The organism is Pseudomonas sp. Bc-h (assembly GCF_002080045.1).
In the GTDB taxonomy this organism is placed as follows: domain Bacteria; phylum Pseudomonadota; class Gammaproteobacteria; order Pseudomonadales; family Pseudomonadaceae; genus Aquipseudomonas.
In genome coordinates, this window is the sequence record NZ_MUIN01000004.1 from 285,915 (window position 1) to 401,257 (window position 115,343).

General features: G+C 58.7%; 94 protein-coding genes, 1 tRNA gene and 2 pseudogenes (2 of these 97 cut by a window edge). 53 read left to right on the forward strand and 44 right to left on the reverse strand.

Annotation, left to right across the window (positions count from 1 at the left end; genetic code table 11):
- Positions 1 to 203 carry the final stretch of a YkgJ family cysteine cluster protein gene (locus tag BWR59_RS08280; RefSeq protein ID WP_081565148.1) on the forward strand. 253 nt of this gene lie to the left of the window's left edge, so 203 of the gene's 456 nt are visible here — the last part of the coding sequence; the start codon falls outside the window, past its left edge; the stop codon is at positions 201 to 203.
- A gap of 145 nt (positions 204 to 348) precedes the next feature.
- On the opposite strand, the gene typA is transcribed toward BWR59_RS08280, so the two are convergent.
- On the reverse strand, positions 349 to 2,169 hold the full coding sequence (gene typA, locus BWR59_RS08285) for a translational GTPase TypA (RefSeq protein ID WP_081565149.1): 1,821 nt from the start codon (positions 2,167 to 2,169) through the stop codon (positions 349 to 351).
- 139 nt (positions 2,170 to 2,308) lie between these two features.
- A complete protein-coding gene (thiI, locus tag BWR59_RS08290) occupies positions 2,309 to 3,763 on the reverse strand; it encodes a tRNA uracil 4-sulfurtransferase ThiI (protein ID WP_081565150.1) in 1,455 nt (484 codons plus the stop codon).
- A 331-nt stretch (positions 3,764 to 4,094) separates the two neighbouring features.
- Here thiI and glnA point away from each other — a divergent pair, with 331 nt between their 5' ends.
- The 6 genes from glnA (at position 4,095) to ntrC (ending at position 10,361) form a co-directional block, all read left to right on the forward strand.
- Positions 4,095 to 5,501 carry a glutamate--ammonia ligase gene (glnA, locus tag BWR59_RS08300; protein ID WP_081565151.1) on the forward strand — a complete coding sequence of 469 codons (1,407 nt, stop codon included), beginning with the start codon at positions 4,095 to 4,097 and terminating at the stop codon, positions 5,499 to 5,501.
- A 186-nt stretch (positions 5,502 to 5,687) separates the two neighbouring features.
- The gene (locus tag BWR59_RS08305) at positions 5,688 to 6,257 is read left to right on the forward strand and encodes a chorismate mutase (protein WP_081565152.1); all 570 of its coding nucleotides are present in this window, start codon (positions 5,688 to 5,690) and stop codon (positions 6,255 to 6,257) included.
- A gap of 122 nt (positions 6,258 to 6,379) precedes the next feature.
- On the forward strand, positions 6,380 to 6,907 hold the full coding sequence (locus tag BWR59_RS08310; RefSeq protein WP_081565153.1) for a DUF4124 domain-containing protein: 528 nt from the start codon (positions 6,380 to 6,382) through the stop codon (positions 6,905 to 6,907).
- The gene (locus tag BWR59_RS08315) at positions 6,891 to 7,535 is read left to right on the forward strand and encodes a DUF4124 domain-containing protein (RefSeq protein WP_081565154.1); all 645 of its coding nucleotides are present in this window, start codon (positions 6,891 to 6,893) and stop codon (positions 7,533 to 7,535) included. Before BWR59_RS08310 ends, BWR59_RS08315 begins: the two co-directional genes overlap by 17 nt.
- Positions 7,536 to 7,842: 307 nt before the next feature.
- Positions 7,843 to 8,928, forward strand: coding sequence for a nitrogen regulation protein NR(II) (glnL, locus tag BWR59_RS08320; protein WP_081565155.1), 1,086 nt, complete (start codon positions 7,843 to 7,845; stop codon positions 8,926 to 8,928).
- Positions 8,925 to 10,361, forward strand: a complete 1,437-nt coding sequence (ntrC, locus tag BWR59_RS08325) for a nitrogen regulation protein NR(I) (RefSeq protein ID WP_081565156.1) — start codon at positions 8,925 to 8,927, stop codon at positions 10,359 to 10,361. Before glnL ends, ntrC begins: the two co-directional genes overlap by 4 nt.
- Before the next feature lie 144 nt (positions 10,362 to 10,505).
- Here the strand turns inward: ntrC and mgrA are convergent, their stop codons facing one another.
- The gene (gene mgrA, locus BWR59_RS08330) at positions 10,506 to 11,543 is read right to left on the reverse strand and encodes an L-glyceraldehyde 3-phosphate reductase (protein ID WP_081565157.1); all 1,038 of its coding nucleotides are present in this window, start codon (positions 11,541 to 11,543) and stop codon (positions 10,506 to 10,508) included.
- A 133-nt stretch (positions 11,544 to 11,676) separates the two neighbouring features.
- Here mgrA and BWR59_RS08335 point away from each other — a divergent pair, with 133 nt between their 5' ends.
- Positions 11,677 to 12,522 (forward strand): LysR family transcriptional regulator, encoded by an 846-nt coding sequence (locus tag BWR59_RS08335; RefSeq protein ID WP_081565158.1) that lies wholly within the window; start codon positions 11,677 to 11,679, stop codon positions 12,520 to 12,522.
- 78 nt (positions 12,523 to 12,600) lie between these two features.
- Here BWR59_RS08335 and betT read toward each other — a convergent pair whose 3' ends face one another.
- Positions 12,601 to 14,595 carry a choline transporter BetT gene (gene betT, locus BWR59_RS08340; protein ID WP_081565159.1) on the reverse strand — a complete coding sequence of 665 codons (1,995 nt, stop codon included), beginning with the start codon at positions 14,593 to 14,595 and terminating at the stop codon, positions 12,601 to 12,603.
- Positions 14,596 to 14,847: 252 nt separating this feature from the next.
- Positions 14,848 to 15,792 carry a serine O-acetyltransferase EpsC gene (epsC, locus tag BWR59_RS08345; RefSeq protein ID WP_143490799.1) on the reverse strand — a complete coding sequence of 315 codons (945 nt, stop codon included), beginning with the start codon at positions 15,790 to 15,792 and terminating at the stop codon, positions 14,848 to 14,850.
- A 214-nt stretch (positions 15,793 to 16,006) separates the two neighbouring features.
- Here epsC and BWR59_RS08350 point away from each other — a divergent pair, with 214 nt between their 5' ends.
- The 14 genes from BWR59_RS08350 to BWR59_RS08415 all read left to right on the forward strand — a co-directional run bounded on the left by BWR59_RS08350 (position 16,007) and on the right by BWR59_RS08415 (position 28,811).
- Positions 16,007 to 17,008 (forward strand): D-cysteine desulfhydrase, encoded by a 1,002-nt coding sequence (locus BWR59_RS08350; RefSeq protein WP_081565161.1) that lies wholly within the window; start codon positions 16,007 to 16,009, stop codon positions 17,006 to 17,008.
- 308 nt (positions 17,009 to 17,316) lie between these two features.
- Positions 17,317 to 18,114 carry a cystine ABC transporter substrate-binding protein gene (tcyJ, locus tag BWR59_RS08355; RefSeq protein WP_081565162.1) on the forward strand — a complete coding sequence of 266 codons (798 nt, stop codon included), beginning with the start codon at positions 17,317 to 17,319 and terminating at the stop codon, positions 18,112 to 18,114.
- A complete protein-coding gene (gene tcyL, locus BWR59_RS08360) occupies positions 18,111 to 18,779 on the forward strand; it encodes a cystine ABC transporter permease (RefSeq protein ID WP_081565163.1) in 669 nt (222 codons plus the stop codon). Before tcyJ ends, tcyL begins: the two co-directional genes overlap by 4 nt.
- Positions 18,780 to 18,782: 3 nt before the next feature.
- On the forward strand, positions 18,783 to 19,526 hold the full coding sequence (gene tcyN, locus BWR59_RS08365) for an L-cystine ABC transporter ATP-binding protein TcyN (RefSeq protein WP_081565164.1): 744 nt from the start codon (positions 18,783 to 18,785) through the stop codon (positions 19,524 to 19,526).
- A gap of 553 nt (positions 19,527 to 20,079) precedes the next feature.
- Complete coding sequence (locus tag BWR59_RS08370) at positions 20,080 to 20,814, forward strand: hypothetical protein (protein WP_081565165.1); 735 nt, start codon at positions 20,080 to 20,082, stop codon at positions 20,812 to 20,814.
- 72 nt (positions 20,815 to 20,886) lie between these two features.
- Positions 20,887 to 21,096, forward strand: coding sequence for a hypothetical protein (locus tag BWR59_RS08375; RefSeq protein WP_081565166.1), 210 nt, complete (start codon positions 20,887 to 20,889; stop codon positions 21,094 to 21,096).
- 194 nt (positions 21,097 to 21,290) lie between these two features.
- Positions 21,291 to 22,532, forward strand: a complete 1,242-nt coding sequence (locus BWR59_RS08380) for an SfnB family sulfur acquisition oxidoreductase (RefSeq protein ID WP_081565167.1) — start codon at positions 21,291 to 21,293, stop codon at positions 22,530 to 22,532.
- 22 nt (positions 22,533 to 22,554) lie between these two features.
- Positions 22,555 to 23,775: an SfnB family sulfur acquisition oxidoreductase gene (locus BWR59_RS08385; protein ID WP_081565168.1), complete on the forward strand. Its 1,221-nt coding sequence runs from the start codon at positions 22,555 to 22,557 to the stop codon at positions 23,773 to 23,775.
- Positions 23,775 to 25,139 carry an LLM class flavin-dependent oxidoreductase gene (locus BWR59_RS08390; RefSeq protein ID WP_081565169.1) on the forward strand — a complete coding sequence of 455 codons (1,365 nt, stop codon included), beginning with the start codon at positions 23,775 to 23,777 and terminating at the stop codon, positions 25,137 to 25,139. Before BWR59_RS08385 ends, BWR59_RS08390 begins: the two co-directional genes overlap by 1 nt.
- Before the next feature lie 76 nt (positions 25,140 to 25,215).
- Positions 25,216 to 26,010, forward strand: a complete 795-nt coding sequence (locus tag BWR59_RS08395) for a MetQ/NlpA family ABC transporter substrate-binding protein (protein ID WP_081565170.1) — start codon at positions 25,216 to 25,218, stop codon at positions 26,008 to 26,010.
- Position 26,011: 1 nt separating this feature from the next.
- Positions 26,012 to 27,139 carry an ATP-binding cassette domain-containing protein gene (locus tag BWR59_RS08400; RefSeq protein ID WP_081565171.1) on the forward strand — a complete coding sequence of 376 codons (1,128 nt, stop codon included), beginning with the start codon at positions 26,012 to 26,014 and terminating at the stop codon, positions 27,137 to 27,139.
- The gene (locus tag BWR59_RS08405) at positions 27,129 to 27,773 is read left to right on the forward strand and encodes a methionine ABC transporter permease (RefSeq protein ID WP_081565172.1); all 645 of its coding nucleotides are present in this window, start codon (positions 27,129 to 27,131) and stop codon (positions 27,771 to 27,773) included. The genes BWR59_RS08400 and BWR59_RS08405 overlap by 11 nt, the downstream gene beginning before the upstream one ends.
- A gap of 95 nt (positions 27,774 to 27,868) precedes the next feature.
- The gene (locus tag BWR59_RS08410; protein ID WP_081565173.1) at positions 27,869 to 28,123 is read left to right on the forward strand and encodes an acyl carrier protein; all 255 of its coding nucleotides are present in this window, start codon (positions 27,869 to 27,871) and stop codon (positions 28,121 to 28,123) included.
- Between the two features lie 61 nt (positions 28,124 to 28,184).
- Positions 28,185 to 28,811: a class I SAM-dependent methyltransferase gene (locus tag BWR59_RS08415; RefSeq protein WP_081565174.1), complete on the forward strand. Its 627-nt coding sequence runs from the start codon at positions 28,185 to 28,187 to the stop codon at positions 28,809 to 28,811.
- 185 nt (positions 28,812 to 28,996) lie between these two features.
- Here the strand turns inward: BWR59_RS08415 and BWR59_RS08420 are convergent, their stop codons facing one another.
- The 3 genes from BWR59_RS08420 to BWR59_RS08430 are packed head-to-tail and all read right to left on the reverse strand — an operon-like array spanning position 28,997 to position 34,316.
- Positions 28,997 to 32,125, reverse strand: a complete 3,129-nt coding sequence (locus BWR59_RS08420; protein ID WP_081565175.1) for an efflux RND transporter permease subunit — start codon at positions 32,123 to 32,125, stop codon at positions 28,997 to 28,999.
- Positions 32,122 to 33,192, reverse strand: coding sequence for an efflux RND transporter periplasmic adaptor subunit (locus BWR59_RS08425; RefSeq protein ID WP_081565176.1), 1,071 nt, complete (start codon positions 33,190 to 33,192; stop codon positions 32,122 to 32,124). The genes BWR59_RS08420 and BWR59_RS08425 overlap by 4 nt, the downstream gene beginning before the upstream one ends.
- Positions 33,189 to 34,316 (reverse strand): efflux RND transporter periplasmic adaptor subunit, encoded by a 1,128-nt coding sequence (locus BWR59_RS08430; protein WP_081565177.1) that lies wholly within the window; start codon positions 34,314 to 34,316, stop codon positions 33,189 to 33,191. The genes BWR59_RS08425 and BWR59_RS08430 overlap by 4 nt, the downstream gene beginning before the upstream one ends.
- A gap of 157 nt (positions 34,317 to 34,473) precedes the next feature.
- On the opposite strand from BWR59_RS08430, the gene BWR59_RS08435 reads away from it, so the two are divergent.
- Entirely contained in the window at positions 34,474 to 35,640 is a 1,167-nt protein-coding gene (locus BWR59_RS08435; protein WP_081565178.1) for an AAA family ATPase, read from the forward strand.
- 184 nt (positions 35,641 to 35,824) lie between these two features.
- On the opposite strand, the gene BWR59_RS08440 is transcribed toward BWR59_RS08435, so the two are convergent.
- The 4 genes from BWR59_RS08440 to BWR59_RS08455 all read right to left on the reverse strand — a co-directional run bounded on the left by BWR59_RS08440 (position 35,825) and on the right by BWR59_RS08455 (position 39,775).
- The gene (locus tag BWR59_RS08440) at positions 35,825 to 36,844 is read right to left on the reverse strand and encodes an ABC transporter substrate-binding protein (protein ID WP_081565179.1); all 1,020 of its coding nucleotides are present in this window, start codon (positions 36,842 to 36,844) and stop codon (positions 35,825 to 35,827) included.
- 134 nt (positions 36,845 to 36,978) lie between these two features.
- Positions 36,979 to 37,845, reverse strand: coding sequence for an ABC transporter permease (locus BWR59_RS08445; RefSeq protein WP_081565180.1), 867 nt, complete (start codon positions 37,843 to 37,845; stop codon positions 36,979 to 36,981).
- 105 nt (positions 37,846 to 37,950) lie between these two features.
- Positions 37,951 to 38,832 (reverse strand): ABC transporter ATP-binding protein, encoded by an 882-nt coding sequence (locus tag BWR59_RS08450; protein ID WP_081565181.1) that lies wholly within the window; start codon positions 38,830 to 38,832, stop codon positions 37,951 to 37,953.
- A 46-nt stretch (positions 38,833 to 38,878) separates the two neighbouring features.
- Positions 38,879 to 39,775 carry a TauD/TfdA family dioxygenase gene (locus tag BWR59_RS08455; protein WP_081565182.1) on the reverse strand — a complete coding sequence of 299 codons (897 nt, stop codon included), beginning with the start codon at positions 39,773 to 39,775 and terminating at the stop codon, positions 38,879 to 38,881.
- A 265-nt stretch (positions 39,776 to 40,040) separates the two neighbouring features.
- Here BWR59_RS08455 and BWR59_RS32360 point away from each other — a divergent pair, with 265 nt between their 5' ends.
- Entirely contained in the window at positions 40,041 to 40,193 is a 153-nt protein-coding gene (locus tag BWR59_RS32360) for a hypothetical protein (protein WP_168184462.1), read from the forward strand.
- A 148-nt stretch (positions 40,194 to 40,341) separates the two neighbouring features.
- Here the strand turns inward: BWR59_RS32360 and BWR59_RS08460 are convergent, their stop codons facing one another.
- From BWR59_RS08460 to BWR59_RS08475, 4 genes and pseudogenes are all read right to left on the reverse strand, one after another.
- Entirely contained in the window at positions 40,342 to 41,127 is a 786-nt protein-coding gene (locus tag BWR59_RS08460) for a MetQ/NlpA family ABC transporter substrate-binding protein (protein WP_081565183.1), read from the reverse strand.
- 318 nt (positions 41,128 to 41,445) lie between these two features.
- Positions 41,446 to 42,273 (reverse strand): annotated as a pseudogene (locus tag BWR59_RS08465) (sigma 54-interacting transcriptional regulator); the annotation flags it as partial.
- Positions 42,274 to 42,403: 130 nt separating this feature from the next.
- Positions 42,404 to 42,985 (reverse strand): alpha/beta hydrolase, encoded by a 582-nt coding sequence (locus BWR59_RS08470; protein WP_081565258.1) that lies wholly within the window; start codon positions 42,983 to 42,985, stop codon positions 42,404 to 42,406.
- Positions 42,986 to 43,316: 331 nt separating this feature from the next.
- A complete protein-coding gene (locus tag BWR59_RS08475) occupies positions 43,317 to 44,387 on the reverse strand; it encodes a fatty acid desaturase (protein WP_081565185.1) in 1,071 nt (356 codons plus the stop codon).
- A 124-nt stretch (positions 44,388 to 44,511) separates the two neighbouring features.
- Here BWR59_RS08475 and BWR59_RS08480 point away from each other — a divergent pair, with 124 nt between their 5' ends.
- Entirely contained in the window at positions 44,512 to 45,519 is a 1,008-nt protein-coding gene (locus BWR59_RS08480) for an AraC family transcriptional regulator (protein WP_081565186.1), read from the forward strand.
- A gap of 27 nt (positions 45,520 to 45,546) precedes the next feature.
- On the opposite strand, the gene BWR59_RS08485 is transcribed toward BWR59_RS08480, so the two are convergent.
- Complete coding sequence (locus BWR59_RS08485) at positions 45,547 to 46,257, reverse strand: Crp/Fnr family transcriptional regulator (protein ID WP_081565187.1); 711 nt, start codon at positions 46,255 to 46,257, stop codon at positions 45,547 to 45,549.
- Between the two features lie 108 nt (positions 46,258 to 46,365).
- Between BWR59_RS08485 and BWR59_RS08490 the strand changes: the two genes are divergently transcribed.
- Positions 46,366 to 46,902: an Mpo1-like protein gene (locus tag BWR59_RS08490; protein WP_081565188.1), complete on the forward strand. Its 537-nt coding sequence runs from the start codon at positions 46,366 to 46,368 to the stop codon at positions 46,900 to 46,902.
- Positions 46,903 to 47,015: 113 nt separating this feature from the next.
- Here the strand turns inward: BWR59_RS08490 and BWR59_RS08495 are convergent, their stop codons facing one another.
- The 6 genes from BWR59_RS08495 to dibA all read right to left on the reverse strand — a co-directional run bounded on the left by BWR59_RS08495 (position 47,016) and on the right by dibA (position 53,344).
- A complete protein-coding gene (locus BWR59_RS08495; protein ID WP_081565189.1) occupies positions 47,016 to 48,005 on the reverse strand; it encodes a sulfate ABC transporter ATP-binding protein in 990 nt (329 codons plus the stop codon).
- A gap of 3 nt (positions 48,006 to 48,008) precedes the next feature.
- Positions 48,009 to 48,881 (reverse strand): sulfate ABC transporter permease subunit CysW, encoded by an 873-nt coding sequence (cysW, locus tag BWR59_RS08500; RefSeq protein ID WP_081565190.1) that lies wholly within the window; start codon positions 48,879 to 48,881, stop codon positions 48,009 to 48,011.
- An 11-nt stretch (positions 48,882 to 48,892) separates the two neighbouring features.
- Positions 48,893 to 49,714, reverse strand: a complete 822-nt coding sequence (cysT, locus tag BWR59_RS08505) for a sulfate ABC transporter permease subunit CysT (protein ID WP_081565191.1) — start codon at positions 49,712 to 49,714, stop codon at positions 48,893 to 48,895.
- 178 nt (positions 49,715 to 49,892) lie between these two features.
- Complete coding sequence (locus tag BWR59_RS08510; protein WP_081565192.1) at positions 49,893 to 50,900, reverse strand: sulfate ABC transporter substrate-binding protein; 1,008 nt, start codon at positions 50,898 to 50,900, stop codon at positions 49,893 to 49,895.
- A gap of 87 nt (positions 50,901 to 50,987) precedes the next feature.
- Entirely contained in the window at positions 50,988 to 51,170 is a 183-nt protein-coding gene (gene oscA, locus BWR59_RS08515; protein ID WP_081565193.1) for a sulfur starvation response protein OscA, read from the reverse strand.
- Positions 51,171 to 51,421: 251 nt separating this feature from the next.
- Positions 51,422 to 53,344 (reverse strand): phosphodiesterase DibA, encoded by a 1,923-nt coding sequence (gene dibA, locus BWR59_RS08520; RefSeq protein WP_081565194.1) that lies wholly within the window; start codon positions 53,342 to 53,344, stop codon positions 51,422 to 51,424.
- A 180-nt stretch (positions 53,345 to 53,524) separates the two neighbouring features.
- Here dibA and desA point away from each other — a divergent pair, with 180 nt between their 5' ends.
- Together desA and BWR59_RS08530 are read left to right on the forward strand one after the other, a co-directional pair.
- On the forward strand, positions 53,525 to 54,709 hold the full coding sequence (gene desA / locus BWR59_RS08525; protein ID WP_081565195.1) for a delta-9 fatty acid desaturase DesA: 1,185 nt from the start codon (positions 53,525 to 53,527) through the stop codon (positions 54,707 to 54,709).
- Positions 54,710 to 54,850: 141 nt separating this feature from the next.
- Positions 54,851 to 55,828: a sensor domain-containing diguanylate cyclase gene (locus BWR59_RS08530; RefSeq protein WP_143490795.1), complete on the forward strand. Its 978-nt coding sequence runs from the start codon at positions 54,851 to 54,853 to the stop codon at positions 55,826 to 55,828.
- A 132-nt stretch (positions 55,829 to 55,960) separates the two neighbouring features.
- Here BWR59_RS08530 and BWR59_RS08535 read toward each other — a convergent pair whose 3' ends face one another.
- The 3 genes from BWR59_RS08535 to gabD all read right to left on the reverse strand — a co-directional run bounded on the left by BWR59_RS08535 (position 55,961) and on the right by gabD (position 60,237).
- Positions 55,961 to 57,184, reverse strand: coding sequence for an HDOD domain-containing protein (locus BWR59_RS08535; RefSeq protein ID WP_230981978.1), 1,224 nt, complete (start codon positions 57,182 to 57,184; stop codon positions 55,961 to 55,963).
- A 154-nt stretch (positions 57,185 to 57,338) separates the two neighbouring features.
- Positions 57,339 to 58,619: a 4-aminobutyrate--2-oxoglutarate transaminase gene (gabT, locus tag BWR59_RS08540; RefSeq protein ID WP_081565197.1), complete on the reverse strand. Its 1,281-nt coding sequence runs from the start codon at positions 58,617 to 58,619 to the stop codon at positions 57,339 to 57,341.
- 175 nt (positions 58,620 to 58,794) lie between these two features.
- Positions 58,795 to 60,237 (reverse strand): NADP-dependent succinate-semialdehyde dehydrogenase, encoded by a 1,443-nt coding sequence (gene gabD, locus BWR59_RS08545; protein WP_081565198.1) that lies wholly within the window; start codon positions 60,235 to 60,237, stop codon positions 58,795 to 58,797.
- A 341-nt stretch (positions 60,238 to 60,578) separates the two neighbouring features.
- On the opposite strand from gabD, the gene BWR59_RS08550 reads away from it, so the two are divergent.
- Positions 60,579 to 60,655: transfer RNA gene (locus BWR59_RS08550), tRNA-Arg, on the forward strand.
- A 149-nt stretch (positions 60,656 to 60,804) separates the two neighbouring features.
- Positions 60,805 to 62,137: pseudogene (locus tag BWR59_RS08555) on the forward strand (IS4 family transposase).
- A gap of 127 nt (positions 62,138 to 62,264) precedes the next feature.
- Here the strand turns inward: BWR59_RS08555 and BWR59_RS08560 are convergent.
- The 3 genes from BWR59_RS08560 to BWR59_RS08570 form a co-directional block, all read right to left on the reverse strand.
- A complete protein-coding gene (locus tag BWR59_RS08560; RefSeq protein WP_081565199.1) occupies positions 62,265 to 63,617 on the reverse strand; it encodes an ATP-binding protein in 1,353 nt (450 codons plus the stop codon).
- 143 nt (positions 63,618 to 63,760) lie between these two features.
- On the reverse strand, positions 63,761 to 64,486 hold the full coding sequence (locus BWR59_RS08565; RefSeq protein WP_081565200.1) for a DUF4431 domain-containing protein: 726 nt from the start codon (positions 64,484 to 64,486) through the stop codon (positions 63,761 to 63,763).
- An 87-nt stretch (positions 64,487 to 64,573) separates the two neighbouring features.
- Positions 64,574 to 65,203 carry a TetR/AcrR family transcriptional regulator gene (locus BWR59_RS08570; RefSeq protein ID WP_230981979.1) on the reverse strand — a complete coding sequence of 210 codons (630 nt, stop codon included), beginning with the start codon at positions 65,201 to 65,203 and terminating at the stop codon, positions 64,574 to 64,576.
- Positions 65,204 to 65,325: 122 nt separating this feature from the next.
- Between BWR59_RS08570 and BWR59_RS08575 the strand changes: the two genes are divergently transcribed.
- Complete coding sequence (locus BWR59_RS08575) at positions 65,326 to 65,763, forward strand: hotdog fold domain-containing protein (RefSeq protein ID WP_081565201.1); 438 nt, start codon at positions 65,326 to 65,328, stop codon at positions 65,761 to 65,763.
- 102 nt (positions 65,764 to 65,865) lie between these two features.
- Here the strand turns inward: BWR59_RS08575 and tagQ are convergent, their stop codons facing one another.
- The 12 genes from tagQ to tagH all read right to left on the reverse strand — a co-directional run bounded on the left by tagQ (position 65,866) and on the right by tagH (position 82,969).
- Positions 65,866 to 66,792 (reverse strand): type VI secretion system-associated lipoprotein TagQ, encoded by a 927-nt coding sequence (gene tagQ / locus BWR59_RS08580; RefSeq protein WP_081565202.1) that lies wholly within the window; start codon positions 66,790 to 66,792, stop codon positions 65,866 to 65,868.
- A gap of 84 nt (positions 66,793 to 66,876) precedes the next feature.
- Positions 66,877 to 68,601 carry an SUMF1/EgtB/PvdO family nonheme iron enzyme gene (locus BWR59_RS08585; protein WP_081565203.1) on the reverse strand — a complete coding sequence of 575 codons (1,725 nt, stop codon included), beginning with the start codon at positions 68,599 to 68,601 and terminating at the stop codon, positions 66,877 to 66,879.
- Positions 68,594 to 69,796 (reverse strand): FtsX-like permease family protein, encoded by a 1,203-nt coding sequence (locus BWR59_RS08590; RefSeq protein ID WP_081565204.1) that lies wholly within the window; start codon positions 69,794 to 69,796, stop codon positions 68,594 to 68,596. The genes BWR59_RS08585 and BWR59_RS08590 overlap by 8 nt, the downstream gene beginning before the upstream one ends.
- Positions 69,796 to 70,512: an ABC transporter ATP-binding protein gene (locus BWR59_RS08595; protein ID WP_081565205.1), complete on the reverse strand. Its 717-nt coding sequence runs from the start codon at positions 70,510 to 70,512 to the stop codon at positions 69,796 to 69,798. Before BWR59_RS08595 ends, BWR59_RS08590 begins: the two co-directional genes overlap by 1 nt.
- Positions 70,512 to 73,478, reverse strand: coding sequence for a serine/threonine-protein kinase (locus tag BWR59_RS08600; RefSeq protein WP_081565206.1), 2,967 nt, complete (start codon positions 73,476 to 73,478; stop codon positions 70,512 to 70,514). The genes BWR59_RS08595 and BWR59_RS08600 overlap by 1 nt, the downstream gene beginning before the upstream one ends.
- Before the next feature lie 8 nt (positions 73,479 to 73,486).
- Positions 73,487 to 74,218 carry a protein phosphatase 2C domain-containing protein gene (locus BWR59_RS08605; RefSeq protein WP_081565207.1) on the reverse strand — a complete coding sequence of 244 codons (732 nt, stop codon included), beginning with the start codon at positions 74,216 to 74,218 and terminating at the stop codon, positions 73,487 to 73,489.
- Positions 74,219 to 74,863, reverse strand: coding sequence for a type VI secretion system-associated protein TagF (gene tagF, locus BWR59_RS08610; RefSeq protein ID WP_081565208.1), 645 nt, complete (start codon positions 74,861 to 74,863; stop codon positions 74,219 to 74,221).
- Positions 74,860 to 78,363 (reverse strand): type VI secretion system membrane subunit TssM, encoded by a 3,504-nt coding sequence (tssM, locus tag BWR59_RS08615; protein WP_081565209.1) that lies wholly within the window; start codon positions 78,361 to 78,363, stop codon positions 74,860 to 74,862. Before tssM ends, tagF begins: the two co-directional genes overlap by 4 nt.
- A complete protein-coding gene (locus tag BWR59_RS08620) occupies positions 78,360 to 79,658 on the reverse strand; it encodes a DotU family type VI secretion system protein (protein WP_081565261.1) in 1,299 nt (432 codons plus the stop codon). The genes tssM and BWR59_RS08620 overlap by 4 nt, the downstream gene beginning before the upstream one ends.
- 39 nt (positions 79,659 to 79,697) lie before the next feature.
- Positions 79,698 to 81,032, reverse strand: coding sequence for a type VI secretion system baseplate subunit TssK (gene tssK / locus BWR59_RS08625; RefSeq protein WP_081565210.1), 1,335 nt, complete (start codon positions 81,030 to 81,032; stop codon positions 79,698 to 79,700).
- A 15-nt stretch (positions 81,033 to 81,047) separates the two neighbouring features.
- Positions 81,048 to 81,554: a type VI secretion system lipoprotein TssJ gene (gene tssJ / locus BWR59_RS08630; RefSeq protein WP_081565211.1), complete on the reverse strand. Its 507-nt coding sequence runs from the start codon at positions 81,552 to 81,554 to the stop codon at positions 81,048 to 81,050.
- A 53-nt stretch (positions 81,555 to 81,607) separates the two neighbouring features.
- Positions 81,608 to 82,969 (reverse strand): type VI secretion system-associated FHA domain protein TagH, encoded by a 1,362-nt coding sequence (gene tagH, locus BWR59_RS08635; RefSeq protein WP_081565212.1) that lies wholly within the window; start codon positions 82,967 to 82,969, stop codon positions 81,608 to 81,610.
- 380 nt (positions 82,970 to 83,349) lie between these two features.
- On the opposite strand from tagH, the gene tssA reads away from it, so the two are divergent.
- The 16 genes from tssA to BWR59_RS08725 all read left to right on the forward strand — a co-directional run bounded on the left by tssA (position 83,350) and on the right by BWR59_RS08725 (position 106,070).
- Entirely contained in the window at positions 83,350 to 84,372 is a 1,023-nt protein-coding gene (tssA, locus tag BWR59_RS08640; protein WP_081565262.1) for a type VI secretion system protein TssA, read from the forward strand.
- Between the two features lie 108 nt (positions 84,373 to 84,480).
- A complete protein-coding gene (gene tssB, locus BWR59_RS08645; protein WP_081565213.1) occupies positions 84,481 to 85,011 on the forward strand; it encodes a type VI secretion system contractile sheath small subunit in 531 nt (176 codons plus the stop codon).
- 15 nt (positions 85,012 to 85,026) lie between these two features.
- Entirely contained in the window at positions 85,027 to 86,520 is a 1,494-nt protein-coding gene (gene tssC, locus BWR59_RS08650; protein WP_081565214.1) for a type VI secretion system contractile sheath large subunit, read from the forward strand.
- A 49-nt stretch (positions 86,521 to 86,569) separates the two neighbouring features.
- Complete coding sequence (gene tssE / locus BWR59_RS08655; RefSeq protein ID WP_081565263.1) at positions 86,570 to 87,088, forward strand: type VI secretion system baseplate subunit TssE; 519 nt, start codon at positions 86,570 to 86,572, stop codon at positions 87,086 to 87,088.
- Positions 87,085 to 88,944: a type VI secretion system baseplate subunit TssF gene (tssF, locus tag BWR59_RS08660; protein WP_081565215.1), complete on the forward strand. Its 1,860-nt coding sequence runs from the start codon at positions 87,085 to 87,087 to the stop codon at positions 88,942 to 88,944. The genes tssE and tssF overlap by 4 nt, the downstream gene beginning before the upstream one ends.
- Positions 88,908 to 89,951 (forward strand): type VI secretion system baseplate subunit TssG, encoded by a 1,044-nt coding sequence (tssG, locus tag BWR59_RS08665; RefSeq protein WP_081565216.1) that lies wholly within the window; start codon positions 88,908 to 88,910, stop codon positions 89,949 to 89,951. The genes tssF and tssG overlap by 37 nt, the downstream gene beginning before the upstream one ends.
- Positions 89,952 to 89,979: 28 nt before the next feature.
- Positions 89,980 to 92,676 (forward strand): type VI secretion system ATPase TssH, encoded by a 2,697-nt coding sequence (tssH, locus tag BWR59_RS08670; RefSeq protein WP_081565217.1) that lies wholly within the window; start codon positions 89,980 to 89,982, stop codon positions 92,674 to 92,676.
- Positions 92,677 to 92,678: 2 nt separating this feature from the next.
- Entirely contained in the window at positions 92,679 to 94,622 is a 1,944-nt protein-coding gene (locus tag BWR59_RS08675) for a type VI secretion system Vgr family protein (protein ID WP_081565264.1), read from the forward strand.
- Positions 94,623 to 94,645: 23 nt separating this feature from the next.
- On the forward strand, positions 94,646 to 95,080 hold the full coding sequence (locus tag BWR59_RS08680) for a DcrB-related protein (RefSeq protein WP_081565218.1): 435 nt from the start codon (positions 94,646 to 94,648) through the stop codon (positions 95,078 to 95,080).
- A gap of 30 nt (positions 95,081 to 95,110) precedes the next feature.
- Positions 95,111 to 99,484, forward strand: a complete 4,374-nt coding sequence (locus BWR59_RS08685; protein ID WP_081565219.1) for an RHS repeat-associated core domain-containing protein — start codon at positions 95,111 to 95,113, stop codon at positions 99,482 to 99,484.
- 10 nt (positions 99,485 to 99,494) lie between these two features.
- Positions 99,495 to 99,911, forward strand: a complete 417-nt coding sequence (locus BWR59_RS08690) for a hypothetical protein (RefSeq protein WP_081565220.1) — start codon at positions 99,495 to 99,497, stop codon at positions 99,909 to 99,911.
- Between the two features lie 689 nt (positions 99,912 to 100,600).
- Complete coding sequence (locus BWR59_RS08700) at positions 100,601 to 100,852, forward strand: hypothetical protein (RefSeq protein WP_081565222.1); 252 nt, start codon at positions 100,601 to 100,603, stop codon at positions 100,850 to 100,852.
- Positions 100,853 to 101,455: 603 nt separating this feature from the next.
- Positions 101,456 to 101,854, forward strand: coding sequence for a hypothetical protein (locus BWR59_RS08705; RefSeq protein WP_081565223.1), 399 nt, complete (start codon positions 101,456 to 101,458; stop codon positions 101,852 to 101,854).
- Between the two features lie 1,631 nt (positions 101,855 to 103,485).
- Positions 103,486 to 104,181, forward strand: a complete 696-nt coding sequence (locus BWR59_RS08715) for a sulfotransferase family 2 domain-containing protein (RefSeq protein ID WP_081565225.1) — start codon at positions 103,486 to 103,488, stop codon at positions 104,179 to 104,181.
- Complete coding sequence (gene cysC / locus BWR59_RS08720; protein ID WP_081565226.1) at positions 104,174 to 104,833, forward strand: adenylyl-sulfate kinase; 660 nt, start codon at positions 104,174 to 104,176, stop codon at positions 104,831 to 104,833. The genes BWR59_RS08715 and cysC overlap by 8 nt, the downstream gene beginning before the upstream one ends.
- Positions 104,834 to 104,939: 106 nt before the next feature.
- Positions 104,940 to 106,070, forward strand: coding sequence for a mechanosensitive ion channel family protein (locus BWR59_RS08725; protein WP_081565227.1), 1,131 nt, complete (start codon positions 104,940 to 104,942; stop codon positions 106,068 to 106,070).
- A gap of 170 nt (positions 106,071 to 106,240) precedes the next feature.
- Here BWR59_RS08725 and BWR59_RS08730 read toward each other — a convergent pair whose 3' ends face one another.
- Complete coding sequence (locus tag BWR59_RS08730; RefSeq protein WP_081565228.1) at positions 106,241 to 107,728, reverse strand: YdgA family protein; 1,488 nt, start codon at positions 107,726 to 107,728, stop codon at positions 106,241 to 106,243.
- 217 nt (positions 107,729 to 107,945) lie between these two features.
- On the opposite strand from BWR59_RS08730, the gene BWR59_RS08735 reads away from it, so the two are divergent.
- Positions 107,946 to 108,641 carry an HAD-IA family hydrolase gene (locus BWR59_RS08735; protein ID WP_081565229.1) on the forward strand — a complete coding sequence of 232 codons (696 nt, stop codon included), beginning with the start codon at positions 107,946 to 107,948 and terminating at the stop codon, positions 108,639 to 108,641.
- 144 nt (positions 108,642 to 108,785) lie between these two features.
- Here BWR59_RS08735 and BWR59_RS08740 read toward each other — a convergent pair whose 3' ends face one another.
- Positions 108,786 to 109,751 (reverse strand): LysR family transcriptional regulator, encoded by a 966-nt coding sequence (locus tag BWR59_RS08740; RefSeq protein ID WP_081565230.1) that lies wholly within the window; start codon positions 109,749 to 109,751, stop codon positions 108,786 to 108,788.
- 310 nt (positions 109,752 to 110,061) lie between these two features.
- On the opposite strand from BWR59_RS08740, the gene BWR59_RS08745 reads away from it, so the two are divergent.
- The 5 genes from BWR59_RS08745 to BWR59_RS08765 all read left to right on the forward strand — a co-directional run bounded on the left by BWR59_RS08745 (position 110,062) and on the right by BWR59_RS08765 (position 115,115).
- On the forward strand, positions 110,062 to 110,940 hold the full coding sequence (locus BWR59_RS08745) for an amino acid ABC transporter permease (protein WP_081565231.1): 879 nt from the start codon (positions 110,062 to 110,064) through the stop codon (positions 110,938 to 110,940).
- A gap of 19 nt (positions 110,941 to 110,959) precedes the next feature.
- Complete coding sequence (locus BWR59_RS08750) at positions 110,960 to 111,724, forward strand: amino acid ABC transporter ATP-binding protein (protein WP_081565232.1); 765 nt, start codon at positions 110,960 to 110,962, stop codon at positions 111,722 to 111,724.
- A gap of 22 nt (positions 111,725 to 111,746) precedes the next feature.
- Positions 111,747 to 112,568 (forward strand): ABC transporter substrate-binding protein, encoded by an 822-nt coding sequence (locus tag BWR59_RS08755; RefSeq protein ID WP_081565233.1) that lies wholly within the window; start codon positions 111,747 to 111,749, stop codon positions 112,566 to 112,568.
- Between the two features lie 215 nt (positions 112,569 to 112,783).
- On the forward strand, positions 112,784 to 113,968 hold the full coding sequence (locus BWR59_RS08760; protein WP_081565234.1) for an MFS transporter: 1,185 nt from the start codon (positions 112,784 to 112,786) through the stop codon (positions 113,966 to 113,968).
- Positions 113,969 to 114,110: 142 nt separating this feature from the next.
- Entirely contained in the window at positions 114,111 to 115,115 is a 1,005-nt protein-coding gene (locus BWR59_RS08765) for an aldo/keto reductase (protein WP_081565235.1), read from the forward strand.
- Positions 115,116 to 115,251: 136 nt separating this feature from the next.
- Here BWR59_RS08765 and lapD read toward each other — a convergent pair whose 3' ends face one another.
- Positions 115,252 to 115,343, reverse strand: partial view of a cyclic di-GMP receptor LapD gene (lapD, locus tag BWR59_RS08770; protein WP_081565236.1) — the 3' portion only. 1,852 nt of this gene lie beyond the right edge of the window; the window shows 92 of its 1,944 coding nt (coding positions 1,853–1,944); its start codon lies beyond the right edge, outside the window; it ends in the stop codon at positions 115,252 to 115,254.

The following is a 115,343-nucleotide window of genomic DNA, read 5'->3' on the forward strand; positions in this document are numbered from 1 at the left end:
AGCGCATGAGCAACAACGATTGCCTTTATCTGGATCGCAAGAGCCGCTTGTGCACGATCTACGACAAACGACCGGATACCTGCCGCAACCACCCGAAGATCGGCCCGCGTCCGGGTTACTGCGCGTACAAGCCCAAGGAAGTCGTGCGTGAAAAGAGCGGCACGTTGAATTCAAACTCCGGCCATGTGCCGTTGAAGTTCTGAGAGCATCGCTCGCAGTTGAGATGATCACCGAGCTTGCGGTCGAGCACCTGCCACAGAGACCGCGCCGCAGTCTTGATTAAAACCCGCGCAAACAAAAACGCCCCCGACCTTTCGACCGGGGGCGTTTTCGTTCAGCCGGGGCTAGTTACACCTTGGCTTTCTTGGCAGCGCGGGTACGCTCGCTTTCGTCGAGGATCTTCTTGCGAAGACGGATCGACTTAGGAGTGACTTCGCACAGCTCGTCTTCCTGGATGTATTCCAGAGCCTGTTCCAGGGTGAAGCGAACAGGTGGAACCAGAGCGATGGTTTCGTCTTTACCGGAAGCACGCATGTTGTCGAGCTTCTTGCCCTTGGTAGGGTTGACGCCCAGGTCGTTGTCACGGCTGTTCTGACCAACGATCTGGCCGTTGTAGATTTCCTGACCGTGTTCAACGAACAGCTTGCCACGCGCTTGCAGGGTTTCCAGCGAGTAGGTCAGTGCCTTACCGGTTTCGACCGAAACCAGTACGCCGTTCTGACGGCCGGACATGTGACCCGACTTGACGGTGTCATAACGGTCGAAGATCGAGGTCAGGATGCCAGCACCGTTGGTCAGGGTCAGGAATTGGTTACGGAAACCGATCAGACCACGAGCAGGGATGTTGTATTCCAGACGAACACGGCCCTTGCCATCCGGCACCATGTTGCTCAGGTCGCCTTTACGCAGACCCATCTCTTCCATGACCTTGCCCTGGGATTCTTCAGGGATGTCGATGGTGACGTTCTCGTACGGTTCTTGCTTGACGCCGTCGACTTCACGAATGATCACTTCAGGACGGCCCAGGGCCAGCTCGAAGCCTTCGCGACGCATGGTTTCGATCAGTACCGAAAGGTGCAGCTCACCACGGCCAGATACCTTGAACTTGTCAGCCGAGTCGCCTTCTTCAACGCGCAGTGCAACGTTGTACAGCAGCTCTTTGTCCAGACGGTCCTTGATGTTACGGGACGTCACGAACTTGCCTTCTTTACCGCAGAATGGCGAGTCGTTGACCTGGAAGGTCATGGAAACGGTTGGCTCGTCAACGGTCAGCGGCTTCATCGCTTCGACGTTCAACGGGTCGCACAGAGTGTCGGAGATGAACAGCTCTTCGAAGCCGCTGATGCAGACGATGTCGCCGGCAGCTGCTTCTTCGACGTCGATGCGGTGCAGGCCGTGGTGACCCATCAGCTTCAGGATACGGCCGTTGCGACGCTTGCCGTCGGCACTGATAGCCACAACCGGGGTGTTCGGCTTGACGCGGCCACGAGCGATACGGCCAACACCGATGACGCCCAGGAAGCTGTTGTAGTCCAGAGCCGAGATCTGCATCTGGAAAGGACCGTCACGGTCGACTTTCGGAGCAGGTACGTGATCCACGACCGCCTGGTACAGCGGGGTCATGTCTTCGGCCATTTCGTTGTGGTCCAGACCCGCGATGCCGTTGATGGCCGAGGCGTAGACGACCTGGAAGTCCAGTTGTTCTTCGGTAGCACCCAGGTTGTCGAACAGGTCGAAGATCTGGTCCAGAACCCAATCAGGACGCGCGCCCGGACGGTCAACCTTGTTGATGACCACGATTGGACGCAGGCCGGCTTCGAAAGCCTTCTTGGTCACGAAACGGGTTTGCGGCATAGGGCCGTCTTGGGCGTCGACCAGCAGCAGAACGGAGTCGACCATCGACATCACGCGCTCTACTTCACCGCCGAAGTCGGCGTGGCCCGGGGTGTCAACGATGTTGATGTGGTAGCCATTCCAGTTGATCGCGGTGTTCTTCGCGAGAATGGTAATACCGCGCTCTTTTTCCTGGTCGTTGGAGTCCATCACGCGTTCGTCGTTGAGCTCGTTACGCTCAAGAGTGCCGGACTGGCGCAGAAGCTTGTCGACGAGGGTAGTTTTACCGTGGTCAACGTGAGCAATGATGGCGATGTTGCGTAGATTTTCGATCACTTGTGTATCTCGATCAGAGGATTCGGTCAGCTGCTTAGTGTAGGCAGCTATGAACGGTAGAGCCGGCTAAAGCCGTTACGGCTGACGACTGGTGTCGGGGGGCCGGTGACGCAAGCCACAGGCAAACAGCCCCGGGCACTTAGCTCGGTCGATAAACGCGCACATTGGCATGCCCCTCACTGAGCAGATGATGAGCATGCAGGCGACTCATGACGCCTTTGTCGCAATAAAGCAGGTACTGGCGCGTGTCATCCAGTGCCTTGAAACGGCTGTTCAGTGCAAAGAACGGCAGCGTTTGTACTTCAACGCCCGACAGTTCCAGCGGACGGTCTTCGGCTTCATCCGGATGACGGATGTCGATAACCACCTGTCCGGCCAGAGCCTGACTGACTTCTTCGACCTGAACGTCCTGGCCCAACTCCTCGATCACGCGATCGATAGGCACCAGACGGGCGTTTTCGAGCGCACGCTCGAGTACCGCCATGTCGAATTCTTTTTCTTCATGCTCGACGCGATGGCGTTTGGCCGCGGTCTTTGGATTGACCGAGATCACACCGCAGTACTCAGGCATGTGCCGGGCAAAATCGCCGGTGCCGATCTGGTCGGCCTGGTCGATAATGTCCTGCTTGTGACTGGCGATCAGCGGGCGCAAGACCAGCTTCTCCGTCACGCAATCGATGACCGACAGGTTGGGCAGCGTCTGGCTGGACACCTGGGAAATCGCTTCGCCGGTGACCAGCGCGTCGATTTCCAGCCTGTCGGCAATATTGGTCGCAGCGCGCAACATCATACGCTTCAATACTACGCCCATATGACTGTTATCGACTTTTCCGAGAATTTCTCCCAGAACTTCCTCGAACGGTACGCTGACGAACAGCACGCGTTGGGAGCTGCCGTACTTCTTCCAGATGAAGTGCGCGACCTCCATGACGCCCAGCTCGTGCGCCCTGCCACCCAGATTGAAGAAGCAGAAGTGGCTCATCAGGCCCCGACGCATGATCTGATAAGCGGCAACGGTGGAGTCGAAACCACCTGACATCAGAACCAGGGTCTGCTCCAGCGAACCCAGCGGATAGCCGCCGATACTGTTGTGCTGGCTGTGGATCACGAACAGGCGCTGGTCGCGAATCTCGATCCGCACCTCGACTTCCGGCGCTTTCAGCGAAATACCGGCCGCGCCGCATTCACGACGCAATTTGCTGCCAACGTACTTCTCGACGTCCATGGAGCTGAAGTCGTGGTGGCCGGCGCGCTTGCAACGCACTGAGAAAATCTTGCCGGGTAGGGCATCGCCGAAGTGCAGTTTGCACTTCTCGTAGATGTCGTCCATATCGCCCAGCGGATATTGATCGACCTGCAGGAAGTGCGCGATGCCGGGCATGCAGCTCAGGCGTTCGGTCATTTCGTGCAGGACGCGCGAATCCTGAACCTTGGTTTCCACCTCGAGGTTGTCCCACACACCATCGACCACCAGCGCCGGGTCCAGATCGCGGAGCACGGTGCGGATGTTTTTGGCCAACTGTTTGATGAAGCGCTTGCGCACAGGTCGGCTTTTGATGGTGATTTCCGGGAAAACTTTAACGATTAGTTTCATGAAAACAGCGCGCTGGGTGCCGGTCGAAAAAGGGGGGCGCGGATTATAGCGGAAATTGCTCAAGGTTTAACCAGTTATCGTATAGCCGATCATCAGCGCACCAAAAAGGGACTGTATACAATCCAAGCGCACCATATCGGTGCGCAGCTTTTCACAAATGCGACGTTTTACGCCCGAAATACCGGCGTTTTCCGCAGAAAACCCAACACAGGGCACTGGCATGCAAATTGCTCCCTTGTGAGGCAGGTTGCCTTGGCCGACTATCGCGCCCGGCATCACCCAAATTAAAGGGCCCACCACTACCCCGCCCTAATCCACCCCGGAGGACAACATGTCGAAGTCGGTTCAACTCATCAAAGATCATGACGTTAAGTGGATTGATCTGCGCTTCACGGACACCAAAGGCACTCAGCACCACGTGACCATGCCAGCTCGCGATGCGCTGGAAGACGATTTCTTCGAAGTCGGCAAAATGTTCGACGGCTCGTCCATCTCCGGCTGGAAAGGCATCGAAGCCTCCGACATGATTCTGCTGCCGGACGACGAAACGGCCGTTCTGGACCCGTTCACCGAAGAACCGACCCTGATCCTGGTTTGCGACATCATCGAACCTTCGACCATGCAAGGTTACGACCGCGACCCACGGGCAATCGCTCACCGCGCCGAGGAATACCTGAAGTCCACGGGTATCGGTGACACCGTATTCGCAGGTCCAGAGCCAGAATTCTTCATCTTCGACGAAGTGAAGTTCAAGTCCGATATCTCCGGCTCCATGTTCAAGATCTTCTCCGAGCAAGGCTCGTGGATGTCTGACGCTGACATCGAAGGCGGCAACAAGGGCCACCGTCCAGGCGTCAAAGGCGGCTACTTCCCGGTTCCTCCGTTCGACCACGACCACGAAATCCGCACCGCGATGTGCAACGCCCTGGAAGAAATGGGTCAGGTCGTAGAAGTTCACCACCACGAAGTGGCAACCGCTGGCCAGAACGAAATCGGCACGCGCTTCAACACTCTGGTTAAAAAGGCTGACGAAGTTCAGACCCTGAAATACGTCGTCCACAACGTTGCCGACGCATACGGCCGTACCGCGACCTTCATGCCTAAGCCTCTGTATGGCGACAACGGCTCGGGTATGCACGTTCACATGTCCATCGCCAAAGATGGCAAGAACACCTTCGCTGGCGAAGGCTATGCCGGCCTGTCCGACACCGCCCTGTACTTCATCGGCGGCATCATCAAGCACGGTAAGGCTCTGAACGGCTTCACCAATCCTTCGACCAACTCCTACAAGCGTCTGGTCCCAGGTTTCGAAGCTCCAGTAATGCTGGCCTACTCGGCTCGCAACCGTTCCGCTTCGATCCGTATTCCTTACGTCTCCAGCCCACGCGGCCGTCGTATCGAAGCTCGCTTCCCGGATCCGGCAGCCAACCCATACCTGGCTTTCGCAGCTCTGCTGATGGCTGGCCTGGACGGTATCCAGAACAAGATCCACCCTGGCGACGCAGCCGACAAAAACCTGTACGACCTGCCACCTGAAGAGGCTGCAGAGATCCCACAAGTTTGCGGCAGCCTGAAAGAAGCTCTGGAAGAGCTGGACAAAGGTCGTGCGTTCCTGACCAAAGGCGGCGTATTCAGCGACGACTTCATCGACGCTTACATCGCTCTGAAATCGGAAGAAGAAATCAAGGTACGTACTTTCGTACACCCACTGGAATACGAGCTGTACTACAGCTGCTGATCCCGGTCGCGCCAGCGAGAGCGGCGTGAATAAAAGAGGCCTCCTTCGGGAGGCCTTTTTTGTGGCTACGAAAAACGAGTGTTTAGCGAATGGTGGTATTTAGTTATCGTTTTTCTAATAGCATTGACTAGATACTCCACCACTCCCACTGCTCTCCAGTGCCGTTATCAATAATAAGGATGTCCAATGCCCCGGCCCCTCTGGCTCATGCTCTCGATCGCCCCGCTCATGGCGGGCTGCCTCAACTCACCTACCCCTCAAACGGCCCCCGATGCCGTGGAGTCGCTGGTTGCAGTGATCGAGCAGAGGCTGGACATTGCAAACGACGTTGCCGTGAGCAAGTGGTACAGCGGCAAGCCTGTGCAGGACAGTGAGCGCGAGCGCCAGGTGATCCTCAATGCCGAGTCCCAAGCCCAGGCATTCAACCTGAACAGGGACGACGTCCACGCGTTCATGACCGCACAGATGGAAGCCAACAAGGTGGTGCAGTACGCGCGGATAGCCCAGTGGCACGAGAGCGGCCAGGCTCCCCAACCCCCCGCTACCAGCCTGACGCAGGGCATTCGCACCCGTCTGGATACGCTGCAACCGGATTTGATGCACAAGTACGCAGCGTTCCTGCCTTATCGCAGCAAGAGTGAATGCCAAAGCTGGTTGCAGTCGACGACCAGACGCAAGGCCGCAGACGCTGTCATGCTCAGCGCCTTGCAGCGTGCAACCGACGGCCTGTGCAAAACGGAGCAAAAGTCTGATTGATGCCGTGGGAGCGCGGATGAGACTACCGGTCCGGTTTTGCTCTATGCTGCCCCCTGTGCCTGGCGCTACTGCAGTAGCGCGATGCAAGCTGTCGTTCTCCTGACCGCGGTACTGGAGTTTTCATGCGTCAAAGCCTTGCCTTCGTGCTGCTGTTGCTTGCCTTGCCCGCAGTCGCGCAGATCTACAAATACACCGACGCCAATGGCAACACGGCGTACAGCAACCAGCCGCCCAATGGCACCAAGGCTGAACCAGTCGACCTGCCACCGCTCAATAGCGTTGACACCGTCGCGCCGCCCCCCGCCCCACCGAGCGCGTCTCAAAATCAGAGTCAGACGCAGCAAAATACTGCGGCCTATCAGGTCCTGGAGCTGACTGACCTTCCTCAAGGTGAAGCGCTGCGCGCCAATAACGGGACGTTCACCGTTGGCGTGGCGATCCAGCCGCGCCTGCAGGCTGGCCACCTGCTGCAGCTGATCGTGGACGGGACGCCCTATGGTCAGCCGACCAATGTTCCGCGCCTTCAGGCAGTGGATCTGGATCGGGGCGAACACAGCCTAGCCGTGCAGGTGCTGCAAGGCGCGCAATCCATCCAGCAGAGCCAGACCACCACACTGACAGTGCAGCGAGTCCATGTCGGCAAGCCCTGAATCCAAGTGGCTGCGCGGCGTGCTGATGTGCCTGCTGATGCTTGTCGGCCACTCGGCCATCGCTGAGGTCTACACCTACATCGATGCCGAAGGTAATCGGGCATTTACCGACCAGCCCCGGCGCAACGCGAAGAAGGTCGAGATCGCGCCCAGCAATCAGATCAAGTCCGCGCCCAGAAAGCCGACTCAGGCACACAGCGCCAAGCCAACACCCGGCCCGCTGTTCCGTTATCAGTTGTTGCGCATTCTTGCCCCGGAACCTGACACCACCATTCGCGATAGCGAGGGCAACCTGATCGTCACCGTCACCAACGAGCCCGCGCTGCAACCGGGACACACCTATCGGTTGCTGCTGGAAGGCAAGGTTTATGGGGAAGCCGGCCGCAGCCCGGTATTCCCGATGACCAACATCGATCGCGGCACCCATCAACTCTCGATCGAGATCATTGACGAGTTTGGCCGGGTAGCAGAACGCACACCCAACCAGCCGTTCCACATGATGCGTATTTCGCTTGCGCAGAAACGTCTCGCGCAACCGTGCAAGACCGAAGATTACGGCGTGCGCCCGGAGTGCCCGCTCAAGGACAAGCCACCTGAAGAAGAAAGCAGCATTCTGCCGTTTTTCTGATGACGCACGTTTCAGCGACTAAGCTCCACATTGGTGCACAACCTGAACGAACGTGTCGATTTAAATCCCATTTTGGTTCACGAATCGCGCGAGGCTGCGCTCTCTTCGGGCTGGCTGTCCAAAAAAAGTCCGAAATGCCTCGAACAGCGCTTCTTTTCGGAGCCTTGGTTTGGTTCTTGCATTTTCTAACAAATAAGCAATGGACAGCCATCGCGTCAGCGGTCTTCCAGTGCTGGCCAAGACCAACCAGAGCCTGCACTTTCGGGCCCGCCCAAGTGCAATGAGCCAAAAGAGGTCGACGAGATTCATGACAATCAGCGATACGTTGCACCGACTGTTACTCGACAACCTGACCACTGCCACGATTCTGCTCAAATCGGACTTGCGCCTGGAGTACATGAATCCGGCAGCGGAGATGCTGCTGGCGATCAGCGGCCAGCGCAGCCATGGGCAATTCATCAGCGAGCTGTTCACTGAGTCCGCCGAGGCCCTGAGCTCGCTGCGCCAGGCCGTAGAGCAAGCTCACCCGTTCACCAAGCGCGAAGCGATGCTGACGGCACTGACCGGGCAGACATTGACCGTCGACTACGCGGTAACGCCGATTCTGTCCCAAGGCGAGACGATGTTACTGCTGGAGGTCCATCCCCGTGATCGCCTGCTGCGTATCACCAAGGAAGAGGCTCAGCTCTCCAAACAGGAAACCACCAAGATGCTGGTGCGTGGCCTGGCCCATGAAATAAAGAATCCGCTGGGCGGAATTCGTGGGGCCGCTCAACTGCTGGCCCGCGAACTTCCGGAAGAAAGCCTCAAGGACTACACCAACGTTATCATCGAAGAAGCCGACCGCCTGCGTAATCTGGTGGATCGGATGCTGGGCTCGAACAAGCTGCCCTCTCTGGCAATGACCAACGTTCACGAAGTATTGGAGCGTGTCTGCAGCCTTGTGGAAGCCGAAAGCCAGGGCTGCATCACTTTGGTGCGCGATTACGACCCTAGCATTCCCGACGTCCTGATCGACCGTGATCAGATGGTTCAGGCCGTGCTCAATATCGTGCGCAATGCGATGCAGGCCATCAGCGGTCAGAACGAACTGCGTCTGGGGCGCATCAGCCTGCGCACCCGTGCCATGCGCCAGTTCACGATCGGCCATGTGCGCCATCGTCTGGTGAGCAAGATCGAGATCATCGACAACGGCCCGGGCATTGCTCCGGAGCTTCAGGAAACCATTTTCTACCCAATGGTCAGCGGCCGCCCGGACGGTACCGGGCTGGGCCTTGCCATCACCCAGAACATCATCAGTCAGCACCAGGGGCTGATCGAGTGTGACAGCCATCCTGGCCACACAACATTCTCGATCTTCTTGCCGCTGGAACAAGGAGCAGCTTCGACATGAGCCGTAGTGAAACTGTCTGGATCGTCGATGACGACCGTTCCATCCGCTGGGTACTGGAAAAGGCCTTGCAGCAAGAAGGCATGACCACACAGAGCTTCGACAGCGCAGATGGCGTGATGAGCCGTCTGGCGCGTCAGCAACCGGATGTGATCATTTCCGACATTCGCATGCCGGGCGCCAGTGGTCTGGACCTGTTGGCGCGCATCCGCGAACAGCATCCGCGCCTGCCGGTCATCATCATGACCGCCCACTCGGACCTGGACAGTGCCGTGGCCTCGTATCAAGGCGGCGCCTTCGAATACCTGCCCAAGCCATTCGACGTCGACGAAGCGGTTTCGCTGGTCAAGCGCGCCAATCAGCACGCCCAGGAACAACAGGGCATGGACGTTGCGCCAACCCTGACCCGTACTCCGGAAATCATTGGCGAAGCGCCGGCGATGCAGGAAGTGTTTCGCGCCATCGGGCGTCTGAGCCATTCCAACATCACCGTGCTGATCAACGGCGAATCGGGTACCGGTAAAGAACTGGTCGCTCACGCCTTGCATCGCCACAGCCCGCGCTCGGCCTCGCCGTTCATCGCGTTGAACATGGCGGCGATTCCAAAAGACCTGATGGAATCCGAACTCTTTGGCCACGAAAAAGGCGCGTTCACCGGTGCGGCCAACCTGCGTCGCGGTCGTTTCGAACAAGCCGACGGCGGTACGCTGTTCCTCGATGAAATCGGCGACATGCCTGCCGACACCCAGACGCGTCTGTTGCGCGTACTGGCCGACGGCGAGTTTTACCGCGTTGGCGGTCATGTGCCGGTGAAAGTCGACGTACGCATCATCGCGGCGACCCACCAGAATCTCGAAACCCTGGTTCAGGCAGGCAAATTCCGTGAAGACTTGTTCCACCGTCTGAACGTGATCCGCATTCACATTCCACGCCTGTCGGACCGTCGCGAAGACATTCCGACGCTGGCCAAGCACTTCCTCAGCCGCGCCGCGCAAGAACTGGCCGTGGAGCCGAAACTGCTGAAGGCCGAGACCGAGGAATACCTCAAGCATCTGCCTTGGCCGGGCAACGTTCGTCAGCTGGAAAACACCTGCCGCTGGATCACGGTCATGGCCTCGGGTCGTGAGGTGCACATCAGCGACCTGCCGCCTGAGCTGTTAAGCCTGCCGCAGGACGCGACACCGGTCACCAACTGGGAGCAGGCGTTGCGTCAGTGGGCTGATCAGGCTCTGGCTCGCGGCCAGTCCAGCCTGCTGGACAGCGCGGTGCCGACCTTCGAACGCATCATGATCGAAACCGCCTTGAAGCATACCGCTGGTCGTCGTCGCGACGCCGCCGTGCTGCTGGGCTGGGGTCGTAACACCTTGACCCGCAAGATCAAGGAGTTGGGCATGAAGATCGATGGCGGGGATGACGATGAAGGGGATGAGGGCTGATCAGGTTTATCTGACTTCCCATTGATCTGTGGGGGCTGCAGAAATGTAGAGGGGGGCGAATGCGGTGTGTCAGATAGACCGCATTCGCCACCGTCGTAACCTCCGGCAGCTCCCACCGGATCGGCGCTATGCCCGGATTACGGGTTATTCAGCCGACGACGGTTTCTCCCACAGATTGATCCCGCCTTCCACTGCAAAACGGTCGATTTCGGCCAGTTCTTCCTTGCTGAACTCAGGGTTATCCAGCGCAGCGACGTTCTCGATGATCTGCTCCGGACGGCTTGCACCGATCAGCGCCGAGCTAACCCGTGGATCACGCAGCGTCCAGGCCAACGCCATCTGCGCCAGACTCTGACCCCGCCGCTTGGCGATTTCGTTCAATGCGCGCACGTGCTCGATGTTCTCCTCGGACAAGTGCGAAGCCTGGAGCGAGCCGCCGCCCGGACGATTGACCCGCGCATCTTTCGGAATGCCATTGAGGTATTTGTCCGACAACAACCCCTGTGCCAGCGCGGTGAAAGCAATCACGCCTGAACCCAGTTCTTCGGTGGTTTCCAGCAGATCCTTTTCGACCCAGCGGTTGAGCATGTTGTAGGCGGGCTGGTGGATCAGCAACGGGACTTTCCACTCCTTCAGCAAGCCCGCGATTTCGCGGGTTTTCGGACCCGAATACGACGAGATACCGATGTACAGGGCCTTGCCCTGCTGGACTGCAGTCGCCAGTGCGCCAGCGGTTTCTTCAAGCGGGGTGTCGGGGTCGAAGCGGTGTGAATAGAAAATATCCACATAGTCCAGGCCCATGCGTTGCAGGCTCTGATCGAGACTGGCGAGCACATATTTGCGCGAACCTCCGCCCTGCCCGTAGGGGCCCGGCCACATGTCCCAACCGGCCTTGGTGGAAATGATCAGTTCGTCGCGGTATTGCTTGAAGTCCTCGCGCAGCAGACGCCCGAAGTTGACTTCGGCGCTGCCGTAGGGCGGGCCGTAGTTGTTCGCCAGGTCAAAGTGGTTGATACCCAGATCGAATGCCGTGCGCAGCATCGCGCGCTGGGTGTCCATCGGAGTGCTGTCACCGAAGTTGTGCCACAAGCCCATCGACAACGCCGGCAACACCAAACCGCTGCGGCCTACGCGGCGATACGGAACACGTTCATAACGGTTTTCAGCTGCGATGTAGGTCATGCAATCCTCTCTTGTTCTCTGAATGCCAAAGGAGCAATAAGAAGCGCCAATGGATAAGCGGTAAAGCGAGTATATTCAGCGCTCTCGACGCTCGAAAAATGCTTTATTCCTCTCGCTGATATCGGTTTCTGATATGGATATTCGTCAACTCAACGCATTCATCGCCGTTTTCGAGGAGCGCAACATCACCTCCGCGGCCCAGCGTCTGTTCACCAGCCAGCCCACGCTTTCGGTCACTATCCGCCAGCTTGAAGACAGCTTGGGCACGACGTTGTTCCAGCGCCTGCCACGCGGGGTTGAGGTGACCGACGATGCCCGCACGCTTTATCCACAGGCACGACGACTACTGGCCGAAGCGCAGGCGCTGAGCATCCAGTTCCGTCAACGCAACGACCGGCTTTCTCTGGAGCTGGGCGTAGAGGGCGAGATTGCCGCGAGCCATCTGGAGGCATTTTTGACCCTGGCTTACCGCGTCGTGCCCAACCTGCTGTTGACCTTGCAGGATGGTTGCAGCGGTGATGCGCGCCTGTCCGTTGAGGAAGATTGCTGCGAGGACGAGTTGTTCCTGCCGCTGTGGGAGGAGCAACTCGTGCTGGCGCTTGCCGCCAGCCATCCATTGGCTGATCGAGCTAATCTCGACGAAGCCGACCTTGCCAACGTGCAGTGGATTACCTGCCCTTCCCACCCCTCTCACCAGCGCCTGATGGAGTTGTACAACCGAAGCTCCGGCTCGGTGGTGGCAACGGCTGGGTCAATGACTTTGGCATTGCGCCTGGTTGCTGCCGGTGCGGGGGTGGCGATGCTGCCACAGTCCATGGTCGATCATCACGCAGGCGTCACCAGCCGCCCGGCGCGCACGCCCAACCTCATTCGCAGGGTTGGGCTGTGTTATTCCGCCCAGGCGCTGGATACGCCCGCGCTGCGATTGCTGCATGGGCATTTGCAGGACACTCCAGCCCTCGAAGCCACGGCGCTGTAGCAGTCCGGCTTGCCGGCGAATTTGCAGATGCCACCCGTCGGCAAGCCGTGCTGCTACAGCACAGAACTCCTCCAACCCTCAGCGCACCAGATGCAAGAACTGCATGTGCCGCTCGTACTGATCGAGGATGTCGTTGATCACCTGCTCCTTGGTGTACCCAACCAGATCGTAATCCTGACTTCCCTCGCTCAAGTGGACTTCAGCGCGGTAATAGCGGCGGTTGTTCAGCTGTTTGGAGCCCATGCCTGCCCTTGCGAAAGAGGGGGTGAAGTAGCCCCGCATGGCCACCTGATAGATGAACGGGCGCTCTTCGCCGTGGCCGATTTCCAGGCTGACCGTGTGGTTCGTCGGGTCAGGTTGAGTGACCACACTCAGACCCTTCTCGACGAACACCGCTGTCACCTCTTCGATTGCCGGGCGCACGGTCTGATCCAGGAAGCGGTACACCTCGTCGCGCGAAGGGAAATGCACGGCCTGGCTCAGACGTTGACGCCAGCCCCCACGCCGCGATCCGGAGACCGGCGCCAGCGAATAAAGCTGAGCGATCTGCCGCTGGGACTCCATGTGAAACGCCTTGTGAAGGCCCCACATCATGGTCAGCAGGATCAGCGAGAACGGCAGCGAAGTCAGCACCACTGCGGATTTCAGCGCATCGATGCTGCCGGAAAACAGCAGCCCGCTGGTGATCAGCGCGGTCATCACGCCCCAGAACACCCGCAGCCATTTCGGGCCGTCTTCATCAGGACTGCCGCCCTTGGCCGAGAGCGTGGACAGCACCACAGTCCCCGAATCCGCCGAGGTGACGAAGAACACAAAGCTGATGAACACCGTGACGGCGATGACGGTTTTGCTCCACGGATAGTTCTGCAGCATCAGGTACAACGCCATGGAAGGATCGTCGATAGCCGCCTGACCCAGCGCTGTCATGCCGTGGTTCAGTACCTGGTCGATGGCACTGTTGCCGAAGATCGACATCCACGCCAGGGTGAAGCCCAACGGAATCAGCAACACGCCACAGACGAACTCGCGGATGGTGCGGCCTCGGGAAATGCGCGCGATGAACAAACCCACGAACGGCGACCAGGCAATCCACCAGGCCCAATAGAACACAGTCCAGCCGCCCAGCCAGTCACTAGGGCTGTTATAGGCGTATACGTCGAAGCTTTTGGTGGGCAGCGCACCAAGGTAATCGCCGATGTTCTGCACCAGCGTATTGAGCAGATGCTGAGTGGGTCCTGCAAACAACACGAACAGCAGCAACGCGCAGGCCAGCAGCATGTTGATGTCGGACATCACGCGCACGCCCTTATCGACGCCTGCCACGGCCACCAGAATTGCGGCGCCCATCATCAGGATGATCAGGCCGACCTGAATCCATTGGGTATGCGGGACATTGAACAGGTAATCCAGCCCAGAATTCAGGTGCAGCACCCCAAAACCCATGTCGGCGCCGAGGCCGAAAATCGTGGCGATGATGCCGAACCCGTCGACGGCGTAACCGATAGGGCCATTGATGCGTTTGCCGATCAGCGGATACAACGCCGAACGTAGCGCCAGCGGCAGGTTGTGGCGGTACGCGAAGTAGGCCAGCGCCATGCCGACGAAAGCGAACACGCCCCAACCGTGCAGGCCCCAGTGCAGAAACAGTAGCTGCATGGCCTGGCGCGCCGCTTCGGTGGTGCCGGCCTCGCCTTGTGGCGGTTGCATCAGGTGAGTCAATGGCTCCGAGACGCAGAAGAAGAACAGCGTGATGCTGATCCCGGCGGCGAACAACATGCCGGCCCATGACAGATAACTGAACTCGGGTTCGTCGTGATCGGCGCCGAGCTTGATCTTCCCGTACCCGGAAATCGCAGTGACCACCACGAACAACAGGTAGAGGGTCATGGCGAGCATGTAGTACCAGCCCACAGTATTCGCTGCCCAGTTCTGCGCGGCGAGTAGCCAGTGGCCCGAGGCTTCAGGGAAGCTGATGACGACCAGTCCGAAAATCAGGATGAAGCTGGCGGCAAAGTAAAAAACGGGGCCATTCATGCGCACGGGCGCGCTGTTTTGCGCGCTTGGAACACTCATGGGCGAACCGCCTGACAGGCGGAGAAAACGTTCATGCAAGGCAGATACGGCAAGGGTAGGCCTCCTGATGTGAGGGCAGCGAACCACCGGTTTAACTTGATTGAACGTTCAATTAAAACACGAATACGAGGCGAAGGACTAATCGGCGGCCTCTGGACGCTAGTTCACATGTAGGCAGATCGCACGGATGCAGGGCCCGGCTAAGCGGGCCTGGAGAGGCTCGGATCAGATGAAAACAGAGCCGGCCAAATCCTACTTCTGCGACCCATCGTCATGCTGCAAATTCGCCTGATTGACGTTGCTGCCCGGTGGCACACCACGGGTGAGCCACACGTTACCGCCGATGGTCGAGCCCTGACCGATGGTAATACGCCCCAGAATGGTCGCACCGGCGTAGATCACCACATCGTTCTCGACGATCGGGTGACGAGCGTGGCCTTTCTGCAGCTGCCCGTCTTCATCTGCCGGGAAACGTTTTGCGCCCAGCGTCACGGCCTGGTAGATGCGCACTCGCTCGCCAATGATCGCCGTCTCGCCGATCACCACGCCGGTCCCGTGATCGATGAAGAAGCTCGGGCCGATCTGCGCGCCGGGGTGAATGTCGATACCGGTGGCCGAATGCGCCAGCTCGGAGCTGATGCGCGCCAGCAGTGGCAGGCCGTTGTTGTAGAGGTGATGGGCAAGGCGGTGGTGGATGATCGCGAGAATCCCGGGATAGCACAGCAACACTTCGTCGACACTGCGCGCTGCCGGGTCGCCGTGGTAGGCAGCCAACACGTCGGTATCGAGGACTCGGCGGATCTGCGGCAAGGCGCTGGCGAAATCCTGGATCAGCCGTTCGGCGTGGACATCGGCACAGCTGGCGTCCTCGCCGCGCTGACGAGCCACGTAGCGCAATTCCAGCCTCGCCTGGGCCAGCAAGGAGTTCAGCGCAACATCCAGGGTGTGGCCGACGTAAAAGTCTTCGCTTTCTTCACGCAGGTCCACAGGCCCCAGCCGCATCGGAAACAATGCACCGCCGAGCGCTTCGAGAATGTCTCGCAGCGCTTCGCGGGAAGGCAGTTCACGGCCGCCCTTCTCACCGCTGACGCGACCATTACGGGTGCGCCAGTCATCACGTGCGGCGCGCAACTCGCTCACGATTCGCTGCAATTGCCAGTGGCCGGTCACGCCCTCGGCGCAGGCTTCCTGGGACAGTTCGGGAATAGTGCTCACGCAGGTTTCTCCTCAATTCAACGGCTCGTCAGGCTGGACACACCGAATGAGGAATCACTCTACGGCAAACATTTGTGGCAAAAAAATAACAATTTTCGTGAGGCTATAACCCGAAGCGTGCGGGAAACGGTCGGGTTGCCCTGCAGGAATCGTCTGCCTATAGTCCAGCGACTCACTTCAAGACGCCCAAATCACCATGATCAAACAACAGCTGGACCGTTTTAATCGCCTGCAACTCTTGGGCGCTCCGACCCCACTGGAGAAACTGGAACGCCTGTCGGCCTGGGCCGGTCGCGACATTTACGTCAAACGCGACGACATCACGCCCTTGGCCATGGGCGGCAATAAACTGCGCAAACTCGAATACCTCGCGGCGGATGCTCTGGCGCAAGGTGCCGACACGCTGATCACCGCGGGCGCGATCCAGTCCAACCACGTTCGGCAGACTGCCGCATTGGCCGCCAGACTGGGCTTGGGCTGTGTCGCGCTGCTGGAAAACCCCATCGCCACCGAAGACCGCAATTACCTGGGCAATGGCAACCGGCTGCTGTTGGACCTGTTCGATGCGAAGGTCGAACTGGTGGAGAACCTGGACAACGCCGACGAGCAGCTGCAAGCCCTCGCCGCCCGCCTGAGCAACAGCGGCAAGAAGCCGTATCTGGTGCCGATTGGTGGCTCCAGCCCCGTGGGTGCATTGGGTTATGTGCGTGCGGGCTTTGAACTGGCCGAGCAGATTCAGCAAAGCGGCGTGGAATTCGCGGCCGTGGTGCTGGCTTCCGGTAGCGCTGGCACTCACAGCGGACTCGCGCTCGCACTGGCCGAAGCGCTGCCGCAACTGCCAGTGATCGGAGTGACCGTATCGCGCCCTGAAGAAACCCAGGCACCGAAGGTTCAAGGTTTGGCCGAGCGCACTCTCGAACTGCTGGGTGAACCCATGCCCACGGCGTTCAAAGTGCAATTGTGGGATGAGTACTATGGCCCTCGTTATGGCGAGCCGAATGCGGGCACGTTGTCGGCGATCAAACTGGTGGCCAGCCAGGAAGGTCTGCTGCTGGATCCGGTATACACCGGCAAGGCCATGGCGGGGTTGCTGGACGGTATCGGCCGGCAGCGTTTCGATGACGGCCCGATCATCTTCCTGCACACCGGCGGGGCTCCCGCGTTGTTTGCTTATCCTGATGTTTTTTCAGGGCCGTGATCCTGGTCGGCGCTGGTCCGCAAAACCTGTAGGAGTCGCCGGAGCTCACAGAAGGAGCGGCGTACCCCAGCCTATCGGTTTCACTGGAAGGCTGCGGTGCGAATGAGGCAATCTCCTATATGCCCAACACAAATAAGCGATTCGTTTTTAATTATTTTTAATCCTAAACAACTGCTTTTATGATCGCCGCCAGCCACCGCATCAAAACCCGGCAGAGCACTGAAAAAGCTGGATAAACGCGCGTTGCCACAGTAGCTTCGTCAGGTCATGACGCTTGCCTGACATTCCAATTAAAACAGGGGACTCACATGAACATGTCTGCAATCCGCCGCACCTTCCTGCTGTCGGCATTCAGCCTGGTGCTGGGCACCGGTCTGGTGACCCAGGCCGTCGCTGGCGGGCAACTGGATACCATCAAAAAGAACGGCACCCTCAACGTCGGTCTGGAAGGCACTTACCCGCCATTCAGCTTCGTCGGCGCAGACGGCAAGCTGACCGGTTTCGAAGTCGAGTTGTCCGAAGCCCTGGCCAAGGAGCTGGGCGTCAAGGTCAAGCTGTCGGCCACTCCATGGGCCGGCATTCTAGCGGCACTGGAATCCAAGCGTCTGGACATCGTCGTCAACCAGGTGACCATCTCCGACGAGCGCAAGAAGAAGTACGATTTCACCGAACCGTACACCGTGTCGGGTATCCAGGCGCTGGTGAAGAAAGAAAACGCCGGCAAATTCCCTGAGCCTAAAGATCTGGACGGCAAGAAAGTTGGCGTCGGTCTGGGCACCAACTATGAAGAATGGCTGAAAACCAACGTACCGGGCGCCGTCGTCAAAACCTACGACGATGATCCGACCAAATACGCAGACCTGCGCGTTGGCCGCATCGACGCCATTCTGGTGGATCGTCTGGCTGCGCTGGATCTGATCACCAAAACCAAGGACAACCTGGCCGTTTCCGGCCCGGCGTTCTCCCGTCAGGAAGCCGGTATCGCCCTGCGCAAAGGCGAGCCTGAGCTGCTGGACGCGCTCAACAAGGCTCTGGAAAAACTGCGCGCCGATGGCACGCTGACCAAGCTGTCGCAGAAGTACTTCCAGGCTGACGTGACCAAATGATTGGAGAGAAACTGCAGCTCGCGCTGGATTCCGCGCCCTTCCTGCTTCAGGGCGTGTACTACACCGTGGGCCTCAGCCTCGGAGCGATGTTTTTCGGATTGGTGCTGGGCTTCGGCCTGGCACTGATGCGTCTGTCGAAGGTAAAGATCGTCAGCGTTATCGCCAGGGTCTACGTGTCGTTCTTTCGGGGCACTCCGCTCCTGGTTCAGCTGTTCATGATCTATTACGGACTGCCTGATTTCGGCATCGAACTCGATGCCATCAGCGCTGCGCTGATCGGCCTGTCATTGAATATGGCGGCCTACGCGTGCGAAATCCTGCGAGCGGCCATTGGCGCCGTGGACAAAGGCCAGTGGGAAGCCGCTGCCAGTATCGGCATGACCCGCGCGCAGACCATGCGCCGGGCGATCCTGCCCCAGGCTGCGCGCACCGCGTTGCCGCCGTTGGGCAACAGCTTCATTTCGTTGGTCAAGGACACCGCCATGGCCGCCACCATTCAGGTGCCGGAAGTCTTCCGTCAGGCGCAGTTGATCTCCTCGAGAACGCTGGAAATTTTCACCATGTATTTCACCGTCGCGGTGATCTACTGGGTGCTGTGCAGTGTATTGGCTCACTTCCAGAACCGTCTGGAAGCACGCGCCAACCGCCACGATGTGGAGTCCTGATGCATGATCACCGTTGAAAAACTGACCAAGGAATTCAAGGGCAATCAGGTACTCAAGGGCATCGATCTGAAGGTCGAACCCGGTGAAGTGGTCGCTATCATCGGCCCCAGCGGGTCCGGCAAGACGACGTTCCTGCGTTGCCTCAACTTCCTCGAAGAACCCACCAGCGGCACGATCGTCGTCGGCGACATCAAGATCGACGGCAGCAAGCCACTGAGCCAGCAACAGGGGCTGATCCGGCAGTTGCGTCAACATGTCGGGTTCGTGTTCCAGAACTTCAACCTGTTCCCCCATCGCACTGCGCTGGAAAACGTCATCGAAGGCCCGACCGTGGTCAAGAAGATGCCGCGCGAGCAGGCTGTCGAACTGGGTCGCAACTTGTTGGCCAAGGTCGGCCTTGCCGGCAAGGAAGACGCCTACCCCCGTCGTTTGTCCGGTGGGCAGCAGCAGCGCGTGGCAATTGCCAGGGCGCTGGCGATGGAGCCTGAGGTGATTCTGTTCGACGAACCTACCTCGGCGCTCGACCCCGAGCTGGTCGGAGAAGTGCTCAACGCGATCCGCGCTCTGGCCGAAGAGAACCGCACGATGGTCATCGTCACCCACGAGATGAGTTTCGCTCGCGACGTTGCCAATCGGGTGGTGTTCATCGACAAGGGCGTCATCGTCGAACAGGGCGATGCAAAAGCGCTGTTCGCGAATCCGAAAGAGGAACGCACCAGGCAATTTCTGGAACGTAGCAGGAACTAGTCCTACAACAACTGTTTAAAAAACGGCGCTGTTCAGCGCCGTTTTCTTTTACTTCAATATTTGGAAAAGTCTGCATCCATCAAAAATCTCTTTGATCGCGAACAGTAACAACCCACGCCAACATCGAAGTTTTCAATGCAAACCATTCTCAGGTTCTTCATCGATCATTTATCGTTTGACGAACATCATCCCAGTAAATATTCGGCACTTGTCCGGACGACAACGCGTCAGCGCTTTTTCCTTCTCTGGTAGGACGCGCCATACAGCCAAGGTGCCCACCACCCGCGCATTGACGTAGGAAACATCTGATTATCCTGCACACAAACATTTACGCCTTTTTGGGCGTTGACATATATACGGCAACACAATTAGCTCAAGAGCAACTTAGGAGTTCCTCCACGCACTTTAGCAATCCCACATTTAATACCGTTTGTAATGTTTGCCAACACTGTGCATCGGGGATGTACTTACACCATCGCTTTCAGGTTGTCGTCGCGTTAATAGCCATCGTGACCGCACTATTTAAAACACAATTTTGAGTGAGTATTCGAAGATGATTCAGACCCCCATCAGCACCACGCCGTTCGAGCTCTTCGCCCCGTCCCTTCCGCAGTCGAACAGACAGGGCATTGGTGCCCTGGCCGCTGCCGACCTTTCAGTGAACATCCCGCCTTATCCCGAAATGGAGAGCGGGGATCTTATCGAACTGTTCTGGGGTGAATGTTATGTCGCGTCGACATTGTTGGCTGAGTCCCACATCGGAGAAACAACCGTCCTACACATTCCGGAGAGCTTCCTTCAAAGCGGCAAAGTGAAGACCTACTACAAAGTCACGAAGATTGGCAGCGAGCCCGTGAAATCCCCTTGCTGCAAACTGTGGGTCAAGCTGGAGACTCCCGGAGGTCATCTGGTCAGCGCGGGCGGCGAAGAAAACCAGGGTCTGGCGCCGGTAATCTTCCCCGACGCCATCATGCGAAACGGTCTGAGCGCGCGACACCTCAACCAAGGGATCGAACTGCGCATCGACAGTTACCCCAACATGGAGGCGTACGACGAGATTACGTTGCGCTGGGGCGATGTGCGGATGGATCTGCCCGTCCTGACCGACAAAGACGTCGGCCATCCCATAAAGGTCCTCGTGCCCGCCTCGATCATCGAGGAAGCAGGCGATGATCTGCACCAGGAGGTGACGTACTGCGTGATTGATCGTGTGGGCAACAACTCGCTCTGGGCGCCGCCTCGGTCAATCAGGGTCAGCACAGAGGATTCACCGATTAGCCGAACTTGATGTCCGCGAATCTGGGCGACGTCGTCGCGGTGCAAGGACGCTGTACCGCGACCCTACAAACTGTTTTCGTGAATGACCGCACAGATTGAAAGCGAAAAGGAAATCTCCCACAGCATCTACAACCTCCTCCTACACAACACCTCCAAACCATGCAAAACGGTGCTGCTAGCCTGCGTTGAAACAGTTCGCGAGACGTCCGCCATGCGCAGCCGACATATCCTCAAGTACCTGATCCTCTTCCTCGTATTCGGCACCTGCATGGCCTACGCACACGCCATCTGATCAGCGAAGGGGACGAACTTTCGCCTTCTATGCTTATTCCTAAATTCAAGTTTATTTAATTTTTATACACGTTTAGGGTATATGCACCGGACCACCGGACCATCGTTTTTTCTGCCGCCATCGCGGTTTCGATTCGAGGTTCGAAATGGTCACGCACAACCACCCCAGTGCATCGGCTCGTGAAGGTCACCACCATGACTGATCTGAGCGCCCTCCTGGTCCAGCAAACCCTGGACGTTGCCCCACCTCTGTTGCCAGCGACAGTGCTGCGCAACGATGCCGACGCCATCGCCGCCGCCCATGAACTGGCTGAAGTAGTTCGACCGGGCGCCGCCGTCCGTGATCGCGAACGACAACTGCCGTGGGCGGAAATCGAGCGATTCAGCCAAAGTGGCCTGGGCAGTATCGCCGTGCCGCGCGCTTATGGCGGTCCGCAGGTATCGTTCGTCACCGTTGCCAAAGTGTTCGCCATTCTTTCGGCGGCGGACCCTGCAGTCGGCCAAATCCCGCAGAATCATTTCGGCATCCTCAATTCGCTGATCGGCAGTGCCAGCGAAGCGCAGAAAACCTTGCTGTTCAAAAGCGTGCTCGACGGCGCACGGATCGGCAATGGGGGCCCGGAGCGCGGCACCAAAAATACCCTGGACGTAAAAACGCGACTGACTGCCGACGGTGATCATTTTTTGCTCAACGGCCGCAAGTTCTATTCGACCGGTGCGTTGTTCGCCCATTGGGTCGCGGTCAAGGCGATCAACGATGACGGCAAGCAAGTGCTGGTATTCGTGCCGCGCGGGACGCCGGGCTTGCACATCATCGACGATTGGTCCGGCTTCGGGCAGCGCACTACCGCCAGTGGCAGCGTGTTGCTGGAAAATGTGCGAGTCAGCGCAGATCTGGTGATCGAGAACTGGAAACTGGGCCAGTCGCCCAACATTCAGGGCGCAGTTTCACAACTCATTCAAGCCGCCATCGATGCGGGAATCGCCCGTGAAGCGATCGACGAAAGCATTCGTTTCGTACGTGAGCGCTCACGCCCGTGGATCGAAGCCAATGTCGAGCGCGCCAGCGATGACCTGTACGTGATCGCTGATATCGGCAAGCTGAAACTGGAGCTGCACGCCGCCGAAGCGCTGTTGCACAAGGCCGGTCGTGTGCTCGATGAAATCGCCGCCTCGCCCATCGATGCCCAGGCCGCTGCGCGTGCATCAATCGTGGTCGCCGAAGCCAAGGGGCTGACTACCGAGATCGCCCTGCAGGCCAGCGAGAAGCTGTTCGAGCTGTCGGGCAGCCGCGCGACTCTGGCCGAATTCAACCTCGACCGCCACTGGCGCAACGCCCGGGTCCACACCCTGCACGACCCGGTGCGCTGGAAAGTCCACGCCGTCGGCGCCTGGCACCTCAACGGCACTCTGCCTGCCCGCCATTCCTGGATCTGACCAGACCACTGGAAACACACTCATGAGCATTCAATCCTTACCGCATGAAACGCAGGCGGCTCCCGCGACTGCGATTATTCGGGATGACGCCCAGGCGCTCGCCACTGCCCGGGCACTGGCCGAAACCTTCAAACAGCAGAGCGCCCTACGCGACCGTGAACGTCGTCTGCCGCACATTGAACTGGAACAGTTTTCCCGTTCGGGCCTGTGGGGCATCAGCGTGCCGCAAACCTTCGGCGGCGCGGGGGTTTCCAGCGTCACCCTGGCCGAGGTCATACGCATCATCTCCGCCGCCGACGGCTCGCTGGGGCAGATTCCGCAGAACCATTTCTACGCCCTCGAAGTACTGCGTGTGAACGGCAGCCCCGAACAACAGAAACGGCTGTACGCCGAAGTACTCGCCGGCCAGCGTTTCGGCAATGCGCTGGCGGAACTGGGGACCAAAACCGCCCACGACCGCACCACGCGTCTGAGCCGCGACGGCCAAGGCTGGCGCATCAATGGTCGCAAGTTCTACTCCACCGGAGCCTTGTACGCCCAACGCATCCCGACTTCGGTGATCGATGACGACGGCATTCAGCAACTGGCCTTTGTCCCGGCCAATGCTGCGGGGCTGAGCGTGATCGACGACTGGAGCGGTTTCGGTCAACGCACCACCGGCAGCGGTTCAGTGGTGTTCGAAAACGTCTATGTCGACGCCGACGACGTCGTGCCCTTTCAGACCGCTTTCGAACGGCCCACGACGGTCGGTCCGCTGGCGCAGATTCTCCACGCGGCTATCGACACCGGCATCGCTCGTGCCGCCTATGAAGACGCCCTGCATTTCGTGCGTACACGCACGCGGCCATGGATCGATTCGGGTATCGAAAAGGCCGTCGATGACCCGTTGACCCTGCATGGTTTCGGCAAGCTCTCGATTCGTCTGCATGCAGCCGAAGCGTTGCTCGAACGCTCGGGTGAATACCTTGACCGCGCGCAGGCCGAAACCACGGCAGAAAACCTTGCCCAAGCCTCGATTGCCGTGGCCGAAGCCCGTGCGATCAGCACCGAGATTTCCCTGGCTGCCAGCAGCACGCTGTTCGAACTTGCAGGCTCGCAGGCCACTCTGGCCGAGCATGGTCTGGATCGTCACTGGCGCAATGCGCGGGTTCACACGCTGCATGATCCAGTGCGCTGGAAATACCACGCCATCGGCAACTTCTACCTCAACGACGTCAATCCGCCACGTCGGGGGACCCTCTGATGAGCAAGAAAAAGATCCTGCTCAATGCGTTCAACATGAACTGCATCGGCCACATCAACCACGGGTACTGGACGCATCCGCGAGACACCTCGACCCAGTACAAGACGCTTGAATACTGGACGAATCTGGCTCAGTTGCTGGAACGGGGACTGTTCGACGGTTTGTTCATCGCCGACATCGTGGGCGTTTATGACGTGTATCAGAAGTCGATTGGTGTGCCGCTGAAAGAATCGATCCAGCTGCCGGTCAATGACCCGTTGCTGCTGGTCTCGGCCATGGCTGCAGTTACCAGTAACCTCGGTTTCGGTCTGACCGCCAACCTGACCTACGAAGCCCCTTACTTGTTCGCCCGGCGCATGTCGACGCTCGATCACCTGACCCGCGGGCGTGTGGGCTGGAACATCGTCACCGGTTATCTCGACAGCGCCGCCAAGGCCATGGGGCTGAAGGAGCAGATCGAGCACGACCGACGTTACGATCAGGCCGATGAATACCTGGAGGTGCTCTACAAACTCTGGGAGGGCAGCTGGGAAGACGACGCGGTCATCGAAGATCGTGAAGCGCGCATCTACGCTCAGCCGGAAAAAGTCCATTACGTGCGCCACAGCGGCGAGTTCTATCAGGTCGAGGGTTACCACCTCTGCGAGCCTTCGCCGCAACGCACACCCGTGTTGTTTCAGGCGGGCAGTTCGGATCGGGGCTTGCAGTTCGCCGGCAATAACGCCGAATGCGTGTTCATCAGTGCCCAGAACAAAGCCGCGACCCGCGAGCAGGTGGACAAGGTCCGCGCCAGCGCTGTCGCCGCGGGTCGCACCCCCGATGACATCAAGGTGTTCATGGGACTCAACGTCATTGTCGGCGCCACCGAGCAAGCCGCTCGCGCCAAGCATGCGGAGTACCTGACCTACGCGAGTGCGGAGGCCGGTTTGGCACACTTCTGTGCCTCGACCGGAATCGACTTCGCAGACTACGAGCTCAACGAGCCCATTCAGCACGTCAAAGGCAACGCCATTCAATCGGCGACGAAGATCCTCAAGAACAACGACTGGACCCGTCAGAAACTCCTCGACCAGCACGCACTCGGCGGTCGCTACATCACTGTCATCGGATCGCCCGACCAGGTTGCCGACGAGCTGGAATCCTGGATCGCCGAAACCGGTCTGGACGGCTTCAACCTGACCCGCATTGTCACCCCGGAGAGCTATGAGGATTTCATCGATCTGGTGATCCCTGAACTGCAACGCCGCGGCTCGTACAAGACGGCGTACGACCAGGGAACGCTGCGCCAGAAGCTGTTTACCGAAGGGGACGCTCGATTGCCAGAACGGCATGCGGGAGCCACGTTCCGGCGTTCAAGCCAATGATTTTCATTGCCTGAGCAGACTCCATCGCGCAGCAGGCACCACAGAACTAAACCCGACACCGATCCGGACACCTACCATGACAAAACAACTGCTGACCCTTGCCCTCTCTTTCGGCCTCTTTACAGGTCTTGCACAAGCCGCTGAGCAACCGCTTAAGGTCGGCACTACCGCTGCCTTCGCCATTCCGCTGGAGGCCGCCGTGGCCGAAGCCGACAAGCAAGGCCTCAAGGTCGAACTGGTGGAATTCACCGACTGGATCGCCCCTAACGTCAGCCTCAACGCTGGCGACATCGACGTGAATTACTTCCAGCACATCCCGTTCCTGGAAAACGCCAAGGCCGCGTCGGGCTTTGATCTGGTGCCCTACGCACCGGGCATCATCAACAACGTCGGCCTGTACTCGAAGAAATACAAAAGCTTCGATGAACTGCCGACCGGCGCCAGCGTGGCCATCGCCAACGACCCGATCAACAGTGGGCGCGGCCTGCAATTGCTGGCCAAGGCGGGGCTGATCACCCTCAAGCCCGGCGTCGGTTACAAGGCGACCGAAGACGACATCACCAGCAACCCGAAGAAGCTCAAGCTGATTCAGGTCGAAGCAGTACAACTGGTACGCGCCTATGACGACGCCGACCTGGTTCAGGGCTACCCCGCGTACATTCGGCTGGCGAAAACCTTCGATGCGGGCTCGGCGATTCTGTTCGACGGCCTCGACCATCCGGAGTACGTCATTCAGTTCGTGATCAAGCCAGACCACAAGCAAGACCCGCGCCTGGCCAAGTTCATCGACATCTACCAACACTCGCCTGTGGTGCGCGCCTCGCTGGATAAAGTGAATGGCTCGCTCTACCAGGTCGGCTGGAAGAACTGACATGAATGCGACCGCGCAACGCTCCCTGCCTCTGGAAGAGCCAACTCCGCATTCCGCCGCACAGACGCACCTGCACCCCGAGAAGGCCCTGGCGCATGTGCGCTTCAGCCAACTCGGCAAAGTCTACGAGGGCCAGCAGGGCCCGGTCGCGGCGCTCAAATTCATCGATCTGGATATCCAGCGCGGTGAGGTATTCGGCATCATCGGCCGCAGCGGCGCGGGCAAGTCGTCGCTGATCCGCACCATCAACCGTCTGGAGCAGCCCAGCAGCGGCCGCGTGCTGATCGATCAGGTCGACATCGCCGCCTTCAACGAAGACAAGCTGGTGGAGTTACGCCGACGGATCGGCATGATCTTCCAGCACTTCAACCTGATGTCGGCCAAGACCGTGTGGCAGAACGTCGAGCTGCCCTTGAAGGTGGCTGGCGTGCCCAAGGAGCAGCGTCAGCGCAAGGTTGCCGAGTTGCTGGAACTGGTGGGCCTGCGCGACAAGCACAAAGCCTACCCGGCGCAACTCTCCGGCGGGCAGAAACAACGCGTAGGCATTGCGCGGGCATTGGTGCACGACCCGGCGATTCTGTTGTGCGACGAAGCCACTTCAGCGCTCGATCCGGAAACCACTCAGTCGATTCTCGGCTTGCTGCGCGAGATCAATCAGCGCCTGGGCCTGACCATCATCCTCATCACCCATGAGATGGCCGTGATCCGCGAAATCTGTGATCGCGTGGTGGTTCTGGAGCAAGGCGAGGTCGTCGAGCAAGGCCCGGTGTGGCAGGTGTTCGGCAACCCGCAGCATGAAGTGAGCAAGACGCTGCTGGCGCCGTTGCAACACGCGCTGCCTGAAGATCTGCAGGCTCGACTGCAGCCGCAACCGTCGGACAAAACCGCCAGCGTCGTGCTCGATCTGCAGTTCACCGGCAGCAACGGCCAGGAGCCTGACTTATCGGCGTTGTTCAGCGCATTCGGTGGTCGCGTCAGCCTGCTTCACGGCGGCGTGGAACGCATTCAGGGCCACGCTCTGGGCCACCTGCTGCTCGCCATCAGCCATTCGCCGCTGTCCATCGAAGAATTGCTCATCCGCGCCCGCAAACAGGCGCAACACGCAAAGGTATTGGGTTATGTGGCTTGATCGTTTGTGGCAAGGCGTCATCGACACCTTTCTGATGGTCGGCGTGTCGTCGTTGATCGCGCTGATTCTGGGCATCCCGCTGGCGGTGATACTGGTCACCAGCGGCAAAGGCGGGATCTTCCAAGCGCCGAACGTCAATCGCGTGCTGGGGGCCTTCGTCAATATCTTCCGCTCGGTGCCGTTCCTGATCCTGATGGTCGCGCTGATCCCCTTCACCCGCCTGATCGTCGGCACCACCTACGGCGTCTGGGCAGCCGTGGTCCCCCTGACAATCGCCGCCACGCCATTCTTCGCGCGCATCGCCGAAGTCAGCCTGCGGGAAGTCGACCACGGCCTGATCGAAGCCGCGCAAGCCATGGGCTGCCGCCGCTGGCACATCGTCTGGCACGTCCTGCTGCCCGAAGCCCTCCCTGGCATCGTCGGTGGGTTCACCATCACCCTGGTCACCATGATCAACTCCTCGGCCATGGCCGGCGCAATTGGCGCAGGCGGCCTTGGAGACATTGCCTACCGCTACGGCTATCAACGTTTCGACACGCAGGTAATGCTGACGGTGATCGTGCTGCTGGTGGTGCTGGTGGCGTTGATTCAACTGGGCGGGGATCGCTTGGCAGTGAGATTGAACAAGCGGTGAGAAGGCTTAGCGATGCGCCCCTCACTCAGTTGGTCCGCCAGGATTATTGATATAGCCTTGGCGTTCAAACGGACTGTGGACATACGAGGCTGGCAATGGACGCTTTGGTAAATCGAGACGAACTGACTGAAAAGATCATCGACCTCTTCGTCTCGATCATTGGCTTCATTCCACGCGAAGCGGTATCGGCACAGACCAACTTCATCAAAGATTTCGACATCATCGATGATGATTTCACCTGCTTCATGATGCAGGTGAAGTGGCGGTTCAAGCTCAATCCAAGACCTGCTGATTGGGAGCGGATCGAGACCATCGACGAGGTGGTCGATCTGGTGCTCGACAAACGCTGAGCGTTGCTCATCACCCAAGCGGGGGTATATTGGCGGCTTCTCCCGCTCAGAATCCGCAGCAATGAAACTCGACCCGCAGGACCTCGCTCAGATCACCGCCACCACACTGGGCAATTACAACGATGTCGCCGAGGGCTTCCGCGAAGGTACGCGGGATCACGATGTCAGCCAGAACATCGACGCGCTGTTGCGCAATATTCAGGGCGCCGCGCCGTTTCAGATTCTGGACTTTGGCTGTGGACCGGGGCGGGATTTGCAAACTTTCACTGCCATGGGCCATATCGCGACAGGGCTGGACGGCTCCGAACGTTTCGCCGAAATGGCACGTGCCGACAGCGGCTGCGACGTGTTCCATCAGAACTTTCTTGAGCTGGATCTGCCTGCCGAGCGCTTCGACGGGATCTTCGCCAATGCCTCGCTGTTTCATGTGCCACGCCAGGAGTTGCCACGTGTCCTGAGCGAATTGCGGGGAGCATTGAAGCCCGGTGGCGTGCTGTTCAGCTCCAATCCGCGGGGCAACAATCAGGAAGGCTGGAAAGGCGAGCGCTACGGCTCGTTTCATGACCTTGAGTCGTGGAGCGCATTGCTGACCGATGCGGGCTTCGTCGAGGTCGAGCATTACTACAGGCCTGCCGGGCTGCCGAGGGAGCAGCAGCCCTGGTTGGCGAGTGTGTGGCGCAGGGTTTGATCAGGCCAGGCATACCTGACCCTGCCCGATGGGCGTGGGAACCGTCTTTCTGCATATCTTCCGCAGAACCGCAGCAGGTCCGGTCTTGATTTCCTGTAGCAGTCCGGCTTGCCGGCGGCGGCGTCATTGAGATCGCTGCCGCCGGCAAGCCGTACTGTTACAGAAACGTGTTTGCCAGACAACGGTCACTCCGCCGCAGGATGCGCGCCCTCTTCGCCGTGTTCTTCCTTGTGTTTCTGCCGCTCGGCGTCGGCCTTCTCGCGCTGTTCCCTGGTCGGTTCCTTGATCTTGTACCAGGCCACATACAGCGCCGGCAGGAACAGCAGGGTCAACAGCGTGGCGATGATGATCCCGCCGATCATCGCGTAGGCCATCGGCCCCCAGAACACTTCGCGGGCGATCGGGATCATGCCCATGCTCGCGGCCGCAGCAGTCAGCAGAATCGGTCGACGACGATGCTGTGTGGCTTCGGCGACGGCGTCCCACGGTAGATATCCCGCGCGCTCGTATTCCTCGATCTGGGTCACCAGAATCACCGAGTTGCGGATGATGATGCCGATCAGCGCGAGAATCCCGAGAATCGCCACAAAGCCCATGGGCGTCCCGGTCGGCACCAGCGCCAGCACCACGCCAATCAGCCCCAGCGGCGCGACGCTCGCCACCAGAAACATCTTCTGCACGCTGTGCAACTGGATCATCAGGAAGGTCGCCATGAGGAACAGCATCAGCGGCACGACTTTGGCGATCGGTCCCTGAGCCTTGCCGCTCTCCTCGACCGTACCGCCCGTGGCGATTTTGTAACCCACTGGCAAATCGGCTGCGAACTTGTCGATTTCAGGCTTCAGGTCTTTGACCAGATCGGTCGGCTGGATCTCGTCGCGAACCGCCGCCTTGAGCGTGATCGTCGGCTTGCGATCACGACGCCAGACCAATGGCTGCTCCAGCTCGTAGCGCACGTTGGCAAAGGCCAGCAGCGGAATCGACGCACCGTTCTGGGTGACGATTTGGAGGTTCTGCAGGGTTTCCGGTGAGCCCCGCTCGGAATCCACCGCGCGCCCGACCACGTTGATCAGGTAGATGTCATCGCGCACCTGGGTCACGTTGGCCCCCACGACGATGCTGTTCATCAACTGCGCCACGTCTTCGGACGACAACCCGAGCTGCCGCGCCTTGTCCTGATTGATGTCGATGCGCAGCACTTTGCCGGGCTCGTTCCAGTCGTAAATCATCTCGCCGATGTGCTGATTCTTGTCGAGCAGGGTCGCCAGCTCGATGGCGTGCTGACGCACCTTGTCGATGTCATCGCCGCTGACCCGGTACTGAATCGGCCGCCCGACCGGAGGCCCCATTTCCAGCGGCTGAACGTAGGTGCCGATGCCAACGAAGTCTTCACGCAGGCGTTTTTTCAGGCGATCCATCAACGCGCCACGCTCTTCCAGACCCTTGCTGACGATCACGAACTGCGCGTAGTACGGGTTCTCCAACTGCTGGTCCAGTGGCAGATAGAAACGCACCGCACCCTGCCCGATGTAGGTGCTCCAGCGCACGATGTCCGGGTCGTCCTTGATGATTTCTTCGAGCTTGTCGACTGCCTTGCGCGTCTCATTGATCGAGGCGTTTTGCGGCAGGTTGAGGTCGAGCAGGATTTCCGGGCGGTCCGAGGACGGGAAGAACTGGTTCTGCACGAAGCGCATGCAGAACAGCGCCGTGGCGAACAGCGCGATGGTGATGAAGATCGCCAGCCAGCGATTGCGCATGGCCCAGAACATCGAGCCGTTGAACGACCGGGCGATGAATCCCGGCGGTTTTTCTTCGTGCTTCTTGACCTTGTCGCTGAGGATGTGGACCCCGATCACCGGGGCAAACAGAACCGCGACGACCCACGACACAAGCATCGCCACCGCAATGACCGCGAACAGGGTAAAGGTGTACTCCCCCGCCGAGCTGGCATTGAGGCCGATGGGCACGAAACCGGCCACGGTGACCAGCGTACCAGTGAGCATGGGGAAAGCGGTCGAGGTATAGGCAAAGGTTGCAGCTTGCTCCTTGGTGTCGCCGAGCTCCAGGCGCGTCACCATCATCTCTACCGTGATCATGGCGTCGTCCACCAACAGGCCGAGGGCGATGATCAGGGCACCCAGCGAAATCCGCTGCATGGTGATGCCGCTGTATTCCATGAAGACGAAGACCATCGCCAGCACCAGCGGAATCGAACACGCCACCACCAGCCCTGCGCGCACGCCCAGACTGATGAAGCTCACCACCAGGACGATGATCACCGCTTCGAACAGCGCGCTGGTGAACCCGCCGACAGCCTTCTCGACCACCTGCGCCTGATCGGACACGTTGTGCACGCCGACGCCGATGGGCAGGTCCGCCGTGGCCTGATCCATGCGCGCGTGCAGGTCCTTGCCGAATTCCTGAACGTTGCCGCCCTTCTTCATGGCGATTGCCAGGCCGATGGCCGACTTGCCGTTGTAGCGGAACTCCGGCTTGGCCGGGTCGACATAGCCGCGGCTGATTTCGGCGATGTCGCTCAAGCGATAGAAACGATCATTGAGCCGAAGATTGACCGTCTCAAGGTCCTTTTCCGACTGGAACTGCCCGGACGTGCGCACCGAAATCCGCTCCGGTCCAGCCTCGATCACCCCCGCGGGTGTCACGGCGTTCTGCGATTGCAGGCTTTGCACGACCTGCCTCTGATCCAGCCCCAGCGCCGCCAGTTTGCGAGTAGAGAAGTTGAGGTAAATCACTTCATCTTGCTGGCCGATCATCTGGATTTTGCCGAGACCCGGCACGTCACGAATCTGCACCCGCACCTGCTCGACGTAGTCACGCAGTTGGCGCAGCGTCAGGCCATCGGCGGTGAAGGCGTAGATCGAACCAAACACGTCGCCGAACTCGTCGTTGAACGACGGCCCTTGAATGCCCTGAGGAAAGGTGCCGCGTATGTCATCGATCTTCTTGCGCACCTGATACCAGATGTCCGGAATCGCTTCGGCGCTGGTAGTGTCGCGCAGGTACACGTAAACCGTTGATTCGCCTGGCCGGGTGTAGCTTTTCACGTAGTCGAGAGAGTCCAGCTCCTCGAGTTTTTTCTCGATGCGGTCAGTGACCTGCTTCAGGGTTTCATCGACGGTCGCGCCCGGCCAGCGGGTCTGGATGACCATGGTTTTGATGGTGAACGAGGGGTCTTCTTCGCGCCCCAGATTCATGTACGAGAACACGCCCATCAGCAAGCCGACGAACATCAGGTACCAGACGAAGGACTGATGCTTGAGGGCCCAATCGGAGAGGTTGAAATTCCCTTTCATCGTGGGCTGTCCTTATCGACTTTGACTTTCTGCCCCGGCTTGAGGCTGTTCACACCGGCGGTGACGACACGCTCGCCGCCCTTGACGCCGCCTGCGATAACGATGCGATCGTTGTCGCGGCTCACGACCTTCACCGGATGCGGCGACACGGTCTGATTCTGCATGTCGACGATCCATATCTGGGTCTTGCCGTCGACCTCCTGTAGCACGTTGGCAGGCAGTTCGATGCGTGGCTCGATGGCCGAACTGAGCGTGACACTGATCGCCGTACCCAAACGGAATGCTGCTGGGGTATCGGCCAGCGTCAGGCGTGCGCGACGGGTGCGGGTGGAGCTTTCGGCCTGGGGCTCCAGCTCACGTAACGTCGCGGTGGTGTTGATGTCCGGCTCCAGTTGGCTGGCGACCTTGAACACCACATCCTGGGGCAGTTGCTCGGCGAGCGGCGCTGGCAGGTCGATCACCGCTTCCTTGATGTCGGGACGCGCCAGAGTCACCACTTGCTCGCCGGCACTGACCACTTGCCCGGCCTCGGCTTTCCATTCGGTAACGACTGCCGCGTGATCGGTGCGCAACTCGCTGTAGCTCAACTGATCCTGAGACTGCTGCACCGAGGCCTTGGCCTGATCGTAGGACGACTTGGTGGTTTTTAGATCGGTCACGGCAACGTCCAGTGCTGCCTGTGCACCGACGCCGCGATCAAACAGCTCCTGCTGACGTCGGGCGTTGGCCTGAGCATTGATGTACTGCGCCTCGACGCGGGCCAGATCGCCCTGGGTCGAACGCAACTGATTTTGCAGATCGGTAGGGTCGAGGGTCGCCAGCAACTGGCCCTTCTCGACTTCACTGCCAACGTCCACGCTACGTTGCGCGATGCGCCCACCCACCCGGAAACCCAGCGTACTTTCGTAGCGTGCCTCGATATTGCCTGCGAAGCGCCCCAGGCTTTCCGTGGCCTGGGGTTTGACCTCCATGTACAGGACAGGCCGCACCGGCTCGGGCGGCGGCTCTTGCTTGCTACAGGCGGCAAGTAGCAGGCCCATGACCACAATCGCTGACAGACGCTTCATTGCGCTTCTCCTGTCAGGTTTTTGTAGGCGTTGACCAATTCCACCTGCATGTCCGGGTGCAGCAACTGGTTACCGGCAACCACCACTTTTTCGCCGTTTTTCAGGCCATCGATGATGATCACTTTGCCGGTCAGATAGCGCCCGACGGTGACACCGCGCAGGTTGGCTTTTTTCTGGTCATCGACCACCCAGACAGCAGGTTTGCCAAGGTCATCGCCCAGCCCCTTGGTCAGCGCCGACCAGGGCAATTCAACGCTTTGTCTGGCAGGCACCGTCAGTGCGGCGCTGACCACCGAGCCCAGATCCATGCCGTCGGGCAGTGAGTTCAGTGCGATTTTTACCTGCAGCGTGCCGGTTTGCGCGGACACCGCCGGCGTTACCTCGCGGACCTTGCCTGACGCCTTGATGGTCGGGTTGTCCAGCAATGTCACCTCGACCGGCTGATCGGTCGGTGGCTGGACGAACAAGGACTCATAGACGTTGAACACCGCATCTCGCTCGCCCGCACGGGCCAGGCTGAAAATCGGCATGGTCGCCTGCACCACCTGGCCCACTTCAGCTTGGCGCGCGGTAATGATTCCCGGCGCGTCGGCGATCAACGAGGTGTAACCCAGTTGCTCGCGGGCGTTTGCCAATTGCGCCTGAGCAGCCTTCAACGCGCTCTGGCTGCTGCGCAGTTGTGCTTGTGCGGAGTCGTATTCACTTTTGCTGGTGTAACCCTTGGGCAGGAGTTTTTGCTGACGTACGAACGCGGCGGCGGTCTGCTTCACGCGCGCCTGTTCGGCGGCTTCGGCGGCAATGGCCGAATCGACGTTGGTCTGCAGGTCTTTGGGGTCGAGCCTGGCCAGGACTTGTTTGGCCGTAATGCGATCACCGACATCGACCATGCGCTGAATGATCTTGCCGCCGACCCGAAACGACAGTTGCGTCTGCACCCTGGCCTGAATGTCGCCCGTGAGCGTCACGGCGGCAGCGAAGTCAGCAGTCTTGACCTCCTGAACCTGCACACGTGGACGAACGGGATCGGTGGGTTTTTCCTTGCCGCAACCTGCCAGCAGCGTCAGGCACAGCCCAAGCCCGAGAACGGCCAGGCTTTTCTGTAAAACCGAGGGTTGAGCGGGCATGCAAGCTCCTTGTACCAATGCCGTTGCCTGCACCACGCGGTCGAGCGCCGTCGTGATGTGATCATGCGACTGTGAGCGTAGATGAGGGTTCCTCACACCGCTAAACTCCGCCGAACATGATTTGTCATCCGCGAACGCACACAGCAAGGAAGGCCTGATGCTCACCACCCTGGCCGTCGCCAATTACCGCTCGATCAATACGCTGGTAGTGCCGCTGGCGCGCCTGAACCTGATCACCGGCCCCAACGGCAGCGGCAAATCCAACCTGTACCGGGCGCTACGCTTGCTCGCTGAAACGGCTCAGGGCGGCGTGATCAGCGCACTGGCTCGCGAAGGCGGGCTGAAATCCACCTTCTGGGCGGGGCCTGAGAGCATCAGCCGGCGCATGCGCAATGGCGAAGTGGTCATTCAGGGCGGTCCACGCAAGGACGTGGTGCGCCTGCGCCTGGGTTTTGCTGCGGAGGATTTCAGCTATGCGATTTCTCTGGGATTGCCTCCTCCCCCTCAAGCTGAAACAGCATTTGCGCTGGATCCCGAGGTGAAACGCGAGTGCATCTGGGCCGGGCCGCTGTATCGCCCTGCCAGTCTTCTGGTGGACCGCGCAGGCCCGATGATTCGAGTGCGCGAAGGCCGCAGTTGGGATGTGCTGGCGCAACACACCCCGACCTTTGACAGCCTGTTCGATCAGGTCGGCAATCTGCGTTCATCCCCAGAGGTGCTGCAGTTGCGTGAGAGCATTCGCGGCTGGCGATTTTATGATCACTTTCGCAGCGATGCCGACGCTCCGGCGCGTAAAGCACAATTGGGTACGCGTACGCCGGTGCTGCATCACGACGGCCGTGATCTTGCAGCAGCGTTACAGACGATACGGGAAATCGGCGATCCGGAGGCGCTGGATGCCGCCATCAGTGATGCCTTCCCCGGCGCCCGGGTCGCCATCAACGCGCAAGGCGGCGGGTTGTTCGCGCTGGAGTTTCATCAACAGGGGCTGTTGCGGCCGCTCTCGGCTGCCGAACTGTCGGACGGCACATTGCGTTATATGCTGTTGATCGCAGCGCTGCTGACCCCTCGTCCGCCGACCATGATGGTTCTCAACGAACCGGAAACCAGCCTGCACCCCGATCTTTTGCCTGCGCTGGCGAGACTGATCATTCGCGCATCCAACCGTTGCCAGGTCTGGGTCGTGTCCCATGCCAGCCGCCTGATCGCTGCGCTGGAGCAGGATCCGGAATGCAATTGCATCGTGCTGGAGAAGAATCTCGGGCAAACCGGGATTGTCGGGCAGGGAATGCTTGATGAACCGGCTTGGCATTGGCCGGATTGAGGAGCGTGTCGAGCAGGCAGGATTTCAGGAGCTTGCGTCTGCATCGATATCCAACTGCGGCGCAGAACAGGTGAGAGGGAGCTTGCTCGCGAAAGCGGTGTGCCATTCAGCCATTTGTGACTGACACTTTGCATTCGCGGGCAAGCGCCCTCCTACGGGGTTTCACTCATCTCAGCTTCGCAAATCAGCTACCCGCCCCAGCATGGGCCTCTTCGAAGAAGAAATCCTTCCAGCTGTCGGCCTTGTTTTTCAGCACGCCGATTTCATGCAGTTTTTCGGCATAGATGTAGGTGCGTTGTGGCACGACGGTGAAGTCGATTTCAGGATCGGAAACGATCTTCTCCACCAACGGCAGCGGCAACTTCGACTTTTCTACGTCGATGTAAGTCTTCGCCGCCGCAGGCTTGTCGGCCTTGATGATCTTCTCGGCCTCGGCCAGCGCGTCATAGAACGCTTTGTAGGTCTTAGGGTTTTCGTCGTGGAATTTCTGCGTGGTGTACAGCACGTTGAATGTCGCCTGACCACCGAGCACGTCATACGAACTCAGCACTTTATGCACGTTCGGATTTTCCAGCTCTTGATACTGGAACGGCGGGCTGGAGAAATGCGCGCTGATTTCCGAACCGCCCGCGATCAAAGCCGACGTGGCGTCCGGGTGCGGCAGGCTGACGGAAATATTGTCGAATTTTTTGTAGTTGTCGTTACCGAACAGCTTGGCGGTTTCAATCTGCAAGGTACGCGACTGGAAGCCCACGCCTGCGGCAGGAACGGCGATGCGGTCCTTGTCGGTGAAGTCGTTGAGGGTTTTCACCTCAGGCTTGTTGCTGAGCAGGTAGTTGGGCATGGAGCCCAGCGAGGCAATAGCCTTGACGTTCTGCTTGCCCTTGGTGCGGTCCCAGATGGTCAGCATCGGCGGCACGCCAGCGGATACCACGTCCAGCGCACCGGCCAGCAGCGCTTCGTTCATCGCCGTGGCACCGGAAATGCTGTTCCAGTCGACCTTGATGTCGATGCCCTGCTCCTTGCCATGCTTCTCGATCAGTTTCTGCTGCTGCACCACATCGAGAATCAGATAGCCGATGCCGAACTGCTGGGCGATGCTGATCTTGCCTTCGGCCTGAGCGCCGCTGCTCAACAGCGCGCCGACCAGACCGACCGTGGCCGCGAGTGCGGTGAGCACCGGATGTTTGATTGAAGTCCCCATAAAATCCTCACAAAAAAAGCGAAAAGTGTTGGCTGGCTTCATGTCCGGCAACCCGGTCCACTCGGCGTCTATCTGGAATGTCGTGTAGCAGTCCGGCTTGCCGGCGGTGGCGCCGCGCGGCTACAGAGCCCGTCTCAGCGCTGCATGCCCCAACGTTTGACGGTCAGGCGCTCGACGTTGCTGAACAGCAGGTTTTCCACCAGCAGGCCGATGATGATCACCGCCGCCAGGCCCGCGAACACCTTGTCGGTGTACAGCTCGTTGCGGTTCTGGAAGATGTACCAGCCCAGTCCGCCCTTGCCTGAAGACGCGCCGAACACCAGCTCGGCGGCGATCAATGTGCGCCAAGCGAACGCCCAGCCGATTTTCAGGCCAGCCAGAATCGACGGCAGCGCCGCCGGTATCAGGATGTACCAGACGAAGCGCAAGCCTTTGAGGCCATAGTTGCGACCGGCCATGCGCTGGGTTTCCGAGACGCCGAGAAACCCGGCGTAAGTGTTCAGGGCCAAGGCCCACAACACCGAGTGCACCAGCACGAAGATCAGGCTGTTTTCGCCCAGACCGAACCACAATAACGACAAGGGCAGCAGCGCGATGGCGGGCAGCGGGTTGAACATCGCGGTCAGGGTGCCGAGCAGGTCACGGCCCAGCTGCGTTGATACCGCAAGCGTGGTCAAACCGAACGCCAGAACGATGCCGATCAGGTAGCCCTTGACCAGCACTGTCAGGGAAATCCACACCTTGGCCAACAGTTCGCCGGTGACGACGCCATCGATAAAAGCCTGAGCGGTTTGCAGAAAGCTGGGCAGCAACAGGTCATTGCCCTGAATGCGCGCCGCGATTTCCCAGATCACCGCCAGGGCAATCAGAATCACGCTCTTGCGGACCCAGCTCAGTTGCCAGATGCGTTGGGCGAGAGGAATGTCGCGGGCCAGGTCTTCCTGCGTGAAAGGCTCCAGCGCGACTTCGTATTCCTCACGAATGGGGGGTGAAAGACTCATGGTGTTGTTCTCTTCGATGCAATCCGTCTGTAGCAGTCCGGCTTGCCGGCGGCGTCCTGGAAATCGCCTCCGCCAGCAGGCTGGACTGCTACAGGGAATTGAGTGTCAGTAGGCGATACGAATATCCTGGAACCGCAGATCCTGCTCGACCGCAGGCACTTCGCCCTCGTCGAACAGCAGGCTGTGGATACGTTGCGCCGAGCGCTGGAAATCCACACCGCCGAGGCTCTTCAGGTCGTATTGGTGGCTGTTGATCTCGGCACGTACACGCCCTGGATGCGGAGACAGCAGCAGAATCCGGTTGCCCACCACCAGCGCTTCTTCGATGGAATGCGTGACGAACAACAGTGTGAAACGCACCTCCTCCCACAGCTCCAGCAGCTCTTCCTGCATCTTGCGACGGGTCAATGCATCGAGGGCCGCGAAGGGTTCGTCCATCAGCAGGATTTTCGGCTGCATCGCCAGCGCGCGAGCGATAGCCACGCGGGCCTTCATGCCGCCGGACAAGGTGTGAGGGTAGGCATTGGCGAACGCGCTCAGCCCGACCTTTTCGAGGTAATGCCGTGCGCGCTCTTCTGCTTCGCGACGTTTCAGCGTGCGCGAGGCCAACAGCGGGAACATGACGTTCTCGATGACCGTCTTCCAGGGCGGAAGCTGGTCGAATTCCTGAAACACCACGATGCGATCCGGCCCCGGCTCCCGAACCTGCTGCCCGGCCAGACGAATCTGCCCTTCACTGGGCTGGATAAAGCCGGCGACTGCCTTGAGCAACGTCGACTTGCCGCAACCCGACGGGCCGAGCAGGACGAAACGGTCGGCGGGATCAACTTCGAAACTGACTTGATGAGTGGCCCGCACCACGCGTTCCGGCGTGCGGTATTCAAGGCTTACGCCCTGGACTTGCAACAGCGCTTCAGCGGTAGGCTGGTTGGCCTGTTGCTCGGTCAAGCGATCGCTAGCCGTGTGGCTTTGCAGAACAGCGTTCATGGAACGGGCTCCTGGGTCAGGATTGCCGGAATCTAGACGGCGTGAATCAGAATGGCGCATCGCCCTGAATAGTGGTGCGATGCAGGCGACGACGCAGGTGGTCGGGCGTCCCTCCAGCCAGGTGGATCAGCGAACGGTTGTCCCAGAACACCAGGTCGTTTTCCTGCCACTTGTGACGCAGGACATTCTCCGGGCGCACGCTGTGGGCGTAGAGCTCGTCGAGGATCGCGCGGCTTTCGTCTTCCGGCAGACCGACGATGTGAGTAGTGAAGCCTTCGCTGACGAACAACGCCTTGCGGCCGTTTTCCGGGTGCGTGCGCACGATCGGATGGCTGACCACCGCAACCTGCGCCAACTGCTCGGCGCTGAGGGTTGGACGCCAGTTTTGGGCGTTGTGGCCATCGCGATAACGAGAGGTGTAGCTGTGAACCGCATTGCGGCCTTCAACCGCCTTGCGCAGATGCTCAGGCAGGGTTTCCCAGGCTTGGTGCATGTCGGCGAACAGCGTGTCGCCGCCTTCGCTCGGCAGTTCCTGGGCATAGAGCATCGAGCCCAGGCTTGGCAGTTCTTTGTAGGACAGATCCGAGTGCCAGTATTTACCGGCATCCCCCAGCCCCACCGGCTGACCGTTCTCGACGATGTTGGAGACGATCAGGATTTCCGGATGATTGGCGAGCAAAAACTGCTTGAGTACGTGAATCTGCAGCACGCCGAAACGGCGACTGAAATCGATTTGTTGTTGCGGGGTGATCTGTTGATCACGGAACACAACGACGTGGTAATCCAGATGCGCGCGGTGTACGCGAGCGAAGTCTGCGTCATTCAGCGGACGGGACAGATCCAGGCCGACGATTTCCGCGCCCACCTTTTCGGCGAATGGACGCACATCGAACTGCTGATCCGGCGCTTGCGCAGACGTGGAAGCTTGGGAGGCTGCTGGCATGAGAACTCCGACTCCAAAAGGCATAGGGCTTAGGTGTCGGGAACTTTATAGGTATAAGAACAGAAATTTAAATATCGTTAGGGCATATGGATAGGTCGGAATGAACTAGCGCAGGCGCAGTGCCATTATCAGTAACCGGACGGATACCAAAGTCTAATCATCTGACGCGAACTCAAAGCGCAAGATGAGTGTCTATCTCGCATCTCGCAGCCAGGTATTGCTGCGATCGAACCGATGTCAGGGATAAGAACAAAGAGGACCGATCATGCCGGTACGCGGAAACGACAACGACCTATCGCACGACAAAGCGCACGAAGATAACGTGAAATTGCTCATCGCCCTGCGCCGCGCTCTGGTCACGCACGCAAAAACGCCGACGCATGTACGAGCCGTCGGCGTGAAAAACGTGCTTCATTAACCTCTGACCTTCGTCCTGAGAGCAATGAAACCCGTGGCAGGGAGCTTGCTCGCGAATCCGGTGTGTCATTCAGCACATCTGGGTCTGACACCCCACACTCGTGGGCAAGTCCCCTCCCACGTTTCATATCAGGCGAATTGCGCCTTCATCAGAACGCCGGCAGTACCGCGCCGTCGTACTTCTTGTTGATGAAGTCTTTGACCTGCTGGCTGGTCAGCGCCTTGGACAGCTTCTCGATCGCGTCGGTATGGGCGTTGTCGGTACGGGTGACCAGGTAGTTCACGTACGGCGAGTCGGCACCTTCCAGAATCAGCGCGTCCTTTTTCGGGCTCAGCTTGGCTTCCAGCGCGTAGTTGGTGTTGATCATGTCCAGGTCGACCTGATCCAGAACGCGCGGCAGAACAGCGGATTCCAGCTCACGGAACTTGAATTTCTTCGGGTTGGTGGCGATGTCTTTCGGCGTCGCCAGCGCGTCGGTCGGGTTCTTCAGAGTGATCAGACCGGCTTTCTGCAGCAGCAGCAGAGCACGACCGGCATTGCTGCCTTCGTTAGGAATGGCGATGGTTGCGCCTTCCGGCAATTCAGCCAGCGACTTGTACTTCTTCGAGTAACCACCGAACGGTTCGACGTGTACGCCAACGCCGGTCACCAGGGTTGCGCCCTTGCCTTTATTGAAGCCGTCCAGGTATGGCTTGGTCTGGAAGTAGTTGGCGTCCAGGCGTTTTTCGTTCAGCTGAACGTTAGGCTGTACGTAGTCGGTGAAGACCTTGATTTCCAGATCCACGCCTTCTTTGGCCAGCTCAGGCTTGATCAGCTCGAGAATCTCGGCGTGCGGAACCGGAGTTGCGCCAACTACGAGTTTCTCGCCGGCCTGGGCAGCGCCAACAAAGGAGAGGGCTGCCGCCAGTGCGGTAAACAACAAGGTCTTTTTCATGCGATGTCCTTAGGAAAAATCCGGTCGCCTTTTGGGCAACTCTGTCTCGATAGTGCCGCGGGTTCGACCCTTGGCAGGGTGGCGGCTGAAGCGGACATTACCGAGATTTTTTATGCCAAGACAATACTTTTTAATCGTACGCTTATGCATTTTTGATCTCAGAAGGCACAAAGCCATCAGACCAAGGGTGTCAAAGCGCTCTATTCCGCAGCTTTTACTGCGAAACACAATCTGTGGGGGAGCTTCCGGAGGTTACGACGGTGGCGAGAAGGACTGTCTGACACTCCGTCGTAACCTTCCCACCGAAGACTAGCGAGTTGGCAAACTCAGATGCTCCGGGAGAATCTCCTCACCACTGCTGACCAGCAGAGCAAAATGAATGACATTCTCAAGCTCCCGCGTATTCCCGGGCCAGTAATGCGCTTCGAGCAGCTTCTGCGCCGCCTCGCTGATCAATGGCATTGGAAAATCCAGACGCTGGCTGTAAATCCCCAGAAAGTACTCGGCCAGCGGCAGGATGTTGCCGGGCTGCTCACGCAGCGCCGGAAGATCCAGCCGCCCTTCGCTCAGATACCGGTAAAGTCGCTCGTGAAACTTGCCTGCCGCGACTGCCCGGCTCAGATCGATGCTGGTCGCGGCCACAAGGCGCACGTCCACAGGGCTCGGCTGTTGAGCACCGACACGGGTGACTTCATGGTTTTCCAGCGCCGACAGCAGCTTGATCTGGATCGGCAACGGCAGGTCTGCGATCTCGTCCAGATACAGGGTGCCCCCCGTCGCCGAACCGAACCAGCCCGCACGACTGCTGGCCGAACCGCTGTGTGTGCCCGCCGCATAACCGAACAACTCGGCATCGGCATAGGTCGGACTGATCGCGCCGCAGTTCACCGAGACGAACAGCCCCGAGCGATCACTGCCGCGATGAATGTGGCGGGCCAGCAATTCCTTGCCGGAGCCGGACTCGCCGCGAATCAGCACCGGTAGATCGAGCGGCGCCAGTTGCTCCATTTCCTCGCGCAGACGTCGCGAACGGGGGTCGAAGAAGACCAGCGCCTTGGCACGTATGCTCAGCGGGCTTTTTTCAGCGTCAGGGAAGGTCAGCAGCGGCTGAGGTGCGGGGTGATCCTGAAGATTGGAATGGCTCATGGCAGTCTCCCGCCCAAGCCTTCCGGGCCGGAGCGTTAAAAAAAAGACCGCAGCGCCTGTGCGTTCGCTGCGGCCAAAATGATCGTCATCGATGTGTGTTCAAACGCGACAGGCGTCGCGCGACACAGAGTCATGCGCGACGTCGGGCAAGTTGTTCGATACGGCCTTGCAGGCGGTACAGGTAGGCAAAACCCTGCTCCCAGCGCTGGTGACCGGATTTGACGTTAATGTGACCGGCGCCACTGAGAATGCCGATTTCGGCGCCCCAGTTGCGGGCCATTTCCATCGCTCGCAAAGCGCTCACGGCGGAGTCGTTGTCAGAGCTGACCACCTGGCTCGGGAACGGCAACAGGTGATCGGGAATCGGCGCAAAGTTACGAATCGCAGGCGGGCAGTTCGGACGCTCGACATCGGCAGGCGCTACCAGCAGGGCGCCGCGCACCTGACGCAGAGTTTCCAGCGGGGCAAGTTGCGCCCAATGCGCAACGGTCACGCAACCCAGGCTGTGGGCGATGAGGATCACCGGAGAACTGTCGGCAGCGATAGCGCGCTGCAATTCGCCTACCCAGTTTTCGCGACGCGGTTTGAGCCAGTCGGCCTGTTCCACGCGCACGCTGTTGGGCAGGCTGTTCTGCCAGTGAGTTTGCCAATGGTCGTCGGCAGATCCTTGCCAGCCTGGCACGATCAGGTAACGGATCGATTCGTTATGCATGGCCTTCGCCTCCTGCATTTTCTGCGTTCATGGCGGCGAGTATAGGGACGCGACATATATTCGAAAAAGAATAAGAAGATATTTATTAATAGCTTAAAAATATATGTCGCAGTTACGGGCCAAAGCGTGGCCAAAAAAGAGGGCCACCCCCTGCCTTAAGGAGTGGCCCTGATAATCACGCTGTCTGCCCCCAGCTCGCCGGGGATGAACAGAGAATACGAGGAAGTTGTTACAGAATTTTTTATCGCGAAAGGAAATTTGCTGAACAGGCCTGAGCAGGTTCGGACTGCCCATCAACCCATGCTCAATGCGATCTCTGTGGGGGACCACGTCAGGCCTGCGAACCTAGCTCGGCCTCAATAGTTTTCTCCACTCCGTCAAACCGGTTAGCCCGCGCAAACGTGCCGAAATCATTGAACCGCACCCCCATTTGCGCCATGACTTTGTGCGCGACCGGTGCAGTCATCTGGCGGATGTAGAAAGGCTCCTTCACCACGAAATGGTGAATACCGTGAGTGCTGCCGAAGTTGAAGCAGAACGCCTGCATGGGCCACAGCCACCATGGGTTCAGCACCTGCGTCTGCTGCATGACATTTCCGGACTCGACGTCACCGTAGTAATGCATGTTCGAGCTTACGAAATGCAGACAGAAGGTCCGCAGCACGTTCGGCCCGACAATCACCACCACCGCGATGTCGATGATGTGCATGACCGCCAGCGTGTTCGCCGACCAGTCGATGGGAGCCCCCATCAGGCTGGCGATGCCGTTGGCTGCGTGAAAACCGAGAAACACATACCACGCGCCCCAGTTGAGTAGCGCCAGCGGCGCATATACACGCAGCGTGCGCTTGAGAATGCTGAATTTATGCGCCCAGGTTTTCGCCCGCAGCATGCGGATCAGCGACGACATGACGTTATCGCCCACCATCAGCAAACGGGCGATACCCCATGGCTCGCCATTGGTGATGGCACGCTCTTCCATGTCCGCTTCGGTGCCGGAAACCTTGTGATGGTTGAGATGCAGATGTCGACGGATCCACGGGTTGATCGTGCTCGGGCGAGCCATCCACACCAGCGCTAGCATCACGTTATGCGGCGCCCTTTGCTTGCGGAAATACATGCTGTGGATCAGATCGTGCTCAAGCTCATGGGTCAGCGAGGCGAAGAAGGCATTCAGCAAAAGACACACCCACCAGCTCATGAAACCCACGAGATAGAGGGCCGCGCTGCCGATCATGCCAGTCAGCGCAAAAGCCAGAATCGCGACGCCGATTGCATCCTGATGAGCGAGGATCGGATAACGCTCGCGCAGAACCGCACCATGGGCCATCACCACCGCGCGAATATGCGCTGATCGCTGCTGTGCATTCAGTCCGGCAGCGCTTGCAGAAGTGTCGTGCATGCTTCCATTCTCCGGTTTTATTATTGAAATATGTTTCAGGGAAATCACGGCTTCACTGTGCCGTGTGCCCACGGCAGCTGCCCTGCCGCGAACGCCAACCTGTTGACCGGAAGCGCCAATCTGTATGCCTGAGCCGAGCATTCTCGCCAGCTGGACCCGCGCCCTGCGCAAGCAACTCGACGCCCTTGGCCTCGACAGTCTCGCGCTGAGTCAGGCTGCGGGCCTCGATCCACAGTTGATGGATGACCCCAATGCGCGTTATCCGGTCACGGTCACCACGCGTCTGTGGCAGCTGGCGGTGGAAGCCAGTGGCGATCCGGCGTTGGGTTTGCGCGTCTCGCGCTTCGTCAGCCCGACCACCTTCCATGCGTTGGGGTATGCGCTGGTGGCCAGTGGGTCGCTGCGTGAGGTGTTCGAACGTATCGTGCGCTATCACCCTGTGGTCAGCGATGCGCTGGATTTGAGTTTCACTCGGGTGGGCGAACGCTATGAGTTTCGCTTTCGCGTGCCGGAAGGCGGTCCGATGCCGGCCAATGAAGCCATGGATGCCTTCGCGGCAATCTACGTGCGCACGTGCCGCAACCGATTGGGGCGGCATTACGCGCCATTGGCCGTGCACTTGGTGCGCCCACAGCCGGCAGACCCGAAACCCTGGCATGACGTGTTCCGCGCACCGTTGCTTTTCAACGCACCCGAGAACCTGCTGCTGTTCGCCTGCGACGATTTCGACAGCCATCTGGACGATGCCAATCCGGAGCTGGCCGAACACAACGAAACCGTCCTCAACCGCGCGCTGGAAAAACTCAGCCCGCTGACCTGGGAGCGCAAGGTGCGCGGCGCCATCGAGATACAGCTGCCCGAAGGCGAACCCTCGGCAGAACGTATCGCGCACCATCTGCACCTGAGCCTGCGCAGCCTGCAGCGGCATCTGGCCGACGAAGGTTGCAGCTACGACCTGCTGCTCAACCAGTGCCGACAGAATCTGGCGTTGCAGCACATGCGCGAACCCGGCACTTCGCTCAGCGAAATCGCCTATCTGTTGGGTTTCGCCGACACCAGCAGCTTCAGCCGCGCGTTCAAGCGCTGGACCGGCATGACACCGAGTCAGTACCGCGACGCCATGCCTCGATGATGTCTGCTTTCGCCTGTAGCAGCACGGCTACAAGGTCAGCTCGGTCAGACGATGCCGGGCAGCTCTGCGCAAGCGGTCGACATTCAGCACTGAAATGAAATCGTGATCCCGACGAATGATCCCGCGCTCGGCGAATTGCCCGAGCACTCGATCTACCACTTCCGGCGTCAGCCCCAAACCCCGCTTCGACGGCAGATCATGGATCGACACGATGCGCGTCGAGCGGTCGATCTCGCCATAGCCTTCAGTGAGCAACAGCAGGCGAAACGCCACGCGCTCGTCAGTGGGCAGCAAGGTCACTTCGTCCACGGGCGGAACCGCAACACCCAGCTTCTCGGCCAGTAATTTACGGAACGAACGCCAGTGCTGCGGGTACTGTTGGAGCAGTTGCTCAAACGCCGCCTGAGGCATCTGCAACAAGATCACTTGATCTTGCGCATAAATGTCGTGCCGGCGGGGACGGTCATCGAACAGCGACACTTCGCCGAACCAGTAAGGCCTCGCGGTTGCAGTTTGCGGCAGCCAGTGCTGTTGCTGGCTGACCTGATTGAAGCGAATAGATCCGGCAAGCAGCGCATACAGACCGCACGCCGGCTCGTCACGCTCGAAGACAAACCTTCCGGGAGTGACCCGCCGCTGCCGCATCCCCAGCAGCAGACTATCCTGCAGTGAAGCGGGCAGATCGTTGAACCAGTGGTCGTGGCTTAACCATGAGCGCCATCGCGTTCCATTCGTCATGTGAATCTCCTTTTTCTTGTTGGCGTTTTATTGCAGGCTGAGCCCTCTGGTGGGCCCGGCCAAAAACCAAAACAGCGGCATGATCCACGCATCAACAGAGGAATAACAATGAAAAACCTCGTCGAACATCTCAGCCAATACGCGGCCTATCACCGCGATACCCGCAACATCGCCACTCATTTCGTCGGCGTTCCGCTGATCGTTCTCGCCGTGTCCGTGCTGCTGTCGCGTCCAGGCTGGAGCAGTTGGTCACTGGGCGAGCTGTGGCTGTCACCGGCCTTGCTGGCCACCGTGGCTGCGACCTTGTTTTACCTGCGGCTGGACCGGCCGTTCGGCGTTGCCATGGGCATCGTGCTCACGCTGTTCCTGTGGATCGGCGCCCATCTGGCGCAACAGAGCACGCTGGTCTGGCTTGGCTCCGGGGTCGGGCTTTTCGTGGTCGGCTGGGTGATTCAGTTCGTGGGCCATTATTACGAAGGGCGCAAACCGGCGTTTGTCGACGACGTCACAGGTCTGATCATCGGCCCGCTGTTCGTCGTGGCCGAAGCGGCTTTTCTGATGGGAATGAGAAGGAAGTTGCAAGGCAACATCGAGGGCAAGGTGGGGCGTACGCACAAGCGGGATTTGAAGAAGGCGGCGGCCTGAGCCCGGATTGCTTGCGCCAAACGCGAGGGAGCCGGTTTGATGACAAATGCGGTGGATCAGCAACTGTACTACTGAATGACCCACCGCAATAGTCACAAGTCAGGGCGTATCTATCAGATATTCGCGATCTTCTGCCACACCTTCGGCTTGAAGAACAACGTCTCGCCCCGCGCCAGGCCGATCAGGCTGTCGTGGTCCTTCACCACCTCGGCTTCGATCAGATCCGGCTGGCCTTCGACCTTGAGCGTCACGCGGGTGGTCGCGCCCAGCGGGCGGATATCGCGGACTTCAGCGGCGTGGTGGCCTTCCACTTCATGACGCGACAGCGACACTTCGTGCGGGCGGAACAACACATGGTTGTCTTCGCCCAGGTGCAGGCGGTTGGAGTCGCCAAGGAAGTGATAGACGAAATCGCTGGCCGGATTCTCGTAGACCTCGCCCGGAGAGCCGATCTGCTCGATCACGCCCTTGTTCATCACCACGATGCGGTCGGCGACTTCCATGGCCTCTTCCTGGTCGTGGGTCACGAACACGGAAGTGAGGTTGATGTCTTCGTGCAGACGCGCCAACCAGCGGCGCAGCTCTTTACGCACCTTGGCATCCAGCGCGCCAAACGGCTCATCCAGCAGCAAAACCTTGGGTTCCACCGCAAGTGCGCGCGCAAGGGCAATACGCTGGCGTTGACCACCGGACAGCTGCTCCGGGTAGCGATCGCTCAGCCAGTCCAGTTGCACCATGTTCAGCAGCTCATGAACCTTGGCGGCAATCTGACTTTCGCTCGGGCGCTGGTTCTTCGGCTTCATGCGCAGGCCGAACGCGACGTTGTCGAACACCGTCATGTGGCGAAACAGCGCGTAGTGCTGGAACACGAAACCGACGTTGCGATCACGCACGTCGTGTTCGGAGACGTCTTCGCCGTGGAACACGATGCTGCCCTGGTCCGGCGTTTCCAGCCCGGCAATGATGCGCAGCAGCGTGGTCTTGCCACAGCCGGACGGGCCCAGCAAAGCCACCAGCTCGCCACTCTGGATATCCAGATTGATGCTGTTGAGGGCCTTGAAGGCGTTGAAGTTCTTGCTGACGTTACGGACTTCGATCGACATGAATTATTCCTCCGCCGCGCTTTGGCGCAGACGGCTAATGCGCGCTTCGCTCCACTGCTTGAGCAGCAGGATGAACAGCGCAAGGATCAATAACAGGCTCGCCACGGCAAATGCAGCCACGTGGTTGTACTCGTTGTAGAGAATCTCGACATGCAGCGGCAAGGTGTTGGTCACGCCGCGAATATGGCCGGAAACCACCGACACGGCGCCGAATTCACCCATGGCCCGTGCGGTACACAGCACCACGCCGTAGATCAGACCCCATTTGATGTTCGGCACGGTCACATGCCAGAACATCTGCCAGCCGTTGGCGCCCAGCAAGCGTGCGGCTTCCTCTTCCTGCGTGCCTTGCTCCTGCATCAGCGGAATCAGCTCCCGGGCCACGAAGGGTACGGTCACGAAGATGGTCGCCAGCACGATACCCGGCAGGGCGAAGACGATCTGGATGTCGTGATCCTGCAGCCATGGGCCAAACAAGCCTTGGGCGCCGAACATCAACACATAGACCAGACCGGCAATGACCGGCGAGACCGAAAACGGCAGGTCGATCAAGGTCACCAGAAAGCTTTTGCCACGGAAGGAGTACTTGCTCACGCACCAGGCAGCGCTGACCCCGAACACCAGATTGAGCGGCACTGAAATCAGTACGGCGATCACGGTCAGCTTCAGGGCCGACAGGGCGTCAGGCTCGAAGATCGCCGTGAAGAACGCGCCGAGCCCCGACTTCAGGCCCTGGGACACCACAATGAACAACGGCAACAGCAGAAACAGGATAAACACCAACCAGCCGAGGCCGATCAGAATGCGCCGCGAAACCGCACTGCCACGCCGGGCGGCGTTGGCGGAGGATGCAGCGATGAGCGATGGACCGGACATAGTGCGCCTCCTCAGTTAGGGGTTTCGATGCGCCGCTGCAGCAGGTTGATCAGCAGCAACAGGATGAAGGACACCACCAGCATCATCACGCCGATGGCAGTGGCGCCGGTGTAGTCGTACTGGTCGAGCTTCACCATGATCAGCAGCGGCAGGATTTCGGTCTTCATCGGCATGTTGCCGGCGATGAAAATCACCGAGCCGTACTCGCCGACGCCACGGGCAAACGCCAGGGCAAAACCGGTCAGCCAGGCGGGCAACAACGCAGGCACCAGAATGTAGCGGAATACCTGAATGGGCCGGGCACCGAGACAGGCTGCGGCTTCCTCGACTTCACGGGGGATGTCCGCCAGAACCGGTTGAACCGTGCGCACCACGAACGGCAGCGTGACGAACGTCAGCGCCAGGGTGATGCCCAGCGGCGTGTAGGCGATCTTGAAGCCCAGGTCAGCGGCGAACTGCCCGACCAGACCTGTCGGCGTGTAGAGCGCGGTGAGCGCGATACCGGCAACAGCGGTTGGCAAAGCGAACGGCAGATCGATCATCGCGTCGATGATCTTGCGTCCCGGAAAGGTGTAGCGCACCAGAACCCAGGCCAGCAGAGTGCCGATGATGCCGTTGATGATGGCCGCATAGAACGCGGTGCCAAAGCTCAGTTTCAAGGCCGCCAGCACGCGGGGTGCGGTAACGATGGTCCAGAACTGATCCCAGGTCAGTTGCGCGGCGTGAACGAACATCGCCGCCAGGGGAATCAACACAATCAGACTGAGGTACACCAGGGTGTAACCCAGCGTCAGCCCGAAGCCGGGTATGACGGGGGAGATGCGTCGCGACATAAGTGTCCTTGGTTAACACACGTGACCCGGAAACGAATCCGGGTCTATTTGATTCAGCCAAGCCCTCTGTAACAGCATGACTTGCCGGCGGTGGCGCCCTCAGGATCTGCTCCGCCGGCAAGCCGGACTGCTACGGTCTGGACGTAACGGCCTCAGGAATACCCTTGGGCCGTACAGATTACTGCGCCTGATAAATCTGGTCGAACACACCGCCATCATTGAAGAATTTAGGCTGTGCAGACTTCCAGCCACCGAAATCCTTGTCGATGGTCAAAAGGTTCAGTTTAGGGAACTGCTTCTCGTACTTGGCGGCCACTTCGGCGTTGCGAGGACGATAGAAGTTCTTCGCCGCGATTTCCTGCCCTTCCTTGCTGTACAGGTGTTTCAGGTACTCGGTAGCGATTTCGGTGTTGCCCTTTTTCTCGGCGTTCTTGTCGACGACCGCGACAGGAGGCTCAGCCAGAATCGACAGCGAAGGTACGACGATGTCGAACTTGTCCGCGCCGCCGTCTTCTTTCAATGCCAGGAACGCTTCGTTTTCCCACGCCAGCAGCACATCGCCCTGACCGTTGTTGACGAAGGTGATAGTCGAACCACGCGCACCGGTATCCAGCACAGGCACGTGCTTGAACAGCTCTTTCACGTATTCGTTGGCCTTGGCTTCACTGCCGCCGGTTTTCAGCCCGTAGCCGTAGGCGGCGAGGAAGTTCCAGCGCGCACCGCCGGAGGTTTTCGGGTTCGGGGTGATGACGGAGACGTCTTTCTTGATCAGATCGCCCCAGTCCTTGATGCCTTTAGGGTTGCCCTTGCGCACCAGGAACACGATGGTCGAGGTGTAAGGCGTGCTCGCATCCGGCAGACGGGTTTGCCAGTCTTCCGGCAGGGTTTTGCCCAGCTTGGCGATTTCGTCGATGTCGCCGGCCAGTGCCAGCGTTACGACGTCGGCACGCAGGCCGTCGATGACCGAACGCCCCTGTTTGCCCGAGCCGCCGTGGGATTGCTTGATCTCGACCTTGTCGTCCGGATGGGATTTCTTCCAGAAGTTGACGAACTCGGCGTTGTAATCCTGGTACAACTCGCGTGTCGGGTCGTACGACACGTTGAGCAGTTCGTAATCCTTGGCGACGGCGGATCCGGCAAACACGGCGCTGGCGAGAGCTGCCAGCGCGTAACGACGAATGGACATGAATCAAGCTCCTGGAATTTTGTGTGTTGTTGGCTTTTTTCTAGTTTTGATTTTGGGTGTCGCGAGAGTTCGCAGGTGAGGCGCTACTCAACCCTGCTGTTTGCCCGGGTTCTGCAAACGGAATTTTTCTTTGCGTTCGATCTGCACCACTTGTGCGTTGTGCACAGTGATTTCAACCGCGCCAAAACGCAGGTCACGCAAAGCGCTCTGAATTTCTCGCAGAATGCTTGCTTCGTCCTGGCCGTCAACGCTACGTAGAGATGCGCTCATGATCGTGCTCCTTGAAGGGGTTGCCCGCAGCGGCGTGGGAAAGGCGGCTGCTTGTGGCGTGGGAGCGATATTAGAGAGGCGGGGTTATTCTTAAAAATACTATTTAAGAATGCAGATATAACCAAAAAGAATTTGGCAGGTTTCGGGCTTAGGTTGAATACGATCTGTAGCACCGTGGCTTGCCAACGGTAGCGATCGTGGGCCCGTCAAGGCTGGCAAGCCATGCTGCTACAAAGGGTGGGGAGGTGCGGCTAAACCGGCGCAAACACTGGCGCATGCTGCCAGTCGATCTGCTCGGCGGGCATTGGTCGGGCAAACCAGTAGCCCTGCCCCAGCTCGCACTGTTTCTGCAGCAGGAAATGCGCCTGATCCGCCTGCTCGATGCCTTCGGCCAATACCCGCATGCCCATGGCCTGGGCCAGCGCGATGATTGCCGTGACGATCGCGATGTCGTCCTCATCTTCCGGCAAGCCCGCGACAAACCCCTGATCGATCTTGAGCTTCTGCACCGGCATGCGCTTGAGCCGTAGCAACGATGAATAGCCGGTGCCGAAATCATCGATGGAAAGTTTCAGCCCCAACTCACGCAAACGGTGCATCTGTTCGATGGCCTGCTCGGGGTCATCCATGACCGCGCTTTCGGTCACTTCCAGCTCCAGATACCCAGGTGCCAGTCCCGTCTCGGCAAGGACTCGGGCAACGCGGTGATCGAGATCGCCACGGCTGAACAGGCGACTGGAGACGTTGACCGCAACGAACGACAGCTGTACGCCCTCATTGAGCCATTGGCACATCTGTCGGCAAGCCTGGGTCAACACCCAGTTGTCGAGATCGGCAATGAGACCGCTCTGCTCGGCGACCGGAATGAACTCGCCCGGCGAGACCATGCCGCGCTGCGGGTGCTGCCACCGCACAAGGGCCTCAACGCCTTCGATTCGACGAGTAAGCAGGTTATGGATCGGCTGATAGAACACCCGCAGTTCGTTCTGCGCGATGGCGCGACGCAATTCGCCGGTCAGTTCAACACGGCGCTGGGCGTGGGCTGTCAGCTGTTCGGTGTACAAGGCATAGCTTTCACGGCCCTGGCTCTTGGCGTGGAATAACGCCGCATCGGCATTACGCAGCAGCTGCTCGGCACTCAACGCGTCGTTGGGGAACAGGCTGATGCCGATGCTTGCCGTAAGAAACAGCGATTGATTGTCGAGCACGAACGGCTCACGCAAACCGTCCAGCAGGCCTTGCGCAAGCTCGGCGGCCTGCATGGCTTGCTGCGGGTTTTCGATAAGTACGGCGAACTCGTCACCGCCAAGGCGCGCCAGTGTTACGCCGTTCTCCAACAGAGCGGTCAGCCGCTCAGTGACGGCCTTGAGGACTTGGTCGCCCACGGCATGGCCCAGGCTGTCGTTGATGTGCTGGAAGTGGTCGAGATCGATCACCAGCAACGCCAGCGTCTGTTTGTTGCGGCGGGCATGGGTCTGTGCCTGCTCGGCGCGGTCGGAGAACAATAAACGGTTGGGCAAGCCCGTGAGCGCGTCGTAATGGGCCAAGTGCGCCAGCTCACGTTCGGAACGCTTGATCGAAGAGATATCGGAAAAGACCGCGGCAAAATGGGTGATCGCGCCCTTGTCATCCTTGATGGAACGGATGCTTTGCCACTGCGGGTAGATTTCGCCGTTCTTGCGCCGGTTCCAGATCTCGCCGCTCCACTGCCCCGCGCTGAGAATCGTTTTGTACATGCGCTCATAGAAGTCTGGACCATGGCGCCCGGATTTGAACTTGCTCGGCCGCATGCCCAGCACCTCATCCTGCTGGTAACCGGTGATTTCCATGAATGCCCGATTGACGTGAACGATTACGCCGTTGGCATCAGTGACCAGCACGCCTTCAAGCGTGCTGTCGAACACCGCAGCGGCCAGGCGCAGATGTTGCATATCCTGATCACGTCGGGCGTTGGCTTTGACGCCCATGAATGCCAGCAGTTGAGAACGGGCCAAATATATCGCCAGCGCGCTGAGCGCCAGCCACACATAACCGCTCATCAGTTGAGCATGTGCCAACTGACCCGAATCAGCGATCAACAGGGGCAGCAGGTAGTCGCAGACCACCAGCCAGAAAATCGACAGAAGCCCATACAACAGTGCGGTTTTCAGCGCATCGCGGGTGATAGTCGACATAGAAAAGTAAAAACCTTACGAAAGGACGGGATTATAAAGTAAGAAACATCCTGCGACGCTTATCTAAAACAGCGACTGGTTTTATCTGGTGGCTAAGTGATAATGCGCGCTGCTTCAACGAATCTGTACAAAAAGTAACCTTCCTACCTGTTCACGTTACAACCGAGGGCAACTCAGCCTATGTGGAACAACGGTCTGCTCGACCTTTCCGTCTGGCAATTGGTCGCAGTCACCCTGGCGATGACACATGTCACCATCGTCAGCGTCACGGTCTATCTCCATCGCTATTCAGCTCACCGCTCGCTGGAACTCAACGCCGGGCTCAAGCACTTTTTCCGTTTCTGGCTGTGGCTGACCACGGCGCAGAACACCCGCGAGTGGACCGCTATCCACCGCAAGCATCACGCCAAATGCGAAACCGTCGATGACCCGCACAGCCCGGTCATCAAGGGTTTGTCCACCGTACTGCGCAAAGGCGCCGAGCTGTACCGCGCCGAAGCCGAAAACCCTGAGACGCTGCGCATCTACGGCAAGAACTGCCCGGAAGACTGGATCGAGCGCAACCTGTACTCGCGCTACCCGCGTCTGGGCGTGATGATCATGGGCGTGCTCGATCTGGCCCTGTTCGGCGTCATCGGCATCACCGTCTGGGCCATCCAGATGATGTGGATTCCGGTGTGGGCTGCCGGCGTGGTCAACGGGCTGGGCCATGCGATCGGCTATCGCAACTTCGAATGCCGGGACGCCGCGACCAATCTGGTCCCGTGGGGCATCCTGATCGGCGGCGAAGAACTGCACAACAACCACCACACCTACCCCAACTCGGCCAAGCTGTCGGTCAAGCGCTGGGAGTTCGACATGGGCTGGGCGTGGATCAAGCTGTTCACCTGGCTGCGTCTGGCCAAGGTGCAACGAGTCGCGCCGATTGCCCATCGCGTCGAGGGCAAGGGCCATGTGGACATGGACACCGCCATGGCGATCCTCAACAACCGCTTCCAGATCATGGCTCAGTACCGCAAGCTGGTGATCGCACCACTGGTGGCTCAGGAACTGGCCAAGGCCGACGCCTCTGTGCGTCATCAGTTCCGCCGCGCCAAACGTCTGCTGTCGCGGGAAACCAGCCTGCTGGATGACAAGCATCAGGTGCGCATTCAGAACATGCTGGAGCACAGCCAGGCCCTCAAAGTCATCTATGAAAAGCGTCTGGCACTGCAACAGATCTGGGCGAAGACCAGCAGCAACGGCCACGACATGCTCGCGGCCATCAAGGATTGGGTACACGAAGCCGAAGCCAGTGGCATCCAGTCCCTGCGCGACTTTGCCGACCAGCTTAAAACCTACTCGCTACGCCCTCACCACGGCTGACGCCGTTGATCGGCGCACATTCGCTTGAATGTGCGCCTGTCGGAACTTAGTGCCACTACTCCAATCTCATTAGCACCTTCGCACTATGCTGTGTGAAACGTTGTGGCTGTGCGCCGCACCTTATTTCGAGATGCAGTGCTCATGGATAATCCGACATCCTCCCCCGCGATTCCGGCAGCAGCAGAGACATTGCTGGCGCTGATGCACGCCCAGGCTGAAGTCGCCCGTTTGAGCGAACGCGAACAACTGTTCAGTTCGTTGCTGGTCAGCGTCAACGCCGTGCTTTGGGCGTTCGACTGGCAAACCCAACGCATGATCTACGTCAGCCCCGCCTACGAACGCATTTTCGGTCGTTCGGCCGGTCTGCTCTTGGCCGACTATAACGAGTGGCGCGACAGCATCTATCCGGATGACCTCGATTACGCCGAGCGCAGCCTCAGTGAAGTGCTGGAAAAAGGCTCCATCGAAGACCGCGAGTACCGCATCATTCGCGCCGACGGCCAGGTGCGCTGGTTGAGCGACAAGTGCTTCGTCAGCCATCAGGCCGAGCATGGTCAGCGCCTGATCGTGGTCGGCATCGCCGAAGACATCACCGAAAAGAAACAGCTCGAAGACGAACTGCAACGCCTGGCCACCACAGACGTGCTGACCCAGAGCAGCAACCGTCGGCACTTCTTCGAATGCGCTCAGCGTGAATTCGAACAGGCGCGTCTGCAAGGCACGCCGATGGCTTTCCTGTTGCTGGACGTCGATGATTTCAAACTGGTCAACGACACCTATGGCCACCAGGAAGGTGACGTGGTGCTGCAACGGATCGCCGAATGCGGGCGAAAGACACTGCGCCGTGGCGATCTGTTCGGACGGATTGGCGGTGAAGAGTTCGCGGCAGTGTTTCCGGGGTGCGCGCCGGAAATGGCCAAGCAGATCGCCGAGCGCCTGCAACGCGAGATTCAGCGTCTGACTTTCCAGCGTGACGACAAGACGTTCGGCATCACTGCAAGCCAGGGACTGACCAACCTCGGCCAGGACGACCAGAGCCTCGAAGCCCTCTTCGCCCGCGCTGACGCGGCGATGTACCAGGCCAAGCGACAGGGCAAGAATCAGATCGTGTTGGTGTGAACCCAGCCCCCGGAAATCTGATCGGCGACAAGCGTCCTGTAGCAGTCCGGCTTGCCGGCGGTAGCGATTTCCCGACCGCCACCGCCGGCTAGCCGTGCTGCCACAGAGATCGGTTCATCAATCGTCCAAGAACTAAGCCACCAGCTTGTTTCTGACCCGCTCCAGATCCGATGCATTGACCTTCAGCAGCCGCGCCGATTTGCTTTTGGCCAGTGCCTCCAGCGGGTCTTCCTCCCCCAGCCGTCCCATCTGCCCGGCGAGATTCATCGCCAGCACTTCGCGGGTGTACACCCCGGTGTTGTACTGATAGACCGCCGCGATCAGCTCACGCAGCTCCAAGGGCAGGCGCCAGCGAGTTCGCAGCGCCGAGCCGAACGCAGCCGCATATTGTTCGAGCGAGTGGGCAATGATCGCCTCATCCAGCGTGCCGCCCGCCTGCAGCCACTCCTGCAGACAGCGGATCACCGACAGATCACCCAACCCCCTGAGCAAGCCTGCGCAGTAACAGCGCTCGTGATCCAGATCCAGCGTGCGCGCGAGAATCCGTGCATACCCCGCCGTGCGCCTCGATACGTCCCAGATCTGACTGGCTTGAAGAATCAGCGAGGGGTCGGTCAGCATCGCACCGCGTTTGAGGGCAAGCCCCTGGACCAGGTTGGCGCTTTGCGTCGCGCCCAATACGGTAAGCGCCTGTGCGAGTGTCTGCTGCGGTTTGCCCTGATGCTGTGAGGCGCTGTTGGCCGCCGCAATCAAAACCGCCGTGACGTGAGGATCGTTGATCAATTCCTGCTCGAGTTTTTTCAGATCGACGCCAGCTGACCCGCGACTGCGCACGAGGACGTCCCTCACATCGACGAACAACGGCCCGCCATCCGCCAGTTCACGGCGCTTATCCAGAAAGGCGTCCAGCCCGACTCCCGGTGCCAGCGCTGGCACCGCGCAGGCTATTTGCGCGCCGTCCGGCGAGAGCAGCGTCACAAGGCGCTGGCGCAGGTTGTCGATGTTCAGGGGTTTGGTCAGATACGCAGTCGGCGCCAACTGCACGGCCTCGCGCACACTGGCACTGTCGTTGCGGTTGCTGAGGAGGATGAAACGCACGGGAGGCTGGCGTTTGAGCATGCGCACACCGCGCAACAGACTGAGTCCATCGACCCCGGGCAACTCTCGGGAGGCGATCACCAGGTCGGGAATGAACCCGCGCATGAGTTCCACAGCCTGCTTGCCGTCCGGGCACACTTCCAGTTTTGCATCGCAACGCACATCCAGCACCAGTTCGCTGAGCATCTCGCGAGCCCAGGGATCTGATTCGGCAATCAACACACGAGGAACAGCAGGCGCCTCTACAACGGTCATCATGACTCTCCGGCATCAGTCTTCGTACATTAGTCAAAGAGCGACGCGGGAGACAGGCTAAAAGCGAATTTTCTGGCGTCAATAAACGAAAAAACCTGCCGAAGCAGGTTTTTTCTGACGAACTGGTCACATTTTGATCAATCGTGACCCGCCGACATCAGGCGATTTCGGCGAAGCACTCTTCGATGATCTTCAGGCCCTTGTCCAGTTGCTCGTCTGGCGAGGTCAGCGGAACCAGCACGCGCAGCACGTTGCCGTAGGTGCCGCAGGACAGCAGGATCAGACCCTTGTCGCGAGCCTTGGCCACCACTTGCGCGACTGCTGCGGCGTTCGGCTTGTGGGTGTCGCCGTTTTCGAAGCACTCCAGAGCGATCATCGCGCCCAGGGCACGGACTTCGCCGATGACCGGGTGCTTGGCCTGGATGGCGCGCAGACCAGTGACCAGACGCTCGCCCACAGCCTTGCAGCGGTCCAGCAGATGCTCTTCTTCGAACACTTCCATCACGGCCAGGGCCGCTGCGCAAGCAATCGGGCTACCGGCGTAGGTGCCGCCCAGACCGCCTGGAGCGATGGCGTCCATGTATTCGGCCTTGCCGCAGACACCGGCCAGCGGGAAACCGCCAGCGATGGATTTGGCGAAGGTGGTCAGGTCGGCAGTGACGCCCATCTGTTCCATGGCGAAGAAGGTGCCGGTGCGGCCAGCGCCAGTCTGCACTTCGTCAGCGATCAGCAGGATGCCGTGCTTGTCGCACAGTTCGCGCAGGCGAGCCATGAACGCTTTCGGCGCCACGTAGAAACCACCCTCGCCCTGCACCGGCTCGATGATGATCGCGGCGATGTCTTTTGGCTCGGCGTCGTTCTTGAAGATGCGCTCGATGCTGGCGATGGAGTCGTCAACGCTCACACCGTGCAGCTCGTTCGGGTACAGGGCGCGGAAGATGCCGCCTGGCATCAGGCCCATGCCGGCCGAGTAAGGCACGACTTTACCGGTCAGACCCAGGGTCATCATGGTACGGCCGTGATAAGCGCCGGTGAACGCGATCACACCCGCACGGCCAGTGGCGGCGCGAGCGATCTTCACGGCGTTCTCGACAGCTTCGGAACCGGTGGTGACCAGCAGGGTTTTCTTGTCGAAGTTGCCCGGGACCTTGGCGTTGATTTTTTCGCACAGCTCAACGTAAGGCTCGTAAGCCAGCACCTGGAAGCAGGTGTGAGTCAGCTTGGTCAGCTGTTCTTGCACGGCGGCGACGATTTTCGGGTGCAGGTGACCGGTGTTCAGTACCGCGATGCCGCCAGCGAAGTCGATGAACTCGCGACCTTCGACGTCGGTAACGGTAGCGTTCTTCGCGGACTCGGCGAAGATCGGGTGAATCTGACCAACGCCACGCGGGACAGCGGCTTCGCGGCGTTTCATCAAGGATGCGTTTGTTTTGCTCATGATTTCCTCATTCACCGCTCATCGGGCGGCGTGGTTCAAGGATCAAGCGGCGGGGGTCAACAGCGCCAGCATACGATGATCGACTGGCGCGGCCTCCCGGCCACCAAATGGGTTTTGGTGCTGCAAAAACCGGCGGAACGTCGCTCTCGCGCCCCGCAGGTTGAATATCGCTGCCTTATACGCTGAGGCAGAGGTATTTGATTTCCAGATAGTCTTCGATGCCGTATTTCGAACCTTCACGACCCAGACCCGAAGCCTTCACACCGCCGAACGGCGCGACTTCGTTAGAGATCAGGCCGGTGTTGATGCCCACCATGCCGTACTCCAGGGCCTCGGCAACGCGGAACACGCGGCTCATGTTCTGTGCGTAGAAATACGACGCCAGACCGAACTCGGTGTCGTTGGCCATGGCAATCACTTCGGCTTCATCTTTGAAGCGGAACAGAGGCGCCAGCGGGCCGAACGTTTCTTCCTTGGCCACGGCCGCGTCTTTCGACACGTTAACCAGAATAGTCGGTTCGAAGAAGTTGCCTTCCATGCTGTTGCCACCGCTCAGCACTTTCGCGCCTTTGCTCAGGGCGTCAGCGATGTGTTCTTTGACCTTGGCGACTGCTTTTTCGTCGATCAGCGGGCCAGTGGTGGTGCCTTCAGTCATGCCGTCACCGACTTTCAACTTCGCGACTGCCGCTTTGAGCTTCTCGGCGAAAGCGTCGTAGACCGAATCCTGTACGTAGATGCGGTTGGCGCAGACGCAGGTCTGACCGTTGTTGCGGTACTTGGAGATGATCGCGCCTTCGACGGCCTTATCCAGATCCGCGTCGTCGAACACGATGAACGGCGCGTTGCCGCCCAGCTCCAGCGAGACTTTCTTGATGTCGTGGGCGCACTCAGCCATCAACTGGCGACCGATTTCAGTCGAGCCGGTAAAGGACAATTTGCGCACGATGGGGTTACTGGTCAGCTCGCTGCCGATGTCGCCGGCGCTGCCAGTCACCACGCTGAACACGCCAGCCGGGATGCCTGCGCGCTCAGCCAGTTCAGCCAGCGCCAGAGCGGAGTAAGGCGTTTGCGAAGCAGGCTTGAGGACCATGGTGCAACCGGCAGCCAGCGCCGGGCCAGCTTTGCGGGTGATCATCGCGGCCGGGAAGTTCCATGGGGTGATCGCCGCAGTCACGCCGATTGGCTGCTTCAGCACGATCAGGCGCTTGTCCGGCTGATGGCCCGGAATCACGTCGCCATAGATGCGCTTGGCTTCTTCAGAGAACCACTCGATGAAGGAGGCGGCGTAAGCGATTTCGCCCTTGGCTTCGGCCAGCGGCTTGCCCTGCTCCAAGGTCATCAGGCGACCGAGGTCGTCCTGGTTTTCGATCATCAGTTCAAACCAGCGACGCAGCTTGCCGCCACGTTCTTTGGCGGTCAGCGCACGCCATGCTGGAAGGGCCTTGTCGGCAGCTTCGATGGCACGGCGGGTTTCGGCAGCGCCCATTTTAGGAACGGTGCCAAGAGTCTCGTTGTTGGACGGGTTGTTGACCTTGATGGTCTGGCCGCTGTCGGCATCGGCCCAGGCGCCATTGATGTACGCCTGTTGGCGGAACAACTTCGAATCTTTGAGCTGCATGTCGGCCTCCTAAACAGCACCGCGCAAGGCGGAGCGAATTATTGATTATTCAAAGGGCGCCTCAGCCGAGGCTGCCGTCAGGAAAACATTCGCCGGGCCCCGCACGCACGGGTCGCGAAAAGCGCGGGTGACCGAACGGGAGCGTTTGAAATCTCAAACGAATCCTAGGGACAACAGGGGTAAAGGACAATAGTCCGTTCGAAAAAAAGAACGCACGCTGTCGCATTGGCGAAAATTTCAGGTCAACGCATCCTCCAACATCCGGAAACGTGTGAAATTGACAACAGTCACTCGCCAGCATGGACGCACGCAGGCCAGATGAGTATCATGGCGCCCGCGTTGCACCTGTAGCTCAGCTGGATAGAGTACTGCCCTCCGAAGGCAGGGGTCGTGGGTTCGAATCCCGCCAGGTGCGCCATTTTTGATTTCAGGCCGTGCAATACGTTCTGAGAATCTGCCAGACATAAAGAAGCCCGCCGATGTGCGTAATGCTGTTCACTTAAGCATTTGAACCACAGCAGGGGTTCTTAGAAAATCCGATGCCAGATACTTGGCATCGGATTTTTTATGTCTGTTCAACAGCACCTGCTCGACCTCGGCGACCTCTTCAACTTTTCAGACCTGAGTACGTTCACTCAAAATATCCCCATTGAATGGGTAGCCTCGGCTTTGGAACTCTCCAGCCAGGCCACTATCAGGCGTCGCCGCCTGCCGGCAGACCAAGTGCTCTGGCTAGTATTGGGTATGGCGCTGTTCCGCGACGAGCCTGTGCACGAGGTCGCCAGGCGACTCAATATCTGCGCTCAAGGCTTGGCAACAGACCACTTACTTGCGCGTAGCGGCGTGACCGAAGCCCGCAAACGCCTCGGCTCGGATCCCGTCGAATGGCTGTTTCGCAAGACAGGCAACCAATGGGGCGGGGAGCGCTACCGCGATGATTCGTGGCAGGGGTTGCAGGTCTTTGCCGTGGACGGAGCGCTGCTGCGTACCCCGGATACGCCCGAGCTTCGCGATCATTTCGGCTCTGGAAATACACCGACCGAACGCCAGACCCCTTTTCCAATGCTGCGTCTGGTGGCGCTGATGAATGTACGTTCGCATGTGATCCTGGATGCGCAACTGAGCCCCTATCGACGTAGCGAAATGCGTTTGGCTGATGAGTTTCTAGAGCAGATACCCAACCAGTCGGTCACCCTGTTCGACAAGGGTTTCTGGAGTGCCGATCTGATGCTTCGCCTGAGTGGTCAGGGGATTAGTCGCCATTGGCTGACCCCGGCACGTAAGAACCTGGTCAGCGAAGAAGTGGTTCGCTATGGCAAAAACGACCGTTTGGTACGAATGAAAGTGTCGGCGCAGGCAAGAAAGCGAAACCCGGATTTGCCGACGCATTGGGAAGTTCGAGAGGTCAGTTACGAGATTCAGGGCAAGCTGAAAACGATCATGACATCGCTGCCGGCAGCCACCTACAGCACCAACGCCGTTGCCAAGCTTTATCAGGAGCGTTGGGAAATCGAGCTGGGTTTCAGAGATATCAAAAGTTCGATGCAGCAGAACGCAATGACCTTGCGCAGCAAGAAGATCGACTTGGTTTATCAGGAAGTCTGGGGCTTGCTGTTGGCTTACAACATGATTCGACGGGAGGCGAGCCAGGCGGCTGTCGCTTTTGGCCGAGCGCCATCGGACATTCGGTTCAAACCCGCTTGTCAGTACATTGCTGTTCAGTTGATCGTGATGGCGGCGGCCAACCCGATTTCTAGCGACGGGAAGGCGGCTGGCGGAGCTACGAGCGGGTGTTGGGGGAATGTTTCTGGATCACCGCCCGAGGCCTTCGAGACCAAGGACGGGGAAAATTTCAAAAACCCGATTTCCGGTAGACCGCAAGGCTGCTCCGCTTAAGTGAACAGCATTACGCCGATGTGCGGGCTTTTTTGTGGGCGCGCGAATTCGGGGAAACCTTCAGTCGCTACTCGATGGACGGACCCTTCAAAATGGATTTCCCTGCTGCCGGCGAGAAGTTGTCGGCGTCATCACTCCAGCACCTCCCAGTGGCCCCCCTTCGTGGGTCCGATGTGCCGTATCAGACCATCACGCCTCAGCCTGTTCAGATGAAATTTCACGCCATCTATGCTGAGACCCAAGAGCCCTGCGATTTGGCGTCCGTTCAATTCCGGGTGCCGGCGGAGCAGTACCAGTATTTGTGTTCGCGAGCTTCCCTGTAGAATTTCTTGGGTAGTTTCTTGGGTAGTTTCTTGGGTAGTTTCTTGGGTAGTAGCGTGGTCAGCTTTCACCCGAAAAGTTAGCATTACGCCTGACATGCTGGTATCGAACAGTGGCGAAGGAATACCTCTTTTACGGCATTCACTGAGAATTGTCTCTATACCCCGCCCCCACGACTCAACGTAACCGGCTCGAAAAAACACAGATGCCAAAAGAGGGTTGAATGGGTAAGAGGGGTGTTTGGCGAACAACTGGGCTTGAGTCCAGCGATCCGGTAATTGCCCAGGATTCCAGATCACGATCTGCTTCTCATAGACGCTTATCTGTATGGCAATGCCGCTGGCGTAGTCTTTGTGGATCACCGCATTAAGCAGAGCCTCGCGCAGAGCCTGCAGGGGAAACGAGAACTGCTCCACACGTTGAACGCCTTCGTAGCAGATGTTCGCTTTCAGGTATTTACTGGTTAAAAGATCTATCGCGTTTTCCACTTGGGAAAAGAGATCGCCACGAATCTCATCCTGGTATCGCAGATCCTCATGACCGACAAAAAAACCGATCTTTATGTACGCGCCGGGTATAAACCGCTCGGGCTCGGCACAAAAAAGTAGTGCAGCGGCGCGCTTTAGATAGGGCCCTTCTTCAAGCAGGAGGTTTGCCATCAAAGCCGCATCGCTATCTTCAAGGACAGCCTCACCAATGCGCCCGCTTCTGATTGCTTTAAGCCGAAACCTCTGCAGGGCAGCTGGCAGGCATTCACTCGCGCTTAGCCCCGGAAGAGCAAGACCATCCCAATGCAGACCCTGTTTGCGCAAAAGAAAATGCGACAGCGCGGCCCCCCTCAACTCTTGTTTCGTACTGCCGCTACGATAGTGATACTCGCCTTTGTAGCTAACGGGGGAAGGATAGGCCGGTACAACGATCTCCAACAAAGACTTCCCGCCGATTTGCTGGAGATTGACGTCAACCATGATGCCCAGAACATCTCGAACTTTGTTGGGTATCTCCTTCAACAATCTTGCGGAGTCAGGAATACCGACGGGATTTCCCTCGTCGCTGCGGCCGATCTCCAACACACCACCGTCCGCGTTGGCAAAACCACATATCCATTTCAGATATTCATCACGCCATGCAACCTTCCATTCCCGCTGTTGGTGCTCGCTCATTTCGATCTTACTTGTCGATCCAGAAGTACCCTCATGGTAGCCACACGCACAGGTTGAATCAGACCGAATTGTGCCGTTTTGAAATTCTCAGAAGCACCCTACAACCTGTAGCCCTAATTCCTTACCCGACTTGCGCTCGTTTTTTACTCATCCGTCCCACCCAACCCCAGAACCACCTGCGCCTGATCAAGCCAGACCGACTGTGGTCTTCCTCCGTCGCCGGCGTACTCGGCGCGCACCCAGCCTCCGTTTGCGATTGACGTCACGCTGACCGACGTGCCCTGCGCCAGAAATTCGCGCTTACTCGTACAGGTCGGGTTAGGCGCCTGATAGATCCAGGCGTTGCCTGCGATAATCTTGCCTTGCAGCGAAGGGTTGTAGGTTTCCTCGTGCATACCGACCTTTTGGTTCAGCAGCTCGCAGTCGACCGGTGCTCCGGCCATGCCGCTCACCAGTTGCACCTGTTGCATCAGCACCTGAGTGTGGTGAAAACCGGTGACGGCACCGAAAAGAGTGCCTTTGAGCACGACGGGCTGGTCGAGGTAGGGGCGCAGGTTGTCGTAATCGGTAGGCTGCAGGACCAGTTGCACCAACGTTTCGTTATCTTCGACGTGGATCTCGGCCTCGTTTTCGTTGCCCTGCATGCACAGTGGTTCTGACAGCGAGAGATAAAAGCCTACCTGCGGCTCATCGCCGGTGACGACGTCTTCGAAACCTGGAGGGCCAGGAAAGACCTGACGCGTCAGAGTGCCACTGAGATTGGCGTCCGCAGGCTCATACTGATTGCAATCGGCGGCCCGCACCGCCGTGAAGGGCGCAAGGCAAAGGCCGACGCACAGTAGGCAAGACAAGCGCGAGAATGAATCCATAGGAGCAACATCCAGCAACACGCCAAAGGGGCGTAGCCGTAGGTTAGAGAAAACTCCGACAGTCGCCAGCCTTCGCGCAAAAGATTGTTACGCCGCCACCGAAGCCCACGCCGCTTCAGCCAGCTCCTCCCGATAACCACTGGGCGAAGTTTTCACCCGCCCTGACAGCCAGGCGCGGCAATAGCTTTCCGCCGGACCGACGATCAACGACAGGAACAGCTCGGCCGGCCACTCGCGAAACGCCGTGCGCCGCTCTGGGTCGGCCAGCCATTGCTTCAAATGCCGATTGCGATGGCGATTGCGTTCAATCAGCTCATCGCCTTGAGGCCCCCTCGCCACGGCCGAACGCGCCTGATACTGAAAACGCGCCAGATCCGGCTGCTGCGTCACCCAATCAACGTAACTGTGCACCAGCGCCGCGATGCCTTCCTGCGGGCTCTGCGCCTGGTCCAGATAAAGCTCGCGCATTAGCGCCTGATCTTCCAGCGCACAGAAAAACAGCGCCGCCACGACGCCTTCCTTATTACCGAAGTGGTGGTAGATGTTGCCGACGCTGGTGCCGCATCGCGCCTTGATCATGTCGATGGTGGTCGGCTCCAGCCCATGCTCGTTAAAACACGCCAGAGCGCTGAGCAAGATGTCGCGTTTGAGTGCGGCGCGAGCGCCAGGGTAGCTGCGTTCGAGCGCCTGAGCGGCAATCGGATCGGAAGATGTCAAAGCGAGCCCTCTTGAGGGTGAATCAGCCAAATCGTGGCAAACGGGATTTACAGAATAATATTCTGTAACTAGGATGAAGTCACACCGAATAATATTCTGTTTAGCTCAATCCGAGGTATCCCATGAACAACATGCTCGCGATGTTCAACAATGCAGGCCCGGAGAAATTCAGCCAGATGGTCTGCCAGATGGCGCCCTACTTCAGCACCATCACACCCACTCTGACGCAACTGCGCCCTGGCCACGCCGAAGTGGAATTCGCCTTTCGCCGCGAAATCACCAACCATCTGGGCTCCGTTCACGCCATCGCACTCTGCAACGCCGCCGAACTGGCTGCCGGGACGATGACCGACGTTTCGATTCCAGAAGGCGCGCGCTGGATTCCCAAAGGCATGAGCGTCGAATACCTGGCCAAGGCCAAAACCGATATTCGTGCGGTGGCCGATGGCAGCGAGGCGGACTGGTCTGTGGCAGGGGATAAGGTGGTGTCGGTGGAGGCGTTCGATACCGAGGGGGCTAAGGTTTTTACGGCGCGGATTACGATGAATGTGAAGTTTTGAAGTTTTGAAGTTTTGAAGTTTTGAAGTTTCGAAGTTTCGAAGTTGAATGAACCAGCCCTGCTGAGTGCAAGGGCCGGTGGTCTCAAAGCTTGAATTCGCTAATCAGACATTCGGGCAAGGCACAGGAGCCCAATCGCCGAGGTCTGGGTTCTTGCACATGGCGTTGACCTGAGACTGGCCGGTCGCCGCGATCTGCTGGCTGGCGGCCTGCCTGCTCTTGGCTTCCTGCAGTGTCCTCTCGGTGCTCACGGCCTCCTGCGGCACGGCCGGCAGTTTCTTCTTCGTCGGTTTCTTTTTCTTGCTGTTGGTGGTTGCAGTGGTCGTATGCGCTGCGGCAACGGATGCCACATCAATACGCGGCACACCTACGGTCTGCAGGTCTTTTTCGTATGCCTGGGTGTAGTTGTTCAGGTCTTCACCGGTGCGACCATTAACTGCAGTGATGAGGTCATTGGACTCTTTCAGGCCGGCCACGATTTCCGCCAGACGCTTGCGACCTTCGGTGTCGTTGATGGTGTTGGCTTTACGTGCGGAAATCAGCTGGGTGAACTCGCCTTGATAGCAGGACTGAGAGGCCTTGGCGTAAGCAGTGCTGCGATCGAGGTCGGCGGCGCTCTTGGTGATGTCAGCGGCATAGGAGCCGATGCGCTGGTTGTCGTCAGCGATCTGCTTCTGTTTTTCGGTGTAATAACCTGCCGCACCGCCGACCAGCGCTCCACCCGCTGCGCCAATTGCAACGTTGCGCGCTCGGTCTTCGGAATTGCCGACGAACGCGCCGGCCAGCGCCCCGCCCAGTGCCCCAACAGCAGCGCCACCCATCACTGACTTTTGGGTATCCGAGTCGGTTTCGCGAAGGTGTTTCACAGGCTCGTAGCAGGTCTGGTAATACTCGACATGCGTCGTTGCGCCTACCTTGGAGACCGGCGAACTGGCACAACCCGTCATCAGGACAGCGCTGAATCCTGTGGCAACCAACAGCAGTCCACGGCAGCTGGAAGTCGAAACAACGGGTTTACGGAGTAACTGCATGATGATGCTCTCTTTTCTGGTTTTAAAACGCCGGTACGGCAGAGGGCCGCCCGGACTCCCTTTAAGCCCACTGGACGACGGCCATCATGGCTGCGCCGCCGATGTGAGCAATTCCTTTAGAATCGCCGGTGGGTCCGCGCGCTTTCGCTGGCGGTAACTCCCCACGTGACGTACGAATAAAGTGGCGCGGGCGACCAGACTCTTGCCCAGCACCGGCCTGTGGCTGAGTTCTTCCTTTACACGCTGAAGTTGCGCCTGAATCACCGCATCGGTGTAGCGCGTGCCGGTCGCAAGGTTGTCTATGTAAATCGCCAGCGCACCATCAAGCGCGCTGGTGCCATTTTTGATGGCCACGGTGAACAGCCTGGCGCTTGCTTCATCCTTGGCATCGGCGGCCTGCTTCTGGCTTTTGCGCAGATTGGTCAGGCGGATGTTGTAGTTATTGATGGTTTCGACGACCAGCGCCGAGGACTGAATGAGGTTACCCACTGCCATTTCGCGCTGTTGTGCAATCAGAGAAATGCTGCGCTTGAGCTCTTCGTTGACCAACCCAAGCTCGGCTTGAAGCCGTGGATCGGTGCTTGAGGAGATGATCGTGTCCAGTCGTTTGGTCGGATCCTGGGCGTCGTCGATGGCATCTGTCAGCGAAGCCAGCCGCCCCTCTTGCTGCCATTGCTCGAACAATTCTTTGTAACGCGAGCGTGGCGCAGACAACGCACCGATTGCGATCCGAAAACCGGTAGTCTCGTTGCTCTGCTCGGTGCCATCTGCTGCGAACAGCGGATACTCGCGGCGCATGCCGGTGAACAACGTGCCCTCGCCCTCCAGATAGTTGCCTCCCTTGGCGACGAATCCGCCATAAGCGCCCTGAAGCCGCCCGGCGTGTACCAATTGGAACGACTCCTGAACCATTTCGGCGGCATTGCCGATCACGTCGAACATGCCAATGGGGTTCGGCAGCCTGGTGCCGATGAGCATCAGGCGCGCGGTCTGCCCGGTGCCACCTGCGACCTGATTGAAAACGGCCCAGTCCCCCAGCGGGCCATCCTCGTCACTGCCGTCGATGCGGCGCGGAAACAACCGCCCTTCCAGCTCTTGGCGGCTCACCGCCTGACCGCCGCGGGCGGCGTATTCCCACTCGACCTCCGTGGGCAGACGTACGACCGCGACACCGCCGTCGCCATCGGTTTTTCCCCGGCCACTGATGGGTAAAAGATCACGGTAATATTTAATCAGCCAGGCGCTATACACCGCAGAAAAGCGCTCGGCCTCGAAGCGCGAAAGTCTGACTTTGGGCAAGCGCCCGGCCACGCCTTCGAACACTTCGCAGGCAGGTGCCGGTTCACCACTGGCCAGAGCCTGCGCTTGCGACATGACCTGAGCGTATTGCCGCGCCGTAACTTCATACTTGCCGATGAAATAAAGCATGGGTTTAAGCGGTGTGGCGGGATCCGTTTTTGGCAGTAAAGGACCGATGATCTTCCGCCAGCCGCTCGGCAAGTCGTCGAGAGTGAACTGACCGTTGATGAAGTCGCGGCGGTAACCGGAAATGAACGACTGCTTGTATCCCGCCTCCCCCTCGCTGAACGAGTAGCCCAGGCTGATTTCACGGTCATCCAGCGTGCCGCGAGCCAGGACATAGACGTAACGCAAGACCATTTCGCCGTCACATGGCAATGGCAGAACCACGTCGCCTGCCAGCGGCCTGGGGTTGTCCAGCGTGTCGCCATCAGCAGCCATGGCAGAAAGCGACATACCCAGGGTCGTGCTTAATGCCAGTGCACACAAAGCCCGACGCAACTCAAACATCTCTGATCCCTTCCGAAGCCTGGATGCGTGCCACTCTCCAGCCCCCCAACGCTGCAGCCATTGCACTGGCGCCGAGCGCAGCCAGCAGAGCCAGGCAGTAGTGACGAATCAGCAGATGGCTGGCGTACTCTCCCGGGCCTTGCACCAACAAATAATTAAGGCCGCGCTCCGCCAGGCAATAGAGCGCAACGCTGATCACTGATGCCAACCCGCCGCTGTAGAGCGCCTGCAAAACCACGAAAAGCAGAAGCGAGCCGGTACCAAAGCCAAGCAATCGCAGAACCGAAAGTTCGCGCCGTTTACGCTCGACCGCTGCCAACGCGCCCGCCAGCACTGCCGACCCCGCGCCCAGCACCGCGAGAGCGAAAATGACCCAGAAGACGATGGACAAGTTGCGACTCAGGGACTTCACCTGAGCAATGGTCTGAGCGTGAGTCGACACCAGCAGATTTTTTCCCGCGAAATACATCCGCAGCGGCTCGACATCGTCAAGGTCACGGGCGTAAAGGCGAAAGGCAGGGAAGACTCGCTTATCCTTGGTAGCTGGGGAGTCACCGTCCCAGCCAAACGCGTTTACGGCACGCCCGTCGCGAAAATCTTCAACGGCCTCAAGCAGCGCAGTCGAAGCGAATATCGCATCTCGAGCAAAAGCCTTGATTGGCAGGATCCCGGTGACGAACACGTTTATGCGCTGGGCCTGTGTGTGCCCTGCGAGCTGACGATAAAAGCTCGCCTGGAGCCAATCGCCGGTCTTGGCGGCAAGTTTTTCAGCGGCTGTCTGACTCAGAAGCACACGGTCAATTTCGTTGGGCGGCAGCATGTCGCCCAACAGCGGATCACCGAAATCGGTGGGGATCATTTCGACGTTTAGCGGTTGATCACGCGTCGGCACCGACAGATCGGCGGTCGCGGCGATCTGCCGTGTGCGGGGCAAGGCGAACGCTACGTCCGGCCTTCGCGCCAGCTCGTCGATGAAATCGATGCTGAATCGGCCACCGCCAACGGGGATCAGTTCTCGCACAGCAGGGTCGCGCTCCAGGCGTTCGGTGAGACTGCTGATCAACCCGAATTTGAGGCCGAACAGCACCAAAAGCGGTGCGATCACTGCTACCAACGCCAATACTGCGCCAGTCGAGAAGCGCGCATCACAGCGATAGTCTTGCCAGGCCAGAGAAGCCACCAAGGCGATTCGCATCAGTGCGCGCCCTCCAACGTCGCGGTGATGCCGCCATCGTCGTCCCGCACACAGGCGATGTGCAGCATGGGCAAACCGACCTCTCGAGCCAGGCACTCATCGTGTGTCGCAATCAAGCAACTGGCGCCTTGCCTGCGAGACCGTCCCAGCAACAGCTGCATCACCCTGTGTGCGTTCAGCGGGTCCAGCGCGGCAGTGGGCTCGTCGGCGAGGAGCAAGTGCGGGTTGTGCGCCAAGGCACGCGCGCAACTGACGCGCTGGCGTTGTCCGATGGAAAGCGCATGCGGCCTCTTCTCAAGTTGATCGCTGATTTCCAGCTGCGCCGCGAGGTCGTCGACGCAGCCGTCATCGTGCAGCCTCAACAGCTTGCGAGGCAGTCCGATATTGCCGCGTACATCGAGATAACTCAGCAACCCACCTGTTTGCAGCACGTAGCCAATTTGTCGACTGCGCAACTCGGCCAGACGATTCACCCGGGCATCGCGCCACAGATTGGCGACGTCGACAGGACCATCATCGGTGGCAAAGTCGAAGCGCCGGGATGCGTCCGGGGACAGCACCAGTCCCAGAAGATCAAGCAGCGTGCTTTTGCCACAGCCGCTCGGCCCGACCAACGCCAATTGCTGGCCGGCAGCCAGATCCAGGTGAGGGATCACCAGGCTGTACCGCTGGCTCCCTTCACCCCGGGTCTTGCGCACCTCCCGCAAACTCAGCATCACGGGAGCGTCGACAGTGGCACGCGATACAACGCATCACCCGGCTCGGCATCACCGAAACGGACCCAGTTGGCAAGGTCGTTGTGGAAGCTTTCATAAAGGCGGATTTTTGATTCCAGTTCCTCGATGAAATCTTCCTGCTCACCCACGCTCAGCGACAGCCACAGATCCTGCGTCATGCTCAGGGATTTGCTGCGATACGGCAGACCTTCCAGATATTCTCCAAGCACGCCGCTGCGGGCCAGATTTGCACCCTGGCGCAACGCTGACGGATCACGGCTCATGTACGCACTGGCGCTGGCGATTTCCTGAAAGAAATCCGTGGGCGAGGTTTGAGTCTTGCGCGCGGCATCGACGATCAGTTTCAGCGACTGCTGAAGATCGTTGAGCTGCAATTTGCTGAGCATCACGCATACCTGAAACATTGGAAGTGCGGGGTTGATCAGGTCACGGTCGGAGGTCCAGGCACTGACCAGTTGCGGAGCGCGCGCACCGCTTTGCTGCCCGAGAAAGTCCATACGCATCGCGTAACCGATGGCGACGGATTTGTCGGTCACCGACGGGGCCGCCGACAGCGAAGGCGCGATCTGCGGCTGATCGCTGCGCACCTGATGAACCAGATCGGCGAACACCGAACCGATGTCCGACACTCGCGCACCAAATGTCTGCACATCGCCGCCCGGGACCGGAACGTACAAATCGCCGATACGCGGGTTGGCGTCGGCAGTCAGCGTGCGGTATTGCTGCTCGGCGAACGCGTGGTTCTTCTGGCCTGCGTCGGTTTTCAGGTGCAATGCGTAGATCTTGATCTGCTTGCCCAGCGCGGCCTGCCGGACCTCAGCTTCGTTCATCCGGGTGCTGCTGTAGGGATCGCTACTGCGCAAAGAACCGGCGTCGCTGACCAGCAGAATCAAGCGTCCGCCGTAACCCGACCAGTCCATTCCGTTGACTGCCTGCATCACCCCGGCGAAAGCATCCTCGTTGAATGAATGGCTGGACACACTGGTCGCCTTGACCTGTCGCGCCAACTCTAGAAAACGCTGCGGATCACGCCCTTGCTCAAGCGTGATCAGCGTCTTGCTGAGGTATTCAAGGCCTGGGGTCTGGCTGATATTGTTGCGAAAGCCCACCAACCCGAAGCTGACGTTATCCAGCTCCCCACGCTTGCCTATCTGGCTTTGCAGTTCGGCGACCACATCCCGTATCCGATCGATATAGGGCTGCATCGAAACGGAGGTGTCCACTACCAGCACAACTCCGGTACGGAAGGCGTTCTCGCCGACGGATCTGACGAGATCACCGGAAGCGGTCCTCTGCGGCGTGCTTCCAGGGTCGACGGAGGCGACGTTGAGCAACTGGACCGGCTGACCGTTCCGGTCGAAGGTTTCCATGGCATCGAAGATCGGCAGCAAATAGAACTGGCGCTGCGCAACTGCGCTAGCGGCAGGCTCCAGCGCGAGCACCTGTTGCGTGTCATCGGCATTGCTCTGTGCATCGAGCAGCAGCTTTTTCGCCGCTGCCGGATCGTTCAACAGGCGCTCCAGCTGGCTTGGCTCACGCAGGAACATCGCAGGTGTGCGCCCCGAGCGCTCGCTGAACTTCAACACCAGAGCCTGCTTCCATTCACTGACCTGATCGGCACCGAGCCAGCCTTCGCTGTGTCCGTCACTGGCGGCGCCCACACGCAGCCACTGGGTGCCGTTGACGCGCCTGCGCTGATATACGTACAGCACCGAAAACGCCGGGAGCACCTGCTCGCCTGACGCGCCGGGCTCGGTAGACAACTTCGCACCCGGCTTCGTCAGGACTCGCTGGAACAAGGTTTTCTTGTTCGGCATCAGTAACGGACGGTCGCCACCATCAGATTCAGCAGTCAGTAATTGCCCAGATACTGGGAGCAGGTTTTCTACTGACGATGTAGAGCGGCTTGTCGTGTTGGTACTTGGAGTTATCGTCGACGCCACAACCATCGTCGGTTTCTCGATGCTCAACCACCAATAACCACCAACACCCAATCCGAGCGCAGTGGCTAGTGCAACCGCGCCCAACGCAACTACCGGCCCTGAGCGTTGCACTGACTTGCCCGAAGTCGCGGGTGAGGGCGCAGGACTCGGAGGAGGAGCAGGCTCCGCAGGCAGCGGTAACAAACGAATAATCGTCGCATCCGGAACGTGAGGCGGCAGGCTGTCCAACGCCCGGATCAACTCATCCGCATTGGCGAAACGATCTTCACGATCCTTGGCGAGCAATTTGCTGAGGATGTGCTGATAACGGCCGTAATGGATCGGCAGTTCGGGAAGCGGTTCGGTCAGATGCGCCAATGCGGTGGAGAGCGCATCGGGGCCGTTGTATGGCAATTTTCCGACGAGCATTTCGTAGAGCACAACGCCCAGCGCGTAGAGGTCTGCGCGTCCATCGATTTCAATGCCTCTTGCCTGCTCCGGGCTCATGTAGCTCGGCGTCCCCACAGCAAAACCGGCCTGAGTGAACTGTGTGCGATCGTCCAGCGACTTGGCGATACCGAAATCCGAAAGCACCGCAGAGCCGTTGGCGCGAAACAGGATGTTGGCTGGCTTCACATCACGATGGACCAACTCCTGCGCATGGGCGTAACTCAGCGCCGACGCGATCTGACGAACGTAAATAAGGCCTCGTTCGGCGCTGATGCCAGCAGCGACACGTTCTTTCAGCGTGCCGTTGGGCAAGTATTCCATCGCCATGTAATACAGATTGCCGACATTACCAATGTCGTGAATGGTCACCGTATGCGGGTGAGACAACCGCGCCAGGGTTTTGCCTTCGCGCAGGAACCGTTCGCAGAACGTGGGATCGGTCCCTAGCGCCGCCGCCATGACTTTCAGTGCGACCTTGCGTTCGAGGGAGCGCTGCGTGGCGAGATATACGGTAGCCATGGCGCCTTCGCCAATCTCGCCTTCTATGTCAAATCCGGGAATCAATAGGTCCATTAGGGTCTTCAGCAGGCTTTGACGACAATCGCCGTGATGTTGTCGGGAGCGCCCCGGGTGAGCCCCAGATGCACCAGGCTACGAACCACCTGCACTGGGTCGTTGTGACCCAGCACATCACGAATCTCGCAGTCTTCGGCGGTCTTGTTGAGGCCGTCGCTGCAGAGCAGCCAGGTGTCACCCGGCAGGATTTCGAGGTTGACCATCGCCAGCTCCAACGCGTCCTCGGCGCCAATGGCTCGGGTAACAATGTTGGCCCTTGGATGCACACGGGCTTCGGCCTCGCTGAGCAAACCGCTGTCCTGCAGATCCTGCACGTAGCTATGGTCGCGGGAGATACGCCGAAGCTCATCGTCACGTAGACGGTAAAGCCGGCTATCCCCCGCCCAAAGACATACGCCCTGATTTCCGTTGACGGCCATAACCACCACGGTGCTGCCCATCATGTCCAGGCCGCGGCGCAGGGCTTTTTCGCGTACCGCAGTGTTCACTTCGGCCAGTACGGTACGCAGCGCGTGGGTGTAGATCGCCAGCGATTGCGCAAGCTCTACACGCCGCAGGCTGTCGACGATGAGGGCCGCAACGTAATCCCCCGCCGCATGCCCGCCCATTCCATCGGCGATGGCCCAGAGACCATTCTCCGGCAACTCGAGAAGCGCATCTTCGTTGACCTGCCGCACCATGCCGACGTGGCTGTAGCCGGCGCAGTGGTAGTGGATGTTTTCAGGTATTGCAGACATCTAGATCGACGCTCCTTGTCCCAGCAGGAAGCTGGCGAATTTGGCGGCATCAGGCAACCCCTGATAGCGCATGAGGCCCGAAGCTCGCGCGGAGCCCTTTTCCCACCACAGACTCGAACCCTCACAAGTCATGTCAGCGAGGGCTCGAAGGCGGATCTCAGAATCGTTGAGCTCCGTGCGTTTGGTAAAACGGCTGGCGGGTTCGCGGTCGGTTGCGGGTAAAAAACCGAGCGCCGAAACGCTGTGGTCGAAGGCTGAAAAATCAGCGTTCTCCTCAAGCGTCGAGAGCATCAGCGCTTCGACCTGTTCGAACCAGAGTTCGGGGGAGCCGATCACTGCCGCCAGGGACTGATCGATATCGAGGGTCTGCGCGACAGTCAGCGGGAAATAACGCCCGACCCTGTCAATGCTAGGCATCAGTACACCCACCATCGCGCCAGGACCACTCACCCCCGCAGCAAGGACGAAACGCCACAACGGACTTACCAGATAGGCGTCGAGCCAACCCTCGCCGAGTTGCTGCTGACTGGCCCGCAGCCCCGCCGCCAACCATGCATCCCAGGGTTGAACGAAACTCTGGGGCAAACCGCGACTGACAAAGTCACCACGGCTGGCTACCTTGCCGTAGAAACCCAGCGTCGTCACAACCGCTCCGGCAAGCTGAAGCCGCTCAGTACACGGTTCTTGAACGGGTTAAAAGCGCTGTTGGCGCGCAATTCATAGGAAATACTGGCATTGTCGACCCGCATGCGCAGGTTGAATCGATCAGGCGATCCGCCCCCCATCAGATCCGATTGCTCCAGCAGACGGAACCACGCCCACGGACCGTCAAGCGTGACACCCGAACGTCCGCTGGGAGACGGCGGCGAAATCGACAGGCGGACAACGCCAATGCTGCCGGGGTTGGGCCACTGCATCGCGACCTGGCGACTCGGGCCGTGGTCATAGCTGATTTGCTGGCCGTCAAGGTCGAGCAGGAACTGGTTGATCGACGCATCCATCGCCACCGGTTTGAGCTCGAAGCGCACAGAAGGCTGTACGCCTCCAGTGCGAAAAAAAGCATCACGAATCGCGGCCGCACGCTGAAAAGTCTGCAGAATCGAAACGTTGATCCCGAGCTTCTGCGCAGCCCCTGGTTGCCAACGCCAGACGGTGGCCGACGTATCGACATAACTTTGCAGGTACTTGCGGAAATAGTTATCCATCACCCCGCCCACTCCGAAAAATTGGCCGAAGTCGTCCAGCGTCGCGTCCCGCGCGCTGCCTGATGCCAGCGGATAACGGCCGCTAAGAGATTGGCGATAAATACTCACCACATCACTGACCCACGCCGCATTCAGTTGCTTGCGCACCCCGCCCATCATGATATTGGTGGTTGAGCTGACCACCGATTTGACCAGTCCCTGCACCACCGGCGGTTGTCGGTCGACGTTCAGATTGACCCGCGCCGCGGCAGCGCCGGCCGAGGTCTTAGCCTCGTCGAGCAGCGCATCGCCACTGGCCCCGACCATCGCGCTGACCTGCACGTACAGCGCGTTCATGTCCGCCAGCACGCCGTCTATCGCAGCAGAACCTCCCTCGCCCTTGCTGACGAACGTATTGAGCTCGGCAAAATGCGTCGTGACCGGGTCGTCAGCCATAGCCGACGTGGCTGTGCTACCCGTCTGCTCCTGACCGAGCATCGAACCCAGGCGCTGCTTGAGCTCATCGACCTCGCCTTCAACTCTCTTGCCTTGCTCGGCCAGCAGTCTTTCTTCCTGTTGCAGATTGGTTTCCCTGGCCACCGCCACCAGCAGTTTTTTCAGCGGCGATGCAGGCCCGGAAATCACCCGCAGCACATCAGCCGCCTGAGCGATGCTGGTGATCGGTATGAAGTCGAGATCAGCGAGTAGTGCATCCCACTGGCGCTGGTAATCCTGGAAATAAAGCCGGCGTACATCGCCTGCAAGGCTCACGGCATTCTGCCGATCACCATTGTTGAGCCCCAGCACCCATTGCTCGTCAGCCAGCGTACCGGCCTGGCTCAGGCTGGCTGCAAGGAACACCTCGCGATAACCCTTGGCCGTGTAGAGGCCACTCAGTGGATCGCCCAGAGCCTTGCCGCTCTTGCGGGAAATCACCAGCGCGGCGTCACGACCGGCAATCTGGGTGATGCGAAAGTCCGCTACACCTTCCGGCAGGATCTGGCGCTTTACCCGGTCATAAACACGCTGCGCCACAGGCAACTGTTGCAGCTGCCGACGCAAGTCATCGATCAAGCGCTGATCCAGAAGTGCATTGGGTGGATGCCGCTCGAACAAAGCCTGCAAATGCTCACCTAATGCCTGCCGCTGATCCGGCGGCAAGTCACGGGGCAAGCTCTGATCCCAATCCAATGCGACCCAGGCCTTGATGAAATCAGCGTCGTAATGCTCGCTGTCTGCAAACATCAGATAAGCCTTGAGGCCTTCGAAGAGGAAGTCAGAACTGCCGCCGCTGCGCAACTGCTCCTCGACGCGAGTCAGCAGCCGCGGCGCGAATACGGCAATGAGCAGTTTGCGATAAACACTGCTGGATTGCGCCTGGAGCATGTCGCCCTGATAAAGCCCTAAACCCTGCGACATATCCGGCGGATCACTTGCCAGATTGCGCACGCCGTTGAGTAGCGCTAGCACCTCGAGAACATCACGCTGTGCAGGGCTCAGACTCTGTAAGGTCTGCCCAAGCGGAGCGACCTTCTGATCAACCTGAGCGATGTAAACCTGATTGGCGCGATAACTGATGGCCCAGAACGTCCCGACAACCAGCACCATCGCGACGGTGGCAGCTAGCGCAGCGCGCGCCATCCATTTACGTCGACGCTCGACTTTGTGATTGACGCCCACCAGACCCCGTTCGGCGAATGCCACCGCCGTGAACAGCTTTTCAATAAAGTAACTGCGGCCGGTTTCCACCTGACGCGCCAGATGCTGGCGGTCCAGGTTCATGCCTTGGGCCATGGCGCCGATCAAGCGATCGATCGGGCTGCCTTCCTGGGTGCTACTGGTGAAATAAACACCACGCAGCAAGGCCCGCTCCTCGAAAGCATTGGGTTTGAACACGCCGTCGAGGAATGCGTGCAACGTCTGTTTCAGCGCGCCGAACTGTTGCGCGAAGCCATAGATCAGGTCGCGTCGCGCCGGGTCGCGCTCCTGCTGCAAGCGCTCGACCAGACGCTCATTCAACCGTTGCTCCAGCAACGCGAATTCACTCAAGAAGTCCGTCAGCGGGCCATCATTGTTCTGGCCGTCGTCCAGCGTGAAAGTCATGCCCCAGACTTGCGCTCTCTCCTCTTTGCTGAGGGCGTCGAAGAACTCAATGAAACCCGGAACCAGGTCGAGTTTGGTCAACATCACGTAGATCGGGAGTCGCACACCTAGCCGGCTGTATAACTCCTGAATCCGCGCTCGAATAGCCGCAGCATGAGCCCCGCGCTCGGCTTCACTGGTGAGTAAAAGATCCGAAAAGCTGATGGCAACGAAGGCGCCGTCAATCGGGCGGCGCGACCGCTGGCTTTTCAGCAGGTCGAGAAAGCCGAGCCAAGCGGCCTTGTCGATCTGCGCATGACTGTCCTGCGTGGTGTAGCGGCCCGCGGTATCGAGCAACACCGCTTCGTTGGTGAACCACCAGTCGCAATTGCGAGTGCCACCGACGCCGCGAATCGCCACCGCGCCCATTTGCGCAGCGAGTGGAAAATGCAGGCCGGAATTGACCAGCGCTGTGGTTTTGCCGGAGCCCGGCGGGCCGATGAGCACATACCACGGCAGTTCATACAGATTGCGTCGTTCGTCGCCACCAAGCCGGGCCTTCTTCAACAGTTTCAGAGCGTCGTCCATGCGCTGCTGCAGGATCGCGAGCTCCTGGGCGGTGCCCACACTTACCAGATCCGGCGCAGTATCGGCGGCCAGATTTTCCAGTACTTTGGCCGTGTGGCGATGGGCCCGAACGATGCGGAACACCCTCCATACAATCCATGCAACGAACAAAACCGCGATCAATGCCCAGCGTCTGCCTTGCGGTACCAGTACGTTTAGCAGCGGGCCGAGGAACCAGATGATCAGACTCAACGCAGTCAGGCCGATAACAGGTAGGACCCAGCGAATGACGACCCCCAATAACGCCTTCACTCGACCCCCTCCGCCAGCACAGTGATTTCAACCCGGCGATTCTTCGCCCGCCCTTCGGCAGTCGCATTGGACGCGACCGGCTCGGTATCGCTGCGCCCTTCAGCGGAAAAGCGCCCGGGCTCACCGGTCTTCGCCGAAAGTATCTGCAGGACCTCACTTGCACGCGCGTGGGACAGCGCCCAGTTGGACGGGAAACGCAAGGTGGCGATGGGTTGGTTATCACTGTGGCCAGTGATGCGCACCTGCCCTTTGACTTTGCGGATAGCTTCGGCGATGCGCAGCATCAACGGCTGGAAACCGTCGAGGATAGTGGCGCTGCCTGACGAGAAGATCTCATCGCCACGAATGGTTACCACCGAACGATCAACCGCATCCTCCACTGCAACCCTGTTGGCCTTGATGTCTTCCACTAGAAACCCCGCCAGACGGGGGCGCTCAATGACTCTGGGCTGCATCACGGCGCGCGTGATCGACTGCACCGGAATTTCTCCCAGCGCGTGAATATTCTTGAACACCTGTTCAGTGTCTGAGGCCAGCTTCAGGCGAAGACCGAACAGCAGTACGAGCAGCAAGGCAAGGCCCATTGTCACGCCCACCCACGGCGGCATGAACTGCGAAAGACGATCAGGCGCCACCGTCACCCCGCGCCAATGGGGCGACAGTTCTCGCTCGAACCCGCCACGGCTGCTGCGGATAGCAGCACTGGTACGCTCACGCAGCGCTTCAAGCTGGTTGCGGCCGTCGGTCATCACGCGATAACGGCCTTCGAACCCCAGACATATACACAGGTACAACAGCTCAAGCAGAAACAGACGCTCGCGCGGGCTTTGCAGACAGTGCTCCAGCAGCCGAAACACCTTCTCGCCGCCCGAAGCTTCGTTGTGAACGGTGATCAGAAGGCTCTGCTTGCCCCAGTCACTCTCACTCCCCCATGGGGTGCTCAACACAGCTTCGTCGAGCGCGGTACACAACGCGTATCGCGCCAGCAGTACTTCGTTACGCACGATACCGGCTGCTCCGGCGCGCTCTTCGAACTGACGCAAATATGCCAGCAACTGCGCTTTCAAACTGGCGGGTGCCGGATGGGCGATGGTGCTGCGCAAACGCGTGAGCAGTGCCAGTAACGGGCCTGCGGCCGCTTCGAGCGGGTTCAGGCCTTGCGCCTGACCGGACGGCAACGGCGCTACGGGCATCGATAACGATGCCTTGGAGGTTGCGGGGTCAACATGTGCTGCAGGCTGCGGTCCACGTCCGCCCGGACGAGGCATGAACTGCGTGCGATCACTTGCGGGCATCGGAGGGTTGAAGGGCTGGTCGTGGGAAGGCATCGGCAATTATCCTCGGATTGCCCAGAGAGCCAGTTCCAACCCAGGAAACTCGCCCGCGATGTGGAAGGCCAAACCGCCCGAATGCTCCAGCTTCTTCCAGTGCTCGCTGCCGCGATCAAGCTCGTAGTAGGTGGAACCTGCGTGAAAGGGGATCTGCCGGGGCGCCACGGGCAAGGGCAGCAAGCCTATGCCCGGCAGTTGCAGGTTGACCAGATCCCGGATGTCTTCCACCGAACCGATCTTGCTTTGCTGAGCGAAACATCCGCGCAGGGTTTCGCTGGGCATGTCGGCGCGCACCACCAGGATGAAACTGGCCGAGTCGATCAAGGTCCGGTCAGTGAGCGTAGACACACGAATGCCGTAAGCCTTTTCGATAACAGGTATCGCAGTGGCGTTGCTATCGATCAGCATCGACAATGCCTCACGCAATGCCTGCATGACCGGCGCCATCGTCGAAAAGAGGTCATCGTGCCGATAGCGCACGAACTTTTCGGGCCTGCGCCCGAAGTTGGAAAAGGTCGCAAACTCCCCCGCCAGACTCACCAGCTCGCTGTACAAGCGTTCGGGGTGCAACGGGCTCAGTTCGCTCAGATGACGGATCAATGGCTCGACACGATTGACCAGTTGCAACAGCAGGAAGTCGGCGATTTCGGATGCACCTCCTGCACCTGAAGCTACTACGCGGCCCGCAAGCGCTTCGCCACGCTGCTGCAGCAATCCCAGCAGTTCGTTGCGAAATGCCTTCAGCGATCGGGAGACTGCCACGTCGAGCACTGGAGGGATGTAACTGTCATCGAGCGTCAAGTTGCATTCAGAGCGTTTCTCTTTGATGCGCACCACACCGATCGCGGCGTAATCGCTGATGCCGTCTTTTTCGGTGAGCAATCTCAGTGCCCGCGAACCAACGGCCACAGGCGCCCGACTCTCAAACGGTGCGTTGTCGTCACGCACCTCCCGCACCTGGCTGACGAAACGCGCAACGGCCGGGGATTCCCCCTCCTTTACTGTGTCGCGCAGCCCCGCACGCTTAAGTGGCAAAGCCAGATAAACCAGTCCATCGCGCAGGGTCTCGTCAATACTCAGCGGGCTGGGCGCCAGATCGTCGTGGGGAATGTTGAAAGGCGTACCGTCGGGCAACAACCCGCGCGCCGATTCAATGCCCAGTTTGCCTTGCTTCAATAATCCATCATCCAGCGAAAGCTCGGAAAAACCCCAGCCCCCGGCGGACAATGGACGACTGCGAGCATCGATAAGATTTTCCAGGTAACGGTCATGCTGCTGAAAGTGCTGCGTTGCGATGAACATGCCTTCCGACCAGACGACTCGATTGTTCCAGGACATGGGTTCTCCGATTGCCTATTGGGCGGGGCGAATTGAATTGGCGACGCGATCGCTGCTCACGGCGCGGGTGTCCAGGCCGACCTGGAATTCAGCGGCATGAGGAGGCATGACATCGAGTCCGGTGCGCCAGTTGGCCTGATCGATCTCGCGATAACCGACTACCAGGCCAATCTGTCGCGTGGCGGCGTTGAGGTCACGGGTAACGGTCAATTGCTGGCCCGGCCGGATCAGCACTTCATCCTGCTCGATGAGATCGGAACCCAGGGTTGCCTGAGCGCGTTCTGCCAGCGCGAAATAGTCGGCGCGGGAGAAATTCGCACTGTTCTTGAGCTCGTATATCCGCACCCGCACAGGCGTCGGTTGGCCGTTGGCACCGGGGTTGAGCCCGGCGACAGCATCGAAGTGCAGCACAATGGCGAGAGCCTCAGCAGGCTTTTCCAGCGGCTGGGGTGCTTCCGTATCACTGGCACAGGAAACCAGCATCAGCGACATGGCTGCCGCCAATACAACTTTTCGAAACATCCTTCGTCCTCATGACGTACTGACTGTCTATCCGTTTGTCTTGGTGCGCCCTTTCACGAGTCGCGCAATCGTGCGCTGTGTACCTCGTAGGCATGACTGAACTCGCGACCGAACAGGACCTGAAAATCCTCTTCGGCCTCGCGGGAAATCTGTGCATAAAGTTCGGTGAATTGCAGCCAGTGCTGAGCCTGACGGGAACCGAAGAGGTTGGACAACGCGTTGGCCTTGCCCATGCGTCCCTCCAACTCCGATGGCTCGAAGCGTTTGAGCAAGGCTTTTATGGCTGCCTCGACCCCGGCCATCACGGCCAACTGATGGGCGCGCAGATCGTCGAAGCTAGCGGCGATGGCCTGGTCGGGCGGCAGGAACGCTTGATTGCCGTGACGCAATAGCAACAACAACGCTTCATCAGCATTCGGCGCGAACTTCAGTGGGTTGTTTTCCACCGGACAAATCATGGTCTGCTGCAGGCGAAGCTCGCCCTTGAGACTGCTGCGCGCCCGCAATACGTCGATGAGCCCTTCGACCATCAGCCTGTAACTGCGGCCGATGGACTCCATCTGTGCCTGTACTTGGGCCGACTCGATCTGCAACTGATCTAAACCAGCCCCTCGAAGGAAAGCCTTTATCAGGTCGACCTGATTTTCGCCTGCTTCAGCTGCCGCTTGCTCCGCAACAGGCGGCTGCAGGGTGAGCGCCCGATCTGCCATGAGTCCCGACTCGGCAGGGTTGACCGAAGGCGCCACTGAGACCTTGGGTAAATCAGGTACGAGATCCCAGTCTTCTGGGATGGCGCCCTGCGAAGAGGCTGGAGGGGACGACATGGCCGAGGCTGCAGGAGCCTGCGCAACAGGCGGGCGAAAATCGTGAAGCTCGGCCGGGACATGGTCAGATCGAGTGGCTGGCGGCACGCCCGGAGGGGTCAGAAAATCGAACAGATCAGGGAACGTATCCTGCGCCGGACCGCCTGAAAAATGCGCGGCTGACTGCCCGTCTGGAACTGCGGAGGGAATGCTTTCCTGGCGCCCCGTTAACGCCTCGAAACTATTTGAAGAGTCACCTTCGGAAAACCCTGAGGTCGATGGACTTATTTTGAAATCAATTCGCACGCGAATCTCGTAATCACCAATCCGAATAAGTTCTCGATCTTCCAGTGGCTCGCTGGTTCCACGGTGCATGTGTATACCCGCGTTCACCAGCTGTACGCCATTAGTGCTGTTATCCGTCAAATAGTAACGGCCGTTTTTCTGCTGAATGATGCAATGGCGCGAAGAAACAAGGCGTTCCGGATCCGGGAGCACCCAGTCATTATCCACACTACGACCGATCGCCATCACCCCATCGTCCAAGTGGATTTCGGCAATTTGTCCGGGGGTTATCTTGTGATAACTAATGATCGTCAGACAGAGCGGCACTTCGCCTCCTTGCTCGCACTTTCAGCATGGCGCAACGTTTTGCGCATGTAGCCATGAAGCCTTTTGAGTAAAGCCAGGAACGCCGAAAACAGGGGCCTCGCCGGACCTGATCGCGATTCCATCCATTCATACGTGACAGTCGCACGGTGACTGAGGAAGCGATATTCCTGCTATCGCCATAATCATAACTTCCACCGAGGACGCGTATCCTACCTTGACAACGAACAACTTTCACAACAAAAATGCACAACTTTCTAAAACAAGTGATATCTGATTAATATCAGTCGCGACGCAAATATAAGACCATTCTTCAATTGGTGTAGGAAGTTTCCTCACCAACTATAAGAAACACTCTCGAATGATAAGGAAATCAATTTTTGCTGGATATTTCGTTGCTACTCTGCGCCATTTCCCCGAACTCGCCATGTGGCGATGACCTGGAATATGACGTGCAATTTCTGGAACTCGAGCGCGATGCACAAGGTAAACCGGAGCGCGCCATGGGCGACTCGGTACAGCCCGCGGAGCCGCCCCAATGGCGACAAATCGAACAATCCAGCATTGCCCTCCTGCAACGCAGCAAGGATCTGCGAATTACACATTTTCTCCTGCAAAGCGCTGTGGCCCTTCATGGCTTCGCGGGACTGACCAACGCCCTGACGCTGATAAGCGATCTGTTGAGGCAGTATTGGCCAGCGCTTTATCCGCAGCTTGATGCCGACGATGATAATGACCCGACCCTGCGCATCAATGCGCTGTCCGGCATCGCCTGCGATACCAACCTGCGGTTGCTGCGCGACAGCCTGCTGCCTCCCTCGCGCAGCTTCGGCCCGATCAGCTTGCGCGCCGCCCTCAATGCCAGCCGCTTGCAGAGTTTCCCCGATGAACAACTCAGCCTCGACGAATTGAAAGGCGCGCTGCGCGACAGCGATCCTGCCCACCTGACCGACCTGCGGTCGATGCTCCAGCAAGCCCACAGTAGAGCGGATGCCATCGAACAGCTCGTCTCTGCACAAGTGGGTTCGGCGCAGGGTGTGGACCTGTCAGCACTGCAGCAACTGATCAAACAGGCCCTGCACATTCTCCGTGAATACGTCCCGGATAGCGTTGAGACAGAGGCACAGGTCCATCAGTCGAGCCCAGGGGAGACGACTGAAACCCCGGCCGTTGTGACCTCTGCTCCACACGTCTGCGACGGGGAGATCGACAATCGCCACGATGTGGTGCGCAACCTTGATCGCATTCTCGGTTACTACGCCCGCCATGAGCCCTCCAGCCCGCTGCCGGTACTTTTGAACAGAGCGAAAAATCTGGTGCACGCCGACTTCGCGGCCATCGTGCGCAATCTGATTCCCGACGGCATGCCCCAGTTCGAAAACCTGCGCGGCCCCGACCTCGAGTGACGCGTAGCTCTCACGCAACGAAACGGTTCAGGCAAGCATTAAACATCCCCGTTACCGGCCTAGTCCGATGACGCCAAGCATGTCGCAGCAGCGACCAGGAGGAGCAACGTGGCGAACACCAGTTCTCAAAAATTCATTGCGCGTAACCGCGCCCCACGGGTCCAGATCGAGTACGACGTCGAACTGTACGGTGCCGAGAAAAAAGTAGAGCTTCCCTTCGTAATGGGCGTGATGGCCGATCTGGCTGGCAAGCCAGTCGAGCCGCAGGCCGCCGTCGCCGACCGTAAGTTTCTGGAGGTCGATGTCGACAACTTCGACTCGCGTCTTAAGGCGATGCAGCCACGGGTGGCGTTTCACGTGCCAAACGAGCTCACCGGCGAAGGCAATCTAAGTCTGGATATCACCTTCGAAAGCATGGACGACTTCAGCCCTGCTGCCGTGGCACGCAAGGTCGACTCACTGAGGCAACTCCTTGAAGCCCGCACTCAACTGGCTAATTTGCTGACCTACATGGACGGCAAGACCGGCGCCGAGGAAATCATCATGAGAGCGATCAAGGCCCCGGCGCTGCTGAAAGCCCTGGCGAGTGCACCCAAACCGCTGAGCTCTGCTTCGCCAGACGCCGATCCGAAGGCTTAACCAGGACAAACAATCATGACTCAAGTGCTGCGTGACGATCATGCCCAAGCCAGCCTCACCGAAGACACCAACGACTTCGCCTCGTTGCTGCTGCAAGAATTCAAACCCAAGACCGAACGCGCCCGCGAGGCCGTCGAGACCGCAGTGCGCACTTTGGCAGAGCAGGCTCTGAAGCAGACCAGCCTGGTTTCCGGCGATGCCATCACCTCAATCGAATCGATCATCGCTGCGATTGATGCCAAGCTCACGGCGCAAGTGAATCAGGTGATTCATCACCCTGAATTCCAGCAATTGGAAAGCGCCTGGCGCGGACTCCATTACCTGGTCAACAACACTGAAAGCGATGAACAACTGAAGATTCGGGTGCTGAATATTTCCAAGCGGGAACTGCACAAGACCCTGAAAAAGTTCAAGGGAACGGCCTGGGATCAAAGTCCAATATTCAAGAAAATGTACGAGGAAGAATACGGACAGTTCGGTGGAGAACCCTACGGCTGTCTGGTCGGAGACTACTACTTCGATCAATCCCCTCAGGACGTCGAGCTCCTGGGTGAGCTGTCCAAGACTTGCGCAGCGATGCACGCGCCGTTCATTTCCGCTGCTTCGCCCACCGTAATGGGCATGGGCTCCTGGCAAGAACTGTCCAACCCTCGCGACCTGACCAAGATCTTCACAACCCCGGAGTACGCCGGCTGGCGCTCCCTGCGGGAGTCGGAAGATTCGCGTTACATCGGTCTGACCATGCCTCGTTTTCTGGCTCGCTTGCCCTATGGCGCCAAGACCGATCCGGTGGAAGCCTTTGCCTTCGAAGAAGACACCGATGGCGCCGACAGCGCCAAGTACACCTGGGCCAATGCCGCCTACGCAATGGCCGTGAACATCAACCGTTCTTTCAAGCACTACGGCTGGTGCTCGCGTATTCGTGGCGTCGAGTCTGGTGGTGAAGTGCAGAATCTGCCGGCGCACACATTTCCCACCGATGACGGCGGCGTGGACATGAAGTGCCCGACCGAAATCGCGATCTCTGACCGTCGGGAGGCGGAACTGGCGAAGAACGGGTTCATGCCGCTGCTGCACAAGAAAAACACCGATTTCGCCGCATTTATCGGAGCCCAGTCTCTGCAGAAGCCTGCCGAATACGATGATCCGGACGCTACCGCGAACGCCAATCTGGCCGCACGCCTGCCGTATCTGTTCGCGACCTGCCGTTTCGCGCATTACCTGAAGTGCATCGTGCGCGACAAGATCGGCTCCTTCAAAGAAAAGGACGAGATGCAGCGCTGGTTACAGGACTGGATTCTGAATTACGTCGACGGTGATCCGGCGCACTCCACAGAAACCACCAAAGCACGGCATCCGCTTGCTGCCGCCGAGGTTGTGGTTGAGGACGTCGAAGGCAACCCGGGCTATTACAGCTCGAAATTCTTCCTGCGTCCGCACTACCAGCTCGAAGGTTTGACCGTCTCGCTACGCCTCGTTTCCAAGCTGCCGTCGGCGAAGGGTGCGTAATCCGCTCACCGGGATGTTCCTGACTCGTGAAGATCACATTGGACAAAACATGGCTGTGAACGAATTCACTCTGCGCGATCGTCTGCAGCCTTCGCTGCTTGACCGGCTGACGGATGACGAGCCTGGCAATGTTCAGGAGACCGCAGACAAACGCGTGCTGTCCCTGACCCAGCTGAAAGCCTCGGTGTTGCGGGATCTGACCTGGCTGCTTAATACCAGTTCGCTTCTTGATGGGGACGCCATGCTGCACCCCCCGGTGGGAACATCGGTGCTTAATTACGGCCTACCGCCGCTTGCAGGTAACAGTGCGTCGAGCATCGATGTCCGTGTGCTGGAAAGTCTGATTCATCAGGCCATCGTCACCTTCGAGCCACGCATCTTGCCCCAGACCCTGCGAGTACGCGCGCAGGCCCTGCCCGAGCTGATGAACCACAATGCTCTGAGCTTCGAGATCGAAGGCGATCTGTGGGCGAAACCGGTTGCCCTTCCGCTGTTGCTGCGCACCGATCTGGATCTGGAGTCTGGTCACGTGCAGGTGCTGCCTGCCAAACAAAGGAGGCAGGCATGAATCCGCGCCTGCTGGAGCTGTACAACCAGGAACTGCAACACGTTCGCGAAAGCGCGGCGGAGTTTGCCAGCGAATATCCGAAAATCGCCGGGCGCCTGTCGCTATCCGGCATCGACTGCGCCGACCCCTATGTCGAGCGACTCCTGGAAGGCTTCGCCTACCTCACGGCGCGCGTGCAGCTGAAGCTCGACGCTGAATATCCGACCTTCACCCATAATCTGCTGGAAATCGCCTACCCGCATTACCTCGCGCCCACCCCGTCGATGTCGGTGGTGCAGATGCAGATCGATCAGGACGAAGGTTCTCTGAGCAGCGGATTCACGCTGCCTCGTGACAGCGTATTGCGTGCTTCAATGGGCACGGGCTCGCAGACTTCATGCGAATACCGAAGCGCTCACCCGGTGACGCTATGGCCTCTGAAGATCAGTCACGCGGAGTATTTCGGCAATCCGGTCACCGTGCTTGGGCGCCTTGCTGCCAACGAACCAAACGCCAAGGCAGGTCTGCGCATTACTCTGCGTAGCAGCGCGGAGCTGCCGTTCACCACCCTGAGCCTGGAAAACCTGCCGCTGTACCTCAATGGCGCTGATGAACTTCCGTTCCGGCTCTATGAGCAGTTGCTCGGCAATACGTGCGCGGTGTTTGCCCGTCAGCCACACGCGGACTGGATCGAGCGAATGCCGATCGATGCCTTGAGGCCCTGCGGCTTCGACGACCGCGAAGCGGCGATTCCCGTGGTCGCCCAGGCGTTTCAGGGCTATCGCTTGATGCAGGAATACTTCGCTTTGCCCCAGCGCTACCTGTTCGTCGAGTTCACCCATCTGAACCGAGCCGTCCAACAATGCTCAGGGCAAGAACTGGAAATAGTCATTCTGTTTGACCGCTTCGATCAGAGTCTTGAAGGAAGCGTGGGACCAGAGCAGTTCGTACCGTTCTGTACACCTGCGATCAACCTGTTCCCGCGACGAGTTGACCGGATCCATCTGTCCGATCGCGTCAACGAACATCATGTGATCGCCGACCGAACTCGCCCGATGGACTTCGAGATTCATTCACTGACAAGCGTCACCGGCCACGGCTCGGGACCTGATCAGGGCTTTGTGCCGTTCTATGCAGTGCGCGATCCTTCCCGTTACGGCACAGGCAGGGCCTATTACACCCTGCGGCGCGAGCCCCGCGTACTGTCCAGCGAACAGCGGCGCACGGGCACACGCTCAACCTACGTCGGCAGCGAAACCTTCCTCAGTCTGGTCGACGGTCAACAAGCGCCCTATCGTCATGATCTGCGCCAACTGGGTGTCAGCGCGCTGTGTACCAACCGCGACCTGCCGCTGTTCATGAACGAAGGGGCTGGCAAGACCGACTTCACCCTGGCCGAAAGCGCGCCGGTCTCGTCGATTCGTTGTCTCGCAGGCCCAAGCCGCCCTCGCGCCAGCCACGCACATGACCATAAGGCCTGGCGTCTGATCAGCCAGTTGTCGCTGAACTACCTGTCGCTCAGCGAGAACGGCCAGGGCGCCGCGGCCTTGCGCGAAATGCTTCGCCTGTACGGTGACCCCAACGACGCCGCTCTGCAACTGCAGGTCGAGGGGCTGCGGGACGTCCGCAGCCAAGTCTGTACACGACGCTTGCCCATGCCAGGCCCGATCGTCTTCGGGCGCGGTCTGGAGATCACCCTGGAGTTCGACGAAAACGCCTTTCGCGGCACAGGTGTGTTTTTGCTGGGTGCGGTGTTCGAACGGTTTCTAGCGCGGTACGTCTCCATCAACAGCTTCACCGAGACCGTGATTCGCACCAACGAACGCGGCGAGATCATGCGATGGAAAGCCCAGCCCGGCCGGCGCCCAACGTTGTGAGCGCGCTCACCGATATTCACGAAACGCCTTGGGAATTCGATTTTTTCCACGCGCTGCGGCGGATCGAATGCGAGTCACCGCAACTGCCACGCATCGGTCGTTCGCTGCGCCTGGCCGACGACCCTCTGCGTCTCGGCCAACGACCCGACTGCGCGTTTGCGCCTTCGACTCTTGCCGCCCTGACCCTTGGGCACGACGGCAAAGCCGCAAGGCTCGAACAGTTCTTTTTCGGGCTTGGTGGGCCCAACGGTCCGCTGCCGCTGCACCTGACCGAGTACATTCGCGAACGCCAGCGCAACCACAACGACAGCACCAGCAAACGTTTTCTCGACGTTTTCCATCATCGTCTGCTGAGCCTGTTTTACCGGGTCTGGGCAGAGGCGCGTCCCGCCGTCAGCCATGATCGGCCAGACGATGATTACTGGTCCGCAAGATTGGCGGCATTCAGCGGTCGCGGCATGCCGACCCTGCTCGGTCAGAGCCTGATTCCAGACACCGCCAAGCTGCATTTCAGCGGCCATCTGGCGGCGCAAACTCGCTACCCGGACGGCCTGAAAGCCATTCTTGAAGACTACTTTGGCCTGCCGGTAGAAATCGAAGAATTCGTTGGTCAATGGCTGGCGCTACCCGAATGCAGCCGACTTTCCGTCAGTGCCAATCAGCTCGGCATCGACTTTTGCCTCGGCAGCCACGTCTGGGATCGCCAGCACAAATTCCGGATTCGACTGGGGCCGCTCAAGCTCGACGAGTACATGGGCATGCTGCCCGATGGCGAACCCTTCAGGCATCTGGTCGCATGGGTCGCTGAATACCTGGGTCACGAGCTGGACTGGGATCTGAGTCTGGTTCTGCAACAACCGCACATCCCCAGACTGCAACTCAATGGCCAGTTCCGACTGGGTTTCAACACCTGGTTAGGGCCGCCGGGTGAGGACGCCGGGGACCTGATTCTGGCCCGGCACTACGCCGATCAGGCGAGCTCATCCGAGCCATCGCCGCAAGTCTAGAAAAAACTATTCGCAAGGAGCAATGAGCATGGGTGAGATCAGTCGCGCAGCGCTGTTCGGCAAGCTGAACAGTATCGGGTACAAGGCCATTGAGGCCGCTACCGTGTTCTGCAAATTGCGCGGAAACCCCTACGTGGAACTGGCCCACTGGTTTCACCAGTTGTTGCAACTGCAGGACTCGGACCTGCACCGGATCATCCGGCAGTTCAACGTGGAACCGGCCCGGCTGGCTCGCGATCTGACCGAAGCGCTCGACCGCCTGCCTCGCGGCTCGACCTCAATCACTGACCTGTCTTCTCATGTCGAAGAAGCCGTCGAGCGCGGCTGGGTCTACGGCAGCCTGATGTTCGGCGAAAATCAGGTGCGCACAGGCTACCTGTTGATCGGCATTTTCAAGACGCCGAACCTGCGCCATTCGTTATTGGCTCTGTCTCCGGAATTCGAGAAGGTCAAAGTCGAGGTCCTGAGCGAACGCTTCAATGAATACGTGGACGACTCCCCGGAAAATGCCCTCGGCGCCAGCGATGGTTTCAACGCACGCGCCACTCCCGGCGAGGCCAGCGGTGCCATTGCCCCAAGCGCCATGGGCAAGCAGGAAGCGCTCAGGCGCTTCACCGTGGACATGACTGAACAAGCCCGTAGCGGCAGGCTGGACCCTATCGTCGGCCGCGACGAGGAAATCCGGCAGATGGTCGACATCCTCATGCGTCGCCGGCAGAACAACCCGATCCTTACCGGTGAGGCAGGTGTCGGCAAGACTGCGGTCGTTGAAGGCTTCGCCCTGCGGATCGTCGCGGGTGACGTCCCGCCTTCACTGAAGGAAGTCGAACTGCGCAGCCTCGATGTCGGCCTGTTGCAGGCCGGCGCGAGCATGAAAGGCGAGTTCGAACAGCGTCTGCGCCAAGTCATCGAAGACGTTCAGGCATCGCCCAAGCCGATCATCCTATTCATCGACGAAGCCCATACGCTGGTCGGTGCCGGTGGCGCTGTCGGCACCGGAGACGCTGCCAACCTGCTCAAGCCCGCGCTGGCTCGTGGCACCTTACGCACGGTCGCGGCCACGACCTGGGCCGAATACAAGAAGCACATCGAGAAAGACCCCGCCCTGACCCGCCGCTTCGAAGTCGTTAAGGTCACTGAGCCCTCGCAAGACAAGGCGCTCATGATGATGCGGGGGGTGGCCTCGAACATGGAAAAACACCATCAGGTGCAGATCCTCGACGAAGCGATGGAGGCTTCGGTCAAGTTGTCGAGCCGCTACATTCCGGCGCGTCAGTTGCCGGACAAATCCGTCAGTCTGCTGGACACCGCCTGCGCTCGCGTCGCTGTGAGCCTGCACGCGGTCCCCGCGCAGATAGATGACAGCCGACGACGTATCGAAGCGTTGGAAACCGAGCTGCAGATCGTTGCGCGGGAGCATGCGATCGGCGTTGATACCGGATCAAGAAAATTCACCGCAGAAACGCTGCTGCTCACTGAGCGCCAACGCCTGACGGAACTGGAAAGTCGCTGGGGCGGTGAGAAAATCCTGGTCGATGAACTGCTAGATACCCGGGCCGAGCTGCACGAAATCCCAGGTGTGGTCGGTCAAGCTGCAGGGAATGAGCAAAGGCATGTGCTGCGAGAAAAACTGGTCGATTTGCAAACTCGTCTCAGTAGCCTGCAAGGCGAAAACCCGTTGATTCTGCCGACCGTGGACTACCAGGCCGTAGCGTCAGTGGTTGCTGACTGGACAGGCATCCCGGTCGGCCGTATGGCTCGCAACGAGCTCGAGACCGTGCTCAATCTCGATCAGCGCCTGAAACAGCGGATTATCGGCCAGGACCATGCCCTGCAGATGATCGCCAAGCGTATCCAGACCTCACGCGCAGGCCTGGACAACCCGAGCAAACCCATCGGCGTGTTCATGCTCGCCGGCACGTCAGGGGTCGGCAAGACCGAAACCGCGCTGGCCCTGGCCGAAGCCTTGTATGGCGGCGAGCAGAACGTCATCACCATCAACATGAGCGAATTCCAGGAAGCGCACACCGTTTCCACCCTCAAGGGCGCGCCGCCAGGCTATGTCGGGTACGGCGAAGGCGGTGTGCTCACTGAAGCCGTGCGGCGTAAACCTTACAGCGTGGTGCTGCTGGACGAAGTGGAAAAAGCCCACCCGGATGTCCATGAAATTTTCTTTCAAGTGTTCGACAAGGGCGTGATGGAAGATGGCGAAGGTCGCGTGATCGACTTCAAGAACACGCTGATCCTGCTGACCACCAACGCGGGTAGCGAGCTGATTTCGCATTTGTGCAGAGACGCGCAGAACATGCCCGGTGCGGAACACATCGCCAATGCGCTGCGCCAGCCACTGCTGGAGATCTTTCCGCCAGCATTGCTCGGACGTCTCGTCACCATTGCGTACTACCCGCTGAACGACACCATGCTCCGGGCGATCGCTCGCCTGCAACTGAACCGCATAAAAAAGCGCGTGGAGAATACGCACAAGATCGCATTGGAGTACGACGACGCGGTGGTCGATCTGATCGTTTCTCGCTGCACTGAAACCGAGAGCGGCGGCCGAATGATCGACGCCATCTTGACCAACACTCTGCTGCCGGACATGAGCCGCGAGTTCCTGACACGGATGCTCGAAGGCCATGCGTTGGCAGGCGTAACCATCAGCGAGCGAGAAAACCAACTGCATTATCGGTTCACCGAAAACGCCATCGCAGGTCCACAGCGATGACTATCCAATTCACCCAACTGACTCGTCTGGCACAAGTCATGAGCCCTCTGGGACCGAATGTTCTGCTGCTGAAAAAAATGAGTGGCGGCGACGAACTGGGGCGCTTGTTCGAGTACGAACTACAGCTGATTTCGCACGACAACGCCATCGACCTCAACCAGTTGCTCGGCAAGTCCATGACGTTATCGGTCCAGTTGGGTGGGGGTGGCACGCGCTACTTCAACGGGGTCATATCGCGGTGCAGCCAGAACGTCGATAACGGCCAGTTCGCCAGTTATCAGGTCTCGTTGCGACCATGGCTCTGGTTGCTGACGCGCACCTCTGATTGCAGGATTTTCCAGCATCTGACCATTCCGCAGATCATCAAGCAGGTGTTCCGCGACCTCGGCTTCTCGGATTTCGAAGACGCCCTGAGTCAGCCCTACCGCGAGTGGGAGTACTGCGTTCAGTACCGGGAGACCAGTTTCGATTTCGTCAGTCGGCTGATGGAACAGGAGGGCATCTACTACTACTTTCGCCACGAAAATGACCGGCACGTGTTGATCCTGGCAGATGCATACGGCGCGCATCACTGCGCGCCGGGTTACGAGTCGGTGCCGTTTTTTCCACCGGACGGCCAACATCGCGAGCGCGATCACATCAGCGACTGGAAGTTGGCGCAGCAGGTACAGCCCGGCTCCCTGGAACTCAACGACTACGACTTTCAGCGCCCGAGCGCACGCATCGACGTACGCTCGACGATACCGCGCCCGCATATGGGGAGTGACCTTCCGCTCTACGACTACCCCGGCACTTATGTGCAAAGCGAAGACGGGGAACACTACGCCCGCACACGCATCGAGGCGATCCACAGCCTGCATGAGCGCATCCAGCTAAAAGGCAACGCGCGGGGTATTGGCGCAGGGCATCTGTTCAGCATGGCGGGGTTCAGCCGCCAGGATCAGAACCGCGAGTACCTGATCGTCGGCGCGCAGTATGAGCTCACCCAGGAAAGCCTCGAAACGGGGGGCAGCTCTGCCGGCTTGCAATACGAAAGCAGCCTGACCTGCATCGACGCCCGCCATAGTTTTCGCCCGCAGCCGGTCACCCTTCGACCCATCGTCAAAGGCCCGCAGACCGCGCTGGTCGTCGGCCGCGACAGCGAGGAAATCTGGACCGATCAGTATGGCCGCGTGAAGGTGCATTTCCATTGGGACCGCCACGACCAATCCAACGAAAACAGCTCGTGCTGGATTCGCGTGTCTCAAGCATGGGCCGGCAAGAACTGGGGCTCGATGCAAATCCCGCGCATTGGCCAAGAGGTGATTGTCAGTTTTCTGGAAGGAGACCCTGACCGGCCGATCATCACAGGCAGGGTCTACAACGCCGAACAACCCGTCCCCTACGACCTGCCCGCCAACGCCACGCAAAGCGGCATGAAAAGTCGTTCGAGCAAAGGCGGCACCACGGCGAACTTCAACGAAATCCGCATGGAGGACAAGAAGGGAGCGGAGCAACTGTACATCCACGCCGAGCGCAATCAGGACATCGTCGTTGAAGTGGACGAAAGCCACTCAGTCGGACAGGACCGGACGAGGAGTGTAGGGAATGACGAGACGGTGACCATCGGGCAGGACCGGCTGCGGGCGGTGAAGCGTGATGACGTGCTGCTGGTAGGCGTGAGCAAGACCGACAGCATCAGTCAGAGCTACTTGATCGAGGTGGGCGAAAACCTGCGCCTGGTGTGCGGCAAGAGTGTTCTAGAGCTCAACGCCAGCGGCCAGATCAACCTGACGGGTGTGCAATTCAACTTCAACACGGAGGGAGATGCCGAGTTCAACACCGGCGGCAAGCTGCACCTGAACATCGGTGGTGGCCCAGGTGCCATTCCCGAGGGGCAGGGCGATAAAGCCAGCATCGATGCTTCCGTCAATGCCATGTTCCCAGAGCCCGAATCGGGCCAGTAATCCTTTCGAGAGAACCCTTAGCTATGCCGTATCGCATCAACGAATTTCAGTTTGCATTACCGGAGACCGAAATGCAGGACATGTCGGTCAACATCCTGAAGTTTCCCGAGCTCGGTACTTCGCTGATTGTGAGCCGCAGCTTTCTGGCTGACGACGAAACCTTGCACAGTAACTTCGACGCCCAACTCAAACGTTTGGAACTGCAAGTTCAGGCGTTGCGCTATCAGCCAGCGCAAACCGTTCAGGTTGGTCCGGCAAAGGATATAGAGGCGCTAGAACTGAGCAGTCAGTTCAAAAAGGGTAGCGAGACGGTATTCCAGTACCAGTTGGCGCTGGTCATTCCAGAGACTCAAAAAATGCTCGCCTTGAGCTATGTCAAGCCGCTGCCATTGGGCGAAAGCGAAGCGATGCACTGGGACACTATCAAATATTCGCTGCAATTCGACGGTCTCCAATGAGTTTGCGCATCTACTGGCTGAGTATCGTGAATGTCTGACGCACTCTGGGCCGCGAGAGTTGGCGATGCCCTCTCGCACACCTCGATGATGGCCGACATTCTGGGCGGGGTTCTGGAAGTCGCTGCAAACGTCGCGATTGGAGCCCTGGCGACTGCGGCCGTTGTAGCGGCGGCCGGTTTCACCATCGCAACCGCAGGCGTTGGCGGCTGCATTTTGGGCGCTGTCATCGGGGTCGTCGTCAGCGTGACGATGAGCAAAACCGGGGCGGACAAGGGGTTGAGCGCGTTATGCGAAAACTTCGCCAACTCGCTGTTTCCACCCATGCCTCAGGCGACTATTTCGACAGGCTCCGCCGACACCTTCATCAACGGCATTCCAGCTGCCAGAGCTGCGGGATACGTTCCTTCAATGCTCTTTCAAGCGGGCTCAGCCGAAACCGAACAGACCGAAGAGTCCAACACTGGCGAAGAAGCGCACTTTTTGGACATGGCCAAAGGGTTTTTCTCGCAGATGTGGCGACCGACCGTTGCCACTCCAGCACCGGGGGCAGTGCCCAAACCGCTGGACATGGTGAGCTGCACCCGGCATCCGCCGATGCCGCCTCAATTTCTTGCGGAAGGCTCGGACAAAGTCACGATCAATGGGCAGCCCGCCATACGCAGCGGCGACCGCAGCACGTGCGATGCCACGGTGGTGTCCAGCGGGTTGATATCTCCCAACGTGCGAATCGGTGGCAGCAAAGTTGTGGTGCGGGAAATCCGCAGCGGAAAAACGCCAGGCGTGGGGTTGGCAATCACCGCACTGATGATGCTCAGAGGCAGCAAGGGCAAATTCTTGAGCAACCTGCCCTGCATGCTATTGAGCGGCGTGAACTCATTCGTCGTCAGTCAGGCCATGGGCGCACTGACCAATGCAATCGCAGGCTCACCCAATCCCGTGCACGCAGCCACGGGCGCCAAGGTATTGGGTGGCAGCGAAGAGCTGGATTTCGTCCTGTCCGGTGTATTGCCCATCACGTGGCAGCGCTTTTACAACAGTCGTGACGAGCGCCGTGATGGTTTGTTCGGTGCAGGCTGGAGTGTAGGGTTTGAGGTCAGCGTACGCATTGAAGCTCATCCCGATGGTGGCGAGCGGCTGATCTATATCGACGAGCAGGCGCGCAGCATCGACATGGGCTCGATCGCGTTAGGAAGCGCTGTTTTCAGTGCCGGGGAAGGGCTGGCCGTGCGGCGTCATGGCAATGGTCAATTGCTGATTGAAAGTGAGGATGGGATTTACCGGTTATTTGAACCGACTCCGGGTGAATCGACTCAGTTGCGTCTTACCCAGCTCGGGGACCGTAACGACAACCGCATTTATCTGGATTACGACCAACAAGGACGACTTATTCAGCTTCGCGACACCTTCGACGTGCTGCGGGTGACGTTGGTTTATTCGGTACGATGGCCGCAGCGTGTAGAGACTATCGAGCGGGTGCTCAATGACGAAACCCGCGAGGCACTGGCAAGCTACGACTACGACGACTCGGGTGACCTGGTTGAAGTCCGTGATGCACTCAGGCAAATCCAGCGAAATTTCTCCTATCAAAACCGGCGCATGGTTGAACATCGATTGCCCACTGGCCTGCGCTGTTTTTATGAGTGGGGTTTGGTTGATGACTCGGAATGGCGTGTGGTCCATCACTGGACCGATGACGGAGCACAGTACCGCTTCGAGTATGACCTGAGCACTGGCAGCACAGCGATCACTGACGGCCTGAACCGAACCAGCACCCGTCGTTGGAACTCACAACATCAGATAACCGAATACACCGACACTCTCGGTCAGACCTGGCGCTTCTCCTGGAACGATGAACGTCAGTTGCTCAGTGCGACCGACCCGCAAGGCGGTGAATGGCATTACAGCTACGACGACGCTGGCAACATCGGTTCAACTCAGGACCCGCTCGGACGTGTCGAGTCCACTTCATGGCTGGAGCACTGGTCGCTACCAATGGTAGAAACCGACGCGGCAGGCAGCAGTTGGCAATACAGGTATGACGAGCGGGGAAACTGCACCCGTGAAGTCGATCCAATGGGGCAAGTCACTCAGTACCGATACGATGAGCGCGGACAGATCATCGAGGTCATCGATGCCACGGAAAAAAGCAAAAAGCTACGGTGGAACGAAAGGGGGCAGGTTGAAGCGCACACCGACTGCTCAGGGTACCGAACATGGTTCGAGTACGACGCACGCGGCCATCTGAGCTGCATTACCGATCCTTCCGGTGAGCGCACGATTTACCAACATGACGCACGGGGGAGGCTGCTACGCCGGGAGTTGCCAGATGGCCGAATCGAGCGTTATCAGCGCGATGCCATCGGGCTCCTGACTGCCTACGTCGATCCCGCGGGCGATGCCACCTCCTATCACTATGATCTCAGAGGCCAAGTCCGACATCGCCTTGATCCTCACAGGCGACAGGTGCAATTCAGCTATGACGCCTACGGCCGCCTGCAGTCGTTAACCAATGAGAATAGGGAAAGTTACCGCTTTGCCTGGGATGCGGGTGATCGTTTGCTTGCGCAACAGGATCTGGACGGCAGCCAGCGACGGTATCGGTACGACACTCTGGGCAATCCTGTCCGGGTAGAACAAATTGCGGCCGCTCAAGATGGCGAACCAGGCGCAGGGGCAATCATCCAGTGCCTTGAACGGGATGCAGCGGGTCGCTTGAAAACCAAAGTCACCGTCGACGGCCGTACCGAATACGTTCTGGATGCATTGGATCATCTGGCCGAAGTCACTTTTACGGATACCGCAGGCGCCAAGCAAACCATCGGATTTGCTTACGACACTCTGGGCCAGTTGGTGGCCGAGAAAACAGCATCAGGCACGTTACAGCATTGCTATGACGAACTCGGCAATCTCACCCAATCACTGCTGCCCGATGGCCGATGGCTCAACCGGCTGTACTACGGCAGCGGCCACCTGCATCAGATAAACCTGGACGGCCAAGTCATCAGCGATTTCGAGCGCGACCGCTTGCACCGCGAAGTGCTGCGCAGCCAAGGCCAGCTAACCACCCGCAGCCAATACGACCGCAGCGGGCGCCTGCGTACCCGGCAACGCCGCGCGACGAATCTGCCAAGACAGCTCCCGGCCCAGCTCACCCACGAATATGAGTACGACCCGTCCGATAACCTGATCGGCAGGACGCGACTGGACCGTCAGCGATCCGAGAACCGCCGTGAATCGCTGCACTACGATTCCAGCAGTCGCCTCTGTGCCAGCCAGAACAGCCTCGGCCAACAGGAAACCTTTGCCTATGATGCTGCTGCCAACCTACTCGACGGCCCGCAGTCCGGGGCGGGTCTGGTACGCCACAACAGACTGCTGACCTACCAAGACAAACGTTATCGCTACGACGGCTTTGGCCGCCTGGTTGAAAAACGAAGCACCCGCCACGGCATCCAACGTTTCATCTATGACGCCGAAAGCCGCCTGATCGAAGTACACAACCAGAACGGCAATGTCGTGCGCATGGCCTACGATCCGCTTGGCCGTCGCATCGCCAAAAGCGAACACCGCGCCGACGACAGCCTGATCGGTGAAACCCGATTTACTTGGGACGGCCTGCGCCTTCTACAGGAACAACGCATAAACCTGGCCAGCCTTTACATCTACTCTGGCGCTGGCTACGAGCCCCTCGCCCGCGTCGATGGCATCGGCGAGCATCAGCAAGTGCGCTACTACCACAACGACCTAAACGGGCTGCCCGAACAGCTCACAGAGGCCGACGGCCATCTCGTATGGCAGGCGCGCTATCAGGTGTGGGGCAACACGATTGAAGAACAGCGCGAACGCTACTTCGTCGAAGAACAAAACCTCAGATTCCAGGGCCAGTACCTTGATCGAGAGACGGGACTGCACTACAACACGTTCAGGTTCTACGATCCGGATGTCGGACGCTTCACCACGCCAGACCCGATTGGCTTGCTGGGCGGGCTGAATTTATATCAGTACGCGCCGAATCCGATTGGGTGGGTGGATCCGTGGGGTTGGGCGTGCACTAAGGCGTTCAGTAAGAGAAGCAACATCGCAAAACGTTGGGTAAACAGCCTCTCAGGCAAAACACCACACCAGGTGGAGAATATGCTCTTAAGCAAGGGATACATTAAACGGATTACCAATTTGAATACGCATAAAACTCAACATATCCAGTTTTTCAGAACCACTAAACGTGGGATGAACGACGTTCTAGACTATCATCCCGGGGGAGGAGTGCACGGTACGAGCTATTGGAAAATTTACAGAAATGGCGATGTTCAAGGACGAATTGCTCCATCTGGGTTTTCTCGATATGAACGCGTAGTCGATAGCCCTGTGTTCGTCGACGGCACTCTTATGAACGGCCCCAGCTAGAGAGTATATTATGAGCGTTAACACTTTGATCATCCCTAAGAAATCTATAGGCGGCATCTATATTGGTGAAAAAATCGAAGATATCGTACGCCGGCTTTCAGAAGATCACGCCATTGAAATAAGTGAAAGCTCAATAACCATCGATGGAGGACTGATCACCGCATATCACGACGCTGCCATGGTGATTACCTCGCTTTGCTGTAATTCGAACTTTAAAGGAAACTACTTAAACAAGATCTGGGCAGGAATGACTGTAAATGACGTACTGAAAAACACCTCAAAACAGATTGCTTGGTCTGGGTTTGTTCAAGTCGACATGATTGAAGGAATTGGACTGTCTCTTCCCGACGATCAGGATGACTTCGAAACGCTGGAGGACGAATTCGATGGTGGCCATGTATTTGCCGAGCTGTGGGTATATACATGAATACGAACTTCAAGATAGACATGAGTATCATCAACGCAATTTCGAAAAATATATTCTTACAGAATACATCTTGATGGGCTTACTGGAGATCAGGATAGGCATCTGGGATTTAATTTCGACCATGGACTTAGTTTGAACATTCATACGAAATAACGTCCGCATAAAGTAAATCCTAAATGGGGTTGATGCGGTAAAACGACTGAAGAATAGCGCGAATGTTTCTTCCTCGAAGAACAACACCCGAGATTCCAGGGTCAGTACCATGATCGTGGGACGAGACTGCACTACAACCCCCTTCAGGTTCTACGATCCGGTTATCGAACGGCTCACCACGTCGGATCCAATTGGCTTGCTGGGCGGGCTGAATTTAATTAGTACGCGCCGAATCCGGTTGGGTGGGTGGACCCGTGGGTTGGGTTTGCTCTTGAGCCAAACCGACCATTACTAATGGCGATCTCAAAAAGGGATGGATACATATTGATACCGCCAGGTGTCGGGCACTCATCCACACGGTCCGTGAAAGCAGTGGTTGACNACCGACCATTACTAATGGCGATCTCAAAAAGGGATGGATACATATTGATACCGCCAGGTGTCGGGCACTCATCCACACGGTCCGTGAAAGCAGTGGTTGACAAAAAAGATCACTCTGTCGTGACCATGTTCCCAGTGATAACAGGCCCTTAACTATGGAAATCTCAATACAGCTATTACCTATCGACGACCGCACCAGCGGGTTTGAAATGGGGGACATCACTTTAGAGCACCAAGGAAAGACGCTCACATCCGCAGGACGAACTCCGAGTCAGTCCATGATGATTTTTATTTTCATGAGCGACTTCATAGAGATGCTGATCGCCTTAGAAAAAAATGGTAGACCGGACTCGTTCAAGTACTCTCCAATGGCTAGCCCCGTTGAAATCAAAAATAGACTCCGATGATCCGGCTCTCAACGATCTATTATCGGCACTCAAAAAAATGGAGACTGATTTTCAAATGTTTTGCGACAATCCGTGAGCAATATTCAATGTCCGCAGAATCCTTCATTGAATTTTAAGCCCCTAGCTGGTATCAATAAAATACAATGCATGAAAGGCGAAAATTTCTGAGCTGAGCACCGTCTCCAACTGCGTCGCCAACGCGGAATTTTTGCTCACTAGAACCGAACTTAGGACCTCTAAGGCATGGCGGTTCCGAGACGCCAATGCTCAAACTCACGCAGAGTCGATTATCAAAAGACACGGCGGTTTTGCGGCAGGAGAAAACCGGTACAAGATGCCTAATCGTCGCTCAGCGCGGCAGGCTGCTTCGGAGATTGCAGGTAACTTGGGGTCGAGACCTGTCAGCATCACCAAGTCAGAGTTCCGGGGAGGCCCCCCATCATGGAAGAACTCCGACGGGAGAATCGGTATGAAAAACCGAACGGAAACATCTGGCTGGCGCGATGACTCTCCAGGTCATCTACGACTGGAAGCTGGCCCACACGTGAACGCTTGGAACCATGAGAAAGGCATCACTGACAATCTTCACCTGGATTATTGATCATGAAAAAAACAGCCGTACGCTCAAGTTCCAACCTAGAAAAGGCATTAGAGAACGATGTAAGCCCTTACTGGTATACGGCCATTCACAGCGGCAAACCATATGAAGAGCAAGCAGGTACAAACCCTTGGAATCAGGATTCGGCGGACACCGAAAAGACGATATATCTGGCGGACGACTGCGTGATCACGCTTCGCCCAGCGCGCTTTGGATTAACATCCGAAAGCTCCGCTGACTACGAGAAAGACCAGTATTTCATAGAGATCGCGAATCAAGATGGATCAACCATCTTCAGCTCAAATAAAGTCTACCCATGGGACAAAGCGCTCGAGTTGAGTACTTACTTCAAAGGCCTGTCCTTTACAGCCGCCACTAGAGTCTGGGGAGTAAAAAAGCTCTAGCCCTAGGCACCATGCTGACTAGAGTGTATGACAAAAAAATTCTGCCGATCCAGTAACCCACCGCAGTCAACTCAAAGCATTGAACGAAGCAGGGACCTAATCATCGAAAACGCCAAACTAAATTTGCTCCATGACCACAAGGTCTGCGCCGAGCTGATCGCGGAAGCATGCCGTCTTGCTCTTGAGCCATACCGACCATTACTAATGGCGATCTCAAAAAGGGATGGATACATATTGATACCGCCAGGTGTCGGGCACTCATCCACACGGTCCGTGAAAGCAGTGGTTTACATCCGCAGGACGAACTCCGAGTCAGTCCATGATGATTTTTATTTTCATGAGCGACTTCATAGAGATGCTGATCGCCTTAGAAAAAAATGGTAGACCGGACTTGATCAAGTTGATMGCTGCTGACTCGTCATWTAGCTTGAGTCTCAAGAARGACGGGCCAAATCTCACAATTAGCGAACAATCCACAAAAATGATTGTGCCGCTTCAGGATTTCTTGCGSACGSTTCGTTCAAGTACTCTCCAATGGCTAGCCCCGTTGAAATCAAAAATAGACTCCGATGATCCGGCTCTCAACGATCTATTATCGGCACTCAAAAAAATGGAGACTGTTTTTTAAACTNAAGTACTCTCCAATGGCTAGCCCCGTTGAAATCAAAAATAGACTCCGATGATCCGGCTCTCAACGATCTATTATCGGCACTCAAAAAAATGGAGACTGTTTTTTAAATGTTTTGCGACAACCCGTGAGCAATACTCAATGTCCGCAGTATCCTTCATCAAATTTGAAGCCCCTAGCTGGTATCAACAAAATACAACGCATGTAAGGCGAAAATTCCTGAGCTGAGCACCTTCTCCAACTGCGTCGCCAACGCGGAATTTTGGCTCACTAGAACCGAACCTAGAACCACTCAGGCATGGCGGTTCGATGTACGACTTTTTGTGAACCCTGACTCCATTTTTTTGGAAATTAGCAACCATCCACCCAGCGTTGGGCAGGACCCTTCGATGCTGCTTTCCGGGTTCAGGCAAAAAACCCAAATCGACATCGAAGATGATGATGGGATGTTCTCCGGGTGGTAGCCTTCCCTCTATGAATTGAAGAACAGCTGAAGGAGGTCTGTCGGCAATGCAGTGATATACGTGCCAGAGCCCATCAATTTTCAAATACAGCCCGTCCCAGCCGATACTCCTGAATGACACCCCCTTTTTCGGCTATCTCGCGCAGACCCTCAGCTGTCTTGCAATGAGCAGGCCCAAGGCCTCGATGGGCAACGAGCGCCAGAACACGCAGACGCCCGAGCGTTGCGCCAAGAGTACGCCCCGAGCAGAAAGTGAACCAGTGTTGGCGAAACAGAAAGCAGGGTCTGATGGATGATCAATCGGTAACCGGCAAGTAACACAAAACCGGCTGTTTACGACACATGAATATCAAAACCGTAACCAGCCCAACAAATTATCACCCGCCTTGAAAGTTATTTAAACGTAACCGACTTTCTACACAAACCTACAACTCAATACATTAATAACTCTCAGCGTAAAGTATTTGCAAAGTTTGCCTTTCTGGTAGTAACTGGCTGTAATCTGAACGTCGCTTCATACCTCGTTACAGGTCACCCCCCATGAATCATTTACTCTGGAAGTTATTTCCAAAGCGCCAGCGTGAGTTTCTGCTGGAGCGGCTTTCGGTCGTCGACCGGCAGGTGGTCAACAAGACGCTGTCGCGCAAGGCCCGGTTTCCCGAGGCCTTCGACCACTTCGAGTGCATTTTCATCCATGTGCCCAAGTGCGCGGGCAGCAGTGTAGCGATGTCGATATTCGGTGACACCCCCACGGGCCACTTGCCGCTCTACTGGTACGAAAAGCAATTCAAAGAACGCTATGAGCAATACTTCAAGTTTGGCTTTGTACGTGATCCATTACATCGAGCACTGTCGGCTTATCGTTACTTATTACAGAATCCGCAGCCCCGGGATAGAGCGGCCTTCGAACTGGTCAGCCGTTATTCGCGGTTCGATACGTTCATTGATGGCTGGCTGCACGCGGAGAATGTATCGAAGCAAATACACTTCGCGCCGCAGTATCATTTTTTGCAAAACAGCATGGGGCAGATTGCCGTCGATTTCATCGGTCGTCAGGAGCATCTGGAATCGGATTTCGCCGCGTTGTGCGAACACTTGGGCATCAACGCTCCGCTGCGCCACCTCAACCGCTCGCCCGGTTCTCGTTATCGAACCACAGGCCTGTGTTCCGATGCGTCGCGTAGGCGGATTCGCGAAGTGTATGCCCGCGACTACGAGTTATTCGCCTATGACTGACGCACGCTCCGAATCCCGCCCAATGATCGTCGCGTCGCCTCTGTCGGTGCCACAGACCGAGCGCGAATCGCTGAAGCAACAGCGCGCTTGCTGCATCTGGTTCACGGGACTGTCCGGCGCGGGGAAAACCACGCTGGGCAATCGGCTGGATCAGACGTTGATCGCCCACGGACTGCACAGTTATCTGCTCGACGGCGACCGTCTGCGCAGAGGTCTTTGCCAGGACCTGGGCATGAGCGAAGACAGTCGACGGGAGAACGTCAGGCGTATCGGAGAAGTCGCCAAATTGATGGTGGACGCGGGATTGATCGTGATTGTCTCGGCGATCTCGCCGTATCGGGAAGACCGGGATGCGTGTCGCGCGCACTTCGCCGAGGGCCAATTCATCGAAGTGCATGTCAGCACGCCGCTGACCGAATGCATGCGCCGGGACGCCAAAGGCCTTTACAAGGCGGTGCGTGAAGGCCGGATTCGTAATTTCACCGGAATCGACAGCCCCTACCAGGCGCCACTCGATCCTGAGTTCGTGGTCGACACCAGCGTGGATAGCGGCGAGACGTTCATCGATCATCTGCTGGCGCAGCTGCTGGAGGCCCGTCCGCGAGGAGGATCTTATCGCGCGTTCACGGGGTCGAGCGCTCTGGCTCGCTGATTTCAACCACGGTCATTTGGGCGAATGTGGCGTGGCCGGGGAACGATCGACGGCTTGAGGGGTTCACACCTCTTGTCTTTGAACCGTCTTCTCGCGAGTGACCCGTATGGAACACGTACTCCCGGACGCCTGGCTCAATGCCCTGCCGTTGCCTTGGCTGAACACACTGGTCGCCGCCAGTGCCGCCGTCTGTATTGCTCTGCTGGCGCGCTGGATTGCACTGGTGATACTTCGACGCGTCGCCAATTCGTTCATCTTCGCCCAGCAGCTCATTCTTCGTGCCGAGGGCCCAACCCTCTGGTTGATTCCGCTGTTGGCACTGCAAACCGTATGGACCTCCGCGCCCGACGATTTGCTGATGATCAACGGGGTGCGTCATCTCAACGGCATGCTCGTTGTCGCTGCCTTCACCTGGCTGGCCTTGAGCAGTGTGAAGGCCATCGGCAAAGCCGTCGCCATCGCCAACCCGCTGGATATCGAGGACAACCTTCAGGCGCGGCGTATTCAGACGCAGGTGCGCGTACTGGTGCGCTGCCTCAACGTATTGGTGCTGTTGTTCGGCACCGGGCTGATCCTGATGAGTTTCCCGCCTGTGCGTCAGATCGGCACCAGCTTGCTGGCATCTGCGGGGTTGGCCGGGCTGGCGGCAGGTTTTGCCGCCAAGCCGGTGCTGGGCAACCTGATCGCGGGCTTGCAGATCGCCATTTCGCAACCGATCCGTCTGGATGACGTGGTGATCGTCGAAGGCGAATGGGGGCGTATCGAAGAGATCAGCGGCACTTACGTGGTGGTGAAGATATGGGATGAACGGCGGATGGTGATTCCGCTGCAGTACTTCATCGAGAAGCCATTCCAGAACTGGACGCGCAGCACGTCGAGCCTGATCGGCTCGGTGTTTCTGTGGGTGGATTACTCGCTACCGCTGGAAGAGCTGAGGGCCGAGACCGAGCGCATCTGCAAGGACATTCCGCACTTGTGGGACGGCCGGGTCTGCGTGTTGCAGGTGACGGACACCACCGACAGGGCGATGCAGTTGCGGGTGTTGCTCAGTTCGGTGGATTCGTCACGCAGCTGGGATGCACGCTGCCACATGCGCGAGCGCTTGATCAGTTTCGTTGCCAAGCAGTACCCGCAGTGCCTGCCGCAGCTGCGTGCGGAGATGTCGTCCCGAACCGCACAGCCGGAGCGGGAGACGCACGAGCCGCCGACAGAAATCGCGCGTCAGCCACCGGTGTAGAGAACGGCACTGGATTCGCCCAACACCGACACATACCGCTGTGGGAAGGAGCTTGCTCGCGAAGCGGCCGGCACATCCGCAGGAAATTTACCCACTGCACCGGCCCTCTCGCAAGCAAGCTCCCTCCCACATGTCCAATGTCGGGCTCTGAGTCAGCAGCCCTTCCTGGATCACTGTGCCTGGTTGAACATCACCACTTTGCCCATCATCGCGGCGGCGAACTGCTGAGCGCTCATCTTCTCGCCGTTGAAGTCCACCACGTCGTCTGCGTAATGCAGGGTGGATACGATGTTGTCGCCTTCGACCTTGCCCACTTGCAGCATGATCGCCATGCCGCCCACCGACTCGGCGGCGCCTTTGGCCTGTTCGGCGATAGCCGCTGGGTCGGTTAGACCGGCCGATTTAGCCTGCAAGCTCGCCAGATCCTGAATCATCGGCTTGGACAGCACCAGTTTGGCATCCAGCTGAGTCACCAGTTGCTTGAGCAGCGCAGCGCCCGGCTGGTCGAGCGAGGTCGGGTTGCTCAGGTCCATCGACAGGTTGAAACGGCTTTCGCCGCTGGCGGTGTTCAGTGACAGCTTTTCCAGCTCGATGTGCGGTTTGGCGGCCAGCAGCTTGCCGACTTCAGCCTGCACCAGCGCCTGATCCGCCAGACTCAAGTGCGGCGTATAGGACTCACCCATGGCAGCGGCAGCCTGAGCTTGCGGCTGGATTTTTTCCTGATAGATCTGCAACAGCGACTTGGTCGAGGCGATGTCGAAGTTGGCGAATTTCCAGAGCATCTGCGACGAGCCGATGTCTTTGCCATCGACGCTGATGTTGCCGATGTCGTAGCTCACTTGCGCGTTCAGATTGCCTTCGACTTCCTGCAACAGGCTGGTGTTGACGAAGTCCTTGAATTGCAACGGCGGACGGCCTGCGGCCTGGAAGGTTACGGACGTCACTTTGGCGTCACTGTGGCCCAGATAGAATCCGGACTTGCCTTTGGTGCCACCAGTGTTGAAGGTCAGATCTTTGAGCGTCAGGTGGACCGGGCCTTCTTCGGAGGTGGCCGTCACATCGAGGCTACCCAGCACGCCATTGGCTTCCAGCTTCTCGCCATTGGCGCTGCCGGAAGCATTGAGGGTGAACCCGGAAAACTTGAACGAGCCGTTCTGGTCGTCGAACTGGAACGGCAGCAGCTCGACCCGGCCCAGCGCGGCGCGGTCATAGCCCATGCTGAAGTGCCCGGTCAGCGGCGGCTGGCCGTTGGTCATGGCGAACCACTTCTCGGAAAAAACGTTCTTTTCCAGGGCCATGTTGCTGGCGGCCATCACTGGCACCAGATTCAGCGACTTCACGCGCGTCCAGGGGAACGGGCCGTGCTCGATGTTATCCACGAACAGCAGCTCGACCGGCTGACCGTCATTGAGCCTGGGGTTCTGAAAGGTGAATTTGTAATGCGCGGTACTGGTGAAGAAATGACGATCCAGCGACAGCAGCTCGACGCTGGCACTGCCTTCATGGCCAACCAATGCGGCCTGAATCTGCTGATTGCCCTGCTGAACGGCATCACCGAGCACGCCTTCCAGACGAGTCCCCGTGTACCAGGCGCCTGCGGTGATAAGAGCGCCTGCAACCACGACGACGCCTACGGCAATGTTGACTGATTTTTTCATGTGTCGACTCGAAGATGTCCGTTCTTGAAGAGGGGTCGTGTCTTCCCTGACCCCTGAAGGGTTTCGGCGCCTGGAAATCAGCGCCGAGCAGCACCTTGCGCTGCCGAGAGCCCGGCGAGATTAGCATCTGCCGAGGGCATTTTGCAGTCGTTGCGCCTAGCCACAGGCTTTGCCGAGGCGTTAGGCTGGGCATCAATCTGCAAACGGGATCGATGAGATGAGCAACGAGCAAAAGCCAAAGGGGCCGATCAAGGCGGTGATTTTCGACATGGACGGCCTGTTGCTGGACACCGAGGGCATCTACACCGAAGTCACCAATACCATCGCCAACTGGCACGGCAAGACCTTCGACTGGGCCGTGAAACAACACTCCATCGGTCGTGGCTCGCAGGATTTCGCCGAATACGTGATCAGCGCCCTCCAACTGCCGATGTCTGCCGATGAATTCCTCACCGTTCGCCAGCCGATGCTCGATGAACGCTTCCCCCATGCACAGCCGATGCACGGTGCCGAAGCGCTGGTGCGTCACCTGGCCGAGCACAACATCCCGATTGCCGTCGGCACCAGTTCCTCACTGCATTATTTCCATGTGAAAACGGGCAACCATCGCTCGTGGTTCGAGTTGTTCAAGCACGTGGTCACTGCAGACCATAAGGACGTGAAGGCAGCCAAGCCTGCGCCGGACATCTTCCTGACCGCTGCTCGTCTGCTCGGTGTCGATCCCAAGGATTGCCTGGTGTTCGAAGATTCGCCGTTTGGCGTAACTGCAGCGAAAACCGCCGGAATGTACGCGGTGGCGGTGCCGGACTCGCACATGCCGGTCGAACAATACGCCCATGCCGATCTGATGCTGGGGTCGCTCGCAGAATTCCCGCTCGAAGACTGGGGTTTGCCGGGCTATCGAAAGTCCTGAGTCTGGCTCTGCTGAATGCCCCTGAGTTTGATTGGCACCGCTACGGCGCAACGTTCGGCGCATACCGCATCGAAGATGCCGAATAGTCGTACACGCCAGTGGTCTTACCTTCGCAGCAATTGCCTGAGTATTGGATACTCGCACTCAAATCACCCGCTTCAGATCCACCCCAAGCGCCTGCACAAACGCTTTAACCAAGGGGCTGCGCGGGGCGTTTTGTCTGAGGATGAGGTTGAACGGTGTGCTCAGGTGGATGATGTCGGGGCGCAGGGCGCGAAGCTGGCCGTCGCGCACAAGATGGCGGGCGTAGTGTTCGGGCAGAAAACCGATGAAGCGGCCGGTCATGATCAGGATCGCCACCGCCTCCACTTGTGAGGCGGATGCCGACTGGCTGTCGTAATTGACGAAGCTGGCCTTGTCGCGGTGGATGGCATAGCGGTGGTTGATCACCTGGTAATGTCGAAGGCTGTCGGCGTCCAGCTCGCTGTCGGCCACTTCAAACAAAGGGTGGCCCACAGCGCAGTAGGCATGGGAAAGCTCCTCGTACAGCTCGAAATAATCGAACTCCTCCCGGCGCTGATACACCGGCACGATGCCGATACTCAAACGCCCTTCGACGATCCCCCGCTCTATCTCGTCGAGTTGCGAGGCATGCAGACGCAGTCTTACTTTCGGCGCTTCATCGTGCATTGTTCTGAGCGATGCAATTAATGGCGAACTTTTATCGGACATCGTGTTATCGATAACGCCAATACTCAGGTCGCCGATCAATTCATTCTGTGCCGAACTTATACGGTCTCGGAAAGTGTCCACCGAGGCAAACAATTCGATGGCGGCCTGATAGACCAGCTTGCCTTCTTCAGTCAGATGGAAGCCTTCGCGGCCTCGCGTACAAAGGCGCATGCCTATGCGAATTTCAAGGTCGGAAATCTGTTTGCTGATCGCCGCAAGCCCTACATTCAGCTCGTTCTGCGCGGCGCTGAAGCCGCCCGCCTCGACCACAGCCTGAAATACTCGCAACAGTTTGAAGTCCATGCCGCTCAGCGACAAAGGCGGACGAATCCCCGGTTTTGGCGGCACGTTTCCAGAAGTGGAAAGTCGAGTTTCCATAATGCTTATTTACCTCGCCCGTCATATTCAACAGGCTTTGACCTACCGCTAAAACATGCCCGAACGATAATAATGACCACAGAAAATGGCGATTGGCAACCGTCCACACGATGCGTCGATCAGTGACTAACCGGCCGATTTAACGCCGATAAAACCTGACACTTCGATCAGAACTTGCAACGCGGAACTGCCCTCCACTCTCAGCGAAAACCTCCGACCCAAGGTGCGCTTACAGCGTTCCCGACGGGCTCGAGAGCCCCTTCGCCGATATCGAATACGCGCGGCCTGAACACAGCTTCGGAGATACACCATGAACCAGAACCAGGCAGAGCGTCTGCAAGCCGAACGCAAGAAGCACGAGAACGAGTTCGACATCACGCAGTACGAGCACGTCCCGCGTCGCTACTACGGGCGAATCTTCTTTGCCACGCTGATCGTGATCGCCCTGGTCGGCCTCGGCCGCGCGTTCGCCAATGGCCAGATCGAATGGGGTTACATCGGCCAGTTCCTGACGTCCGAAGCCATTCTCTGGGGCCTGCTCAACACCATCAGCATGTCGATTCTGGCGATGTTGCTCGGCGTGGTGATCGGCGTGATTGCCGCAATCATGCGCATGTCCGCCAACCCGATCCTGCGCTACGTGGCGATTACCTACACCTGGCTGTTCCGCGGCACGCCGCTGATCCTGCAACTGTTACTGTGGTTCAACCTGGCGCTGATTTTCCCGGTGATCGGCATTCCCGGCGTTTTCCAGCTCGACACCGTGAGCCTGATGACGCCCTTCGTTGCCGCCCTGCTGGGCCTGAGCATCAATCAGGGCGCCTACACCGCTGAAGTCGTGCGCGCCGGGCTGCTGTCAGTGGACACCGGTCAGTACGAAGCCGCCAAGTCCATCGGCATGCCGCGCTTGCAGGCGTTGCGCCGGGTGATCCTGCCTCAGGCGATGCGCGTGATCATCCCGCCAGTGGGTAACGAGTTCATCAGCATGGTGAAGATGACCAGTCTCGCCAGCGTGATTCAGTATTCGGAACTGCTGCACAACGCGCAGAACATTTACTACGCCAACGCCCGTGTGATGGAGCTGCTGATCGTCGCCGGTATCTGGTACCTGGCCGTGGTCACTGTGTTGTCGTTCGGCCAGAGCCGTCTGGAGCTGCGTTTCGCTCGCGGCGCCGGCAAGCGTTCGTAAGTCAGGCGAGGAGAACCCCATGAGAAGCATCGTCAAAGCCGTCGGCCTGAACAAATACTACGACCAGTTCCACGCCCTCAAAGACGTCAGCATCGAAGTCGAGCAAGGCGAGGTCCTGTGCATTATCGGCCCTTCGGGGTCGGGTAAGAGCACGCTGCTGCGTTGCGTCAATCAGCTGGAAAAGATCGACAAGGGCGGCCTGTGGGTCGATGGCGAACTGGTGGGCTATCGCATCGTCGGCAACAAGCTGCACGAGCTCAACGAAACTCAGGTCGCGCGTCAGCGGCTGAGCACCGGCATGGTGTTTCAGCGCTTCAATCTGTTCCCGCACATGACCGCGTTGCAGAACGTTATCGAAGGCCCGATTCAAGTGCTCAAGCGTTCGCCAAAAGAGGCGAATGAAGAGGCGATCGAACTGCTGGCCCGGGTAGGCCTTGCAGACAAGCGTCATTCCTATCCCGTCGAACTGTCCGGCGGCCAGCAGCAACGCGTGGCGATTGCTCGCGCGCTGGCGATGCGGCCCAAGCTGATGCTGTTCGACGAGCCCACTTCCGCCCTCGATCCGGAGCTCGTAGGCGAAGTGTTGTCGGTGATGCGTGACCTTGCGCACAGCGGCATGACCATGATCGTCGTGACCCATGAGCTGGGCTTCGCGCGCGAAGTCTCAAACCGCATGGTGTTCATGGACGGCGGCCAGATTGTGGAGGCCGGCACCCCCGAAGACATTCTAATAAGCCCACAAAACCCAAGAACCCAAAGCTTCATTTCTGCCGTTCGCACCTAAACCAGAACAAACGAGAACGACCATGAAAAAAATCATCATCCCTACCTTGCTCGCCGGCCTTATGGCATCCGCTTCAGTCTTCGCGAGCGTGCCCGCCGCCATCAAGGAAAAAGGCGAAATCACCGCCGCCATCGTGCCGAATTACCCGCCGATGGATTTCAAGGACACCGCCACCAACACGCTGACCGGCCTTGATGTCGATCTGGGCAACGCACTGGCCGAGCGTCTGGGCGTGAAAATCAAATGGCAGGAAACCGCTTTCGAACAGATGGTCAGCGGTTTGGTCACCAAGCGTTTCGACATCATCCTGTCGGGCATGACCGACACCGCTGAGCGTCAGAAGTCGGTGACTTTCATCGACTACTTCACCAGCGGCCCGCAACTGTACACGCTGACCAAGAACACCGAGCTGAATCAGCTGACCGACCTGTGCGGGAAGAAAGTCGGCACCAGCCGCCGCACCACCTGGCCTGCGGAAATCGCCGAGTGGAGCAAGCAGAACTGCGAAGCGGCGGGTAAACCGGCAATCATCGTGACCGGCTCGGAAGGCTCAGCCGATGCCCGCGCGCAGTTGCGCCAGGGTCGTCTGGACGCCGCCATGCAAGGCAGCGAAACCATTCCGTACCTGATGTCGCAGGAGAAGGACACCTACAAGCCGATCGGCCTGGCGATCTCCAAACAGTTCACCGGCCTTGGCGTGAACAAGTCCAACCCGGAGCTGGCGAAAGCCATCGCTGAAGCGATGCAGGCGATGGTCGACGACGGCACCTACGGCAAGATCCTCAAGAAGTGGGATCTGGAGCAGGGCGCGGTCACCAAGGTCGGGATGGATCAAGGGCAGTAAAGCGAATTCTGCCCGATTCGAGAGCAAGGTCGCTTCAGAGGTAAACGCGATCACCTGTAGGAGCTGCAGGAGGTTACGACGGTGGCGAATGCGGTGGATCAGTCAACATCACAGGTGACTGATCCACCGTATTCGCCAGCAAGCCGGCTCCCACAATGGTTGCGGCGCTCAGCCTGGAACCAGCGCCCAGATCAGATAAGGACATAAGCACAACAGTGGCCACCTACTCCCTCGTCATTCGCCGCCTGATGGTCTGTTCGCTGACCATCGTCATGAGCCGGGCGATGACCAGCCCTTTGCTGACGCTGTTCCTCAGCACCAGGCTGGGCCTCAACCAGCAGGACGTCGGGCTGCTGATGGGGATCGCGGTGTTCCTCGCAACGCTGCTGGGGCTGTATGGCGGCTACATCATCGACCGCCTGGAAAAGCGCAAGCTGCTCATTCTCGCGATGCTATCCAGTTCCATCGGTTTCACCCTGCTGACCTTCGCCCAGAACGTCTATCTGACCACTTTGACCCTGGTGATTACCGAAACCGCTTCGGCGCTGTTTCTGATCGGCTCCAAGGCGATCATCAGCGAGAACCTGCCCATCGGCCAACGGGCCAAGGTCTTCTCACTGCGCTACACGCTGACCAACATCGGCTACGCCACAGGCCCCATGCTCGGCGTGCTGATCGCGGGGCACCTGCCTTTGGCGCCGTTTCTGATCGCCAGTGCCATCGCCTTCGGCAGCATGTTCCTGATGATCGGCATTCCACCTACCGTCGCTGACGACGAAAACCAGCCGCGCAGTTTTCTCGACACCCTCGCGACGCTCAAGAACGACCGCACGCTGATTCTGTTCACCGGCGGCAGCCTGCTCAGCACCATCGTGCATGGCCGCTATACGTTGTACCTCTCGCAGTTTCTGCTGGTCACACACACGGCTGAACAGGCGCTGAAAATCCTCTCGGCGGTGCTGGCCTGCAACGCGATCACGGTGATCCTGATGCAGTACCAGATCGGCCGCTTTCTCAAGCGCGAGCAACTGCCCTACTGGATCTGCCTGGGGACTGCTCTGTTCGCCATCGGCCTTTTCGGGTTCAGTTTTGCCCAGACCACCGTTGCCTGGTGCGCGGCAATGTTCGTATTCACGCTGGGCGAGATGATCATTTATCCGGCCGAGTATCTGTTCGTCGACACTATCGCGCCAGAGCATCTGCGCGGCAGCTACCTCGGCGCGCAGAATCTGGCCGCATTCGGCGGTGCGATGAGCCCGGTGATTTGCGGTTATTTATTGATCAACACGCCGGCACCGACGATGTTCTATGTATTGGCGTGCTTGACGGCCGTTGGCGGGACGCTGTGCTTTCTCTCCGGAAGACGCGCCAGACTGACCCATCCCGATATCCCGCTGTAAATTGTCACTTTTCAAATCCGTCGCAAACAGGCGAGTATGTTCGGCCTAGAGCTGTCGGTCTGATGGGCCTTTACGAGTCCACTTGCAAGCCTGACCCAGACTGTCGTGATTTCCACTTTCCTGACGAGAAGGATATCGAGCAATGAATTACCGCGTTCTTGGCCAATCCGGCCTCAAGGTTTCTACGCTGACACTGGGTTCGATGATGTTTGGCGTGCAGACCGGCACCGAAGAGTCTTTACGCATCATCGACAAGGCCTGGGATGAAGGCGTGAATTTCATCGACACGGCCAACGTCTACAACGCCGGTCGTTCCGAAGAAATCGTCGGTGAGGCAATCGCCAAGCGCCGCAGCGAATGGGTGCTGGCTACCAAGGTGGGGAGCGGCTCCGGCAACACCGCGCCAAACACCAGCGGCCTGAACCGCAAGCACATTTTCAACGAGATCGAGTCCAGCCTGCGCCGGCTCGATACCGATTACATCGATATTCATTACCTGCACAAGGAAGACCACAGCACGCCGCTGGAGGTGACGGTTTCGGCCATTGGCGATTTGATTCGCGAAGGCAAGATTCGTTACTGGGGTGTGTCCAACTTCCGTGGCTGGCGCATCGCTGAGGTGGTCAATGTCGCGCAGCGTCTGGGGGTCGACAAACCGGTGATCAGCCAGCCGCTGTACAACATCGTCAACCGTCAGGCAGAGCTGGAGCAGATCACCGCCGCCAAGTTCTACGGCCTTGGCGTGGTGCCTTACAGCCCGCTGGCTCGTGGCGTGCTCAGCGGCAAATATGCTCCCGACGTGACGCCTGACAGCAGCACCCGCGCAGGACGTCAGGACAAGCGGATTCTGGAAACGGAATGGCGCCAGGAATCGCTGCATATCGCGCAGAAACTGCAGGCCTATACCAAGGACAAGGGCGTCGGACTTGTGGAGTTCGCAATTGCCTGGGTGCTGAACAACCAGGCCGTCACTTCGGCTATCGTCGGTCCGCGCACCGAAGAGCAGTGGGACAGCTACACCAAGGCGCTGAGCGTGAAGATCACTGCAGAAGACGAAGCCTTCATTGACTCGCTGGTGACCCCGGGTCATGCCTCGACGCCAGGCTTCAACGATGTGCAGCATTTTGTGACTGGACGGTACATCTAACGCCGCCTACACGTTGCACAAACTGAGGGAGGGAGCTTGCTCGCGAACGCAAATGTCAGACACATATACGCCAACTGACACCGCGCTATCGCGAGCAAGCTCTCTCCCACAGAACCAGTGAGCGGCATATACCGTGCTACTCCCAAGGCGCAGGATCCCCGAACAACTGCCCCTGCACTCCCTGAATCCCCATTTCACGCAACACCTCGAACTCCCCCTGCGTCTCGA

What these genes read in the sequence shown, in the direction of transcription:
- thiI (WP_081565150.1), bottom strand. Translation starts at nt 3,763, where the DNA reads ATGAAACTAATCGTTAAAGTTTTCCCGGAAATCACCATCAAAAGCCGA.
- glnA (WP_081565151.1), top strand. Translation starts at nt 4,095, where the DNA reads ATGTCGAAGTCGGTTCAACTCATCAAAGATCATGACGTTAAGTGGATT.
- BWR59_RS08305 (WP_081565152.1), top strand. Translation starts at nt 5,688, where the DNA reads ATGCCCCGGCCCCTCTGGCTCATGCTCTCGATCGCCCCGCTCATGGCG.
- BWR59_RS08310 (WP_081565153.1), top strand. Translation starts at nt 6,380, where the DNA reads ATGCGTCAAAGCCTTGCCTTCGTGCTGCTGTTGCTTGCCTTGCCCGCA.
- BWR59_RS08315 (WP_081565154.1), top strand. Translation starts at nt 6,891, where the DNA reads ATGTCGGCAAGCCCTGAATCCAAGTGGCTGCGCGGCGTGCTGATGTGC.
- glnL (WP_081565155.1), top strand. Translation starts at nt 7,843, where the DNA reads ATGACAATCAGCGATACGTTGCACCGACTGTTACTCGACAACCTGACC.
- ntrC (WP_081565156.1), top strand. Translation starts at nt 8,925, where the DNA reads ATGAGCCGTAGTGAAACTGTCTGGATCGTCGATGACGACCGTTCCATC.
- mgrA (WP_081565157.1), bottom strand. Translation starts at nt 11,543, where the DNA reads ATGACCTACATCGCAGCTGAAAACCGTTATGAACGTGTTCCGTATCGC.
- BWR59_RS08335 (WP_081565158.1), top strand. Translation starts at nt 11,677, where the DNA reads ATGGATATTCGTCAACTCAACGCATTCATCGCCGTTTTCGAGGAGCGC.
- betT (WP_081565159.1), bottom strand. Translation starts at nt 14,595, where the DNA reads ATGAGTGTTCCAAGCGCGCAAAACAGCGCGCCCGTGCGCATGAATGGC.
- BWR59_RS08350 (WP_081565161.1), top strand. Translation starts at nt 16,007, where the DNA reads ATGATCAAACAACAGCTGGACCGTTTTAATCGCCTGCAACTCTTGGGC.
- tcyJ (WP_081565162.1), top strand. Translation starts at nt 17,317, where the DNA reads ATGAACATGTCTGCAATCCGCCGCACCTTCCTGCTGTCGGCATTCAGC.
- tcyL (WP_081565163.1), top strand. Translation starts at nt 18,111, where the DNA reads ATGATTGGAGAGAAACTGCAGCTCGCGCTGGATTCCGCGCCCTTCCTG.
- tcyN (WP_081565164.1), top strand. Translation starts at nt 18,783, where the DNA reads ATGATCACCGTTGAAAAACTGACCAAGGAATTCAAGGGCAATCAGGTA.
- BWR59_RS08370 (WP_081565165.1), top strand. Translation starts at nt 20,080, where the DNA reads ATGATTCAGACCCCCATCAGCACCACGCCGTTCGAGCTCTTCGCCCCG.
- BWR59_RS08375 (WP_081565166.1), top strand. Translation starts at nt 20,887, where the DNA reads ATGACCGCACAGATTGAAAGCGAAAAGGAAATCTCCCACAGCATCTAC.
- BWR59_RS08380 (WP_081565167.1), top strand. Translation starts at nt 21,291, where the DNA reads ATGACTGATCTGAGCGCCCTCCTGGTCCAGCAAACCCTGGACGTTGCC.
- BWR59_RS08385 (WP_081565168.1), top strand. Translation starts at nt 22,555, where the DNA reads ATGAGCATTCAATCCTTACCGCATGAAACGCAGGCGGCTCCCGCGACT.
- BWR59_RS08390 (WP_081565169.1), top strand. Translation starts at nt 23,775, where the DNA reads ATGAGCAAGAAAAAGATCCTGCTCAATGCGTTCAACATGAACTGCATC.
- BWR59_RS08395 (WP_081565170.1), top strand. Translation starts at nt 25,216, where the DNA reads ATGACAAAACAACTGCTGACCCTTGCCCTCTCTTTCGGCCTCTTTACA.
- BWR59_RS08400 (WP_081565171.1), top strand. Translation starts at nt 26,012, where the DNA reads ATGAATGCGACCGCGCAACGCTCCCTGCCTCTGGAAGAGCCAACTCCG.
- BWR59_RS08405 (WP_081565172.1), top strand. Translation starts at nt 27,129, where the DNA reads ATGTGGCTTGATCGTTTGTGGCAAGGCGTCATCGACACCTTTCTGATG.
- BWR59_RS08410 (WP_081565173.1), top strand. Translation starts at nt 27,869, where the DNA reads ATGGACGCTTTGGTAAATCGAGACGAACTGACTGAAAAGATCATCGAC.
- BWR59_RS08415 (WP_081565174.1), top strand. Translation starts at nt 28,185, where the DNA reads ATGAAACTCGACCCGCAGGACCTCGCTCAGATCACCGCCACCACACTG.
- BWR59_RS08420 (WP_081565175.1), bottom strand. Translation starts at nt 32,125, where the DNA reads ATGAAAGGGAATTTCAACCTCTCCGATTGGGCCCTCAAGCATCAGTCC.
- BWR59_RS08425 (WP_081565176.1), bottom strand. Translation starts at nt 33,192, where the DNA reads ATGAAGCGTCTGTCAGCGATTGTGGTCATGGGCCTGCTACTTGCCGCC.
- BWR59_RS08430 (WP_081565177.1), bottom strand. Translation starts at nt 34,316, where the DNA reads ATGCCCGCTCAACCCTCGGTTTTACAGAAAAGCCTGGCCGTTCTCGGG.
- BWR59_RS08435 (WP_081565178.1), top strand. Translation starts at nt 34,474, where the DNA reads ATGCTCACCACCCTGGCCGTCGCCAATTACCGCTCGATCAATACGCTG.
- BWR59_RS08440 (WP_081565179.1), bottom strand. Translation starts at nt 36,844, where the DNA reads ATGGGGACTTCAATCAAACATCCGGTGCTCACCGCACTCGCGGCCACG.
- BWR59_RS08445 (WP_081565180.1), bottom strand. Translation starts at nt 37,845, where the DNA reads ATGAGTCTTTCACCCCCCATTCGTGAGGAATACGAAGTCGCGCTGGAG.
- BWR59_RS08450 (WP_081565181.1), bottom strand. Translation starts at nt 38,832, where the DNA reads ATGAACGCTGTTCTGCAAAGCCACACGGCTAGCGATCGCTTGACCGAG.
- BWR59_RS08455 (WP_081565182.1), bottom strand. Translation starts at nt 39,775, where the DNA reads ATGCCAGCAGCCTCCCAAGCTTCCACGTCTGCGCAAGCGCCGGATCAG.
- BWR59_RS32360 (WP_168184462.1), top strand. Translation starts at nt 40,041, where the DNA reads ATGCCGGTACGCGGAAACGACAACGACCTATCGCACGACAAAGCGCAC.
- BWR59_RS08460 (WP_081565183.1), bottom strand. Translation starts at nt 41,127, where the DNA reads ATGAAAAAGACCTTGTTGTTTACCGCACTGGCGGCAGCCCTCTCCTTT.
- BWR59_RS08470 (WP_081565258.1), bottom strand. Translation starts at nt 42,985, where the DNA reads ATGCATAACGAATCGATCCGTTACCTGATCGTGCCAGGCTGGCAAGGA.
- BWR59_RS08475 (WP_081565185.1), bottom strand. Translation starts at nt 44,387, where the DNA reads ATGCACGACACTTCTGCAAGCGCTGCCGGACTGAATGCACAGCAGCGA.
- BWR59_RS08480 (WP_081565186.1), top strand. Translation starts at nt 44,512, where the DNA reads ATGCCTGAGCCGAGCATTCTCGCCAGCTGGACCCGCGCCCTGCGCAAG.
- BWR59_RS08485 (WP_081565187.1), bottom strand. Translation starts at nt 46,257, where the DNA reads ATGACGAATGGAACGCGATGGCGCTCATGGTTAAGCCACGACCACTGG.
- BWR59_RS08490 (WP_081565188.1), top strand. Translation starts at nt 46,366, where the DNA reads ATGAAAAACCTCGTCGAACATCTCAGCCAATACGCGGCCTATCACCGC.
- BWR59_RS08495 (WP_081565189.1), bottom strand. Translation starts at nt 48,005, where the DNA reads ATGTCGATCGAAGTCCGTAACGTCAGCAAGAACTTCAACGCCTTCAAG.
- cysW (WP_081565190.1), bottom strand. Translation starts at nt 48,881, where the DNA reads ATGTCCGGTCCATCGCTCATCGCTGCATCCTCCGCCAACGCCGCCCGG.
- cysT (WP_081565191.1), bottom strand. Translation starts at nt 49,714, where the DNA reads ATGTCGCGACGCATCTCCCCCGTCATACCCGGCTTCGGGCTGACGCTG.
- BWR59_RS08510 (WP_081565192.1), bottom strand. Translation starts at nt 50,900, where the DNA reads ATGTCCATTCGTCGTTACGCGCTGGCAGCTCTCGCCAGCGCCGTGTTT.
- oscA (WP_081565193.1), bottom strand. Translation starts at nt 51,170, where the DNA reads ATGAGCGCATCTCTACGTAGCGTTGACGGCCAGGACGAAGCAAGCATT.
- dibA (WP_081565194.1), bottom strand. Translation starts at nt 53,344, where the DNA reads ATGTCGACTATCACCCGCGATGCGCTGAAAACCGCACTGTTGTATGGG.
- desA (WP_081565195.1), top strand. Translation starts at nt 53,525, where the DNA reads ATGTGGAACAACGGTCTGCTCGACCTTTCCGTCTGGCAATTGGTCGCA.
- BWR59_RS08530 (WP_143490795.1), top strand. Translation starts at nt 54,851, where the DNA reads ATGGATAATCCGACATCCTCCCCCGCGATTCCGGCAGCAGCAGAGACA.
- BWR59_RS08535 (WP_230981978.1), bottom strand. Translation starts at nt 57,184, where the DNA reads ATGATGACCGTTGTAGAGGCGCCTGCTGTTCCTCGTGTGTTGATTGCC.
- gabT (WP_081565197.1), bottom strand. Translation starts at nt 58,619, where the DNA reads ATGAGCAAAACAAACGCATCCTTGATGAAACGCCGCGAAGCCGCTGTC.
- gabD (WP_081565198.1), bottom strand. Translation starts at nt 60,237, where the DNA reads ATGCAGCTCAAAGATTCGAAGTTGTTCCGCCAACAGGCGTACATCAAT.
- BWR59_RS08560 (WP_081565199.1), bottom strand. Translation starts at nt 63,617, where the DNA reads ATGAGCGAGCACCAACAGCGGGAATGGAAGGTTGCATGGCGTGATGAA.
- BWR59_RS08565 (WP_081565200.1), bottom strand. Translation starts at nt 64,486, where the DNA reads ATGGATTCATTCTCGCGCTTGTCTTGCCTACTGTGCGTCGGCCTTTGC.
- BWR59_RS08575 (WP_081565201.1), top strand. Translation starts at nt 65,326, where the DNA reads ATGAACAACATGCTCGCGATGTTCAACAATGCAGGCCCGGAGAAATTC.
- tagQ (WP_081565202.1), bottom strand. Translation starts at nt 66,792, where the DNA reads ATGCAGTTACTCCGTAAACCCGTTGTTTCGACTTCCAGCTGCCGTGGA.
- BWR59_RS08585 (WP_081565203.1), bottom strand. Translation starts at nt 68,601, where the DNA reads ATGTTTGAGTTGCGTCGGGCTTTGTGTGCACTGGCATTAAGCACGACC.
- BWR59_RS08590 (WP_081565204.1), bottom strand. Translation starts at nt 69,796, where the DNA reads ATGCGAATCGCCTTGGTGGCTTCTCTGGCCTGGCAAGACTATCGCTGT.
- BWR59_RS08595 (WP_081565205.1), bottom strand. Translation starts at nt 70,512, where the DNA reads ATGCTGAGTTTGCGGGAGGTGCGCAAGACCCGGGGTGAAGGGAGCCAG.
- BWR59_RS08600 (WP_081565206.1), bottom strand. Translation starts at nt 73,478, where the DNA reads ATGGACCTATTGATTCCCGGATTTGACATAGAAGGCGAGATTGGCGAA.
- BWR59_RS08605 (WP_081565207.1), bottom strand. Translation starts at nt 74,218, where the DNA reads ATGTCTGCAATACCTGAAAACATCCACTACCACTGCGCCGGCTACAGC.
- BWR59_RS08620 (WP_081565261.1), bottom strand. Translation starts at nt 79,658, where the DNA reads ATGCCCGCAAGTGATCGCACGCAGTTCATGCCTCGTCCGGGCGGACGT.
- tssK (WP_081565210.1), bottom strand. Translation starts at nt 81,032, where the DNA reads ATGTCCTGGAACAATCGAGTCGTCTGGTCGGAAGGCATGTTCATCGCA.
- tssJ (WP_081565211.1), bottom strand. Translation starts at nt 81,554, where the DNA reads ATGTTTCGAAAAGTTGTATTGGCGGCAGCCATGTCGCTGATGCTGGTT.
- tssC (WP_081565214.1), top strand. Translation starts at nt 85,027, where the DNA reads ATGACTCAAGTGCTGCGTGACGATCATGCCCAAGCCAGCCTCACCGAA.
- tssE (WP_081565263.1), top strand. Translation starts at nt 86,570, where the DNA reads ATGGCTGTGAACGAATTCACTCTGCGCGATCGTCTGCAGCCTTCGCTG.
- tssF (WP_081565215.1), top strand. Translation starts at nt 87,085, where the DNA reads ATGAATCCGCGCCTGCTGGAGCTGTACAACCAGGAACTGCAACACGTT.
- tssG (WP_081565216.1), top strand. Translation starts at nt 88,908, where the DNA reads ATGGAAAGCCCAGCCCGGCCGGCGCCCAACGTTGTGAGCGCGCTCACC.
- tssH (WP_081565217.1), top strand. Translation starts at nt 89,980, where the DNA reads ATGGGTGAGATCAGTCGCGCAGCGCTGTTCGGCAAGCTGAACAGTATC.
- BWR59_RS08680 (WP_081565218.1), top strand. Translation starts at nt 94,646, where the DNA reads ATGCCGTATCGCATCAACGAATTTCAGTTTGCATTACCGGAGACCGAA.
- BWR59_RS08685 (WP_081565219.1), top strand. Translation starts at nt 95,111, where the DNA reads ATGTCTGACGCACTCTGGGCCGCGAGAGTTGGCGATGCCCTCTCGCAC.
- BWR59_RS08690 (WP_081565220.1), top strand. Translation starts at nt 99,495, where the DNA reads ATGAGCGTTAACACTTTGATCATCCCTAAGAAATCTATAGGCGGCATC.
- BWR59_RS08700 (WP_081565222.1), top strand. Translation starts at nt 100,601, where the DNA reads ATGGAAATCTCAATACAGCTATTACCTATCGACGACCGCACCAGCGGG.
- BWR59_RS08705 (WP_081565223.1), top strand. Translation starts at nt 101,456, where the DNA reads ATGAAAAAAACAGCCGTACGCTCAAGTTCCAACCTAGAAAAGGCATTA.
- BWR59_RS08715 (WP_081565225.1), top strand. Translation starts at nt 103,486, where the DNA reads ATGAATCATTTACTCTGGAAGTTATTTCCAAAGCGCCAGCGTGAGTTT.
- cysC (WP_081565226.1), top strand. Translation starts at nt 104,174, where the DNA reads ATGACTGACGCACGCTCCGAATCCCGCCCAATGATCGTCGCGTCGCCT.
- BWR59_RS08725 (WP_081565227.1), top strand. Translation starts at nt 104,940, where the DNA reads ATGGAACACGTACTCCCGGACGCCTGGCTCAATGCCCTGCCGTTGCCT.
- BWR59_RS08730 (WP_081565228.1), bottom strand. Translation starts at nt 107,728, where the DNA reads ATGAAAAAATCAGTCAACATTGCCGTAGGCGTCGTCGTGGTTGCAGGC.
- BWR59_RS08735 (WP_081565229.1), top strand. Translation starts at nt 107,946, where the DNA reads ATGAGCAACGAGCAAAAGCCAAAGGGGCCGATCAAGGCGGTGATTTTC.
- BWR59_RS08740 (WP_081565230.1), bottom strand. Translation starts at nt 109,751, where the DNA reads ATGGAAACTCGACTTTCCACTTCTGGAAACGTGCCGCCAAAACCGGGG.
- BWR59_RS08745 (WP_081565231.1), top strand. Translation starts at nt 110,062, where the DNA reads ATGAACCAGAACCAGGCAGAGCGTCTGCAAGCCGAACGCAAGAAGCAC.
- BWR59_RS08750 (WP_081565232.1), top strand. Translation starts at nt 110,960, where the DNA reads ATGAGAAGCATCGTCAAAGCCGTCGGCCTGAACAAATACTACGACCAG.
- BWR59_RS08755 (WP_081565233.1), top strand. Translation starts at nt 111,747, where the DNA reads ATGAAAAAAATCATCATCCCTACCTTGCTCGCCGGCCTTATGGCATCC.
- BWR59_RS08765 (WP_081565235.1), top strand. Translation starts at nt 114,111, where the DNA reads ATGAATTACCGCGTTCTTGGCCAATCCGGCCTCAAGGTTTCTACGCTG.